This window comes from Pseudomonas cichorii (assembly GCF_018343775.1).
In the GTDB taxonomy this organism is placed as follows: domain Bacteria; phylum Pseudomonadota; class Gammaproteobacteria; order Pseudomonadales; family Pseudomonadaceae; genus Aquipseudomonas; species Aquipseudomonas cichorii.
On the sequence record NZ_CP074349.1, the window covers coordinates 3,448,086 to 3,563,428 of the forward strand.

The following is a 115,343-nucleotide window of genomic DNA, read 5'->3' on the forward strand; positions in this document are numbered from 1 at the left end:
TGTGAAGGCGCTTTAAAGGGCCGGAGATGTCGCTGAATGCTCTGCGTCCTTAGGCTGGCTGACCCAAAGCTCACATCAGGTGGGACAGGAAAAGAGCGTAAGGCGGATTGCAGACCCAATTGCACGCTAGCTTGGCTGTTGCAGCCTCGAACCTGACAAATGACCATTGTTGAGTCGTTATTGAGGGCGCCACCGTTCCTGCACCCTGCTTAACCAGAGATACGCGTAGAGGGAACAGTGGCGCCTCAGTAGACCTCATAAACCCCTCCAGCTTTGGCGCCCTCTTCGCGAGGAGGGATTACGGCTTCGTCCGTGCTGCGCGGCACCAAGCCGAACAGCATCGCGACGAGGTTGCCAAAAAGGAACCCTTTTCTCAGTTCGGAAAACCAAAGAGGGCATATAATTTTAAGACTTCGACGTTCTCAGTATCCCCTTTCGGCTCGCGATTCTCATCGAATAGATCCGGGAATAGCTTGTAGGCCTGGATCGTCATCTCATACTTCGTAGAAGTGGTGTTTTCTCCTATCTCCGACGCCACTTCGTTGACAAAAAAGAAGTCGTAAAAATCCTGCAGATATCTGTCATCGGTTACGAAACCGGTTCGAGCAAAGCCTCGATGGGTTTGCTCTACCATCTTTGTAAGCTTCCCCACCCGCTGGATAACCTGCACATCACCTAACGCGTTACTGGAGCTGAATTCGGCGGGATTCTTCTTGAATTTCAGAACCTTCTTTGCAGCTACGCAGCCATAAACGCAGGCTACGGACGCGAGCACCAGCGGGTGTCCTTTATCGATACCCAGGCTTGTAGCGTGCTCACAGATAGCCTCAGCCGCCTTGAACCTCTTGCCCGGTGCCATGGCATTGAACAGCTCAAGGCCGTTGACGTATTCTAAAAAGTCGTGATACCGGGGGCCCAAGATCTCTGGGTGTATGCCTTTCAAATCTGCAACATACTGAGAGGCCAGGTTGATGTCCTCAACCACTCGGGCGTGCTGAAAAAAGCTGTTCAAGGCCGTCAAATCACGCGCAGCCTCTTCAATTAAGCCGTTTACATCAAATTTGCTCTTCGTGTCACTCGCCTTCTCCATGAGTGCCGGCAGGTACGAAAATCCATTGTGCGACAAGTCATTTTCCCTTAACCAAGCCAGTGTCTGAGGCTCAGGAGAACCTTCACCAGGATCGCGCTCAAGGGAATCCTTGATATGACTAATTGTGCAGAGATCCAAGAAATACAGCGTCGGGATCATCCTGCTCCATTGCTGGTAGAAATCGATCAAACCCTGGTTTTCTGGGGTTACAGCGATTTGCATACTGAATTTCTGTTTTTTCATGTCCATGTCTCTGCTGAGTTGATTCGCAGACGCAGCTCCTTAGAAGGCACTGTCCCTGTTTACCCTACTTTTACCAGAAAGCGGTTAGCTTTACCTCGGGCACTCCTTCGCGAGTGCGCTGATGCGCCGAGCCAATGAATCGCCCCGGATTCTCTAGACACCTTGCAAGCTCATTGCGTAACGCTTTTCAAACTCTACCGGTGACAGCTGATTGTTGAAACCATGCCGGCGTTTTGCGTTGTAGAACATCTCGATGTAGTCGAACACATCGCTACGAGCATCTTGCCGCGTGGTGTAGATTCTCCGCTTGATACGCTCCCGCTTTAGAAGCTGGAAAAAGCTCTCGGCTACGGCGTTGTCATGACAGTTGCCTCGGCGACTCATGCTGGCAACCAAATTATTCGCCTTCAAAAAACTGCGCCAATCGGTGCTGCTGTACTGGCTGCCTTGGTCGGAGTGAACCATCACCTCCTGTTTCGGCTTACGCCTCCAAACCGCCATCAATAACGCATCAATGGCTAGATCACTGGTCATCTGCGACTTCATTGACCAGCCAACGACCTGACGAGAAAACAGATCCAGCACCACAGCCAAATACAGCCAGCCTTCGTACGTGCGAATGTAGGTGATGTCGGTGACCCACACTTTGTTGGGTTCTACGACATCGAACTGGCGCTTCAGTAAATTGGGTGAGGCGACTGCTGGCTTACCTCCGTACTTTCCAGGGCGTCGTCGATACCCTGTCTGAGAGCGCAGCCCCTCAAGACGCATCAGCCTCGCCACACGATGCCGACCACAATCTTCACCGACCTCGCGAAGATCATCATGGATTTTGCGATAGCCATACACTCCGCCACTCTCCAGCCATGAATGCTTAATCAAACCCAGCAATCGCTGATCATCTTTAGCGCGTGCAGATTGCGGCTCAGACAACCAGGCGTAATAACCACTGGGATGGACTTTCAGCGTCAGGCAAAGCCGTCGAATGGAATAGTCGCCCGCGCGCTGCTTGATAAAGGCGTACTTCAGCCGCACTCCTTGGCAAAGTACGCGGCGGCCTTTTTTAAGATGTCTCGCTCTTCAGTGACCCGCTTGAGTTCCGCTCGCAGTCGACGCAGTTCAGCGTGCTGGTCATCGTCTTGCTGCCGTTCTTCTTGAGGTTTGCTGTAGCGCTTTATCCACGCATAGAGGCTATGCGTCGACACACCAAGACGGGCCGCTACGTCAGCGACGGGAAGCTTCTTTTCGGTCACTTGATTGACCGCTTGGGTTTTGAATTCTTCGGGATAACGCGGGTTGCTCATGGCACCTCCTGATTGGCCTCATTTTAAGGCATGGAGGTGTCTACGAAACCCGGGGCGATTCATAATTAGGCACTACAACTATCAAATATCGTTGACTGACATGGCTGAGCAGGAACGAAAGGTAGACGCGCAACTGGCACCAATGTTTGAGGACTACGCTGACCAGTTTGCCCTGAACGGCACCCCTGGCGCTCAAATTTATCTTGATAGAAAAGAGCTCACGCTTCGCTTCGAGTCGCACGGACAGCGAGACTATTTGTGGGAAATCGGCAGTGGCGCTAACTGGATGGGATACCACATCGCGGCGTTTCTAGGCATTCATGAATACCTGTCGAAAGAGGAAAATCGCAAGCTCCCACCGTTCAGTTTCATCGTGATCGACCAGCCTAGCCAAGTCTACTTTCCGAGCAGCACCGGCGGCGTGAACGCACTAGATGCTGGTTTCAAAGCTGTCAATCAAGCTAGGCCAGCGGACGTTATTGCCACCCGCCGAATCTTTGAAGTATTGGCTGAGGGACTGAAACGAGCAGGTCACTTTATCCAGATTATCGTTTTGGAGCACGCAGGCCCCGACATCTGGGGGAATGTGGCTGACACCGTGCCCGTCGCTGCTTGGGAAGGCAAAGACGATGGTCTCATCCCTGCTCACTGGATTCATTCACACAATGATTAACGCAGGCTCTCTTGGCCAGTTTTACTTTCGGGGCACAGCTGGCCGAACACCTGAACCTTGTTCCTCCGCGTATTGGGCGCAGCCGTGGGAAGGTGGGGGCTGTTCAACAGGGAAGCGCTACACAGCATCTTGTTTTACGCCACAAATGAGGCGAGTAACTCCTATGCTGGTGGGAGAGATTCAAAAAAGACAGTCCCGCGCACTCGGGGGCAACAGAAATGGGAAGATATTTCTATATTCCACAGCTTGAGTAAAATGTTCGCCTCGTCTCGATAATGACCGATCAGCCAGGTATCCCATGCATCTCACGGAAGACGCTCTTGAGTTCGCTCGGCGCCACATCAGCGCTTATTACGATACGGACTTCTTCCCAAAGCCGTTCGAATTTTCTGCCCTGTGGCATTGCTGGGAAGAGGTCAAAGCCTACCTGCTAAATACCCCGTTAAAAGATGTTTTGAGCACTCAACCAAAAGTGGTTGCATGGCATAAAGCACGCGGTGGGTATCGGGTGGTGCATCAGCTCGATCCCGTAGACGCAATCATCTACACCGCTTTGGCTTATCTGATCGCTGGCAAAGTGGAGGCAGCCAGAATGGGGCCTCACGTATCGTGCGCCTACCGCATTGAGGTCAGCTCAAATAGCTTCTTCTCGCGCGGCTCAGGATTTGATATCTACCGAAAAAATTGCGAACTTCTCGCAGAAGAATACGACTATGTCCTGGCAACCGACATCAGCGATTTCTACAACCAAATCTACCTCCATCGCGTCCGTAACGCTCTGGAGGACATTGGGGCCGAGCCGGATCTAGCTCAGGAAATCGAAAGCTTCCTGATGAGGCTCAATCATAAGGCATCGCAAGGACTGCCCATCGGGCCAGCCGCCTCCATCATCTTGGCGGAAGCTGCACTCATTGATGTTGACCAATTTATTTACCAGCACGGTTTGGAACATGTGCGGTATGTCGACGACTTCCGTATTTTTGCTAAAAGTGAAGATAAGCTCAAAGCAGTGCTTGAGGAGCTAGTTGTTTACCTGCACCAACAGCATCGCCTGGGCCTCGTTTCGGAAAAAACAAAGATTCACGAATCCCAGGCCTTCGTTCATGAAGAGTTGAAGAACGCCTACCAACTCGAAAAGCTTGATCTCATGCGCAGCATTGAGGCGGGCAATCAATACGGCGAATTCGCCTCCGACGATGATGACAGTCAATTCGAAGATGATGGGTTCGACGACGATGAGGAAGACGACCCGGCTCCACTCGGCGACCGCTTGGCCGAAGCACTCAGTCGAGCACGCGATTCAGGAGTACTTGACCTGGGAGTAATCCGCGCAATTATTCGCCGTGCAAAGCACGCTCGTGATAGTACGATTGTTTCTCTGCTCTGCAAGGATTTGCCTTTTTATCTGCCTGTGATAAATGACATCGCGCTTTACTTCGATTCATTATTTTCTTTCGATCATGATGAAGTGTGCGATGAACTATCGGAAGCCTGCGATAAAGGTGATCTCGCCAGCCAGGGAGCCAAGGTCTGGATAGGTTGGTACCTTGCACGTCATGTTGAAAAGCTCGACATTACCCTTCGAACCTACCTCCAAAGCTGTGACGTACCAACGATTACTATTGCGGAGCTCGGCAAAAAAAATCTGTCTTGGTCGAAAGCAGCGAAGCACAAAGTGTCGAGCTCTGCGTCATGGGATCGAAGAGCCTACATTTACTCTCTGAGCGGATTGTCCACCGACGAGCGAAAGGTAAGTCTCCACACCATCAGACGAACCGTCGCGTTGGCACAGATCGACAGCTGGGTACTCAACTGGGTGAGCAATGGAGCTCCCGATCCGAAGCCTGCTCCTCACTGAATTTCCCACATTTTAAAGAGGAGGGCCTCTGAAAGGCCTCCCCTATCGCCTCAACCGTTTCGCAACGCTTCAAGCCCCCGATCCATCGACATGGCTGCAGCCACGATTGCACTCACTGCGGATCGGTCGAACTCATGGTCTTGCTGCGCGTCATGAGTACCGCTATTGAGGCAGCCCCATTCTATGGAAGCCCCGTTTATCCCGATCAACGCATCGAGCCCAGCAAGGATCTCGTCAACGCCCTGAGGAGGGTTTTGAAGCCTGGCGAGTCCGCTTCGAAGCTTGACGCACTTATTGTTTAGTTCGAACTTGGCCCGAGGGCCTCCAAGTTTCAACTCTAAAACCCCACCGTGCCTCCGGCCAAACCACGTCCACGCCCGATCAGTCAGACTCTCAATTGCGGCCCTGGAATGGCGCAATGCATCGCGTTTTTGCTCTGCCTGCAATGAAGCCTGCGCTAACAAAACGTAGTTTTTTGTGGGAGGGTCAGTGTCGATACGTAAATGGTGCTCTCCGTAGTGTGGAAGAAACGAATACTTGCGAATTTGAGCAGCCCGCTGAGCACCAAGCTCCTGCTGGATCCGATGCAGGAACTCCTCTGCGTGAGAGGTCAGAATCACTTGCTTGGCATCAAGCAGCCCGCTTTCAAAGAAGGTACGCCAGATCCCATCTCGATGCTCGTCATCGATCGCGTTGACGACGTCGTCAAAGATTACAATCGGACAATTTTCGGCAAGATTCTTTGCGAGCAAAATCGCCAGGCCGAGGCACCGGATATGCCCCTCGCTCAAGATCATCAGCGCATCGAAGACTTCACCTGGTTGACCTATGAACTCAATCTCGATTCTCCCGTTTTCAGCCAGGGGCAACCTGAGCGCATGGATCTGAGCAGGCAGGGGATCCTCTCGGTTAAACAGGTTGTAGAGATCTCGGGCACTATCACCTAATCCTTGCAGCAATTGGGCGGGCAACGCAGCGAGGTACGCCTGTAGTTGGGGGAGATAGGCGTCGTAGGCAGCCTTGACCCGCCTATGATGCTCTACCGTATGTGCTTCAATACGCACCTCTTCGATGAGTTGCTGGTTATCAATTTCGAATTGAGCAATTATTGCCTGCGCTTGCGTGAATGCTTCCAACGCCTGTGACCGTAGAAGCTTGCAGCGCTCGATTTCGAGTCTGAACCCATCAACCCTCGTGCGCTGCTCGGCAATCCCATTTCTTTCCTCGATGGTCTGACGACTAGCCACATCTGACTGTTCAATGCGACCCGCTAGCTGCACCAGGCCTTGCCACGCCCTCTCGTCGTCATCCATCCAAGGCTGAAGCCAATGGCCGGCTGAAGCGAGCGGAAGAAGCGGTAGATGAGCCGCCCGCAATTCATTGGGGCAGACCTGCGCAGCGACTACGGTCACACGTTGCATCTCAGCCAGCAGTAAACGCAGCGCCTCGTTGCAGTTATTCGTAGCCTGCTCTGACGCTAGCTGTAACGCTTTGAGTTCAGCGAGCTGCACGAGCCCTGCGCGCGCGCGTTCAAATGGATCGTAGCTGACACGATCCAATTGAGTACCACAAGCCGGACACGATGTTGCCCTTTCCGCCAGCTTCAGTACCGCGTCGTAGAGGTTGGAATAGGAGACGTCAGCCGCCCGAGCATTGAGTGCTTGTAGTGCGGCTTGGCTTGCCGCGTGGAGGTTGTAAACCTGTGCGCGTTTCTCCTCCAAACCTGCAGGAGTACATCCATGAATCACCGGCAGCGGTGATTCCAGGACACCCTGCAAATACGCCAATTGTCCCTGTTTGCTCGGCGTACCCAAAATCCAATCAACACATGCTTGGTAAGTACTGCCAGCATAAATCCTTGCGGCCAGGGCCTCCTCTTCCATGGCAAGCTCAGCAAGCCGTTGGGGGTAGCCGTCCACGTTCTGCTGCGATGCGGCGACTTGGTTACGCCTTCCCTCCAGCTGAAAAGCTCTGAGGCCAGAGACACTCAGGTTCTCGTCAAGCGAGGCATTGAATCCACGAACAAACTCGCTGAATTGATCAACGCCAAACAAGGTCGCGATCAATTGTCGCTGGTCACCTGGAGTTCTAGCGGCTATTCGGCCGAAGTCATCAAGCCGATTTTTTTCGACAAAACAGAACCGGAAGTTTTCTTCATTCGCTAGCACCTCAGCTTCTGGCCCACCGTTTAGAGAACCCAGTAACCGTGGCCGCACGTGTCGGCGTAAGCGCGCGTTATTGCAGTAGGCACGATGATCAAAACGCTTTGCTTCAGCCTCACTGATTGATCCAAGCATAGCCATTTCGAGTGCTTCGAAAAAACTGCTTTTTCCCGTGCCATTCGGCCCGTAGATCAAGGTGATGTCATGGCTAAGATCGAAAACCTCTACCTGCATAAACCCCCGGAACGGCCCGACCTCCAGTCGATTAAGTCTTAGACGACTACGGGCTGCTTGAGCGAACTGGGCAGCCTCAGGCAATTCGATAGGTGCATGGGGTAACTGCTGGAGCGTGATCGGAGCCAGCCTGCTAGAGCGCCCTCGCCTTTGAGTGCCAACCTCTGCCAAACTCTGCAGATTGGCCATGACAATATTGGCTAGGCGGCGGACATCCTCATGAACTGGCTGCGCAGCCAGGTAGACCAAAAAACGCTGATATTCGGCGTGTAAACTCGACATAGACGCTCCATGTGTTGACCAACTGGCAGCACCACCTCTTTGGGTAGCTCGACATTGAGCGTAGTCGCAGTTTTATATAGCAGCATGGCGCCATTAGATGCGCTGGAAGAGCGTCTCTGTTAACCGACCTTCACCAAGCATTCCTAGTCGCCGCTTTAAGCACCGAGCTGCTCTCGCAGGAATGTCGAGGGGGAGGAGCTATGAAACGCTCCGCCGCGTACTGCCGAGGCAAGGGAATGGCAGCTAGGCGCAAAAGCCGTGCGTAAGGCGCTCGACCACTTCCAACGCTTCTTGGATGTCAGCATCAACTGGATATGTATGAGCAGGGGCGCGAGCAGGTGTGTTCAGCCACTTTACTGCATGCGTCTGGTTGCCAAATAAACCTGCTGCAGCAGCCAACAGCACGGCATCAATGCCTTCCCCCGATCCAGTTGGTTCGGTCTGTCGATTTTCTGCACCCAGGTGCTCGCTCTGAGCGATAGCGTCCAGCGGTGCTTGCTCCAAGGTATCGCTGAGATTCACATCGAACTCCGCCGCCTGGAGAGCAGATCAGCATTGATGCTTAGGCTGACGGGCTCCTTGGTGGCTATAGGGTCGTAAACTCCGCGCATACTTACCTGCTGAATCACCTCGATTCAAGACTATACACCGGTCTTCACAAAGGTCGCAGCCATCGTCAGTCGGAGGCCAGGGAGGTGGCGCTCCCTTGGCGCTCAGCGTGCCGCCGCAACCAGCCCTCGCGCTCCATCGTGCACGAGTGAACCTCTCCATTGCGAAGTTGCGTTGCAGCGATAGGTTGTCGACACAGTCAATCACACGAGTCGCAGTCTGACCAACGATCATGACAAGGAAATCACATTCAGATCGCTGATCAAACCGTCCTACAAGGTCAGAGGAGTAGCTCGACAGCGCCCGAGCGATCCAACCATTTTACGAAATGTCGATCTCAAAAATGTGAATTGTCTCGTCAAAAGTAGAAATTAGCGTTGAGGGCTGTCGACTACTTTTTCATCACGCTCGACCTTAATGTCGTCTATCAGATGCAAACCATGAAGACTCGTAAGTGTTGGCGACTGATACGGCCCTATGCCTATAGTATCGAAAAACATACTTAAGTCAGTAACAAATCCAGAGCCTATTTTAAATACAGATTCATTTGAAGGAAAAGCCCGATCAACGTTTTCGTCACGAACTCTGTCCAATATAATCCCGGTTACAGCGGCTAGTGAGCAAAGGGATTCATACATATGGGCACCAGTAACAAATGTCGAATGCCACTGCCATCCTGATTTCTTGGCTTGAAAAGCCAAGCTATAATCAGAATGAAATCCGCCTAAACACAAAAGCTTGCAGATTCTTGTGTAAATTATATCAATTTCGCTAAACTTTTTTATCCACAGCTCTTGAGGAGATTTGAAGTTATGTTGCGGTTTCTGCTCCTTTCTGTACAAACAGAGACTATGGATCTTTAACCACTCATCGTGCAATTCGCGAAGAAAGTCGTGACATACCATGAAGCTGGAATCCGTCTGGGGACGCGAATTTTTATATATCCTTCGATATAGATCCATGGGCTGACTAATGAATATACAAGACTCTATATCAAACTCCTTCGTTGTAGCCTCACTGTTTTCATCGAAGGCATTTCCTGGCTCCACTAACTCATAAATGCGTTCTATTCTCTTACCTTTAACCTTATCAAACTGATCCAAAATAAACTTGACATGGCCATAATAGATGTCATTCCGGTTCTTTAAACCTGTATCATCAATCTGTTTTTCCGTCTGAATCGTGCGATGCACGTTATTCACGATAGCCCCGAGAGGTACGGATGACGCAAGTATAATCAGCGGGAATTTGCTGATTTCAAGGAACACCCCATAGCCTTGATAGGAAAGATCCAGGCTGTAACCTTGCCATGACCAGGCCCCAAAAAAAACGAACAAATAAACCGGATAAGCAGTTGCGATAATAAAAAGCGGCTGATTGAATAGCTGCCTGTCATCCAGCTCAAACCACTGAAAATAGTAAGACATTGCCGCAAGCATACACGTACTGATTAGCACCCCCATCAGAAAAACCTGCGGGGCATTTTGACGGATAGTCAGAATCAAGAACGCAGTCACTAACATCAACACAATCACAAACAACGCAAACTTATTTTTCTTTGTAAATTCACTCATGATTCAGTCACGTCAAAGTATGGCTTAGGTTTATTTAAGATCATGCGCGCCAAGTCCAATCCCGGCAAGGCAACAGTATTTTTTCAGCACCAGCACATGCAGGCACCATGACTAACGATTAGTGTTCCTTTTAATTAAGTTATTAATCACGATAAGCGCTCCGTCGCTGCCTTGCGCTTGACCCCATCCGAACGAGATCCCGCACGGTGACCCACGACCTTCCAGAAAGGCTCCTCGGCAACGATATGACGACTCGCTTTCTCCGACGCCGGCACCTTTTCATCCCAAGTGATGTACCAGTAGCAGAAGGTTACCGCCCGAGTGATCGCAACATAGGCCGTCCGCAGCGCCTCGTGCTGCTGAGCTCTATCGTAACCGCACTGATCACCTGGGCTGCCCATGCCAGCCTGGGCGTAAAAGTCATTCTTCGAGGGTGACGAATTCGTGACCTCGCAATCGCCGAGCAGAAAAACGGCATCCGCTTGAAGGCCTTTCGACGAGTGATAGGTCAACAGCTTGATCCTTTTCTTCTGCTTTTCGTCACGCGCTCGCTGAAGAACCTGCGAGAGGGCCTTTTCTGCTTCCTTTTCTGTGGCGCGCTTGCGGAAAAGCACCAGGATGTTATGGCCAGCCTCGTAATGATGCTCAACCATTTCAACAAGGTGCTTTTCGTCGAACTCACCTACCGCCACTGGGACTTGGTTGCCGATCACAGATTTGTTGACCGCAACACTGTGTTTGTTCTCAAAACCTGGCGTTTTCTTGACGATCGACTCAGCAGCGTCCACCACCATTTGATGCGAACGATGGTTTTCTTGCATGAACACTTCAGTGTGGGCGGGAGATTTGAATTCCTTGTCGAACTCCATCAGGAAACGTGGAGAGCTGCCTCGCCACCCATATATGCTTTGCCAGTCGTCGCCGACGGCCATCAGCGATGCGTGTGCAGGCGCACCGAATGTATTGACGCTCAAACCACGCCGCTCAATCTCGCCGAACGTCGCCCTGACCCAACTGATGGTGTTTGCACCCACGTCTTGAAACTCGTCGATAAGTAGCGTCGACATGGGGCGCAGAACGCTATCCGGCACTGCCCGGAAATTCTTGTAGCCACGCTCGCTGAACATCGCGAACATGCTATTGAACGTCATGATGGGCGGACTCATTTCCAGCAGCCGCTGATTGAATGCAGCCCAATAAATCCCCAAGGCATGGAAGAATGGGACATCAGGATCATCGGGATACAAGCTCATTTTTTTGACCGCGCTGACCGCATCCAGGCCCAGGTTTTCAATAAAGGAAGCTGTGGAGTAGAACGCCTCCATGATGTGGGAAGAGCTAATTTCCCCTCGAACCTTGTAAAAAAATGCCGGACATGCGATTGCTCGACCACAGAGTGCGTCGACCGATTGTGACGCCTGCTCGTAGCTTTTCAGGGAGATAACTCGGCGGCTACAGAAAGCCTGGAAAATCGTCCGTTTGTCCCGAACATGCTTGCGCAAATACGACCCGTATGGGATATCCAATTTGAGCTCGTCCGGCTCTGAATCATCCACCCCTAGGATCACATAGGTTTTGTACTCGGGGATGTACCCGTTGACCTGGAAGTCTTTGCCAAGTAACCGGATTTTCTTGTTCGTCGGCACAACGCCGTCGATGGGCCAATGCCCGGCAGCGCTCCAGAGGCCTTCAAGCGTCGAACACAAAGCTCCATCATTCTTCGCCATGGCCCAAGCCCAATCTTTGCGGTCTTGGACATCTGGATGTTCCTTGTCCAGCTCGTCCAGGAGCAGCGAGCGCTGATACAGCTGCCCGATCAACCCACGGAAGGTTGCATCTCCTTCGTAGAGATCTTGGTAGAGGGCCTTCATCAGGTCGAGCTGGATTTCGCCCAGCTTCATGTTCAGCGCTGACCCGTCCTTCTCCCTTTCGCTGAGATCCTTGTCCAAGAACTCGAACGCTTTTACCTCGCCCAAGCCCTCAATGCTCTTAGCGAATGAGAGGATGCGCGAATGGAACGTGCGGACAATTTCTAGCGACTTCTTCTCGCTAACCTCGTACCCCCACAGGTCAAACACTTCTCGCACCTTCTTCGCGAAATCCAGCTTGGATTCCTTCGTGAATGTGACGACCGTGAGACTCGCCAAGTCAATCTTCAAATAGTGGTAGAGAACGATCAGCCTCAGCACCATCGTTGTCGATTTACCAGACCCTGCCCCCGCAACGACCGCAGTGGTTGGGGTCGTCGACAGAATCATCTTCCATTGGTCATCTGACGGAGGTTGGCCAGGCAGATAATGCGCGACGTCCCGGCGGATCTGGGCTTCCATCTCCGGCGTAATGGCAAATCTCCAATCCTTGAACAGGGCTGGTTCTTTCGTGGCCGGCGCACCGGGCTCTTCACCAATCCCTGGGCGCAACTCGACGATCAGCTTACCTTCTTCGAGGCCTACGCTATGGCCTTCAGCAAAGCCCTCTTTCAAACCCTCTGTCTTGCCCTGCAGATGTCCCTCAGTTCTGCCTTGTGCCTGTCCGAGCTTCAGCCCATGTTCTCGACCCGATTCGAATCCCTCCGCTACACCGATCTGATGTCCAGCTTTCCAGGCGGAGCGTTGTTCAAAACGCACGGCGTCCAAGAGGAAGTTAGTGATACCACTGACCAAACGGCCTTTCGCAGGCATCGCATGGCTATCAGGTGGCGGGGTTTTACGCCCTGCCGAGGCGCGAGGCTTGAGCGACGGAGAATTGGAGTCGTTCTTTGGTGAATCCACTAGCTAAGGGCTCCATGCATACTGGAGAGTGCCAGACATCAAGACACGTCTTATGGCGAAAAACCTGAGGTTATCACTATATTGATGGCGCAAAGCCTCTAGTCCGCAGATATGCCGCGATTTAGCCTTCGTGAACTGCTCGGCACGCGATGTAATCAGCCGCTTCGACGGTCAGTGCCAGATGAGTGGCTGATGGCCCACGGCGGCGAAGAAAAAAGGTGTGTTGCCCGCAGTCGATCATCGTGCCGATCTGACCCCTTAGCAGATCCGTCCCCGAGATGTCCCTACTGCTGATTCCGGGATAAGCTGCAGATCACAGGGGGCACGAATATCAACGCAATCGCGAGGGATGCAGCTTGCAGGAATATGCAGCGAAAAGCGTCGAAGAGTTAAACCGGCTCATTGAGGGTTTTGGTGAGAATGTTTTGTTTCGTGGCCAGACCTCCCATTACGGAGAGATTGGAGCCCCCTCCGTCGTCACGTCCTTCGATAGGAACCGATGCATACCGAGCGAAATGCTCAAATGGTGCCGCTATTCTCAAAGCGTGTTGGATGCATATATCGCCAGACACCGAACAGACTTTGCCTATCAGCAGGCACTCCTTCAGCATTACGGCTGGCGTTCGTCCTACGTGGATTGCACCTCAAATCCAGCCGTAGCCGCGTGGTTCGCGAGTCACAGATACACCGAAGCGCCCAGGCTGGAGCTTTGCGAGGACTGTGACGAGCAGGCAGTGATGGTCAAGAAACGAATGGCGACTTATGTGCCTGTGATCGGCACAGGCCATCTATATGTCCTGTGCAAGCAGGCCGCGAATCGGATAGGCCTAGTTGATCTGGCTACGTTGACCGTTGAAGGTTATAGACCGCGCACCGTGGCTCAGTCAGCCTGGCTTCTGGGCCCTCTGCAAAATCCAATACCGCAACATTGCTTTCTCGCCCAAATCACCGTTCCTAGCGACATTCTCCAAGAATACGCTGCCACGCGCGGCTTGACTGACACAAGTGCCCTCTTCCCATCATCTGCTGAAGATCCGATCTTGAAATCATTGCTGGGCCTGCCTTGGGAGGAGATCAAGTCCGAGGTAGCACTGAAAAGTCTGCCAGCGTTCAAGCGAGCACTGGAGCTTCCAGAATACCATCCGAGCTTTGTGAAAATCGCAGGTGCGCAAACCGCGTTCTACCGTGGTGCAAAAATTCTGGATACCCAGGATTCGATTCATGGTAACCCTCACGGTGGAATCATCGTCGAGATCCCGGACATGGTGCTCTATGGGTCAGCCGACCCGAGCAAGCCCCTACGCTTCCCTGAGATCGAGAAGCTAATCAAAGAGAACGGCACGGTAGCATTCGAAGCCGACACGTTGATCAAGCATCCAACCCTCGATCATCTGACGCTCTACCAGAAAGGTGTCGGCGTCATACCTCGCGGGCGTGACCTATTTGAGGTTTGTGAGTTGACGGTCAAACACCCTGGACTCCGACTGACCGGCGCCGGCTTCACCACGGGCTGGACATATCGAAGGCAAGCCAGCGGAGTTTGGACACGGGAACCACAGATCACCGATTGCTCATGCGACAATCCCATCGTCCACGCACAGCACATTAGCGCTTTGCACATCGCCGAAGAGTTCCTGAAGGATCCCAATGGCTTTGTGTAATTAGGCTCGTAGGCTCTTAAAGGTCTCTGGTTTCTTAGACGCCTCCGAAGCTTCATATTCAGGCTTAAATGGAGGTATCTCGGAGACGGAGACGCCTCACGGCTTCCCTCCTTTACAATCAAGCCCTTTGTGCCTGCCGTTGGCGTTGACGGAATCGCTTAATGAAATCCGCATCGACGAGTTCATCTACGTTCAAGTCCAACCCGCAATTCACGAGTGACGCCAAGGCGCTGTCGGAGAGCGCAAAGCTATCGGGTATAAAACCGCAAGCCCTCACTTTGTTGTCGTCAACGTCGGCCAGAAGCGCTTTTACAAAGTCGGAACGACCGGATTTGCGACTTTCCGTCGCAACCGCAGTGACCTCATCATAAGCGGTAACCTCTGCCCTTCCGGCATCGTCTCCGATGGCCTGAACGACCTCAGCCAATTTCGGCCAGTACTTCAAGTCATACTGGTTCTGTAGCCGCTCCAGCTCGTCTTTTACGTAGCTCTCGTAGTGATAATTGTGCTCTGACGCTTCGTGCACGATATCCATGATGTGGTATTGCGTGCCCGAGCTAAACCCCGAATGGTTATGAAGCTCATCACGCCGGTCAAGCAATGCTGCCATCTGGTCAGCGAGCTCACTGATCCGGATATTGATCCCAACCAGTTGATCACGCGCCTGCCTGGCGGCTCGGTTCTTTTCTGGATTCCACCCATCAGCGGCGTGAACGAAGGCGTCCCAGAATCCATACAAGGCCCTGGGAATGTAGGCCAGTGCGGCATAAACGTCTTCGTATACATCTACAAGCTCGATGCGCCGCTTGAGCATGCCAGCAATGATGCTGCGCACGTTCGGCCAGATACGCTTGGCTTCGAGATCCTCCATCATGGTGCGCAGGAGGCTTTCGCATTGGAGAACGGCTTCGGAAGGTGTGTGCACTCGGGGAGTCCTGTTGGTTAACGTGTCCCAAGGCTACCGCTCAACATCCGAGGTGGCGGTACCTATTTGAAACTCTTTTTGCTCCTAATGGGTACCTGCCAGTTAGACGCCCCAGTCCGACCAAGCTGGTTCCGTCATTGGGGCGACAGCTCAGGCGCACCGTTAAAATCACCATGGGCGGCTTATTACACTCAGGATTATTTCACCGAAAGGGCGTCCCAGTGGCATCATGCCACTCTGCATGACTATCGGTAGGTGTTTAGATGCTGCAAAGGGAGTTTGTGATCAAATCGAGTAACCCTGCCATCCTGACGGTGTATCTGCTTACGCCATTTTTACTGCTAGCCGGCGGCCTGCTCTTGTACGTACCCTGGAGCAGCCCAAACGCCCCTGCTTGGGTTCAGGCGGTGGGATCGATAGCTGCGATCATCGCAGCGTGGTTAATCCCTTATCACCTCGAACGGGCTCGACTAAAAAAACAGAAGGCCGACTTGCTAGCATCCGTCGGATGGTTAGCCCTGCGCGTAAAAAACTCCTTTGATCACATGTCCAGTGTGGTCAGCAAATCCGATCCGGATGCGCTGCGAGGGTGGCTTTTTGTGTCCGCTCACGCAGAATGGTCGATTCATCGAGATGCCGCTCGTGAATTCCCACTTGCAGGCTTCACTCGCGACGAAATTTCTTGGCTCTTAGCCCTCCGCTCTGTCACCGAATTTGGGGTACTGTGCTCTGAAGCCCTTAGGTAATGGGACTTCGAAGCGGAACCACACCTGGCTGAAAACTTTCCCCTAAACGATGGAATTATCTTCCATCGCCCCCAAATCAACTGGGTTTTAGAGCAACTCTCCAAATAACCCTAAACCGCATGCTTTTCACTGTGCAGCCCAAGCCGAATGCTCCACTGGACATTTCCACCATCCATGGGTTTTGCCGGCCTCGATGGAGCCTGTCACGATCATGGCCGGGCATGGCTGCGGATTGCTTTGCCCTGAAAAAGAAGCGTAGTGTCTGCTGCAAATGCCTCAGCAACGGAGATGATCAATGAGCAAAAGTTTTCGCGACCGCATCCAGACAATGAATGAGATGTACAAGCTGCCCATCCACGAGACCCCACACCTGTTCACGGATGCGGAGGATCGCCTCCTGAAATTCAAGCGGACACTGCTCGATGAGGTCGCGGAAATCGATGACATTGCCGAGCAAATTCGTCGCGGAGACGATGCCATCGATGTTCAGGTCGCGATTGCAGACCTTCTCGGCGACGTCATCGTGTACTGCCGCTCCGAGGCCATGAAGTACGGCATCCCGCTTGAAGCCGTCCTTGAGCTGATCATGGACAGCAACGAGAGCAAACTAGGAGCCGATGGCAAGCCTATCTACGATGAGAACGGGAAGTTTCTAAAGGGCCCCAATTACTGGAAGCCCGAGCCGCAAATTAAACAACTACTCGCAAGCCTCCCGGCCCAAAAGTAACCCCACGACTCTGAGGTGATCGCTTGGCAACTGTTAACCACGTGGGGAAGTGCCGGAGCCTGGTTGAGATTGAGGAAATCATTTCCCAGATTGAGTCCTCCGATAGCGAGACGATATTTCGCTTCCCTATAGACACCCTCGGTGCTCGACACAGCCCGATGCATGATGCATCCCGACTGCAGATGGTCGTTACACTCGCGCGCCAGCAGCTTGAAAATGGTTACTTGGATTTTCATCCGAACGCACAAGAAATAGATGCGCAGCAGGCCGTTTGTGATTACTCACCAGGGATTGCGGGTGTCCGGCTGTCCAGGGGAATACGGATTGGTAGCAGGGAAATTGATCGCCGAGATGTCCTGACCTTTGCGACTAAAAGAATGCAAGCGATGGATGCCCAAGACTTGGACGAGCTGGTCAAGGGGCGATGCGTCGATCTCATGTGCGTTGGTGGCTCCAAAATCCAGTACCTGAAGCCGCTGTTCTCTTCGCGAGGCAAGGCCAAAGAGAAAGACGACATGGCCCCGGTTATGCGCAAGCTGGTTGACCGCACTATGCAACAGAGCAGGTATGCGCTGTCTGAACCGTTGATCGATGCACTGGCATTGTTCTCAGCGGAGCTCATCCAAAATACTCAAGACCATGCAGTAAAAGACCACACCGGCAAACCTTATCTCTCCCATGTCGAAGGCCTGATGATGGGATGGACACGGTTTTACGACTCGCTCCACTCCGAAGACTTCTCAGGACACCCCATGCTTGAGAGCTACTGGAGTGGAGAAGCCGGTCGGACTGACACCGGCATGAAGAGCCTCAGGGCATTTGAGGTCAGTTTTTTTGACTCGGGGCCTGGTTTGGTCAGCCGCTATACCGGGCAGCTCGTACAGGACATGTCTCTCGAAGAGGAACGATTGGCACTCATCCAGTGCCTACGGCACAAATCGACTTCAAAGTCCCAATCAGCAGCAGGAGAGGGGCTGCCGTCCGTGTTACGGCAGCTGAGACAAATAGGCGGACTGATGAGAATCCGCACGGGAAGACTTTCGATGTTCAACGCATTTGAGCCTTGCGAAAATCGTGACCTCTTCGACTTCCAACACTGGACTAAAAACAGCCTCTCACCCGTACAAGGTGCGGTTATCTCTATCCTCGTACCGCTGAGGGCTCATTGATGCAACGGTTCTACTCCTGGCGGCACCTAAAACACTGCCCGTTGCATGGCACCATTGAGGCCCTTGTGCTCTGCTACAAGCGCTGCCACCTCACCGAAGGTAATGTGTATGCGGATGTAGAGACCGCTTTGAAAAGTGATGCCAATCTTCCAGACTGTGTATACATCGTGGGCTCAATGGAGCAATACAAGGTTTTCAAAACAGCCTGGGATCCGACCAATACGCATCTGCAAGCCATGCTCAAGCGCGGGATGAAAGCAGGCTTCGATTTCGTAAAGCAGTACACCTTTGTGGAGTGGAATGGAGCTAAGTTCCAACACCACGCCCTTGGCCAGCAAACTGGCCCTTACAACGCGGATCTGAAGCTCCTTCTGAGCTGTGGCGTACACAGCCTCATCGAAAAAAATAATGCCATCCACCAAGCACCCTCCGGGCACGTGTTCAAGCATCCTTCCCAGAGACGGAACAAGGTATTCATCCAGGCAAGAGAAATCGCCTCTGGTGAAGCAGAACTGCACGTCGTCGCTTACCTGATCGCTCTATGCCACGGACAGGCGCTGCAAGGCAGCAGCAAGGTGTACATCGATACAATGGGCATCTATGCCTACGTCAAGTGCGCCCTAGCCCTGTGCCGCTCCGACGCGGAGATCATCAGCTTCCACTCCTATGACGAGTTGGAGAAAATCAACCCGCCACCTGACCCCTATTTCTGCATTATCTCCGCTTCCACCTCCGGAAGCATGGCAGGGAAGATGGCGAGTACCGTGTGGGATCCACATCGAATCACCACCATCGTCGACATAACATCCAATGGACGAGCTGGCGAGGTGATGGTCGCGCTCGACAGCATGGGCGTTGCTTTCCCCGATCTGAAAGTTAGCGACGGTACTCTAATCGAGATCATCGGCGAGAACTTCTCATCCAAAGCCAAACCTCCAAGACCGGTCATTATCGGGCGGCCCCATGCCCCGAACGCCCTGCCTGAGTTCCATGAGTACTTTGGTTTCTCGATATACCCCTTTAACACCCCGATCGCGGCAAAGACAAAGCTGCTGCAGCTTGATGTCGCTAAGGTGCTGGAGCACGAAGAGTTTCGGAAGTGGCTGAACGCAGAAATTGATTGGTCGTTCCCTCTGACCGTCAGCCACGTTATCCATGCCGACGATCAGGCTTCCGAGGCTCTGGCGGGAATCGTCGTGGATCGCCTGCGCACTCGCCTGGCGGACGGTTCATCGATCACCGTGATTCCTTACCATCAGCTAGAAGAAAACAACTGCAAGGACGCGACTGGTGTCGTGATCGTTTCCACCGTCGCAAGGGATGGTGGGGTGCTCCGAGAGATCAGTCGCGACCTGCGCTCGTACATCAAAGCGGACATACCAAGGCACTTCCTCTCGCCAATCGGCATTCCGCAGACGAACGAGTCCTGGAGTCAGTTGCGGATGTTCCTAGTACGTAACTCGACGCCCAGAGAGTACGGTTTTGCCAACTGGATTAAGCTACCTCTCGGGGAAGACTCCAATGACAACTCGTGGCATCGTTTGATCACGACCTATGAGCAAAATTCGGAACTAAGCGTCGATGAATTGGGGCTTGGACACCTGCCAAATACCTCCAACATCCTGCCCGCCCTTGGGTTGGCAGGAAAGGCAGCCTCTACGGCGTTTAACGGCTTTTTGCTTTCACCACGTGGCAATCCGCTGCGCCTATCGGAAGGCTTCCTTTTTTTTGGAGACAAAACCGATATCGCTGGCCGCTATGCCGAAGTCGAACCTAGCATGGTGCACCTCACCATGTCTGCGGTGCTCCAAAATGCTCGCGAGCACAAAGACCACGAACGACGCCTATGCCCCAACGGTTATGAGTCGGTCGTACTGGCTCCGGAGTGCTTCCTGAGGTTCAACGAAGCGATCTTGCAAGCATGCATGCTCAGGGCATGCCACCCCGCAGAGCTGGACTACTCATCCAGTCCCGAGCTCAGCAAGGTGATGAAAGAGCTGCTGGTGAAGGTGTTTTCCCGTTGGGATAAGGACTTCGGTGACGCAGCCCTGGAGTTTGCCGCAGCCATTGCCGTCGGCTCCCTTCGGCTTGCGAAAACGGACATGGTGGGGCTCCTGGACGTAACCGTCCGGCCAAGTCATCTACCGAACTCCAGCTTTAAGGGCGATGGTGTCCGCGTATTTTTAAGCGGACGCGATCGTAAGCGTACGGGGAACACGCCTTGCGCAAGTCAGCCCGGCATCCACTGATGCGGCAAAAGTTGGTCAATCTCACTGGCCTTGTGCGTCGGCAACCGGCTCAGCACATCCTTGAGATACGCATACGGATCATGCCCGTTCATGCGCGCCGACTGGATCAAGCTCATGATCGCCGCAGCCCGCTTACCACTGCGCAGCGATCCTGCGAACAACCAGTTAGATCGCCCCAAGGCCCATGGTCTTATCGTGTTCTCGACAGGATTGTTGTCGATGGGCACAGCCCCATCGTCCAGGTAGCGCGTCAGCGCTACCCAGCGTTTCAAGCTGTAGTCCAAAGCTTTGGCCGTAGCCGATCCTTCGGGCACAAGCTCGCGCTGAGCCAGCATCCATTCGTGCAACTTCTCAGCGATGGGCGTCGCTTTTTCCTGACGTAATCGCTTGCGATCTTCATCGCCCATTTCCTTGGCTTGCCGCTCAACCTCGTACAAACCGCCAATCGAGTGCAGTGCCTGTTCGGCCAACTGACTTTTATTCGCCACGTGCAGATCGAAGAACTTGCGGCGGGCGTGAGCCATACAGCCGATTTCGGTGATGCCCAGCTCGAAGCTGGCCTTGTAGCCTGCGAAGTCGTCGCACACCAGTTTGCCGTTCCAGGAGCCGAGGAAGTTGCGGGCATGTTCACCCGCGCGACTTGGGCTGAAGTCGTAGACCACCGCTTTAAGCGCCGAAAATGGCGTGGTGCAGTAAGCCCATACATAAGCGCGGTGAGTTTTCTTTTCGCCGGGTGCGAGCATCTGCACCGGCGTCTCGTCGGCATGGACAACTCGCTGCGCCAGTACTGCTTCTCGCAGCGCATCAACCAAAGGCTGAAGCTGCACGCCAGTTTGCCCGACCCATTGGGCTAGCGTTGAGCGCGCAATTGCCAAACCGGCGCGGCCGAAGATTTTCTCCTGACGGTATAGCGGTAAGTGGTCGGCGAACTTCGCCACCATCACGTGAGCGAGCAGGCCTGCAGTAGGTATGCCCTTGTCGATTACCTGGGCCGGCACCGGTGCCTGGATCAGCGTTTCGCACTGGCGGCAGGCCCACTTTCCACGCACATGCTGCTCTACCGTGAACACGCCCGGTGTGTAATCCAGCTTTTCGCTGATGTCCTCGCCGATGCGCTGAAGTTGGCAACCGCAAGCGCACTGAGTGTTTTCCGGCTCGTGGCGGATCACTGTGCGTGGAAACTGCGCAGGCAGCTGCGCACGTCTGGGTTTCTCACGAGGCTCGGCCGGTGCAGTTGGCGGATTGGCCGCCTTCAGCTCGGCTTCGATTGCTGCAAGGTCGGTGTCGAGCAGGTCGTCGAGGAGGCTGCCTTGGTCAGGGCTCAGTTGCTCACTGCGCTTGGCGAACTTGTGGCGTTTGAGGATCGCGATCTCATGGGCAAGCTGCTCATTGACCGTTTCGAGGCGTTGGATCTTCTGGCCCATCGAGTCGACCTGGGACAGCAACTGCAAGGCCTGCTCGGCCAAGGCGCGTAGCTGTTCTGGTGTCATCTGGTCGAGGCTGGGCGAGGAAGTCATGCCGCTGATTGTGCCAGAGCAGGCGATCAGCGGCGATAAACCGATGGGCTAATAGAAGGTGTTATAGCACTGTGATGGTGCCTCCCGCGCCGACTCGCTGCCAAGGCAAGCCCAGCACCAGCGCCTGGAGTTGCTCGCTGTCGAGTTGTACTTCCAGGCCACGATGGATGCCAGGCCAGTGAAACTTGCCTTGGTTCAATCGCCGCGCAGCAAGCCAGATGCCGACACCGTCGTGCACCAGGACTTTCATTCGGTTGGCCCGTCGATTGGCAAAGAGATAAGCGCAGTGCGGCTTCGCCGCACCAAATACCGCAATCACTCTGGCTAATGCTGTTTCCGTACCGGCGCGCATGTCCATAGGCTCAGTGGCGAGCCAGATGGCGTCGATGCGGATCACTGGGCAAGCCCACGGATAAAGCGGGCGCAACCATCTGGGTCTGAAGATGGCCATTTCACGGTGAGTATTTGCTGGCCGAAAGGAATCTCGAGGCTGATAGGTATTGGCTGATCTGGCTGGGCTGTGGGCGCGAGTTTCACTGGAACAAAAGCGGGCGGCGTCGGTGGCTGGCAATTGCGATACGCAGGAATCCATTTTCGAACCAGGTTAGCGTTGATGCCGTGACGCAGGGCAACGCTGGCCATTGATACGCCCGGTTGTAGGCATTCCTGGACGACTTGGGCTTTAAAGGGCTTGGGGTAAGAGGTTCTTTGGCGCATGGAAATCCTGACAAGAAGGGTGATGGTGTCCACGTATTTTTTAGGTGGACACCATCGCCCTTATGGCTGGGATCGGGTAGGTGAGTTCGCCGGACGATTACGGCATATCTAGACTAGGCAAGGGGCATTGGCTGGGCGCTTACGATCAGGTCACGAGATCGGCAACAACACAGGACAGTATTAGTGAGAACTTGAATAGGTTGCCTGCTGCGCCGCCGGGGAAGAATGATGCTAAGCAGGTACCGCAAAGGAGAGACTGACAATCTGCGGCTATAGAACTAACCCTTCATGTCGAAGTCCAGGGCAGCGCTGAAGTCGGGGATAACGTTCGAGGGGCTTCAAGGACGAGCACATCAAGCTAGGCTTAGCGCGGCTTAAAAACCCATCATGAGCCTGGCCCTGAGCGAAGCAGCAATAGTCAGGGGAAGCTGCCTATCTTCTACAGCAATTGACTCAAAACGAACGTCGTGACGGTGTTTTCAACACCTGGCATTGCAGCGATCATTTTCCAGACCAGATGGACACGCTCTGCGTGAACAGCCTCAATCCTAACCATCAAGTCGAATTCACCGCTCATGACTTCACACATGGTCACCTCCGGAATCGTACTGATTCCTTTAACCACGTCATCACCTCGCATCCGGTCATGTCGATAGACGAAGATGATGGCTGTAATGGGAGGAGATGAATTCCGACCCTCACCTGTAACGATTGTATAGCCTTTGATGGCCCCATCACGCTCCATGCGCTCAATACGCTGACGAACCGCATTGCGAGAAAGGTGAACCTTCAATCCCAGCTCAGCATGGGAGATCTTTGCGTTCGCAGTGAGCGCGGCCAAAATTCGCTCATCTTGGGGATCGAGAAGGCGTTTCATACATTAATCCTACACGCCATGAAGGAGCAGAGAGAGCCCATTAATATCACCTTTGCTTAATACAGTAGGATTGACGCTTGGATCGGGCGCAATGGGCACATCTGCATGCCATATCTTCAAATCTGAAAGGAGACGGGATGATTTGCTTGGGGCCAGCTGTGCCAATGTGACCATAGGACTTCCTAGACTACGGCGATACAGCCGTGCCGCCAGCGAACCTGTAGCGGTCTGAGGATCAACCGCCGTCCCAGCCTCTCTAAAAATAGAGAGCAGCTCCTCTCTCACGTGTTCATCATCAACAGCGTAAGAATCGAACAGCATCCGCGCCTGCAACCATTGTGTGTTACCAATGCTCAGCTTCCCGGAATCCTCGAAAGCATCCATGAGATGCTCCACAGTCGCGCCATCATGGTTATAGAGCTCCCAGATTAACCGTTCCAGATTCGAGAACAGCGAAAAATCCATCGAGGGTGAAAGGGAAAGACTTAGTTCGCCTTTCGAATAACTGTTCTGGTTTATAAAACGATGTAAAGCATTATTGGTATTGGTAGACACGATAACTTGGTTGATGGGCAACCCCATCCTCTGTGCGATATAGCAAGCGTAGATCTCTGCAAAGCTTGCTCCAGGGATACTGAACCCCAGAGGCCGAACGCTGCCCCCTAACTGCAAAGCGCTGTGGAAGAAGAATACGATTTGAGCTAGGACGCCGATCCAGTTCGTGGAGTTGAAGCTGACAGGTATCACGTCCCTAACAGGCCAATTCCTCAGCACTTTAGAAACAAGGGTTTGGCAGTCATCAAAGCTTCCATCAACTTCAATCAACTGCACTTGGTTAGAGATTGATGCCATCAGGCTGGCCAGGCGATCAGGTGGTACTCCGTCACGCGGATATAATGCCACCACCTTTACATTGGGCTGGTCTTTGAAGGCCTCGATAGCTGCGAGCCCTGTATCTCCATTGGTAGCCCCAATGAGGATAGCCTTTTCAGATGGCGTCAGAAGATGCTCGACAAGCCTCGACTGGAGCTGGGCAGCAAAATCCTTGGACGCTTGGGTTGGCCCATGGTGAAGCTGCAATAGCCATTCATTTTGGCCAATCTGCTGGAGAGGGGCTACGGCTCTATGGTCAAACTGGCCATAACACTCCTGAAGCATTACCTTCAAGGTTGAGCTGTCGATCTCGTCCCCGACAAAAGGGGATATGACTTGGTAAGCGAGTGAGTCGAAGGGAAGCCACGACCAGCTCGCGATCACATCGCTAGCGAAGTGGGGTAGGCTCTGAGGTACATACAGGCCGCCATCCGATGCAATTCCGGACAACACGACGCTCCGAAAACTGGATGTCTCTGCAGAACCACGTGTGCTTACGTACTGCATATGTACTCCAAAAAAAACTCACCAACGCCTATAATTGCGGCCAATCCTGATAAGTATCAAGCCTAGTAACTCGGGCCATTGAGGCAGACAACTTTGGGCTGAGTCATGTCTTCATAGGCGAATCGAACTCCTTCACGCCCCATGCTTCCATATTTGAAGCCACCAAACGGCATTGCATCAAACCTGTAATCTGACGAGTCGTTGATCATCACACCCCCAGCCTCAAGTAGTTTGGCAGCCTTCATCGCCGTGTTCAGGTTGCTTGTGAAAATACCGGCATGCAGGCTGTACTCTGGCGTATTAGCGAGACCCAGAGCGTCTTCCAGAGTGTTGATCTCCTGCAAGATCACGATGGGACTAAAAACCTCCTCTTGCCAAATCTTGCATTTGGAGTTCACGTCCTCAAGCACGGTCGGGTAAAACAGCGTGCCTTCCCGTTTGTTGCCGAGCAGAATCTTAGCCCCTTTGCTGACAGCATCTTGCACAGACGATTCCGCACGTTTTGCAGCCGCTTCAGAGATCATCGGGCCTACGTCAGTACCCTCATCGGCTTGGTTTCCGACTATCAGGCTTCGCGACTTCGCAATAAAGCGCTCTTTGAATACCTGATAGATCTTGGTGTCGATGAGGATTCGCTGAGTACCAATGCAGTTCTGCCCTGCCGCCCAGAACGCACCAGAGACGCAAGAATCAACAGCGGCGGCAAGGTCACAATCTCCCATGACAATCACAGGTGCATTGCCACCGAGATCCATAGCCATCTTCTTGAGGCCGGCAGTCTTTGTTATCTGCTCCCCTGTAGCAAAACCGCCGGTGAACGAAATCATGCGCACAGCACGATGGGCAACCAAGGCTTTGCCCAGTTCAGCGTCACCGGTCACTACCGATACAACACCTGGTGGCAAACCCGCCTTGCTCAAGTAGCTAACCAACTTAATCGCCGAGAGGGGAGTCAGCTCGGAAGGCTTTAGCACTACCGAGTTACCCCCGGCGATGGCCGGGCCAAGCTTATGTGCAACCAGATTCAACGGGTCGTTGTAAGGCGTGATAGCCAGGATTACACCCAAAGGCTCACGAGTGAACCAACCTTGGCGCGTCTCCGATCCAGCATAGGAATCAAATGGGATCACTTCACCAGCATTGCGCTTCGCCTCCTCAGAGGACAGCTTGAGCGTGTTGACACAGCGGAGAACTTCTTTGCGTGCTTGGCGAATGGTTTTGCCCGATTCGTCAGAAATAAGCTTTGCGAAATCGTCCTTGTCTTTTTCTACAAGATTTGCAGCCTGCTCCAAAATACGCGAGCGCTCAGCTCGGGAGAGTTCACGAGCGATGACGGCTCCTTGTAGGGCAGCGTTGATCACCGCATGGGCAGCCTCTGCTGGAATCTTCGAAACCTCGCCAATCACGGTATTGTCGAACGGGTTGAAGACGGTGATTCCCTCAACGGTCTTAGGCAATGTCAGAGTCAAGCTGTTCATGTCAGTTGGCCTGTTTGGTTTTTTTCTTGTGAATGCTGACGATGTCCGAAATCAACGCGTAGGCGGTCTCAATTCGACCAGCTCCTGCGCCTACTACCGTCACAGGGCCAAGAAGGTTGGTCTCAAAAGTGACGGCGTTAGTGGCACCAGTAACACCTGCCAAAGCGTCAGTATTAGTCAGGAGCTGAGGGCTCACCGAAGCGGTCACTGCGCCACACGCACTGCGCTTGGCACTGCCAATCAGCTTCCACCGAGCATCGATCTTCGCGGCGCTCTGAATATCCGCAGCCGTGATCTTGGAAATGCCTTCACAAGAGACATCGTTCGGTGTGAGCTTGGCGCCTAGCAACTCGTTGGCTAGGATCACTACTTTGAGCCGCACATCGTGCCCCTCGACGTCAGCTGTAGGATCGGCTTCGGCATAGCCCAATGCTTGCGCTTTAGCCAATGCGTCGCCGAAGTCCAGACCCGCTTGCATGCTGCTCAGAATAAAGTTTGAGGTACCGTTCAAAATACCTTTGAAACCGGTGATTTCCGAACCCGCCAAAGTTTCTTGCGCCATACGGATTACGGGCGTGCCGCTCATTACTGCCCCTTCGAATTCGAACGACGAGCCAGTGGTCGTAGCAAGCTTCTTTAGGCTCGCCGCATGCAGCGCTACCGGGCCCTTGTTGGTGGTAACCACGCTGATACCTTTTTGCAGGGCGGCGCGGCAGAACGACGTTGCTGGCTCGCCGTCGATAGGGTTGGTGAACGTAGCTTCAGCTACGATGTCCGCTCCTGAGTGACAAATGACGTTTCCGTTGGCAGGTTCCGCATTCCCATTTTCCAAGGAGGCGAATGCACCTTTTTCTGCTGGCACTGCGACCAATGTGTGCGGGTCAAGGCCGTGCTTGTCGATCACGGAACCCAAGAAGATATCGCTCACACCTACGATTTTTAATGTGAACCCGAGCTCATCAGCCCAAGCATCTTTTTTTTCAGCAACCAACTGCGCAAGTGCTCGATTAACGCCGCCGAAACCCAGCAAAGCGATTTTGTATTCAGTCACAGCAATGGCCTCATTTTGTCGTTCTTCAATGAGGAGAATCGTAAGCCGCAACGCTGGTTAACCGAATATGCCATTCAGATCGATCTGACGCGCAAAAAGCTCGAAACGTATGTCAATTTGAATTCTGTGATTTTTCTCCGACGTTAACCAGCCTGGATTCCTCCATCTTCCCTCCTAGTTTAAGCAAGGTGTATTGCGCGGACGTTTACACTATGGTGAAGGTCGTGCGCTAAGGAGGTAGAGAGGGCCTCAACAATCTAGAAACCTACAAAAACCACGTTTACACGAAATTTTTCATGGCTATAATCTCGCCATCCGAAATCCGAGAACCTCTACATGACCAAAACCCGCCAGCCCACCATTCCCGAGTTATTGATCCATCACGTCCCTCGAAACATTGTGATGGGTGCCGAGGATGCCTTTGAAGCAGGTGCGCTCCGTGCCTATTTGGACACAAAGGACATGGACAAAAATCATCGGAAGAATGCGCTTGGGCAGATGCGGGCTTTTCGGATGAACGAGTCTTTCGAGCAGATGCTGCTTGCCGCCGACGCAGTCCACACCCACCTTAAAGGCAATGGCGTCGTCCTGGGCCATGCCGGCATCTTCAAGTTTGGTCGGGTGAATATGTCTTCCACCCTGTGGAACAACGTCAAGCGCGGCGCCACCCGTCGTCAGCTCGCGGAGGCCAACCTGGCCATGACTCAGCTGGTTCAGCCATCGCTGTTTGCTCCGGAACCTATCACCTCCGGCACGTTCTTTTTCGTGTCGTGCTTTAGCGGCTCCCTGACCAATCAGCCCGAAGCACCTTTGGAAATTCACATCGCGGTGCCGGATGCGGAAATGAAAGGTTGGCTTTTCCGAGAGTCGTTGAGTAAGTTCCTCGCTCGCTACGATGCAGAACCAGAGCAGGTGGACAATGCGAAGCCGAAGCTCAAAACAGGTTTGCTCGAAACAGGTCTATTCGAAATAGGACAAAATACAGAATCATGAGTCGCGGAATCACAGGGTTCGAGCCGGGGCGGCTAGTACAAGCGCTCGCGGCTCGTGGCCTTTCTCAAGTCGCACTGGCAAGCATGGTGGGGGTATCCCCTGCCACGATAAGCAAGTGGAAAAGCGGCCAGCAATCCCCTGAGGCCGAAGCATTGGCCAACCTTTCTCAAGTCATCAATGTGGCTCCAGAGTGGTTCACACGGCCCATGCCCGGAAAGTGCTCTCTCCCTCTGTTCCGAAGCAATGCCTCGGCGCATGCCAGCGCCCGTACGATGCTCGAAGCACGTCTCGAATGGGCTCAAGACATCGCGTTAGCCCTGGCTGAGTTCGTAGACTTCCCTGAAGTGAATCTGCCGAAGCGCACGTTCACAGATCCAGAACAGATCACCAATGCTGATATCGAAGAAGCTGCCGATGAGTGTCGTGAGCTTTGGGGCCTAGGTCGACGTGCGATACCTGACTTGGCAATGGCGGTCGAAGGTGCCGGCGTTATCTTAGTGCGCGAAGAAACGGGCGTTGCGACCATCGAGGGACTGTCTGCGTGGAGTGAGGTTTTGAACCGCCCGCTGGTGCTGCTTTCCGCTGACAAGCAAAACGGCTTTCGCAGTCGTTTCGACTTGGCTCACGAGCTCGGCCACTTGATTCTACATAAAGGAATCGAGCGGTCGACTGACCCGGTTCGTCACAAAATGATGGAAGACCAGGCCCACCGTTTCGCTGGAGCCTTCCTGCTCCCCGCAGAGACGTTCGCTGCTGAAGTCCGGAGCCCAGTCACCCTGGACAGTCTCTTGCTACTCAAGCAACGCTGGGGCGTTTCTGTGGCTGCAATGGTCATGCGTCTTTGGGCATTACAGGTCATTGATGACGATGCAAAGGGCCTGCTTTTTAAGCGTCGCTCGGCTCGCTGGGGCGTTAAGGCAGAACCTGGAGATGAAGGTCGCACACCTGAGCAACCTCGTCTTCTTAGACGCACTGTCGAGCTGCTGGCCTCTTCGGGGGTCTTACCTGTGAACGGAGTCGCTGCCTACATCGGCCTGGCAGCAACGGATATCGAGATGTTGACAGGCTTGCCCAACCGTTACCTCAGTGGCAATGCTGAAGTAGTACACTTGGCCAAGCTCAAGACCAATACCAGCCCGGTCACTGTTGAGCATGAAGCCCCAGATGCAGGGGTGGTGCTCGCATTCAATCGCCGCAAATGACTTGTATGGAGGCCAAATAATTTGACCTCCATCGACTAACTATCTCCTCAGGATGCTGATAGAGCGACACGCCTGTGGTGCCTATCCGCTCTAGGAACTTCAAGCCAACCACACACCTGGAGAGTCAGTGCCCTTCCGCCTCGGTTGAATCTTGGGAGCAATTTCCGAAAGACTGAATTGGAAGGAGTTTACGACCCCCATTTTCAAGGATGAATGAATGTCCATCGTACAGCGCATACTCCTACCCGATACCAGCCTAACTCATACTCACATCCTGAGCGCAGTCGGCCTTGCAGATCGTCTTTGTGAGGCGTCCGGAACGCCGGATGTCATTTTCCTTGTACCAGCCAAACCATCACTCACCTCTGGTTCTCTCCATCAAGCTCTAGGCGCGACCATCCACAATGCATTGGTCAAAGACAAGCCGGTGACGCTGCCCAGCGGCGCTCAGATGCGTTGCGAAACCATCAAGACGTTGCAGTGGGTCACTAAACCATCCGTGCTGATTGCCGTATTCGCCAACCAGTCCATGATGGATAAAGTCGATTCGCTGCAGGGTCTGGTGGCCATTCTGGCTGTTCCTTGGACTCCAGATGCAATCGAAAATTGGGTAAAAACGTGGTCACCCAAAGTGTTAGGAAATGGTGCCAAGTCCGGCAAGCCAGTCGCAAAGCTGATTGCTGATCCCATCGTTGAGCAAGCAATGAAGTCCCTGACCTCGGTGATCAATCGGGGCACCGCCGTCCTAAACGGCTCCGATGAGGATCATGCAAAGCGCATCCTCAGAATCTTGCGTGCACATAACCACCAAGAACCTGCAGAGAATATCAAGCTCTGGGCCATCAATAATGGCTGGCTGCCGAAAACAGCAGAGCGGCTGGAGACCTTGGCTGAAAAGACCTTCGCTTTGCGTTCAAAACCGAAGCTTGAGAATCCGGTTCAGGCTGAGCAGAGTTACCAGCGTTGGATTGAGGCAGCCAAGTCGTGACAGCCTCCTTCCAATAACTGGCATTTGCGCCGCTATTGCCAGCACTCTTCATCAGGCCCGGATCTGGAACAGCCCATTACTTATCTTGCTCGGGTTCCGGATCACGCGCGGCCCCTTTTAGCGACTGGATCAGGCGCTTGAAGCCCTTGGTTTGAGCAAAATTTTTGTACAGGGTCGGGGTGATTTCCGAAAGCTTGGCAACGGCCTCCCCCATCGTATTCCTGAGCTCAGTTGAATATCTGAAGGCTGCGATCTGCTCGGCCTTCGCATCAAAGAATTTGGCCAAGGCTGGAAGGCTTTCGGCATTCCGGCTGAGGTAGGCAAGGAACAGTACGATCCGTTGCACCTCTTGCGGATTGGACGGCTGAGCATCCGGAATGAGATGACCATATTTCGACAACGGGATGGCGAAATCATCGGGCTCAACTGATTCGGCAAAGAGCATCGACCTCAAGCGAATCCCAATGACATCACGTTGCTGGGCATCAAGCAGCTTTAACAGCGAATCCATCATGGTGTACTGGGCTGCTCCCCACGGTGAGATGACAGTACCGTTCGCCAGGGAAGTGAGCACGTCAATCAAGGCATCGCCGACAGCCGGAATCGTCGGTATCGAAACCCCTATGTTCACTATCCCATTCAGGATTGCCTGATGCTGTTTCGCTCCGGCCAAGATCATCTGTACCCATTCATCACGAGCAAGCTCATTGCTCGTGAGCTGATTGAGAAGCCCCTGCCGAGTGCTGGGCAACACTTTCTCATCCGACGCCATGATGACATTGATCAGTTGGACATCCGCCTTAAGAGCGTCCCTACAAGCCTTTTCAATATGAACATCCCAGGCAGTGAGCCAAGCCGCGATATCAGCCTCGGCTAAGCCAACCCCCGCAAGCGCCTGAGCAAGCACGCTGAACTTTGTAGTTACCCAATCACAGTTCAGCGTACCAATACGTCGCCCCTGAATGAGGTAAGCCAAATAGCCGGCAATTGACTCTCCCACTTGGGGGTCGGCAACCAATTGGAACAAAGCACCTGTGGTGAGCGATGCGTTCGCCAAAGCCCGGAAGACTGAAGATTCGAACACATTATCCAAATCATCCAGCTGGGCGAGCGAATCGGCGTCAGACTGGCGGATAAACGTAACCGCAGCCACCGCCTTGATTAGCGGACTGGCGTTGTTTGCCAGCAACGTGGTAACCGCAGCACCTACAACCGGATCAACGTTCGTGGCCAATCCCAATCCCAGCACCGCGTTTTCCACTTCGCCGGCAGCACCTGTAAATTTCGCCAAGAGGGCCGCGTCCCCCGCCGAGATTCCTCCTGTGATGCCTGCACCCAATTTACGCTCCCCGTATAACCATTCGAGCGCTGGTACGACACATTCTGTCGGCAAAACAGTTACGCCGATCTGATGGTCAGCACAGCTAACCAACTGCAATTGCGCATCTGGCAGGCGCGCGCTCGCGAGTGTGAAGCCATTGGCTTTTATCACTTTCAAATGGGCGATATCAGGTAGCAGGTGCATCACATACTCAGACCGCGTCACAACGATCTCTTCAAACCCAAAACCTTGAGCTTGGAGATAATTGTCGTACTCCCGCAGGAGATTCCAGGCCGGCGGCAGTTGCTCTTGGTCGAAAGCAGAACCAAGAATTTTCATGAAGTTGGTTTTCAACTGAGCGCCATGGGTAGCCAGCAACTGCCCATTCAATCCATGACCTTTGCAATAGACTACTGCGTCATAGAACTCTTCAGAGCCCGTCTGCGACTCTCCGAATAATTTTAGCTGCGAGGTGTTGAGCAGTCCTAAGACAGTCCCAATCCAATCGCCTTCACGTGTTTGATGTGCCTTGACAATGGTTGGTAGCAGAGACGCAAGCACCGGCCCCTGGGAAAGGAGCCGCTTCACAGCATCGGAGAAACCGAACAATGATGTGAGTCTGCCTAGAGCCTCATGATCCTCGTTGGCAAACGCTTCTACCAATGGCGTGTCCAATAGCTCGGCTATCGCGATATCACCTGAGGTCAGATAATGAATCTGCAGGAACTGAATCTGCCAACCGGTCTCCATGGAATCGCCCAGGGTACTACCCAGCAAGACCTTAGTGTCCTTGACCAGCCCAGCTTGCTCCTCCCCAATTTCTTTCACATACACCGCCGAGAACCCATCAGTACGAAGAATCTCCACCAACGAGAGCTCGGCGTACTTACAGAGCAGAAGATGACTGGCGACAGCGAGCAGGCTGATTTCCTCTCCTACCACCAAGGCCGTTGTTGCGATGTCGTTGATGAATTTTTTTTGCAGCCGTGGAGTGACCAGATTGTTGGCCATGGGACTGTGGCGCTGCAGCAACTGCGCGCTCTGCTCTATTACCTCCCCGCCGATTTCCGGAAAGGTGTGTTTCCACAACTGACGAAAGCCATCTTTCCAGCCTGAGGTAATGACAGGTGGCGACCGGAATACCACTGGGAATTTTTTCGCTATGAAATCCCTGGCATCGTAACGTCGATCTCCGTCGGCCTTCAGATACTCAGCCACTTTGCTTGAGCAGAACGGAACTATGACGGTCAGATTCACAGCCTTGGTAGCAGCCTCGATAAAGATCTCTAGGTCACTCCACACCGATCGAAGGCTCTCTTTTGGCAAGCGATCAAGGTTGTCCAGGATGATCACAAAACGCTTGTCCTCAACCACACTTAGCTGTTCGAGAAGCGTTTTCTTAAGATCAAGAGGCGTTACCTCCTTGCCTACCTCGATCTTCTCCTCAATATGGTCGTCGCTGGAGCCTTTGAACAAGCTTAGAAGGCTCCACTTCTGAGCACCAACCTGCACCTTCCTGTGCCAGAGTTTAGCGGCGATAAGGATTAGCACTGGGCTGAAAAATGAAACGAGATGCACAGCTACAAGCCACCAAAAGGGGTCTTGCAGTGTGTTGGTGAGCACGACGGCTTCCGGCGACGTCCCTGTGATGGCGGCATGAGAACTACGCGAAAGTGCGAAAAGCTCCCGGAATGAGGTGGCAGCAAAAAACAGGCTGGCGACCAGTGCCAACGCCCAAGCACTGACTCGACTCGTTGTTCGTTTGCTGTACTCAAACAACCGTCCAAGGGCTCGGTCGCGAGAGGCCTTCAGGGCCTCTGCAGCCTTGCTGACATGAGGTACTTCCTTGAGCACCTCATCGGTGAAGAGCTCGATAAAATTGCTCTTGGTCGACCCCTGATAATTCTGCTCACAATCAAATACCCATACCCTGAAGTCAGAATCGGCGGCCATCAGCTTTGACTTCAACATATAAAGAATCGAGCTCTTACCAGAGCCAAACTCACCGTCCAAGCCCACGACCTTGGAAGGTGCATCACTCAGCAAGTGACGATGAATCGCGCTAGCCACTTTGTCATGGCTGCCACCGGGAAATACGTCCTGAGTTGCCGGGTGCTCGGTATGGAAATTAATCAACCGCATAAGAAGTCCTTCTATTTCATCCGTACGTGTTGTGTCATCGCCGCGAGCTCAGAATATCGCCGGAGCCTGAAGACTCATGACCACGCGATAATGCGCCAAGATGATGCCAGCTTAGAAAACACCATATGTGGTAGTGATATTGCAAAAAAGCACAAGATAGTGGCACATTGTGTGGATGGCAAGCTGCCATTAAGGCTAAGGTAGTGCGGTTTGGTCGGCGCCATCTGGAATTATCGGTTCGCCACCATGATTAGTCCGACAGGCCAACACAGGCGCGGTTACAGCACGCGAGAAAAATCAGAATTCAAGATGAACTGGCTTGACCACCACAGACGAAAGCGAACGCTGGATTACCGAATGCCGAGATGCTGGAGATGGGATAGGCGATCTCATCATGACTTTGCCGCCTGATTTTATTGCCCAAACGGGCTTGGAAATCGGAGATGAGCTGAACATCGGGGTCGAAAATTGCGCGATAGTCCCCGCTGAAAAATCTGATGCGTCCTTGACCCCATAATGCTGGGGCTTGGGAGGTGACTTCCCCAGCCGCTTTACGCTGGAGCTTCTGAAAGTCTGTACAGAGCGCTGGTACGTCTCCAACAACTTCAGCGATCCAAATGGTGCGGGATGGCATCACCAAAGGAAATGTGTGCGGTGTTGACGCAAAACCTTGAGTACTCATTCGGTATTAAATCAGATGACAGCTGCTCTATCGGTATCCTCTCTCTTGCTTCTTCAGCGGTCGATGCAGAAAGATCGGGCACAAGCGTTGCCATGAAATGTGCCAGGCGGAATACGCTGCCTTCGAAAGCAGCCCTCACGGAAATCGCAATGAAACTTTTGACAGACAGAGACAAGGCAGCTCTTAAAGCAGCAATCCCAAAGCTCGCGCCACTCGTAGGTGCAGACAAATTCGTAGGTGCATATGAGGCCTTCAAAATCCTCGTTGACTCCCGCAAGGAAGCGAGGGTTAAACGATACTGCTTAGCGCTTCTTTCAGAGCTCGGCGAAGTGGATCTGCAGAAGGTGAATCCATGGGATGACAGTCTGGACATCGACTTCGGGGATTTACTGCAGACCTGCATGGATGACAGTGATAGTCGAAAAACCGAAGCCTACGCTCGCCTCACCGCAGCTATAACCTTGCGGAACCTCGACACTGAGTACAGACGACACTTCATCATTGCGCTAAAGCAACTAAGCTCTAAGGAACTCTTGCTGCTCCAGCAAGGTTACGTTGCCAGGCATTCGGAAATTGTCCATGACGATGGATTCGATGTTCTCAATCAGGCCACCGTGTACAACCCTAAAAAGCTCGGAGTCATTGGCGGTCTTTCGGTGGAAGTCTTTCGGCGCCTCGGCTTCTTAAACAACGACGGTATCACCTCTCTGGGCGAGAAATTTGTCGAATCCACGCATTCGAAAGACGATCTGACTGCAGACGCTCTCGGATGGAGAGTTTGGCAGAAGGAAGCGATCGCTGTCGTAGTCGGCGATCTACGTAAGTTAATCCTTTTTAGGGAGGTAATGAAAAATCACCGAGTGAAAGTGAGTGAGCTAGCAGACTCGGTGCTAACGAGCGCTCGTAACAACCGCATAGCTTTTACCGCAGTTGTTTTCCTTGGCCCATTTGGCGGGTTGACGCACAGCCAGAAAATGAAGTGGTCGGGCTATACCGAAAAGCACCCGGGTCAGTGCGTGTTAATCGACGCAGAAGCAGGCACCCTCAACGGACGATACAGTAAAACGTTTAGCGTCCACGCCCCTTTAGAGGAGACGGCAAGATCAATCCTGCACCATTACAAGTATATCGTTGACGATCCGATCATCCCTTAGCTAGCTCAAACAGAGGGGGAACCGTCCGGCCAAAACATCTTCCTTCTTGTTCGTTTGGGGCTATGGAATCTGCCTCTGTCGGTGTCAGTTACACGGATCGAGCTTCGGCTCTAGATAGATCTACTGAAGATCAAAGACCATGCCACCGGCGGAAGCAGGAAACGCAGTACGAACCAATCGAACACCGATCAGTTACAGACTATATGACCATCGGCAATTGCAAGCGCCACAAAGGATTATACGTGACATTTCTCTCCAAATTATTTCGGCAAAAAGCCACCCAAGCAACTGACTACGAGCAGGAATTTAATGCCAGTTTACTTCGCACGAAGAAATGGAAGCTGAACCCACCAGCTTTTACAAGTCTGCCAGGACGACTACTGACCGAAGATGTGATGCCCCTGATCCAAAAGTGTTGGATCTCTGAGCTAGACGGCTGGGGCTATGAGGACTTCTCCCAGAAGTGCTTCCAGGTCACAAGTAGCCTGCAGGAGCCTCTCCAAGAACTGCTTGGCGTTCCTTTGTTCTACACGTTGGGATATGTACAGGAAGACGGAAAAGGGCCCATCTTTCACACGGAGGTAGCGGAACTGAAACGGTTGATTAGGAACAAGCAGCCACTCGGACATATCAATCTACATGCCTGGCTTACGTTGCCCACTTATGAAGTCTTGGATTTCACACTGCTAACAACGCTCGGCACCTTGCTCGACATTCCAGGCCTCAAAGGTCGAGCGGTCGCAGGACACCCTGCCGGCTTTCCGGGGCACCCGAGCTATCATCCTCAACTTGTAGGAGATGAGTTTCTGATCCAGTGTGGGCTCTCGCAAAGGGTCATATTTTTCACTTGAAGACTTTAGAACTGGGAGGGGGCTCCAACCCTCGTGGGCACTTCGTGGTCACCCCGAAGGTGCTTGCCATTTCTCAACGTAGCCAAGAAACTCTTCATGTGACTTACGCACGGTTTTCCAACTGCTTATGTCGGCCAGTTTTTCTCTTGTTTTAGCCGTTGTGACCACAAGACGCCTCTTGGCGCGGGAAATACCCACGAAGAACGTGCATCGAACTTCATGGGTATCATTGCCCCAATAGGCCTCTTTCTCCAGACCTAGCAATATGACCGAATCAAACTCAAGACCCTTGCTCTTGTGAACGGTCAGGATGCGGATTGACTGGTCATCAGACAGCTGGGCAAGGGTTTTGAGCAGGTCAGGCTCTTGGTCTAATGCAGCATCAATATGTTTCTTGAGATCCCGGATGATCTCCTTCAAGCGATCACGCGATTCGTAATCATGGGAAAGGCCCGTCAATAGGCTCACACCCACCATGGACAGAAACTCTTTCAGCAGCGTCCACCTCCGCGCGTAGTTCTTTGCGGCGAGATCCTCAGCCGCAGTCTTGCGTGCTTCCTTGATAAACCTGTTCCAATCGTTTCGTACGGATCCCCCGTGGTCGTCGTCATCGGCTGGAATGATCCGCCTCAACAACCGTGTCCAGGCTTTCGGTTCCCGCGAACCATAGAGGCACAGCAGGAAGTCCACGATGACCAAGGCAATGGGCTCGGTGGTGATGTCCTGCATCTGGTTTTCGTTTCGATAGGCGATACCAAGCCCATCAAGCGCGGAGGTCAACCGGACGGTGTAGGCCTCAGGATAACTCCTGACCAACACCGCAATGTCAGAGGGCGCCACACCCTCGACGTTGATCCAGGTGTTGATCTGATCGGCAAGACTGAAGGCCTCGTCAGTGCAGTCATTGAAAGACTGAAGCAGGATCTCGCCGCCCTCACCGCCCAACAGCTCTGTGGGCATTTCAGAACCGGGATCGAGCACTTTGATGAGGTCGTTCTGCAGCCTGAGAAGCTGAGGTTGCGAGCGAAAATTGCGGTAGATGTTGAGATGGCTGGCTGCAAAATCCGCTTTAAACTTTCCGAATACGCCGTCGAGCGCGCCGGCCCAGCCCATGATTTTCTGTTTCACATCCCCGACCGCAGTGATCCGACGCGCCGTACCACCAAAAATCTTGCTTACCAGCGTGTACTGCTCGTCCGTGCAGTCCTGAAATTCATCGAGAAAAACATCACTGTAGGTTTGGTACCCACCACGTGCAGGATCATCCGAGTGATCTTGAGTGAATCGATTTCTTCGTCCGAAAAAAAGCTCATGCAATCTCCATGTCGTAGCACCCTCCTATAACCGTAGGAGAAGTGGTTCGCCTCGGCAGGTTAATGCGGCAATGTCGCATCCGTTGCAGCCTTGCAAAGGCCGACACCATTCCCGAAAACATGGGATTGGTAGTAATGCAGTGGTCGGAGCATATACGTAAAGGATGGCCACCAGCCAGCAGTCGGGACACGTGTATTGGGTTGGAACTGATATAGGAATCGCATGGTCACTGGTGGGGGATACGGGGCTGGTGGGCGTCCATTCAGCCCGAAAAAAAATGGACTTTGAACCACACGCTTACGACCAATGTTTACGGCGGTTACGACCTTGACTTACCGGGGGTGAGCCTAAGTTTGGCAGCTACCAGCATTCTTAGCGTATGGCAGGCAGTTATTTGTCGAACGACTTGTCACCGCGATGTGGCTTTGCGCGCGGCGACTCGGTTTGGCGAGAGCCGTCCCGGTCATTCGCATCAACCCCACCCGCCTCATCAATACGGTCTACAGCGTCAGCCTGATCCGGCTCCTTGATGAAAGGCAAGCCAAGGAGCTCGCTGCTGCCACCTGGAGCTTTTTTAGCGTCGAGAGAAGGACTAGTAGACGTCCCAGATAAGTATGCAGACGTGTCAGCCAAATATTTCGAAAGGTCAATGTCTGAGGAAGAGCCTAGAGAACCTAAGGATCCCGACGAAGAAAGGTCGGAGCTGCTCAACTCTTCGTCATGCTGCTGGTTACCGTATTCCAGAGCCCATCGAGAGTAATCAGTGTGGTAACCGTCATAGGGAATGGCCGCCAGATCGCGGAGATGCTCTTTGTACTCCTGATGGTAGGAGTGCTCTGAATTCAGGAGCTCATCGGATCTGAGGGCAGTCAATCCCTTAAAAAACGCTCGCCGCTTCATGGCCGCCCCAATGATTGAGGATACCTTCTTGACCCGCTGCGCATGCCCGACCGGTTTCAGGTTGTCAGACTGGCGACTGGCCGAATCAAACTCCTCGACATCGCCATTACCATAATCAATAGCTATAAGCATGAGTTTGTCCCTTGTACGAAATCAGCAATGCCATCACCACGATTGTAGTCATTGACGATATCTCCGACGCAAGCGCTCAAATCCTTCAAATGCTCTCGAAGCGTTGAGTTGTGATCAAAGATCAAAAAGTCGAGCTCAATCATAATCACACAAGGCTTGGCGGCTGCTCCCGACACGATGTTTGCAGGGCGCAATGGAACACAGATAACCCACTGAGCACTTAGCGAGTTGGCCCTGAAGATCCTTTCAGAAGGGTCGACTTTCGAGATACGCACAGCTCCTTCTTTCCAGGCAACGCCACCTGGATGGCTCGCAGTGATAACGCTGCCGAAACCTGCGTCGCGCTGGTAACCAGCGGTTGACACCAAAGAGAGCAGCCTGGGCGTGTGGTCGCGTTTAGCGAGAATTGCGACCCGCACTTTCCCTGTCAGAGAATCTTCGTGATGGAGGATGCCTTTAAAACTCTCCATTAACTTCAGTATGTCCAGGAGAATTGCCTGCGCTGCAGACCTGAGCGCCTTTGGCGCATCCACCAACTCAGTGGATAGCTGAGCCAAAGTGACCTGTTTCGCCTGTAATGCTGCGAGATAGACAGAGTTAAAATCTTTATCGAAATCGAGCATGCCCCAGCTTGTTTTGAGTGGGATCTTGGCAAGGCGGCCCACCGCACGGGTATCTATCTCTGCGGTGCCGTTCACTATTGTGTTGATGATGGATGAAGACCAGTGTTTGGACTCAGCGTTAGAGGTCACAATGCTTAAGGCGATAGTGGGAATCTCAGGGCTAATAAGCCGCTCTTCGTCAAATGGCCAAGCTGGAAGATTAGAGACGAACCCGCCATCCAAAAAATGGTGAGTGACAGTCTTCTTTTTACCAGCTCTTTGAAAAGAGATTTTCCAAGGCTTGAAAATTACGGGCAGGCAGATAGATGCGGCGACTGCGTCAGCCACCGCCACATCCGGGGTAGTCTGTACGCTGAAAACCTCGACGCTCTCAGCTGACGTATTGGTCGCTATGATCTTGAGCGGAATCTTCTTCGCCTTTTTCAAATCCGAAAAAGTTACGTCCCGAGGAGGCTCTCCGTTCGACGGAAGGGCCCAGCCGAGCTTGTGCATCATGGCGGCATTCACGAAATCTCGCACATGATCAAGGGTTGTAAGGCCATCGGAGATTTTTTTGACCAGCAACCCCAACAATATCGCCATTACCAAATTCAGAGGCAGCCCCAGCCAAACGCTGTAGGCAATAGCCAAATAACTGAGGTATGCGTATCCAAAAACCAGACCAGCTCCGCTGAGATAAATCAGCTTAAGACGTTGCGCTGTGGGCAACCACCTGATCAATTGCAGCCAGCCCCACCCAATTCCAGAGAACAGGTCGGTAGGTTTCTTGGCCCTTGTGCCCGGAGGCATCCTGTTGAAAAGATGCTTGGGTTCAGAAAGATCGGCATCGAGGAGATCGTTACCGGTATAACCTGCCGCGATCAACGCCGCTACGATCGAACCAGCAGACGTTCCAGCAACGCCTTTCACATCAAGATTTAACTCATTGATTGCGGTAAGAGCGCCTACGTGAACAACACCGCGAGCGCCACCCCCCTGCAGCGCAAGGAAGATTGGCCGCTTTTTGACGGGCTGAGCTTGGGCACCCTCACCTTGCTGCTTGGCTTTCTTCTTAGGCGTGGCCTTCAGATCCAGTTCGAAGTTAGTGGGTGTCAAATTGGACATTGAGTACTGTCTCTGTTGTCTCGGCCAAAAGAGTGGCACCGTAACATCAAAGCGTTCTAAATCGACGCCTCGCGACGAAAAAAAGCTTCTCCGCTGTACGCTAGAAAAGGCATCTGGTATTTCAAGTTTTCTGAAATGGCTACGTGGAACGGGTCTTAGCAACGCAAGGGAGTTCCGTGCTTCCTGGTGCTCAAAAGACAGCGCTCAACTGCGAGTAAGTTTGTATTGGCAGGTTGGTTTTGCGGCAGAAGGAGACAAAAAAGGTGGGAGATTCGCTCAGGAAACTAGGGCGATTGGTCACAAGTCCTGCCTAGCCAAGGTCGAAGAAGGGACTGAAATACAATGATTCTCTTTGAATGTGGCTGTCACTACACACGATACGCACGCGGCAAAACGCTGCACAAGCATACCGTTCGTCGGGAAACGCTCTTGCCTCGTTTAGCCTCTTAAAATGTCAACATTGACAGAGATTCGCAAAGTAAACAGAAACAAAAAATCTACTATGCCATTGTTTTATATGGTTTTTTAGATCTAAGCCTCAAATGTCAATGCAGGGTCTGATCGGATAAGAATGTCAACGGTGACAGGAGCAACTTCAGTTTTGGCTGGCTGCCCGAGCAGAAAGGCCAATACGGTTCCTGCCTGACGCAAGTGGATTTCAAGGCAAAAAAGGTCATGCCACGCCCTTCGATCCGCGGAATGATCGCGCGCACTTACTTCTACATGAGCAAGCAGTACAATTTGCGGCTGTCACGCCAGGATCAGCAGCTCTATCAGGCTTGGAACAAGACTTATCCGGTTCAGGAGTGGGAGCGTCAGCGCAATCAGCGGGTTGCCTGCGTCATGGGCCGCGGTAACGAGTTCGTGGGGCCAGTGAATCTCAAATCCTGTAGCTGAGTCACCTTTATACATCCGTTTGATCAGTTTTCCATGAGTAATCCATGCATATGGATAAGGCCCTTAGCCACTCATCGGACAACTGTTCACCTGGATCCAAAACCCTGTAATTTCCCTCTTCGTGTCCTGCTTGACCCACGACAGTATCTGCCCGAAAGCACTGTAAATACGGGCAGCCTACCGGGCAGGATGCTAGAGACCGCAGTCCGATCAGAACCGTCTGAATTAATTGCAACCCTGTATCGATCTCGAAATGAAGTAGCAATGCCACGTGCATGACGCACGCCCCAGCTACCTGTACTCCCACGTACTCATTTTCAGATGGCGTAGCCCTTACGCCCAACAGGCAGGCATGAATGACAACTCAAACGGAATTTGAAATTCATTATCAGTTCAAGGGCGAAGCTCGCCACTTTCTGCATCAAGCCCTGCTTCTGAGTCAAAGCGACGCCCTTCATATCGCCACGCTGCATGCCGGAGTCGGAACTGTCAGTGACAATGTATCCGCAGGCCCCATACGCACGGCGATCTTGCAGGCGCAGGGCTTTGGTGTGACGCAGGTGCATTGGAAGAAGTGCACTGCAAATATCTGAGCCTTTCTGAAAATGAAACCGGCCCCTCAAGGGCCGGCTTCATCAATGCGCTCAGATCGGGGCGTATTCGCCCGTGCCATCAGGCCAGGGTGTCAACAGCTCGAACCCCGTCTGGGTCACGGCAACCATATGCTCCCACTGGGCGGACAATGACAGGTCACGTGTCAGCACCGTCCAGCCATCGGCCAGGGCCTTGGTTTCCGGCCTGCCGGCGTTGATCATCGGCTCGATGGTAAACACCATTCCCGGCTTGAGCTTGAGGCCCTTGCCAGCAGTGCCGTAGTGCAGAACCTGCGGCTCTTCGTGGTAAGTGCGACCGATGCCATGCCCGCAATACTCGCGCACGACACTAAAGCCTTCGCGGTGTGCAACCGTCTGGATAGCGTGGCCGATATCACCCAGCGTGGCCCCCGGACGTACGGCATGGATACCGGCACATGTGGCTTCATAAGTGGTCTCGACCAGCCGTTTGGCCAGCGGACTGACGTCACCCACTAGGTACATGCGACTGGTGTCGCCATACCAGCCATCCTTGATGACCGCCACATCGATATTGACGATATCGCCGTCCTTGAGAATGTCCGTCGGCGAAGGAATGCCATGGCAGACCACGGCATTGGGGGAAATGCAGGTGGTCTTGGTGAAGCCGTGATAACCCACGTTCGCCGGGATGACTTTCAGCTCTTTCACGATGTATTCGTTGCAGATGTCATCAAGGGCTTCAGTGCTGACACCGGCCTTCACATGCGGCGCAATCATGGCCAATACTTCTGCTGCCATCCGGCCCGCAATGCGCAACTGGACCAGATCCTGTTCGGTCTTGAGCGTGATACCGCGACTCATGAGGCCACCCGCACAACCGACGAGATATCGGATGCCTGAGCAGTCAGCACGGTACCGCCCGCATCTTCGGCACGAATCAGCATCTGACAGATTTCGCTGTAGTTGAGTGTCGGATGAAGCTCGGCAAGCATGCCGATGCGCATCCAGTGCTCAGCCTGGGCGTTGATGGAACGGCTCAAGGCCACGCTGGCCGAGCGCAGATTGGCGTGCATGTGTTCAGAAATCTTTACCAGCCCCATGGCTCACCTCATATGGAATATACGAATCATATATGTTTCGTATATCAGCAAGCAAGCAGGAGGCTGGAAACGCCGACATCAGGCGACAGCGGCTGCACGACACTCGTCGTCATAGAGGGGTTCAGTAAGTGTCATCGAACCGTGTGGCTCATCAAAATTGAATTGACGCAGGGCAGTTGCCAGAGCAAGAAAATCTTCGCGCTGCATCTCGTTGACCAGGATGGCGCAGTGGTGAGTGATCGAACCTTGCAATGCATTCAGGGACATGACAACCTCGTTACCAGATACTGTTCTTATATACAGTATTCATTGAGCAGGCCCCGCACAAGCCTGCTCGCGACGAATGGTCATTCGATGCGTCTCGCAATCACGACCTGGCCAGTGCCTCCAGGCGCTCCCAGTCGCTCACCTCGATATCGATTCCAGCGGCCAGCGACCGGGCGCGCAGCGCATAGCGGCGATCACCGGGAATACGCTCCTGCCCTGCCCCCTGCATCTGCCTGACAAGCTCTTCGCTGCGCTGGGCAAATTGCTGGCCGCTGCCGCCTCTGTCCGGATCGATGACGATAAGCAGTTGTCCGGTCCAGGGTGTCTGGGCACCGGGGTGTTTCGACCAGTCGAATTCAAACGAAAAATTCCCGCCAGTCAGCCCGGCAGCCAGCAGTTCCACCATCATGGACAGTGCCGAGCCCTTGTAGCCACCAAACGGCAACAGTGCCCCGCCATCGAGAATGGCCTTGGGGTCTTCGGTGGGCTGTCCATTGCGATCCACACCCATGCCTGCTGGCAGCATTCGCCCTTCCCGTGCAGCGATCTGCACATCGCCATGGGCGATGGCGCTGGTCGCCAGATCGAACACCACCGGTTCACCCCCGGCACGGGGCGCTGCAAAGGCAATCGGGTTGGTGCCAAACAGCGGTTGTTGCGCACCATGGGGCACGACGCAGGTCATGCTGTTGACCACACTCAGCGCCACAAAGCCTTGTTGGGCAAAGGGTTCGACATCCGGCCATAGCGCTGCGAAATGATGAGAGTTGCGAATGGCCAGAATCCCGATCCCGGCGTTCGCAACCTTTTCGACAAGCAGTGAACGAGCAGCCTCCAGGGCTGGCTGGGCAAAACCGTTGGCAGCATCGACCCTGACGAAGGCCCCGGCAACATCTTCGACCACAGGCACCGTCTGGCCATCGACCCAGCCACTGGCCAGGGACGACAGGTAGCCTGGAATGCGAAAGATGCCGTGGCTGTGAGAGCCATCGCGTTGTGCGCTGGCGCAGTTTTCGGCCAATACGCGAGCGGTCTGCGGCGAAGTACCATGGGCCAGAAATATCTGCTGAAGCAGATCGGCCAACTGCTGATACGAAACGGTTCTGAACTGCTCATTATCACGAGTTGCGGACATCCAGAGCTCCGGTGTCAAGGTTGAAAAAGCAAGTATCGGCGCATCTGAAAATATCGCTGCGTCCTTCGGAAAAACGTCCAGACCGTTTTTTACATCAATGAGAGCCGATCACATTCACGATGAAATACTCCTCTGCCTGATACTCAATAGCCATACATTGTTCTCTACAGTAGACATCAGGAGGTAGAATGCCCCACGGTAAAGACCGGAGAGCCAATGAGCGCCCCCAACCTCAGCGAAGCAGAATATGACGCAATAACCGATGCCGCCGCGCATTGGTGCATGCGCCTGCATGCCGATGACTGCACGGATGCGGAGCGAAAGGTTTTCAATCAATGGCTCAATGCTCATCCACAGCATGCGATCGAATACCAAGCAATGCTGGAGATATGGGATATTTCCGAGCAGGTCACGCCCGCCAATCCGGCCCCGGTTATCGAACTCAAGCCGCAAGCACCCAAGGCTCCGTCCTACCGCAAACGCTCGCGCCGTCACTACGCCGTCGCTGCCACGATTGCTGCCCTGGCGATTCCTCTGGCAGGCATTATCGGCTGGAATCAAGGCTGGATTCCCAACGCTTACGACACCTACGAAACCCTGGACGCCACCCGGGTCGTCACCATGGCCGACGGCAGCCGCGTTGAGCTGAATCTGGGCACGCAACTGACTTACGCCAATTACAAGGATCGGCGCAGCGTCACCCTGAAAAAGGGCGAGGCGTTCTTTGAAGTCAGCCATGACAGCACTCACCCGTTCGTGGTCAGGGCCGGTCAGGGCAGCGTCAAGGTGACGGGCACCCGCTTCAATGTCTGGATGTATCAGGAGCAGGTGCGGGTCATGCTGGTCGACGGTTCGGTGCAGGTCTGCAGCGACCGTTCGCAGCCAGGAGCCGGTTATCGTCTGGAGCCAGGCATGCAGGCCAGTTACAAGCCTGGGGACTTCCAGCCGAAAATCAGTGAAACCCACAGCGGCGACACCAGCCTTGCCTGGCGCAATGGCAAGCTGATCTTCAATGACCTGCCACTGAGCCAGGCATTACCCTTGATCAACCGCTACCTCCAAACGCCGATCCTGCTGGCGGATAACGCCACGGGCGCCATTCGCCTGGGCGGCAGCTATAACACTCAGGACATGTCGAATCTGCTGACCTCCCTGCCCAAAGTGTTGCCGGTATTCGTCACCCGCAATCAGGAAGGCAACCCCGTCCTCAACAAGCGCTCTTCGGCAACGCCCAAAGGCTGATCCTCTTATTGCCGCACTATTTCCTTTGCGACAAATGCAAATGCGAAGCGTTTTCACAGATTTTTGAATAATACCCCGGTATGATCCGGGTGTTCGCGCTGCTTTTTATCGCCCGGAAAACGGCCGTCCTCCTGGCAAAATCACATTTTTATGTTTTTTTTGCGTTCAACGATGAGTTTTTCAGGCGTTCGTTCGTCATTAGTAATGAGTTTCGTTCACAGAACCCAATGAGCCGTATCTGAAAAAGCCTGAAAAGGAGTTTGCATGTTCAATCGTCAAGGAATTACAACCCGCACGATGCTCCGGCAGACGGCCCTTTCTGCCCAGGCAGAATCGCCCGCCGCAGAAACCGATCGCCCCGGCAACGAACATATAAGGCTGCTGCTGAAAAGTTTTGGTCTGCGCACCAGCCTCGTCAGGCTGAAGGTTCTGGATGCGCTGCTGGCTGCCAATGATGAAGGCCAGACCCTGGGAGTACGGGGTGTACACAGCCAGTTGCTGCGACTCGATGTGCCGTTGTCTTTTCTCAGTGTCCGCGAGGTGCTCAAGCGCCTGTGCGATGAAGGCGTGATCAACCTCAACGCAGACAAGACCTACAGCCTGCACCCTCGCGCCTGGGAATGGCTGAACGAATCGAACAAAGATTGACCCCCTTCGATGCGAAGATGCAGGGCAACGAATCTCAGCGCTTGACCTTGCGTCGCATGATGCCGTTCAGAACGACCACGATCACGGCCACGCTGATGGCAATGTACTGGAAGGTCTTCTCACTCAGCACACCCGTGTTCTGCAGGTGTGACAGCCCCAGCATGATCGCCATGACGGACAGGATGATCAGAATGGAGTAAATCAAGCGTTGCTTGTTGGTCATAACGGTTTCCTGAGTTCTCTGGACAGCATTGGCTCTGCGCAAATGCCCGCATATGGTACGCCGATGCGCCGCTTCTGGCACGGCTCCCCCCGCTTCATCACCGCCTCTTTGACAGTCACAAAGCACAATTGAACATTGCCGTGTGAATCACGCATGGTTTAATGCCGCCCCTCAAAGTCGTTTATCGACTGTTCATGACTTGCCAAGGAGTTTCAACATGCCCCATGAAGGCAGCCTGCTACAGGCCGCAGTCGTGTTCCTGCTCGCCGCCGTATTGACCGTTCCGCTGGCCAAACGCCTGCAACTGGGCGCCGTGCTGGGCTATTTATTCGCGGGGGTCATCATCGGTCCTTCAGTACTCAAACTGATCGATAACCCGGAAAGCGTCAGCCATATCTCGGAACTCGGGGTGGTGTTGCTGCTGTTCATCATCGGCCTGGAGCTGTCCCCAAAACGTTTATGGGTGATGCGCAAGGCAGTCTTTGGTGTCGGCATGGCGCAAGTGCTGCTGACCGGTCTGGTGATTGGCTGTGTTGCCCTGCTGGCCTTCGAGCAACCCCTGAATACAGCTGTGGTGCTGGGTCTTGGGCTCGCATTGTCTTCCACCGCTTTCGGCCTGCAAAGCCTGGCCGAGCGCAAGGAGCTGAACAGCCCCCACGGACGCCTGGCGTTTGCCATTCTGCTGTTTCAGGACATCGCGGCCATCCCGCTGATTGCCATGGTTCCGTTGCTGGCCGGCACCAGCCACGAGCAAGAACTCAGCTCCCATGAAAGCCTGCTCCACAGCCTGCAAGTGCTGGGCAGCATCGCGATTGTGGTGGTCGGAGGCCGCTACCTGCTACGCCCGGTGTTTCGCATCGTGGCCAAGACCAAGATTCAGGAAGTGTCCACAGCCACCGCACTCCTGGTGGTCATGGGGACAGCCTGGTTGATGGAGCTGGTGGGCGTGTCCATGGCGCTGGGCGCATTCCTGGCCGGTCTGCTGCTGGCAGACTCCGAGTACCGGCACGAACTCGAAGCGCAGATCGAGCCTTTCAAAGGGCTGTTGCTGGGGCTGTTTTTCATCAGCGTCGGGATGGGTGCCAATATCAGCCTGCTGTTCAGTTCACCGGTGATTGTGCTGGGACTGACCTTTCTGCTGATTGCCCTGAAGTTTCCGCTGCTGTTTTTCATCGGGCGTCTGGCAGGCGGGCTGAGTAAACAGAATGCCCTGAGTCTGGGGCTGGTGCTGGCCGCAGGGGGTGAGTTCGCTTTCGTTGTCTTCAAGATCGGCAACCAGCAAGGCCTGTTCGAGCCCGAGCTGTACGACATTCTGATCCTGGCCATTACTCTCTCAATGGCCATGACGCCGCTGCTGTTCATGGCCATGGCCCGCTGGATCAAGCCCAAGGTCAAGCCTGTCGAGGTGCCGGACGAGTACAGCGATATCAATACCGACAGCCCTCGCGTGGTGATTGCCGGCATGGGCCGTATGGGCCAGATCGTGGCGCGTATTCTGCGGGCGCAGAATATCCCTTTCGTGGCGCTGGATACCGCGGTGGAATCCATCGAGTTCTCGCGCAGCTTCGGCAATGTTCCGGTGTTCTATGGCGACCCGCTGAAGCCGGAAATCCTGCGGGCGGCCAAGGTTCATGAAGCCGAGTTCTTTATCATCGCCACCGATGACCCCGACACCAACATCAAGACCGCCGAGCTGATCCGTAAGCTGTACCCGGACATGAAGATCATCGCCCGCGCGCGTAACCGCCAGCACGTCCATCGCCTGATCGACGTGGGTGCCCAGGCGGTACGTGAAACGTTCTATTCCAGTCTGGAAATGAGCCGTCAGACCTTGCTGGGCCTTGGCTTGAGCCAGGCCCAGGCCGATGCACGGATCAGCCGCTTCAAGCGTCACGACGAACAGGTACTGGCTGCCCAGCATCTGGTGTATGACGACGAAGCCAAGCTTCTGCAAACCGCACGGGAAGCCAGGAAGGAACTGGCGCAGTTGTTCGAGGCAGATCGTCAGGAAGAGGAATCGGGGAAATCCTGATTCGCGACTGAAATCGCTCCTACAGGCGTAGGAGCAAATTCATTCGCGAAAACCTGCTACTCGGCATACGGGCTATCCCAATAGCGCTTGTGCATGCCGAGTTTTTTCTTCAGGCCTTTGGGCAGACGCTTTTCCTGCTTGCTCAGTTTATAGGCCAGCAGCTTGAGGGCGTTGCGTATGAAAGACAGTGGCCACAGCAGAACGCGACGCTTGCCCAGAAAGGCCAGCTCTGATTTCACGTAGCGCATCCCCTCGCCCGCAATGCCGCCAAAGGTTTCGTAGATCCAGGATTCCCGAGACTGGAACACGCCGATATCGAAGTAACGACAAAACTCTTCGCGCAGGCTGTAGTTGTGGGAATGCCTGCACACCGCCGAACCTTCGTAAGCGATTTTCCAGCCGTCGAGCAGCATCCTGGCCGTGACGTACATGTCTTCGGAGAGGATCACATGCCGCGGGAAGCCTCCCGTCGCCAGCAACGCCTCCCGACGATACGCCGCGAAGGAGTTCGACATGAACGGTGTCTTGATGCCAAGCGTTGCAGCATCTTCAAGGGTCTTAATCCGGGAAGTCGGCGGGTAATTGAACAGGCGCGCATGTTGCGCCAGCAGGTTGGCATCCTTGTGGGGCAACTGCCGCCCGCATACTGCGCCTACCTTGGGATCGGCAAACGGCAGCAGGATATTGGCGATGGCGTCGACGTCCTCCACATAGGCATCCTGGGTCATGTAGACGTAGACGTCGTAGTCGGGGTAGCGCTCGACCATCATCTGCCGGGTGCCGCCGTGGTTGAAGTCCTTGCTGTCGATACGGATCACATTGGCACAGCGTGACTGTGCCAGTTCCAGCGTGCCATCCGACGAGCTGGAATCAACGATCAGGGTGTCGAAGGTCGCGGTCTGGGTCGCCAGAGAATCCAGCAGGCGATCCAGATCCTTGCGCCCGTTGTAGGTCGGAATGACACAAGCCACTCTCAAAGACGGCATAACAATACTCCAGAGCAAATTCCTGATGCCCAATCTGTCAGCGTGTTTGAGGGTAGCTCATGCCTCGCCGGACGACCATTTGAATGCAATCAGCCCAGCACTTCACTCAAGGGAATGAAATTGACCCAGTCACCTTCAGCAACCGTGGTGCCTTCACGCACCTCGATCAAGCCGTCGGCCCAGGCCGCACTGCGCAGAACGCCGGAGCTTTGATTGCTGTAGGCCACGGCGCGCCCCAGTTCCAGACGCCCGCGCAGGTATTCGCGACGATTGCCCGCCTTGCGCCAGACGAACCCGGCCGGGACGGGAAACTGCATGGGCGTGACATCTGCAACGCCCTGACGGCGGAGCAGATAGGCGCGAGCCAGCAACGCAAAGGTCACCAGCGTGGACGCCGGATTACCCGGCAGGCCGATCACCGGCACGCCACGGAAATGGCCGAAGGTCAGCGGCTTGCCCGGCTTGATCGCCAGTTTCCACAACGACAGCTCGCCCTCTTCCCGTAGCGCATGGCCGAGGAAGTCCGCTTCGCCTACGGATACGCCGCCCGTGGACAGGATCAGGTCGACCTCGTTGAGCCCCGCCAATGCAGCACGGGTCTTTTCCAGATCGTCCGGCAGAATGCCTGCATCCACGACCTCGCACTCAAGACGCTTCAACCAACTGCACAGCAGCACGCGATTACTGTTGTAGATCTGCCCAGGTCCCAAGGGCTGACCGGGTTCGATCAACTCATCGCCGGTGGAAAGCACGGCCACACGAACCCGGCGTATGACCTCAAGCCCGGCCAGGCCCAGGGATGCCGCGAGCCCCAGTTCGATAGGCCCCAGACGAGTACCCGCTGCCAGCACCTTGTCGCCGACCGTGGTTTCCTGTCCTTGGGGACGGATGTTCTGGCCAGGCTTCAGTGGCTCGGTAAAACGTACGCGCTGGTCCTGCAGGACTTCGGCGTTTTCCTGCATCTCGACGCAATCGGCACCTTCCGGCATGGGAGCGCCGGTGAAGATCCGTGCGCAAGTGCCGGCTGCCAGCGGCTCGGGAGCCTGCCCGGCGAAGATGCGCTGGCTGACGGGCAGCGGCTCGCCGGTCCAGTCCGCCAGACGCAAGGCGTAACCGTCCATGGCGCTGTTGGGCCAGGGCGGCAGGTCGAGGGTGGAAATCAGATCCACCGCCAATACACGCCCCTGGGCTTCGGCCAGCGGAACCCGTTCACGCTCGGTGACGGGCGAGGCTTCTGCCATTTCCAGCAGACGCGCTATGGCTTGTTCGACAGGCATCAGGGCCTGAGGTGCGTTCATGCCCGCTCAACCACGGGTGGCGCAGGGCTCGGCCTGCTTGAGGTGCGGCACGAAATTGCACGGGCGGAAACGCGAATCCAGCTGTTGAGACAGAATCCCGTCCCAGGCCGTACGCACCGCGTTGGTGGAGCCCGGCAGGCAGCAGACCAGCGTACCGTTGGACAGACCGGCCAGCGCCCGGGACTGAATGGTCGAGGTGCCGATATCCGGTACGGAAATCTGCCGGAACAGCTCGCCGAAACCATCGACCTGCTTGTCCAGCAGGCAACTCACGGCTTCCGGGGTGCTGTCACGTCCGGTAAAGCCTGTGCCGCCAGTTATCAGCACAACCTGAACCTGCTCATCGGCAATCCAGGTCGCAACCTGGGCGCGGATCTTGTACAGGTCATCCTTGAGCAGGACGCGCTCTATCAGGCCGTGACCGGCTTCAGTCAGGCGATCGACGAACATCTGCCCCGAGGTATCGTTTTCAAAGGTGCGGGTATCGCTGACGGTCAGGACGGCGATATTCAGGGGTACAAAAGGTGTGTCAGCCTTGGCTTTCATGGCCTCGATCCGGTTGTTAAGGAAACAGGCCGGTGTTATATCACAGCACTCCTTTTTACTGCCCGGTGAGTCTTTGATGAATGTTGGCGTCACATTGCCGAACTGCTCGATCCTGCTGCTGGCCGGAGGTCAGGGGCAACGCATGGGCGGGCGTGACAAAGGCCTTGTGCAATGGCAAGGCGAGCCGCTGATTCAGCACCTGCATCGCCTGACACGTCCCTTGACCGATGACCTGATCATTTCCTGCAATCGTAACCTGGAGCGTTACGCCGCTTACGCCGATCAACTGGTTCAGGACGATAACACCGACTTCTCGGGGCCGCTGGCCGGCATCCGCGCAGCCCTTCCCCTTGCCCGGCACGAATACCTGCTGGTGCTGCCCTGCGACGCACCGCTGATCGATAACGCCTTGCTGCAGGCGCTGCGCAACACCGCGCTGGAACACCCGAATCATCCGGTCATGGTTCGCGAAGGCGAACACTGGCAGCCCCTGCTCTGCATTATCCCGACCCTTCATGCCGAGGCGCTGGAACATGCATGGCAGAGCGGTGAACGCAGCCCGCGCCGGGCCATGGCGCACCTGCAACCTGTGGCCTTGCAACTGGAGACTGGCGACCCGCGGCTTGCCAATCTGAATACTCCCGAATTGCTGAGTCAGATCAATGAACAGGCTCAATAAACTTTTCATGGAACTTGCAGAAGGTGTATACGTCTGAGAGTCATTAACCAAGAGTCCATCCGGAGACACTGTCATGAAACAACGCACTCTTCCTGCCGCCTTTTTGCTGGCACTGGGTATTGCTTCCCTCGCAGGCTGCGCATCGCCAACTGTAATCACTCTGAATGATGGCCGTGAAATCCAGTCCGTGGACACACCTCACTACGATGAAGATTCGGGCTTCTACGAGTTCAAGCAACTCGATGGCAAGCAGACCCGCATCAACAAGGATCAGGTACGTACCGTCAAGGATCTGTAATCCGGACGTGATGTAGAAAAAACCCGCCAGTCGTATTGATGGCGGGTTTTTTATTGGCTCCCTCAATTTCCGTAGGACCGACTTCAGTCGGGAAGGCGGTAGTGAACTGGCAATGAGGGCTGAATGTACTGGCCTCTTCCCGGCTGAAGCCGGTCCTACCTGTGCTTACCAATCAAGTTTCAGCAGACTCTCGAACTGGCGTGGCTCCCCGCTCACCGGGTCGATGAAGCGCAACCCCTGTGCCAGCAGTTTCAATGGCCGGTCGTAATCGTCGACTGCATCCTTGATGACATCGGGATAGAACGGGTCATTGCAGATCGCCGCGCCCAGCGCCGCCATGTGCACGCGCAACTGATGCTTCTTGCCGGTCACCGGATACAGCCCGTAACGCCACAACTCCCCGTTACGCTCGCAGACTTCAATGCGAGTCTCGGTATTACTGGTACCCGGCCCTTCCTGCATGCGGAAAAACGGTTCGCCATCCACCAGCCTACTCTTGTGCAGACGAGGAAATTCGAGTCCGGGCAGCGCAGGTGCAATGGCTTCGTAACGTTTGTCGATCTTGCGAGTGGGAAACAGCGCCTGATAAGCCGAGCGGCTTTGCTTGTTGGCCGAAAACAGCACCAGCCCCGCGGTATGCCGGTCGATGCGGTGCAGCGGAACCAGGTCCGGGTTGCCCAATCGATGAATCAGACGCCGCAGCAGGGTTTGCTCGACATATTCGCCAGCAGGCGTAACCGGCAGGAACGGGGGCTTGTCGGCCACGACCAGATGCTCATCGGCATACAGAATCGTTTCCACGACCGGGATCGGCGTTTCGTTCGGGACTTCGCGAAAATAGTGAATCTTCAGGCCTTCCCGATAAGCCAGATCGGGGGAGACGGGCATGCCGTTGCCATCCAGCACCCTGCCACGGGCGATGCGGTCCAGCCACTGCTCACGGCTGATGGCCGTGAATCGCGCGCACAGGCAGTCGAGTACCGTCGCCCAGGGGCCAGGCGGCAGATAGAGGGTACTGGCTTGGTTATGGGCGGCAACAAAAACGGACTCGGACATGCGCGGATCTGACACTCGTGAAGATGCAGGAACAACGGACGTGCATTATCCCTCAAGGGCTTGATCCTCGCTATGCGGGCGATAACCGCACCAAATTCCTGCAAGGCCGGAGATAGAACCTGCAGCACTTTGAACCATCTGGTACATTTTGCCGAAAATGTTTGCCCGACACCGGGCAGTGACGCCAGAACAAGAGACAGAAAGTCATGACCCAGATTGAAAGACCGTCCATTCTCGCGGGCCTGATCGGCTCAGGTATCCAGGCCTCACGAACACCGTCGATGCATGAACATGAAGGCGATGCCCAGGGTTTGCGCTATCTGTATCGGCTGATAGATATCGACGCCCTCAAGCTGGATATCAACGCACTGCCGCGCCTGCTGGAAGGCGCCCAGAACACGGGGTTCACAGGCCTCAATATCACCTTCCCCTGCAAACAGGCCGTCATTCCTCTGCTGGACGAACTGTCCGACGAGGCTCGCGGCATTGGCGCAGTCAACACCGTGGTCTTCAAGGATGGCAAGCGTATCGGCCATAACACCGACTGCCTGGGCTTTGCCGAAGGTTTGCAGCGCGGTCTGGCTCAGGCTCCGCGTCAACATGTGGTGCAGATGGGCGCTGGAGGTGCCGGCGCTGCCGTGGCCCATGCGTTGCTCAGTGCAGGCGTGCAACGCTTGAGTGTGTTCGAGGTAGAGCCTGAACGCGCCCGAGGCCTGGTCGATAACCTCAATACGTTTTTCGGCGCAGGCCGGGCTCAGGTGGGCATCGATCTGCCAGGGGCAATGGCCGAAGCCGACGGGCTGGTCAATACCACACCTGTGGGCATGGCCAAATTGCCCGGTACGCCCTTGCCGGTAGAACTGCTGCGCCCCGAACTCTGGGTGGCCGAAATCATTTACTTCCCGCTGGAAACCGAACTGCTCAAACATGCCCGCGCACTGGGCTGCCGCACTCTCGACGGCTCGACCATGGCCGTGTTTCAGGCGGTGAAAGCATTCGAGCTGTTCAGTGGTCGCCCTGCCGATGCAGAGCGCATGATGGACCACTTCCACAGCCTGTAAGACTCAACGTTTGAGGTAACTCAGGACAGCGTCGCAGATCATGGTCTTGTGACGCTTCTTGACATCATCGCTCCACAGTTCGATCTGGAAAATCTCGCTGAACGTGTGGCGGTTGGAAATGCGATAGAAGCAGAACGAGCTGATCATCAGGTGCAGGTCCACCGGATGGACACCTTCGCGGAACAGCCCCATGGACTCGCCGCGTCGCAAAATATCGTCCAGCGCACGAATGATGTTCTGGCTCTTGGCCTGAATCGAATCGGACTGTTTGACGTTCTCGCCATTATGTATGTTTTCGATGCAGACAATCCGCACGAAATCGACATTGCGGTCATGGTGGTCGAAGGTGAATTCCACGACTCGATGGATGGCTTCCACCGGCTCAAGCTCGCCCAGGTTCAACTGGCTTTCGGTGGTGCGGATATCGCCGTAGAGCTTTTCCAGCACTTCAACGTACAGTTGCTCCTTGCTACCGAAGTAGTAATAGATCATCCGTTTCGACGTCTTGGTGCGCTCGGCGATGGCATCGACTCGCGCCCCGGTCAACCCATAGGCAACGAACTCGACGATGGCCGCCTGCAGGATATCCTCGCGGGTTTTCTCCGGATTGTTCTTGCGGCTCTTGCGCAGCGCATCGACGGGCTCGACGGCAGCGGAGTCGGCAGTTTTTTTCATTATTCGCTCACGACCACGGTTGAATTCCGGATTATGAAGCGCGTAATGGATCGAGGGAAGCTGCGCAGCACTCCTGCACTGCGCAGCCCGGCAGCTGGCGTCAGAGACGCGCCTGACGCGCCGCCACGTTACGGGCCTTGGCCATGGCCGCAAGACGCACCGGAACGTTGGCCGCGCCATATCCGACGTAATCGTTCTTGCGTTGCAGGATCTCGAAGAAGAAACGCCCGTCAAAGGCATCGGTGTAGACATGGAACAGCTCGCCGCCCTGGGCATCACGGTCGTACAGCACGTTGTAATACGCCAGTTCGCTGAGGAATTCGTCATCGAAGTCGAAGCGTGCGGCCAGGTCGTCGTAATAGTTGAGCGGGATATCCAGCAACGGGACGCCTGCCTCCTTGGCGCGGCTGACCTCGGCGAAAATGTCTTCGCACGAAAACGCGATGTGATGCACGCCGGAGCCACGATAACTCGACAGAGCATGGGATATCGCCGTGTTGCGGTTTTCCGAAATGTTCAGCGGCAGACGGATCGTACTGCACCGGCTGCGCAACGCACGGCTTTTGACCAGCCCGTAAGGGTCAGGCAGCACCACTTCGTCATCGGCCTCGAAATCCAGCAGGCTCTTGTAGAACAGCACCCAACTGTCGAGGCTGTCTGCCGGCAGAGCCATGGCCATGTGGTCAATGCGCTGCAGGCCGCCCTGATCCCTGGTCTTGGGGTCAACGATAAAGTCGATGTCGTAGATCGACTGGCCAGGCTCTGCGCCCTGAACCAGATAAATCAGGCTGCCATCGGGCGCACGCACCGAAGGGATTTCCCGCTCGTTCGGCCCGACCAACCCACGGTAGGGCTGGCCCTTGAACGCTCGCGCACGCTCCAGCGCCCTGTTGCCATCATCCACTCGCAAGGCAGTGGCGCACAACGAAGGGCCATGGGCCTCGAAAAAGCTGTGGGCAAAGGAATAGGGTTCGGCATTGAGCACAATCTTGATATCACCCTGACCCAGCAGGCTCACCGCCTTGGAGCGATGCTGCCCCAGACGGGCGAAACCGAGACGTTCCAGCCAGCCGGACAATCGTGCGCCCTGAGTCTCGTCAACCGCGAACTCAAGGAACTCGACGCCACTGTACGTGCTGGCAGGCGGCGGGTTGAACAGGATTTCGGAAGCCACCGGCTCAGCCTCACGGGCCAGAAGCTCGCGGGTTTTCTCTTCCAGATAGAGCAATGAGCGGAAACCATCGGCGGCGTTGGCGCGGGTTGGTGCAGCCCGAAAACCATCATTGAAGACTTCCAGCGACAAAGGCCCGGTGTAGCCACTGCGCAGGATCGGCGCCAGAAAGCCTGGCAGGTCGAATTCGCCCTGCCCGGGGAAGCAGCGAAAATGTCGGCTCCACTCCAGCACGTCCATGGCCAGGATTGGCGCATCGGCCATTTGCACGAAAAATATCTTGTCGCCGGGAATCTGGGCGATGGCACCTGGATCGCCCTTGAGCGAAAGCGTATGGAAACTGTCGAGCAATACACCCAAAGCCGGGTGATCGACCTGACGCACAAGATTCCAGACCTGTTGCCAGGTATTCACATGACGCCCCCAGGCCAGGGCTTCGTAGCCCACCCGCAGGTTACGGGCACCGGCACGCTCGGCCAGCAGGCCCAGGTCATCGAGAAGGATATTTTCATCGCCCACCGAGTCGGCGGCGGCATTGCTGCAGACCAGCACCAGGTCGGTGCCCAGTTCCTGCATCAGATCGAATTTGCGTTCGGCACGGTCGACATTACGCTGAAGCCGGTCACGGCGGCAGCCTTCAAAATCACGAAACGGCTGGAACAGAGTGATGGCGATACCCAGGTCGGCGCAGATCTGCCTGACGTTGCGCGGGCTGCCGTCGTAATACAAAAGGTCGTTCTCGAAGATTTCTACCCCGTCGAAACCGGCTGCAGCAACGGCTTCGAGCTTTTCAGGCAGAGTACCGCTCAGGGATACGGTGGCAATAGAACGCTGCATGCTTTGAGCTCCTGGATGAGCACAACCTCTTCGGGTCGTGACTGGATAGCACCGCATTCTCGGCCTGAATCGGCCTCATTAGAGGGGTGCGAGTAAAGTATTTCCCTGTCAAAATGCCAGATCAACATAAAGTGTACGAACTGGTTAGTTTTGCGTTCGATTATCGAACAAAAGCCATTTTCCTCGATTGACGCTGTTTCGATCAGTCCTCACCATCTGCCACACATTGCAGGATCACCGCGTGTCCGTTTTTCGCTTCACGGCAACAAACCCATAACAATTTCAAAAAACAGGAATATTGCTCATGTCTACCCTCCTTGCGCCGTCCGCTCTCACCTCGACACGCCCTTACCGGTCACTGGACCGACGATACCAGCAGGTCGTTCACGCGACCCGACCTGTCGACGCCTGAATCAACCCAGCGCACTCGAAGGGTTGAGCCTGTAAGATGCCGGCCCGTTGAATCGTTCAGAAGATGCCGTGAGCAACCGGCCACGGGCATAACGGTTCGACGATCTCACTTTTACAGGTACAGCGCCTGAGTCGAGTGGACTTCTCAATTCCGACTGTAGCGAACTGCACAGTCTTGGAACGGATGGTTAGAACATCATGATCAACACCCAAACCAACCCAGCCGCCCGGGCTGCCCGGGCGGGCATCGGCGAAAAGATTCGTGGCGCCATGGCCGTGGGCAAGACCCGCTGGGGCATGCTTGCCCTGGTGTTCTTTGCAACCACCCTGAACTACATAGACCGTGCAGCACTCGGTGTCATGCAGCCGATCCTGGCCAAGGAAATGAGCTGGACGGCGATGGACTACGCCAACATCAACTTCTGGTTCCAGGTCGGTTATGCGGTGGGCTTCATACTGCAAGGCCGGTTCATTGACCGGGTCGGCGTCAAGCGTGCTTTCTTCCTGGCCGTGCTGCTCTGGAGCCTGGCCACCGGCGCCCACGGCCTGGCGACATCCGCTGTCGGCTTCATGATCTGCCGCTTCATTCTGGGCCTGACCGAAGCTGCCAACTACCCCGCCTGCGTCAAGACCACACGCCTGTGGTTCCCGGCCGGGGAACGTGCAGTGGCCACCGGCATCTTCAACGCCGGGACCAATGTCGGCGCCATGCTGACCCCTGCCCTGCTGCCATTGATCCTGACCATCTGGGGCTGGCAGGCCGCGTTCATGGCCATGGGCTCGCTCGGTCTGTTCTGGGTCATCATCTGGCGCCTGAAGTATTACAACCCCGAAGAACACCCGACCCTGAGCAAGAGTGAACTGGACTACATCAACCAGGAAGTCGAGCCAGAGCCGGTCAAGGTGCCTTTCTCACATATCCTGAAGATGCGCGGCACCTGGGCGTTCGCCGTGGCCTATTCCCTGACCGCTCCAGTGTTCTGGTTCTACCTGTACTGGCTGCCGCCGTTTCTCAATCAGCAATACAACCTGGGCATCAGCGTCACGCAAATGGGTATCCCGCTGATCCTGATCTGGCTGACCGCCGACGTGGGCAGCATTGGTGGCGGCATCCTGTCCTCATGGCTGATCGGACGTGGTGTACGGGCAACCACCGCACGCCTGATATCGATGCTGATCTTCGCCATCACCATCTGCAGCGTGATCTTTGCCGCCAATGCCAGCGGATTGTGGGTTGCCGTACTGGCCATTTCGGTAGCGGTCGGTGCGCATCAGGCCTGGACGGCGAATATCTGGAGTCTGGTGATGGACTACACGCCCAAGCACATGATGAGCACCGTATTCGGCTTCGGCGGGATGTGTGCGGCCGTCGGCGGGATGTTCATGACCCAGTTGGTCGGCGCGGTCCTCACTGCCACCAATAACAACTACAGCGTGCTGTTCACCATGATCCCGGCGATGTACTTCATTGCCCTGACCTGGATGTTCTTCATGGCACCCCGCAAGGTGCCGAAGATCAGCGAGTAATAGAACGGCCACCTGTCAAACGCAACATCCGTAGGAATTTATTCGCGAGACGCCCGTACATCCGAAAAAAATGTATCGCCGTCAATGACGTCTCGCGGATAGATCCGCTCCTGCTCACCCCTTGCTACGCTGCTGCCACGCCGCAGCAAGCCCGCTCAGGCAGATGATCACGATGCCGACCTGGGCGATGGGTGACGGCATATGGTCGAAGACCATGAACCCCAGAAGGCCCGCAAAGACAATCTGGCAGTAACTGAACGGCGCCAGGATAGCCGGCGCGGTGAAGCGGAATGCCTGGGTCAGCAGCAAATGAGCGGACATCCCGCACGCCCCCAACGCCAATAGAAACGGCCAGTGCTTGAGCTCAGGCGTCTGCCAGAAAAACGGCACCAGCGCGCTCATCAGCAAGGTATTGAACAGACCGGCAAAGAAGTTGCTGGTGGTCGGGCTGTCGTACGGGCTGACCAGACGAGTCAGCAGTTGATAGATCGCAAAGCACAAGGCCGAAGACAGCGGCAGCAGAATCGCCGGAGTAAAGAGTTCACCGCCCGGGTGAATGATCACGATCACCCCCGAAAACCCCACCACCACCGCCAGCCATTGGCCCCGCGTGACACGCTCCTTCAATAATGGCACCGACAAGGCCGTGACCAGCAACGGCGCAAGAAAGTTGACCGCCGTGGCTTCAGCCTGGGGGATGAACATCAGGCTGCTGGTAAACAACAGGCTGGTACCCAGCAGGGCCAGCGCACGCAAGACCTGAAAGCCCGGTCGCTTGGTGCGCAACACCCGCAGCCCCGCCGACGGCATGAAAATGAACGCCATGAGCAGCGTATGAACCAGATAGCGCGCCCAGACCACCAGAATGATCGGATAGAAGCCGGAAAGGTATTTGGAGAGCGTGTCATGGCTGGCGAACAGAAAGGTCGCCAGCAGGATCAGGCCAATTCCCTTGAGGGGTTGATTGATACCGGATAGCGGCGTGCTGGTAGTGCTCATCGGGCTTCCTTGTTCTGGCATGCAACTGAAGAATATTCACGCGCCTCGCCCAGCGGGGCCGCAATCATTTTTGAGTGAGCATCGCAGGCAGTAATCGGGGCGTCTCGTTAAAATGTTCTAACCAGTTAATTTTTGGTCGATAATCGCACGAAATAGCATTTTTCCAATTGCAGACGCTTCTTTGGTCTTTACTATCAGAGCCAGTTGTACTGCCCACAAATAATGATAAGAAGGCTCCTACCTCATGCGCTTGAAATCCAACTGCAAAATCCTTTGCGGCTTTTCTGCGGCTATCACAGCCAGTCTCACTCCCACCTTCAGCCAGGCGGCAGGCTTCGTCGATGATGCCAAGGTGGGCTTGAACCTACGCAACTTCTTTATCAACCGCAACTTCGTCGACCCTGACAACGCCCAGAACGGCGCTCAGGAATGGACCCAGAACTTCATTCTCGACGCCCGCTCCGGCTTCACCCAGGGCACCGTCGGCTTTGGCGTCGATGTACTGGGGCTCTACTCCCTCAAGCTTGACGGCGGTAAAGGTTCCGGCGGTACACAACTGCTGCCGATACATGGTGACGGACGCCCCGCCGATGATTTCGGACGACTGGGCGTTGCGGCCAAGGCGCGCTTTTCCAAGACCGAGCTGAAAGTCGGCGAATGGATGCCGGTGCTGCCCATCCTGCGCTCCGACGATGGCCGTTCGCTGCCACAGACCTTCCGTGGCGGACAGATCACCTCGAAGGAAATCGACGGCCTGACACTCTACGGCGGCCAGTTCCGCGCCAACAGCCCGCGTAACGACGCAAGCATGGAAGACATGTCGATGCAGGGTCGCGGGGCATTTACCTCCGACCGGTTCAACTTCGGCGGCGGCGAATACACCTTCAATGAAAAACGCACACTGGTCGGCCTCTGGTACGCCCAGCTCGAAGATATCTACCAGCAACAGTACCTCAATGTGGTCCACAGCCAGCCGCTGGGCAAATGGGTACTGGGTGCCAACCTTGGTTTCTTCAACGGCAAGGATGACGGCCAGTCACTGGCCGGCGACATGGACAACAAGACCTGGTCGGCCATGCTCTCGGCCCGCTACGGCGGCAACACTTTCTACCTCGGCCTGCAGAAAGTCAGCGGCGACAGCGCCTGGATGCGGGTCAATGGCACCAGTGGCGGCACCCTGGCCAACGACAGCTACAACTCCAGCTTTGAAAACGCCAAGGAACGTTCCTGGCAGTTGCGCCATGACTACGACTTCGCCGCACTCGGCGTGCCCGGCCTGACCCTGATGAACCGCTACATCAGTGGCGAAAACGTGCACACAGGCACCATCACCAATGGCGAAGAATGGGCTCGGGAATCGGAGCTGGCTTATGTCTTCCAGAGCGGCTCGTTCAAGAATCTGTCCGTCAAATGGCGCAACTCCAGCATGCGCCGCGATTACAGCACCAACCAGTTCGACGAGAACCGCCTGATCGTCAGCTATCCGTTGTCGCTGCTCTGACAGACAAAGGCCGCCAGGGAAAACCCTGGCGGCCTTTTCATGCACCCACTTCCTGAGCCCGCCATCACTCCTTGTTCAACGACTCCACGCCCATCTCGTCCCACACCTCTTCAGCCAGATGGAAAGTCGCATTGGCGGCCGGAATCCCGCAATAGATCGCGCTCTGCATCAGCACTTCCTTGATCTCGTCACGGGTCACGCCATTGTTTTTGGCGGCCTTCAGATGCAGACGCAATTCCCCTTCGCGATTCATGCCGATCAGCATGGCGATGGTGATCAGGCTGCGGGTATGACGCGGCAGGCCGGGGCGCGTCCAGATATCGCCCCAGGCATGACGGGTGATCATTTCCTGAAACTCTTCGTTGAAGGGGGTCAGTTTTTTCAGGCTGTTATCGACATGGGTATCGCCCAGCACCGCACGACGAACCTGCATGCCGGCCTGATAGCGTTCTTCTTCATTCATTGCTTGATCCTTGTGTGTTCGGCGACGGCACGTTCAACCCAGAGTCGGGCCTGGCCAAGGTAATGAGCCGGGTCGAGCAAGCGATCCAGCTCTTGAGATGACAATTGGGCAGTGACGTGCGGATCCTCACCCAGCACCTGACGCAGATGCGCGCCCTGCTGGACTGCCCGACGACAGTTCTGCTCGACCAGATGGTGTGCAGCATCTCGTCCGATGCGTCGGGAAAGCTCGATGCTGACAGCTTCGGCCAGCACCAGCCCACGGGTGGAATCCAGATTCACCAGCATCCGCGACTCATCGACTTCCAGCCCCGGCACAACCTGCAAGGCTTGCTGCAACGAGCCGGACACAAGGCAGCAGAGTTCCGGCAGGGTTTCCCATTCTGCATGCCACAGGCCCAGACTGCGCTCATGCTCCTGAGGCATGGCGGTAAACATTGTGGCGACCAGCCCCGGCGCGCGAGTCGCCGCGCCGATCATCACCGCTGCGCCCACCGGATTTCGTTTGTGGGGCATGGTCGAAGAGCCGCCCTTGCCTGCTGCCGCGGGCTCGAACACTTCGCCAACTTCGGTCTGCATCAGCAGGCTGATATCCCGGCCCATCTTGCCCAGGCTGCCCGCAATCATGCCCAACAGACTGGCGAACTCCACCAGCCTGTCACGCTGGGTATGCCAGGGCTGATCAGGCACGCTCAACTGCAACTCGTCTGCCAGGGCCTCGGTTACCGCAAAAGCCTCATCCCCCAAGGCCGCCAGACTGCCGGAAGCCCCACCGAACTGCAGGCACAGCAGGCGCGGCCTGATCTCTTCCAGGCGCTGGCGATGGCGCGTCACCGCCCCCAGCCAGCCAGCGATTTTCATGCCCAGCGTCACTGGCGTCGCCTGTTGCAGCCAGGTGCGCCCGGCCAGTGGCGTCTGCGCATGACGCTGGGCCTGCACGACAAGGGTGTCGGCCAGCTCTTGCAGATCACACTCCAACAGTTCGATAGCACGACGCACTTGCAGGATAAGCCCGGTATCCATCACATCCTGGCTGGTAGCCCCCATGTGCACGTAACGTTCGGCTTCAGGGTTACGCTGGGCAATCTGCTTGCCCAGCGCCTTGACCAGCGGAATCGCCGAGTTGCCCGCATTACCGATTGCAACGGCCAGGTCATCGAAATCGAACAGCCCGGCACGGCAGCTTTCCACAATATCGGTCACTACGTCCCCGGGAATCAGCCCGACACGGGCCTGAGCCCTGGCCAGTGCGGCCTCGAAATCCAGCATGCCCTGCACTCGCCCGGCATCGCAGAACACCTCGCGCATTTGGGGCTGAGTGAAATAGGCATCGAAAAGTTGATTGCTCGGTCTGTTCACATCACCGCTCCAGATAAAAAGTCAGGTGGCATCTGCATGGCTGACCCAGCCTTTGATCAGTACCGCCAACGCGGCCAGCGCAGCGGGAATCACCAGTGCAGTCAGGACCTGCTCGAAGCTCCAGCCCAATCCCAGCAGCGTCGCACCAGCCCAGGCACCGAGAATCGCACCAAAGCGACCAATGCCCAGCATCCACGAAACACCCGTGGCACGACCCTGGGTCGGATAGAAACGGGCCGCCAGCGAAGGCATCGCCGACTGCGCTCCATTGATGCACATGCCCGCCATCAGCACGAGGGTCGCCAACAGCGCAACATTGTGCAGGCTCTGCCCGACCAGCCAGGCGAACACACCGGCCAACGCATAGGCCACGCCAATCACCTTATGCGGGTTGAACCGGTCCATGGCCCAGCCGACGCCCACGGCACTGAGCACACCGCCAAACTGGAACAAGGCACCGATGAACGCCGACTGCTCCATGCTCGCGCCGCTGTCGCGCATCAGGGTCGGCAGCCAGCTGGTCAGCAGATAAACGATCACCAGGCCCATGAAATAGGTCAGCCACAGCAACAAGGTTCCGGTGCTGTAAGTGCCGGAAAAAATCACCTTCAGTACATTGCGGCTGCTGACGGTCTTTTGCTCCGGGACGCTGAAATCCCCGGCGGTCGCTACCTCAGACGGCGCAATGGGCGCCAGTACTTTACGAATCCGCTCTGCACCGCGATTGCGCACCACCAGAAAACGCGCCGACTCCGGCAGCCAGACCATCAGCACCACTGCCAGCAGCAACGGCAGGATGCCGCCGAGCATCAGCAGGCTGTGCCAGCCCAGGCTGGGAATCATTTTCGCCGAGACAAAACCTCCGCACGCCATGCCCAGGTTGAACCCGCAGAACATGCTGGTGACCAGCAAGGACTTGAGGCGCTCGGGCGTGTATTCGGACAGCAGCGTGGTAGCGTTGGGCATTGCCGCACCCAGCCCCAGGCCGGTCAGCAGACGCAGCACCAGCAACTGGTCGATATTGGTGCTGTAGGCCGAAGCCAGGCTGAACAAGCCAAACACAAACACTGCGACCACCAGCACCACTTTGCGACCAAAGCGGTCAGCCAGCGGCCCGGAGCCCAGTGCGCCGAAGACCATGCCGATCAGGGCTGCACTCATCACCGGCCCAAGGCTGGCACGGTCAATGCCCCAGTCCTGACTCAACGCAGGCGCAATGAAGCCCATGGCCGCCGTATCCAGGCCGTCGAGAAAGACGATCAGAAAGCACAACGCAACAATCCGCCACTGATACCTGGACAGCGGCTGACGGTTGATGAAGACCTGCACGTCGAGCGTGCCCGTGGCGGGCTCGCGAGCTGAAAGCGTCATGGATGTTTCCTTTTATTTTTATAAGGTCGCCAGCCAATGCTGGCGCCATGCAACGCACGCAATGACAACTTTTTAAAAGTCGAAAAACACCGTTTCGTTCTCGCCCTGAATCTGGATATCAAAGCGGTAAGCCAGTTGACCATCGACGCTGCAACGCCGTGCAATCAGTGTTTCGCGACGTGGCGGTTGTTCGATCAGGTTCAGCACCGGATCGACCGCATTGGCCTGAGGCTCATCGTCGAAATACAGCCGCGTCTGCAAGTGGATATTGATCCCTCGGGCAAACAGAGAAACGTTGATATGGGCCGCCATCGGCACTCCGGCGGCGTTGTGCACGACACCCGGCTTGATGGTCTTGAGCGTCCACAGGCCATCGTCCCCAGTTGCGGTACGACCAAAACCGTTAAAGGTCTTTTCAGCCCCGTAAATGCTGTCATAGACACCATTATGGTCGGCCTGCCAGAACTCCAGAAACGCATCGCGAATCAAGTGGCTATTGCCATCGTAGACATTCCCCAGTAACAGAATGTGCTCACCCGGCGCACCGGGCTTGGCCATCTCGTTCCAGATTTCCAGCTCGCGAGTCGGGTTACCGGCTATTTCCAGCGCCAGACCGATATGCACATAAGGGCCAGCGGTTTGCGAAGGCGTTTCCTGCAACAGTTGAACGGGCATGTCGAAACCTCCTCAGCAGTTTTCAAAGTGAGTCTTGCGCTGGCCGCGCAGAACGATATCAAAGCGATAGGCCAGACAATCCATCGGATTGCCCATGCCGAGGTCAAGCCTGGCGATCAGGCTCTGGACCGCATCGGGGTTGGTAATCGACTTGACGATCGGGCAGATCGGAATCAACGGATCGCCCTCGAAATACAGCTGGGTGATCAGGCGCGTGGCAATCGACGGGCCACTGACAGAGACATGGATATGCGCAGGCCGCCAGTCGTTGGGGCCGTTGCGCCATGGGTACGGCCCGGGTTTGACAGTGCGGAAACTGTAGTTGCCTTCGCTGTCGGTCAGGGTCCGGCCGACACCGCCGAAATTGGGGTCGATGGGTGCCAGATAGCTGTCGCGCTTGTGACGATAGCGGCCACCGGCATTGGCCTGCCAGATTTCCACCAGCGTGTGCGGAACAGGCTTGCCGTACTGATCGCAGACCCGACCGGCGACGATGATGCGCTCACCGATGGGCAAGCCGCCATTGTTGAAGTTGAGCAACAAGTCGTTGTCATGCTGACCGAACTTCAGGTGTGAAAAGTCCGGGCCGCTGGCTTCGGAAACCGATTGTGGAATGCTGACCAGCGCCTGGCGCGGGGAGCGCAGGATCGAGGTCTTGTAATCCGGTGTCAGTGCTTTGGGATGCCAGTTGCGATCCCGAATGACGAAGCGGCTATTGTCCGCGACAGACATGGCGTTCTCCTTGTTCTTTTTATGGAGAGCGCAAGTGCTCATCACTTGCGCTGCAGGCTGCGGCGAAGTGTCGCGTGATAGCACTTAATCGAAAATTGAAAATATTTGCAGCATCCATAACCAAATGGTTATGTATATCGCCCGTCACGATACGCCTCGCCCACCCCGCGCAATTCATCTACGCACCACTGGGCAGCCCGCGATAACGGCAAGGCGGGATTACTGCACAGGCCCACGGAGCCACCCGGCTCGCGAATCCCCATGTCCAGTTCCACCAGTGTGCCGATCTGCAATTCCTGAAGTACGGCATCCAGCGGCGCAATCCAGATCGCGTTGCTGCACTGCACATAACGCCGGCTCAAGGTCAGCGACAGGGTTTCCAGTCGCTGGCGTGGCGGCTGAATCCCGTATTGCACGAACAGGCTGTCAGCAAACTTGCGGATGGTGGTCCCGGCCAGCGGCAGGACCAGCGGGAAACTTTCCAGGCTTTCGCGTTTGAGAGGCGCCGCCAGCAAGGGGTGATAATTGCGAACCACCAGCGTCATCGACTCGTTGTACAGATGCTCGAAAGTCAGGCCCTGGATCTGCGGGCTGTCGGTCATGCGCCCCACGACCAGATCCAGCTCGCCGACCCGAAGCTGCGACAACAGATAGGCGCTGGGGCCAGTCATCACGCTGACAACCAGAGCCGGATGCCGCTCGTGCAGCCTGCTGATCACCTCAGGCACCAAAAGGCTTTCGGCGGTGGACAACACCCCCAGCCGCGCCGTGACCGTTTCATGCTCCCCCGAACGCAGGCTACTGACGCCTTCACGCAGCGCCTGCACACTCGGCCCGGCAAAGCGCATGAAAGCCACCCCCGCTTCAGTCAGGGCAGCGCCGCTCTTGCTACGCACGAACAGCGTGGTTTCCAGCAGGGTTTCCAGTTCCTTGAGGCTTTTGGACAGCGCCGGCTGGCTGATCGCCAAGGCATCGCAGGCCCGAGCCAGACTGCCCTGGCGCGCCACTTCAAGAAAGCACACCAGATGACGAAACTTGATTCGGGTATCGATATTCAACGTGCGCCGGGCCTTTTGATGAGAGGTAAAACAGTTCAATGACTCAGAAAAAAAGCAACCTGCTCACTGTCAAAGGGCCAATCCAGTTCGGCACCGGTATCGATGCGTCGCAACACGGGAATCCGCAGGCCATAGTCTTCGAAAAAAGCTTCGTTGTCGGCGATATCCACCAGTTCGACCAGCAGACCATGCTCGACCAGAGGCAGCAGAATCCCCTCGGCGACCTCGCAGAGATGACAGCCCAAGGTACCGAACAGTTGGCATTCGGGTGGCATGAAACGCATCCTCCCAGACAGTAGGCTAACTATTCTAGGACGGTTGATGCGTCAGCGCGAGTGCGTCAAACAGGCTGGGCCGGTCAGCGGACATGAGGTTCTAGGAGCCCACCAGGCGCGCGTCATTCCTGAAGCGCCGCTTGCTGAACTCGTTGGCACGATCGAGCACCGGCTTCTCGAAACAGCGGTAGCCTACCCAGCCGTAACACACCACGGCAGCCATCATCAGCGACGCGAAGAACAGGTTGTCCAGATAGCTCTCGGGCCACGCGCCAGCCAGATGCCAGACCCGACCTATTACACCCAGAACTAGCAGATGCGACAGATAGACCGTGTAGGACATGTCGCCCACGGCAACCAGAAACCCTGGCATGGCGATCCTTTTACGCCTCTCCAGCAGCACAAGGCTCAACACCAGCGCGCCGAATGCCGACCCCACGGCCAGCATGCGCAACAAGCCCTGGCTGTCGTGAAGACGATAGATACCGATCAGGGGCATGCTCAGCAGCGCAATAACCAGCAGCCCCCAGACCGTCGACGTCGGTACCCGTTCGCTGCGTGGCCCGTAGAAGAACAGCGCCAGGGCAACGCCAATGATGAACTCCAGTGAATAGGGATGCAGGATGATCTTCAGCGCCGGTGAATAGTCCTGCCAGCTCTCCAGGCTGTTGAACACCACGATGACCAGGGCCCAGACCCCAAGCAGCAACGGCAGGCTACGCTCACGGAACCACAGGAAAGTGGAAAACATCAGGTAGAACCACAGCTCGAACAGCAGCGACCAGGCCACCATCACCAGCAGGACTTTATCGTTGGGCAGCAGCAGGAAGGACATCAGCAGATTGGATGAACCATGGCCGCTGTTGACCATACCGGGCATGGCCAGATACACCCCAAGCGTGATGAAGAAATACAGCCAGTAGGTCGGATAGATTCGCGAAACACGGTTGAACAGAAAGCGCTGCGCCTCGACACCGTTCTGGAAGCGCCCGCGACTGACAATCACCATCACGAAGCCGCTGATCACAAAGAACAGATCGACACCCAACTGAAAGAAATCGAGAAAAGGCGGCAGAAGAATATCGCCGCCGGAAAATTTTTCCTCCAAAGACATCATGTGGAACAGCACGACGCCCAACACCGCCACGCCCCTGAGCCCTTGCAGGGAATACAGCCGCTCCATGCCTTTCTCCATTACTGACCGCCGCTGCTCCATGGCAACGCAGTACCCGATGACCGAGCCCCACAATTGGATACAGAGCATAGCCAAGCGTGGAAATTATGAAACCCCGGGCTCCAGCCTTTCAGCTTCACCTTCATGAAAGCAGTCCGACACGGGCAAGGCACAATCACGCAAAATCTTCGACAATGCATTACCTTTATTCAGGTCAGTTGCATCGACCCTTGCTGGCATCCTTGTGGCAGAACACGCCAAATTAGCGCGCTCGCCCCCGATGACGCACCAATATAAGCCACACGCTGCTGCGCCGGAACTGGCCGCGGCAATTGAAATGAACCTTCGCGAATACGCTGCACTCGAAACATCCATACGCCACCTGACGGAGAAAAACATGGCTCGCCAAACAGCACAAAATGCTCAAGATATATTGATGGCCGATTTTCAGACCCTGGTCGCCGACACCGAAAAACTGCTCGAACATACCGCCACTCTGGCTGGTGACCAAGCAGACGAGTTGCGCAGCCAGATCCACGAAAGCCTGTTGCGCGCCCGTGAAACCCTGAAACTGACCGAAGAATCCCTGCGCGAACGCGGTCAGGCAGCGGTCATCGCCACTGAAGACTATGTCCAGAACAATCCATGGCAATCGGTAGGTATCGCTGCCGGTGTCGGGTTCATTCTGGGCCTGCTGGCAACGAGGCGTTGATCCCATGAGCCTCGGAACTGAATCAGGGTCGCCCAAGGCGGACCAGGGCTCTTCACCGCGGCGCCTGGGCGCTGCATTTCTCGGTTTGCTGCACAGCCATGTCGAACTGTTCGGGATCGAGTTGCAGGAACAGAAAGCCCGCACCTTGAGCCTGTTGCTGTTCGCAGGACTGGCGCTGGTATTCGCCCTGCTGCTGTTGACCGGATTGTCGGCACTGCTCCTGATCATTCTGTGGGACAGCTATCGCCTGGCCGGCATCATTGGCCTGTGCTCGTTCTATTTCCTGGCGGCAGTGTTCTGTGCATTGCGCTTGAAAGAAGCAATCTTCGATGAGTCTTCGCCTTTCAGCGCGACCCTAGAAGAACTGGCCAACGACCGTGAGCGACTGATGCCATGAATGAACCGAAGTCGCACAGCGGCAACACACGGCGCGAACTGCGCAAGGCGCTGATTCGCCTGCGCATGGAAATGCATCGCCAGGAAATACGTCACGAGTCCGCTCACTTACTGCAACCCCTGCAACGAATGCGCGGCCTGAAAAACGACTGGCAAGGCGCCCTGGGCATCAAGCATGCGCCCTTGTGGGGAGTCGGTGCCGTCGCTCTGCTGGGTTTCTTCAGCGGTCGGGGCGCCAAGAACCGCCAGGCCAGCACCATTGGCCGCCTGGTGAAGCTGGGCGTCACCCTGCTGCCCTTGCTCAAGGTTGCACTGCAAAACCGCACAGACAAGCGCTGACCTCTGCTTGGCTGCATTCTTGCAACATGTGTAACAAGTGCCCGCCCCGGAGTCGATCCGGGGCGGGTCTTGGTGCTGTGTAAGTAAGGAGAAATATGTGAAAGGGCAACCCCTTGCCTGCTTTCAGCCATTCATCGATACCGCTACCGGACGCATTGCCGGTGTTGAAGCTCTGGGAAGAATTCGTAAGGAAAACGGCCAGCTGGAATCGGTCGGACCGCTGTTCTCTGATCCGAAAGTACCTGCTGCCGATCTGCGTCGCCTTGACCGGCTGATCCGGGACAACGCCCTGAGCCGTCTGCATGAAGCGCCCGGTGACTGGTTTCTGAGCCTGAATATCTCGCCCCGCTGGATCAGCCGTCTTCGACCCGGACAAGCCCTCCCCAGCCTCGAGCAGTTGCATCGACATAACGTTCCTGCCGAGCGCATCGTGTTTGAAATAACCGAACTGGGCGGTGACAGTCAGTGCCTGACCGATGTCGTCGCACGCTATCGCGAGGCCGGCGCCCGTATCGCCATTGACGACTTCGGTGCCGGGTACTCGCAACTGGACCGTGTCCTGTCGCTGCAGCCGGACATTCTCAAACTCGACATGCGCCTGTTCCAGGCCGCAGCGCGGGGTGGCCCGAGCAGTGATGTGGTCAAGGCGCTGGCCCTGATGGCAGAAAAGACCGGTTGCTGGATCATTGCCGAAGGCGTGGAAACCGAGGCCGAACTGAATTTTGCCCTGGAATGCGGCTCCCGTTATGTACAGGGTTATCTGTTCGCCAGGGGTGAGCTGGACTTTTTTGCCGCCGACACCTTCGTCACACATTTTGCCGAACTGCGAGACCGTTACGTCCTGCAGAAGGTCGCAGAACGTGCCCGGCTGATGGTGCTGCGCCAGCAACTGACGCAACTGATGCATCTGCTGCAACGCTGGGCCGAAAACAGACTGCCGGTCAGCGAGTTGCCGCAGGTACAAGACTACCCGTGGCTGCTGCGTTTCTATCAATGCGACCGGCATGGCACTCAACTCACGCCAAACCTGGAATGGCTCAAGGGTGCCTGGCACGCCGACGCCCGTTATCTGGGCCATAACTGGTCCTGGCGGCCTTACTTCTATCACCTTCTGGCCGAAGGCTGGGACGAGCGCAGACTGACCCTGTCCAACACCTACCGAGATGCCACCAGCAACCAGTATTGCCTGACTGCCGGACAGTTCTTCGACAATGGCAACCGCCTTCTGCTGATCGATATCGATGCCGCCGGGCTGTAACAGGCCTTGCGGTCCTGCGACCGAACCGGGAAGCTAGACGGACTCGAAAACAACGGAGTGAACGCCTTGGATTGGCAAACCCTGCTTAACCGCGAACGACTCGGCAAGCCGCTGCATAGCCCTGAAGAACTGGGCCGCAGCCCTTTCCATAAAGACCATGACCGCATCATCTTCTCGGGCGCCTTCCGGCGTCTGGGGCGCAAGACACAAGTCCACCCGGTTTCGAGCAACGACCATATCCATACGCGCCTGACCCACTCGCTGGAAGTCAGTTGCGTCGGACGCTCTCTGGGCATGCGCGTCGGTGAAACCCTGCGCAGCGCCCTGCCCGACTGGTGCGACCCCAGCGATCTGGGCATGGTGGTGCAATCGGCCTGCCTGGCTCATGACATCGGCAACCCGCCGTTCGGCCACTCCGGTGAAGACGCGATCCGCAACTGGTTCAATCAGGCTGCCCGGCGTGGCTGGCTCGATGCGATGAGTGAAACCGAGCGCAACGATTTCCTCAACTTCGAAGGCAACGCCCAGGGTTTTCGCGTCCTGACCCAGCTGGAATATCACCAGTTCGACGGCGGCACCCGCCTGACCTACGCCACTCTGGGGACTTACCTCAAATACCCGTGGACGGCCCGGCATGCCGACTCACTGGGCTACAAGAAGCACAAGTTCGGCTGTTATCAGAGCGAGCTGCCGATCCTTGAGCAGATCGCCCATAAACTGGGCCTGCCGCAACTGGAAGATCAGCGCTGGGCGCGCCATCCGCTGGTGTACCTGATGGAAGCCGCCGATGACATCTGCTACGCCCTGATCGATCTGGAAGACGGCCTGGAAATGGACTTGCTGGACTACGCCGAAGTGGAGTCGCTGCTGCTGGGCCTGGTGGGCGACGATCTGCCCGAAACCTATCGCCAGCTCGGCCCTGGCGACTCGCGCCGACGCAAACTGGCCATTCTGCGCGGCAAGGCTATCGAGCACCTGACCAATGCTGCCGCCCGCGCCTTCGTCGAACAGCAGGACGCCCTGCTGGCGGGCACGCTTCCCGGCGATCTGGTGGAACACATGCATGGCCCGGCCAAGCGCTGCGTGCTGAATGCCAAGGACATGGCGCGCAAGAAGATTTTCCAGGACAAGCGCAAGACCCTGCATGAAATCGGTGCCTACACCACGCTGGAAATCCTGCTCAATGCGTTCTGCGGCGCGGCTGTCGAACAGTTCGGAGGACGTGCCCCTTCGTTCAAGAACCGGCGCATCCTTGACCTGCTGGGTAACAACGCACCCGACCCCAAGGCGCCCCTGCACAGCTCGTTTCTGCGAATGATCGACTTCATTGCCGGCATGACCGACAGCTACGCCACCGAAATGGCCAGGGAAATGACTGGCCGCTCCGGGCAGATATAGCACCCGTCGGCCGGACACGCTTGCCTCATGTGCCCGGCCAGACCATCTCATGCACAACAACTTCAGAAAAGGCCTACACACAGACCAAAAACGTCCTATCGCCACCCCTTCGCAGCACCCTCAATAATCCAGCCACTTTAACTGCCGAACTGGCAAGCGCCAGCAAGGCACTCTGCCGCCTTGCCGGAAACCTCATGTTTAAAAACGACTTGCGAATCCTGCTGGTAGAGGATCACCCTTTTCAACTGATCGCCACCCAGATCCTGCTGAACAATCAAGGCTACTTCCTGCTGACTCCAGCCCTGAACGCCCTGGAGGCCATGGCCGCCATGGAGCGCAGTGCGCAACCCTACGACCTGATCCTGTGTGACCAGTGTCTGCCCGAGCAAATGGGCTTCGACCTGATCGATCAGGCCTATAAACAGGGCTTCATCCGGCATGCCATCGTCCTCAGCGGCCTTGACCCGTCGCACCTGCATGAACTGGAACAGCAAGCCCTTGCACGCGGAATCCCGCTTCTGGGCTGCCTGAGCAAACCCCTGCATGGCCCTGACCTTTCCCGCCTGCTGGGCAAGCTGCCTACCAGAAGCTGATTTCAAGCACGACCCTCCATACCCGATTCCAGGAGCGATCAGACTGGCGTTACGCCAGCGAATGCACTTTTACACTGTAGGCAGCTTACGATTGTGTTGAAGGGTAATTCCGAAACGCGATAAACAACATAAAACCCAATAACTAATCTGCACACTGGAACATATTGAATTTTTTAAAAACTTAAATCCTTGCGTGGGCTTTTACGTACTCCAATACTCTAATTACTGTAGGAACTTTCCTATATACGCCTGCCGGGCGGGTCCATTCATGTGCCTGCCCGAACATCTGAGCTAAGGTGCGCGCTTTCTTCGCTGCTTGTATGGATTGAATTATGAACTCAGTTTTTATCATCGACGATCACCCCGTTATTCGCCTGGCTGTCAGGATGCTGTTGGAAAACGAAAACTATGAAGTGGTCGGCGAAACAGATAATGGCGTGGATGCCATGCAGATGGTCCGCGAATGCATGCCTGACCTGATCATCCTCGACATCAGCATCCCCAAGCTCGATGGCCTGGAAGTCCTGGCCCGTTTCAACAGCATGGGCCTGTCATCGAAGATTCTGGTGCTGACCTCGCAAACCCCGAACATATTCGCCATCCGCTGCATGCAATCCGGAGCGGCCGGTTATGTCTGCAAACAGGAAGACCTGAGCGAACTGCTGAGTTCTGTAAAAGCGGTATTATCCGGCTACAATTACTTTCCCAGTCAGGCACTGACTCCCGCCGTGCGCGAAGATGGGCAGCCCAGCGAAATAGAACTATTCAAGCTGGTAAATGATCGCGAATTGATGGTATTGCAATTATTTGCCCAGGGCCGCTCCAACAAGGAAATAGCCAAGGGCATGTTCCTCAGCAACAAGACCGTCAGCACTTACAAGACGCGACTCATGCAAAAGCTGAAAACCAGGACCTTGGTAGAACTTATCGAGATGGCAAAACGCAACGCGCTAGTGTGAGAACCCGGATGCCCAAGCGCTTGAAAAACTTTCTGATACTGGCAACGAGCCTATGCCTGGGCTGGGGTACATACACCAACCTTGAGGCAGCAGATCACTACACGCTGCTCGGCCGCTCAAACCCGGCTCACATGGATGTGAAGCTAGACGCCGCCCAGTGGCAATGGGTGCGCAGCAAGCGTGAACTGATCCTCGGCACCTCGGCGCCGGATTACCCACCCTTCGACATCACCATTTCCGGCAATGACTACGAAGGCATCACGGCCGATTACGCCAGCATCATCTCCAGGGCACTGGACCTCCCCATCAAGGTCCAGCGTTTCGAAAACCGCGAGGCCGCGATGAACGCCCTCATAACCGGCCAGATAGACCTGCTGGGCAGCGCCAATGGCTTTGAGGCCATGGACCGCAGCATCAAGCTGACAACGCCCTATGCCGTGGACCAACCCGTCCTGCTGGCGATACCCGCTCACTGACCGATGGCCTCAAGGGCATGCGTCTGAGCATGGTCTATCACTATCTGCCCCTGGCCGATGTCCAGGCGCTCTACCCCGAAGCCATCCTGCAGACCTACCCCTCTTTTCAGAACGCCATCAATGCCGTGGCCTTCAATCAGGCCGATGTCTTCCTCGGCGACACCATTTCCACGCAATACATCATCAACAAGGGCTATCTGAACAATGTGAAAATGGCCAGTTTCGGCAAGCACGAAGCCAACGGTTTCAGCTTTGCCACAAGCCATGAAAACACGCAGTTGCTGGACATCGTCAACCAGACACTCAAGGCCATCCCGATGGATGAGCGCATCGACATCTCCAAACGCTGGGGTGCTGGCAGCGACGTGCTGCTGACCGACCAGAAGCTGCAACTGACACAACGCGAGGAGCGCTGGATTACGCGGCACCCGACAGTACGGGTCATGGTCAACGAAACCTATGCCCCCTTGACCTTCTATGATGCCAACGGCAATTTCCGTGGCATCACTGCCGACCTGCTTGAGCTGATACGCCTGCGAACCGGCCTGCGATTCGAGGTCATACGGGCATCCAGCTCAAGCGACATGATGAATCAGGTTGCTCAGGGCCAGGCCGACATGATCGGAGCCATGGTGTCGAGTGATGAGCGTGGAGACCGGTTCAGCTTCAGTCGCCCCTACATCGACAACTCCTTTGTCCTGATCACCCGCAAGGGTGAAAAAGCCCCGACCTATCTGGAACAGATGGACAACCTGCATATCGCAGTCATCCAGGGCAGCCCGATACTGCAATGGCTACGACGCGAACACCCCGATATCGTCATCGTGGAAATCGACAATCCGTTCCAGGCGCTGGACATGCTGGCCACAGGCAAGGTGGAAGGCGCAGTCACATCCCTGCTCAGCGCCAATTACTTCCTGTCTTCCGGCGTCTTCGAGGGGCAACTGCAGATTACCGCCACCGTTGGCGAGGACCCTGCCCTGATCTCGATGGCCACTTCACGTAACGCACGGGAACTGAGCTCGATTCTCGACAAGGCACTAGCGAGCATTGCGCCACAGGACCTGGCAATCATCAATAATCGCTGGCGCTCGTATACCCCTGTCGGTAGCAATTGGCACAACTACCAGCGCCTCATCTATCAGATCCTGGCCGGTGCAGGCCTGCTTCTGCTCGGTCTGCTGGTCTGGAATGCCTACATGCGCCGCCAGATAAAACAGCGCGAAACGGCAGAACGGGCACTGGGCGATCAGCTTGAATTCATGAGCGCGCTGGTTAACGGCACGCCGCACCCGATCTACGTGCGTGATCGGGAAGGCCTGCTGCGCATGTGCAACGACAGCTACCTCGCTGTTTTCGAGGCCCGTCGTGAAGACATCATCGGCAAAAGCGCTACCGAAGGCGTACTGAGCAACGCATTCGAGGCCAGCGAGTACGCCGCCGACTACAAGCACGTCATGGCCAGCGGCACGCCCCTGATTCTCGACAGGACACTGCATATCGGCGAACGCCATCTGACCATCTACCACTGGATCCTGCCGTTTCGCGACTCCCTGGCACACGTGCAAGGCATCATCGGCGGCTGGATCGATATCAGCGAACGTCGACAATTGATCGAAGAACTGCAGTCGGCCAAGGAACAGGCCGACGATGCCAACCGGGCAAAGAGTACCTTTCTCGCAACCATGAGCCACGAAATACGCACGCCCATGAACGCGGTCATCGGCATGCTGGAGCTGGCCCTCAAACGTGCCGACCAGGGTGTTCTGGAGCGTTCCGCAATCGAAGTCGCCTACAGTTCGGCCAAGGACATGCTGGATCTCATCGGCGACATCCTCGATATCGCCCGCATCGAATCCGGACGCCTGACCCTGAGCCCCGAGCGAGCCAATCTGCGGCAACTGGTGGAGTCTGTCACCCGGGTGTTCGAGAGTCTGGCCCGGCAGAAAAACCTGAGCCTGGTGCTGGAGCTCGACAGCCGGACCAACACCGATGTCCTGATCGACCCGCTGCGCTTCAAGCAGATCCTGTCCAACCTGATCAGCAACGCGATCAAGTTCACCCAGCAGGGCCAGGTCAGCGTCACCCTGCAGGCAGCAAACGGCTCCAGCCATCAGCAAATGCACCTGAGCGTGACCGTGCAGGACAGCGGGATCGGCATCAGCGCCGACGATCAGCGTCGTCTGTTCGAGCCTTTTGCCCAGGCCGATAATCAGGCACGCATGGCGCGTACCGGTGCCGGACTGGGGCTGGTGATCTGCCGCAGCCTCTGCCAGATGATGGGCGGCACCCTGACCCTGAATAGCGAGCCGGGCCGGGGAACCCAAGTTCACATGACTCTGGAGCTGACCACCCTGGAACCGCTGGCCATCGCCACGCCGGTGCAAGAAGCCTCACTGCCGCCCGGCACGCCCTTGAACATCCTGATCGTCGATGATCATCCCGCCAACCGCTTGCTGCTTTGTCAGCAACTGGGTTTTCTCGGCCATCGTTGTGAAATGGCCGAACAGGGAGCCCAGGGGCTCGAGCGCTGGCTGGCCGAACCGTTCGATCTGGTGGTAGCCGACTGCAATATGCCGGTCATGAATGGCTATGACCTCACCCGCGCCATCAGAGCCCACGAACAAAGCGAAAACCTTGCCCCCTGTATCATCTGGGGCTTCACCGCCAATGCCTTGCCCGAGGAAATCCAGCGTTGCCTTGAGGCAGGCATGGACGACTGCCTGTTCAAGCCCATCGGCCTGACGCCCCTCAGCGAGCGACTGGCCAAGATCCCCGTACGCTCTGCACCTGCTGCCCCCTTCAACCTCAACAGTCTCAGCAACCTGACCGCAGGCCGGACAGAAATGATGCAGCGCCTGCTCACGCAACTGCTACACAGCAGCCAGGAGGACCGCAAGGCCTTGGGCGACCTGATGACCCGTGGAAACCACAAAAACATTGGCGAAATGGCTCATCGCATCAAGGGTGCAGCGCGAATCATTGGCGCATCGCGGGTGATCGAAAGCTGCGAGGCCCTTGAGCATGCCTGCTCGCCGGGTGATGACCCCAATGTCCTGGAGGCCTGTCACAGGGAACTGAACGCCGCCATGCTTGATCTCGAAAAGGCGTTGATCAGCCAGCAGCCAGAAGACCGAGAGCAAGAAGAGAAAGGGAAGCAACAGTGAAACAGGCACCGTTACCGCTTAACTGGTAGACTGCGCCCCGAAATTACCTAAGAGGATCGCTTCATGGCCACTAACCGCTCCCGTCGTCTGCGCAAAAAGCTCTGTGTGGACGAGTTCCAGGAATTGGGCTTCGAGCTCAATCTGGAATTCAAAGAAGATCTGGATGACGAGGCTGTTGATGCCTTCCTGGACGCTTTCCTGACAGAAGCCATGGACGCGAACGGTCTGGACTACGTTGGCGGCGATGACTACGGTCTGGTTTGCCTGGCTGATCGCGGTTCGGTCACCGAAGAGCAACGCGCTGCTGTAGAAGCATGGCTCAAAGGCCGCAGCGAAGTGGTCAAGGTTGAAGTCAGCCCGCTGCTGGACGCCTGGTATCCAGAAAAGCCGATCAACCCGGCGGCGTGATCCAGAAGCAGACAGTGTGAAAACCGCTCTGTGACGTTCAAACAAATGCCCCGACTTGTCGGGGCATTTGTTTTTCCGGGATACAAAGAGGCCTTTCACGACCGTCCACTGACTTTCTTACCTACAACAAAAAAATCCTGTTACAACCCCATGCCACAACCCACGCGGGCCCGGCTTCGGGCATAATGCCGTTCTGTTACAGCGCTGGCCTTGTGTTATTACCGTTCGGCCTCAGGCGTCTATCATTGTTACCGAGGGAATTCATCCATGCCCTCTTTTTGTTCCCCTTCTTTGCTGTAGGGTTTTTTTGATGATCAAATCTTTGCGTCCACTGCTTCTCGCCTCTTTTCTCCTGCCTCTGGCACTTCCTGTACATGCAGCCGTCATCAATACCACTCTTCCCCCCAAGGTCCAGCAAGCCCTCAAGGCCAGCAAGCTCAACGACAACGCATTGTCGGTAGTGATGCTGCCGCTTAACGGTCCTGGCACCCCGACAGTCTTCAATGCCGATGTTTCCGTGAACCCGGCATCGACCATGAAGCTGATCACCACCTATGCCGCGCTGGAAATCCTCGGCCCGACTCACCAGTGGCGAACCGAATTCTTCACAGACGGCACCCTGAGCAATGGCGTTCTGCAAGGCAACCTGTACCTCAAGGGCGGCGGCGATCCCAAGCTCAACATGGAAAAGCTCTGGTTGCTGATGCGTGACCTGCGCGCCAATGGCGTACAGCAGGTGACGGGCGATCTGGTGCTGGACCGCAGTCATTTCGTGCAGCCACAGTTGCCCGAGTTCAATGATGACGGCAATGACGATAACAAGCCGTTTCTGGTCAAGCCCGACTCGCTGATGGTCAACCTCAAGGCCTTGCGCTTCGTCACCCGTAACGATGACGGCAAGATCCGCATTTCTGTCGAGCCGCCCATTGCAAGCATCCGTGTCGACAACCAGGTCAAAGCGCTGGCGTCCAGGCAATGCACTGGCGATGTACGCTACAACCCGGTGCCACAACCTGATGGCAGCGTCAATGTGACGGTCAGTGGTCAGTTGGGCAATGGTTGTAACTCCCAGACCTACCTTTCGCTGCTCGACCACCCGACCTACGCTGCTGGTGCGGTACGGGCCATCTGGCAGGAACTGGGCGGCAGCATTCTGGGCAAGGATCGTGTCGATGTCGTGCCGGGCAACGCCAAGCTGTTGGCCAAGGCTTTCTCGCCGGACGTGGTTGAAGTGATCCGCGACATCAACAAATACAGCAACAACACCATGGCTCAACAACTGTTCCTGAGCCTGGGACAAGAGTTTCGTAATGATGCAGACGGCGATGACGCAAAGGCCGCGCAGCGGGTGATCCGTCAGTGGCTGGCGAAAAAAGGCATTACCGCACCGCATCTGGTCATGGAGAACGGCTCGGGCCTGTCCCGTGCCGAGCGCGTCAGCGCCCGTGAAATGGCAATCATCCTGCAGGCCGCATGGCGCAGCCCGTACGCTGCCGAGTTCATGAGTTCAATGCCTCTGGTGGGCATGGACGGCACCATGCGCAAGCGCCTGAAACGCACGCCACTGCTGGGCGAAGCTCACATCAAGACCGGCACGCTGAATACTGTGCGGGCCATTGCCGGTTTCAGCCGTGACAGCAATGGCAATACCTGGGCGGTGGTGGCGATTCTCAACGACCCACGTCCGTTTGGTGCGTCATCGATTCTGGACGAGGTGCTGGTGGATCTGTATCGCCAACCGAAACTTAACAACAGTACGGTTTCCATCCTGCAGCCCTGAGTTGCCACGTTACCGGTAGGAGCAATTCATTCGCGAGACGTCATTGGAGGCGATACATTTTCCTCGGATGTACGGGCCCGTCGCGAATGAATTCGCTCCCACAGATTTCTGACATTCGCGAAACAATTCGCGGATAAATCCCCGCAGTTTTGTGTGGCCCTTAGTCGAGTTCCGGCTCGACCCGGTCCCTGCCCGCCAGCTTGGCAGCATAAACCCCCGAGTCAGCCCTCAACAGCAGCGCATCCACGCTCTCTCCCGGCCGCCAACTGGCGATACCGAAACTGGCAGTGACCTGCCCGACCGTATCCAGCGGCTTGCTGCGCAAGGCCTCGCGCAAACCGAGAGCCAGTTGGTAGGCTTGCGGTGCCTGAGCCCCAGGGCACAACACGACGAACTCTTCCCCGCCGATACGGCAAAACACATCATCACAGCGCAGCCGCTGGCTGATCTTTTTGGAAATGGCCTGAAGCACCGAGTCGCCGACCGCATGCCCGTACTTGTCGTTGAAGCGCTTGAAGTGGTCGATATCCAGCATGATGACCGACAAGTAACCGCCGTGCCGATTGATGCGCGCCAGTTCGGACTGCAACCTGTCCTGAAAGTAACGACGGTTATAGGCACCGGTCAGTACGTCAGTCACCGACAGTGCCCGCAACTCCTGCTCGACCCGTTTGAGATCGGAGATATCCGAGATGAATCCATGCCAGAGCACGCTGCCATCGGGCAGACGCTCCAGCGTGGCGGCACCTCGCACCCAGCGCAGCCCCTTGCGTGGCAGCTCGATGCGATATTCCTCGCTCCAGGGCGAGGACTGCTCGGCACTGATACGGATTGAATCGCGCAGACGCACGATATCGGCAGGATGCGTACGCCTGAGCAGAACCTCGGCATCCTTGAGCAACTCTTCTTCGGTCAGCTCAAAGAGCTCGCACATGCCGACACTGGCGTAGGTGAAACGTGAACTGCCATCGGCATCCTGGCGATACTGATATATACCGCCCGGTACCTGGGAGCTGAGTTTCTTCAGCAACTGGTCACGTGCTTCAAGCGCCTCGTAGACACGCTTGTGCTCGGTGATATCGAGGCAGACAGCCAGGTAACCGATCCATTGCTCCTGATCGTCTCGCACCGCCGTGATCAGCATGTTCACCACCAGCGTGCTGCCATCGCGTCGCAGGAAGGTCCACTCCCGGGAAGGATGGCTACCCTCTTGCGTGGCATCGACGAACATGGCCTGGGCCGCGGTAATCGGGCGTCCATGAAGCTCACTCAACCCCTTGGCATGAGCTTCGAGTTCCGATAACCGATGCAGATCCTTGAGCTTGAATGTGCCAAGCACTTCTTCATCCGTGTAGCCCAGCATTTTCTGCGCACCGACGTTGAAGGTCGTGATGACGCCGTTGAGATCAGTGGCAATGATCGCCACTTCAGTCGCGGAGTTGAGCACATTGCGCAGTTGTCCGTGGGTCACGCGCAATTGCTGTTCGCGCTGACGCAACTCGCGGGTCCGCTGCTCAACCATGTGCAAAGCTCGCTGGCGCTGGCTGACAAGGCTGTAAAGCAAGGCACTGAGCATCAGGCTCAGGAGACCACCCAGCAAAGCCAGGCTGCCGGCCATCGGCGGACTGCTCAGCATGAAGGCGTCAGTGGGACGAACCTCAAGCAAATAATCACGATCGCCCATGCTCAGCAGAGTGCTGAGATGCAAATCACTCTCGGCCGCCACACCTGCGGAACGGTACAACAGATCGGGCTCACCGGCCGAACTCAAGTCGAGCATGCTCATGGCCAGATTGTCCTGACTGGGCAACCCCTCGTTCATCATTTGATCGAGGCTGATGATTGCCATGACAAAGCCGCGCAAGACCGGAGTGGGAGCATCAATGGCGGCAACCGGCGAGTACACGGGCGCCATCAGTAACACACCCCGGGTATCGGTCTTGCTCAGACTGACCAGATCCACCCGTGGTGTCGCCACGATGCTGCCACGCAGGCGGGAACGCTCGATGGACAAGTGCCGGATCTGCTCGGAGTTCACATCAAAGCCCAGAGGCGGAGGTTTTTTACTGAGGGTCTGGATAAACACGACAGGAAAGTACTCGTCGCGCACTTCGGCTGTTTTCAGCACGCCATTCCCGTCAAGCTCTCGTATGGCGAAATCCTTGACTCCAGCCTGACGGACGCTTTCTTCAAAGGTCGCACGCTGAACCTGGGTGACGTGAGGCGTCCATGTGTAAGCCTGGGTGCCTACCAGCATAGGGCCGACAAAACCCTCGTACTCGGTACGCGTGATCTCATTGGAATAGAGAAAGAAGCGACGCAGGGTATCAAGTCTTTTGACCTGACCATCCAGCCGCTCCTGGATACGGCTGAAACGCTCACCTGCCAGAAGGTCGAAACGCTGGCGTAACTGGCGTTGATACAGCTCCAGGTTCGCCAGTGCCAGCATCACGGTGAGTGCGGCGCCGGCGGCAAAAGCCAGCGCCGCAACCAACCATGCAGAGGCCTGTTCACTGATGAATCCCAGAATTCTGGGCCGGAACTGTTTCGCCGCCATACTTAGAACCCGTGACGCTGGCCATTATTCTCTTATAGCTATTCGCTAGTAATTTGCCTAGCCCGAATAAAGAGAATCAGTTCACGCGCGTCGTGATCTTCCAGGCACGGTGGATCTTGCTGTTGCGCGCAAAATCCTGATCAATGGTCTGGGCGGTGATTTCTTCGACCGCATAGCGCTGGGCAAGATTCTCGTCCAGCGCAAACTTGCGGAAGTTGTTCGAAAAATACAGCACGCCACCCGGTGCCAGACGTGCCATGGCCAGATCGATCAACTCGACCTGATCGCGCTGCACATCGAAGATCCCTTCCATACGCTTGGAGTTCGAGAACGTTGGCGGATCGATGAAGATCAGGTCGTACTCTTCACGGCATGCCTGCAGCCAGGCCATCACATCGCCCTGCTCCAGACGGTTCTTGTCGGAGAAACCATTGAGCGACAGATTACGCCGCGCCCAGTCCAGGTAAGTCTTGGAAAGGTCGACACTGGTGGTACTGCGCGCCCCGCCCTTGGCAGCGTGAACGCTGGCCGTGGCCGTGTAGGAAAACAGGTTGAGGAAGCGTTTGCCCGCAGCCTCGCGCTGAATGCGCATGCGCATCGGTCGATGATCGAGAAACAGACCGGTATCCAGATAATCGGTCAGGTTAACCAGCAGCTTGACCCCGCCTTCGCTGACTTCCTGGAACTGACCCTGAGCACTTTGACGCTCATATTGCTTGGTGCCGCTCTGACGCTCGCGACGCTTGATCACTACACGGCTCTTGTCGATGTTCAAGGCCTGAGGAATCGCTGCCAGTGCATCGAACAGACGTGCCGAGGCTTTTTCCGGGTCGACGGATTTAGGCGCGGCATATTCCTGAACGTGAACCCAGTCATGGTACAGATCGATGGCCAGGGAATATTCGGGCATGTCGGCGTCGTACACGCGATAGCAGTCGATGCCTTCGCGACGCACCCATTTGCTCATCTGCTTGAGGTTCTTTTGCAGACGATTGGCGAACATCTGCCCGCCTTCGCTCAAGCGTGCCTGCTCGACCACAACCGGAGCCGGCTTGATCGGATTGCCATTCTTGTTGAGCTTTCTTTCGACCGGCTCTTCAACCTGTGTCTCGCGCTCGATCTGGCGCTGCTCGGGCGTACGACGCTCGCCGGTGACGAACTGATCCGGCAGGACCTTGATGAGCAACAGCTTGCAAGGCAAGGCGCCGTTCCAGAAGGAATACTGCTTGTGGCTGCGAATACCCATGCGCTTGCCCAGATCAGGCGCGCCGGTGAACACTGCCGCTTCCCAGTTGAGACACGCCTGACGCAGGCGCTCACCCAGATTCTGATAGAGATACAGCAGACTCGCCTCGTCGCCCAGGCGCTCACCGTAGGGAGGGTTACAGATCACCAGACCTTTCTGGTTCTGATCCGGACGCGGCTCGAACGTCGCCACTTCGCCCTGATAAACCTTGATCCAGTCGCTCAAGCCTGCCCGCTCGATGTTGTTGCGACCCGGCTGGATGAGACGCGGATCGGCTTCATAGCCACGAATCCACAGCGGCGGCCTGGCCAGGCCTGCCTGAGCACGCGCCAGAGCTTCATCGTGCAGCTTGCGCCACAGCGCCGGGACGTGGCCGAGCCAGGCCGAGAACCCCCAACGCTCGCGCTTGAGGTTGGGCGCGATATCGGCGGCGATCATGCCGGCTTCCACCAGGAAAGTGCCGACACCACACATGGGGTCAGCCAGCGCGCCACCTTCGGCAGCAATGCGTGGCCAGCCGGAGCGGATCAGGATCGCCGCTGCCAGGTTTTCCTTGAGCGGAGCGGCGCCCTGCTGCAGTCGATAACCACGCTGATGCAGGCTGTGGCCGGACAGGTCCAGGGACAGGATGGCCTCGCCACGGTCCAGACGCAGGTGCACCCGCAGGTCAGGATTGATCTTGTCCACTGAAGGACGCAGGCCATCGGAAGTGCGCAGCTTGTCGACGATCGCGTCCTTGACCTTCAACGCACCGAAATGGGTGTTGTCGATGCCCGAACCATGACCACTGAATTCCACAGCCACGGTGCCATCGGCTTCCAGATGATCCTGCCAGTCGACATGCAGTACGCCTTCGTAAAGGTCGTCGGCATTTTTCATCGGAAAACGCTTGAGTACCAGCAGCACCCGGTTCGCCAGGCGGGACCACAGGCACAGCCGATAGGCGGTTTCCATGTCGGCCGTACCGCGGATGGCTGAGGTGTGTTCGCGTGTTTCCTGAAGGCCAAGCGCAGTGGCTTCCTCGGCAAGCAGGCCTTCGAGGCCTTTGGGGCAAGTGAGGAAAAGTTCGTAGCGATCCGACATGAGTATTCCAGGGCCTGAGCCGTCAGCGGCGGGCAACGCATTGCCCGACCAGATTTAAAACAGACGTCTTTCAGGGAGAACGTCTGCGTGGCACCCAATTTGTGCCGATCCACCGTATGAACCTGTCATGTCATTACGGCAGTCTTGTAACGATGAAAAGTGAATATTGGACCCTAGGACGTAGGTAATAAAAAGTCACATACCGACCCTTCGTCGAATTTTCACTAAATGCACTAAGCCATTACTCGCATTTGCGAGCTTGTCTCACTCCTGCCTGAAACCCGCGCCTCAGCAGGGTTGGGACATGAATCAAATTTGAAACACCTTCTTGCTTATCGCTCTACAGACCTAAATGTGACGTGCTTATGACAAAACGATCATTCACACCGTCTCGCGCTTTGGTTAGAACTCACCACAGGTCATCACTGCAACGGTAATGACACTCAGGCCCGCGACGCCGGCAGCGGGCACCAACGGCAGAAAATTCTGCCCGACCTCGACAGAGGTCTTCAGGGATATAACAGTCAACAGACGAGGGCAATACCCTATGAGAAGACTTAAGCGTGATCCGTTGGAAAGAGCATTTTTGCGCGGATATCAATACGGCGTTACTGGTAAATCCCGTGAGCTTTGCCCTTTTACTCTACCGTCAGTACGCCAGGCATGGATCAATGGTTGGCGAGAAGGACGTGGCGACAACTGGGACGGTATGACCGGCACTGCGGGAATCCACAGACTCAACGAACTTCACGCGGTCGGATAAGGTAGCCTCCGGCCAGTCCATCAAACTTTCTACTGACTTTTACACCTATACCATGCACGCCCCATCCGGGCGGCGGGCTGCGGCCCAGGGGCTCCTCAGGGAGCCCCTTTTTTTCGCCCTGCAATCAGCCGCGAGGCATGGCCGCAATCGCATCCACCGATTCACGGATAAGCGCCGGCCCCTTGTAGATGAACCCCGAATACACCTGCACCAGACTCGCACCGGCAGCAATTTTCTCGGCGGCATGCCGGCCTTCGGTGATACCACCTGCCGCAATGATCGGCATACGCCCTGCCAGCTCGCCAGCCAGCACCTTGACGGTATGAGTGCTCTTCTCCCGGACGGGCGCACCGGACAGACCGCCTGCTTCGTCAGCATGAGCCAGACCTTCGACACCTTCGCGGCTGAGCGTGGTGTTGGTGGCGATGACCGCATCCATGCCGGACTCGATCAGGGCCGTAGCAACCAGCACGGTTTCTTCGTCGGTCATGTCAGGCGCGATCTTGATCGCCAGCGGCACACGCTTGCCATGCAATTGCGTCAGTTCCTGCTGACGCAGGCTCAACGCCTCCAGCAATTGCTTGAGGGAGTCGCCAAACTGCAGGCTGCGCAGGCCTGGCGTATTGGGCGAGCTGACATTGACGGTGACATAACTGGCGTGGGCATAGACCTTGTCCAGACAGATCAGGTAGTCATCGACAGCGCGTTCCACAGGCGTATCGAAGTTCTTGCCGATATTGATGCCCAGGATGCCCTTGTATTTCGCGGCCTGAACCCGGGAAACGAGGTTGTCCACGCCAAGGTTGTTGAAACCCATGCGGTTGATGATCGCTTCGGCATCGGGCAGGCGGAAAATACGCGGTTTGGGATTGCCCGGCTGTGGACGCGGCGTCACGGTGCCGATCTCGACAAAGCCAAAACCCAACTGCGCAAAACCGTCGATGGCCGCACCGTTCTTGTCCAGCCCGGCTGCCAGCCCTACCGGATTCGGAAACTCCAGCCCCATGACCGTGACCGGCAACTTCGCAGGCGCCTTGCTCAACAGGCCATTGAGGCCCAGCCGACCACCGGCACCGATCAAGTCCAGCGACAGGTCGTGGGAGGTTTCCGGGGAAAGTTTGAAGAGTAACTGGCGGGCCAGGTTATACATGGGCGGGCAAGGCTCGTGGGAAGCTGAATTCAGGGCGCGATTATAGACATGTGCCGCACCCGGCGCGAGGCAAGCTTGCATTTCGTGCTTTTGCGCCCTCCATCTGTGCGCAACGCTTCACGGCAGTGCACAAACCGCCACGGCATCCACCTCAATGCCCCGCAGACAGGCTTGCCTGCAACTTGGCACAACCGCTGCATGAACGCCTGCATGTAATTCACAAGACTGCACCCCTCAACGACGAGGGCTGCACTTCCCGAGAGAACGGGACCGGACAAAGGCGTCCTCGTCAGGTAACTGGCGAGACGCCTTTTTTGTTTGCGCAGAATTTATCGAGCACGGCCCTGCCGTGACCTCGGAGGCGACATGGCGAAACTCAGACTGGTAATGATCGGCAATGGAATGGCCGGGGTTCGCACCCTTGAAGAACTGTTGAAGTTGAACGAAGACCTCTACGAAATCACCGTATTCGGCGCCGAACCGCACCCCAACTACAACCGGATACTGCTGTCGCCAGTACTGGCCGGCGAGCAGACCTTCGATGATATCGTGCTCAACGACCTGAATTGGTACAAAGAACACAATATCCAGTTGCTGCTCAACCGTCGGGTAGTAAAAATCGACCGCTTCCGGCGCATCGTGACGGCCGAGGATGGCACCCAGGCCCCTTATGACCGCTTGCTGATCGCCACCGGCTCACGCCCGTTCGTGCTGCCAGTCCCCGGCAATACCCTCAAAGGCGTGATCGGCTACCGCGACATCGCCGATACCCGACTGATGATCGATACGGCAACTACTCACCGACGTGCCGTGGTCATCGGTGGCGGCCTGCTGGGACTGGAAGCGGCCAATGGCCTCAAGTTGCGCGGCATGGACGTAACGGTGATCCACAACGGCAAATGGCTGCTGGAGCGGCAACTGGACAAGACCAGCGGCCAGATGCTGCAAGCGGCACTGGAGCGGCGCGGCCTGGCGTTTCGCCTCAACGAGCAGACCGAGGCCTTTCTCGGCGATGAGCAGGGTCAGGTTCAAGCCGTGCAATTCAAGGGCGGCGCGGTGATTGATGCCGATCTGGTGGTCATGGCCGCAGGCATTCGCCCCAACATGGAACTGGCCGCACAATCAGGCCTGCCCTGCGACCGGGGCATTCTGGTCAACGACACCCTGCAGACCTACGACCCACGGGTCTATGCCATCGGCGAATGCGCCAGCCATCGCGGTATCGCCTATGGTTTGGTTGCACCACTGTTCGAGCAAGCCCGGGTCTGTGCCAATCACCTTGCTCAGCTGGGTTTCGCCCGCTATCCGGGCTCGGTGACCTCGACCAAACTCAAGGTCACCGGCATCGACCTGTTCTCTGCCGGCGATTTTCTGGGGGGCGAAGGCACCGAAAGCATCACCCTCTGCGACCCTTTGGGCGGCGTCTACAAAAAACTGGTCATCAAGAATGACGTGCTGGTCGGTGCCTGCCTGTATGGCGATACCGCCGACGGCAGCTGGTACCTGCAACAGATCCGGGAAAACCGCGGGATCGATACCATCCGCAATCACCTGATGTTCGGCGAACAGACTACCGACGAGGCGGCATGCGCATGATAGAAGTCCCGACCCAGACCACACAGATCACTGCCTCCACCTGCTGCTACTGCGGCGTTGGCTGCGGCGTGCTGATCGAACATGACGGACAGAACATTCTCGGAGTCAGTGGCGACCCGCAACATCCGGCCAACTTCGGCAAGCTGTGCAGCAAAGGCTCGACCCTGCACCTGACCGGCGACCTGTCGGCACGGGCGCTTCATCCTCAACTGCGCCTGAGCAAAAGCCTGGCCCGCAGCAACACCGACTGGGATACGGCTCTGGAACATGCCGCGAATGTCTTCGCCGATACCATCAAGGAGCACGGCCCCGACAGTGTGGCGTTCTATATTTCGGGGCAATTGCTGACCGAGGATTACTACGCCTTCAACAAGCTGGCCAGGGCACTGGTGGGCACCAATAACATCGACAGCAATTCCCGGCTGTGCATGTCTTCGGCCGTGGTGGGCTACAAGCGCAGCCTGGGCGCCGATGCGCCGCCGTGCAGTTACGAAGACATCGAGCTGAGCGATTGCGTGATGATTGTCGGCAGCAATATGGCCTACGCCCACCCGGTCCTGTTCCGACGACTGGAAGAAGCCAGGAACCGTCGGCCCGAGATGAAAATCATCGTGATAGACCCCAGGCGCACAGATACCTGTGAACTGGCGGACTTGCACCTGGCCATTCAGCCAGGCACTGACGTTGCGCTGTTTCACGGCATCCTGCATCTGCTGATTAACGAAGGCTTCACCGATCGCAGCTTCATCGACGCCCACACCCAAGGCTATGCAGAACTGGAAAACCTGGTTCGGAACTACCCGCCAGAGACCGTCGCCGAAACCTGCGGTATCTCCATCGAAGACCTGCGCGCCTGCGCCCGCTGGATTGGCCTGGCTCCTGGCTTCCTGTCGCTCTGGTGCATGGGGTTGAACCAGTCCACAGCCGGTAGCGCCAAGAACAGCGCGTTGATCAACCTGCATCTGGCCACCGGCCAGATCGGCCGCCCCGGCGCAGGCCCCTTCTCGCTCACTGGCCAGCCCAACGCCATGGGCGGCCGTGAAACCGGCAGCCTGTCCAACCTGCTGCCAGGCCATCGCGAAGCCGCCAATGCCGAGCATCGCGCCGAGGTCGCCGAATACTGGGGGGTCGATACGCTGCCGGTCACTCCCGGGCTGCCTGCCATAGATCTGTTCGAGCAACTGCGCACAGGCAAGGTCAAAGCGCTATGGATCGCCTGCACCAACCCGGCCCAATCGCTGCCCGATCAGCAAAGGATCAAAGAGGCTCTGAGTACATGTCCGTTCGTGGTATTGCAGGAAGCTTTCCAGACCACTGAAACCGCACGTTTCGCCGACCTGCTGCTGCCCGCCGCCAGTTGGGGAGAAAAGGAAGGCACCGTCACCAACTCGGAACGACGCATCTCCAACGTGCGCAAGGCCATTCCCGCTCCGGGCCTGGCACGCCCCGACTGGGCAATCACCGTGGATTTCGCGCAACGCCTGGAACGCAGGCTGCGACCCGGTACTCCTGCCCTCTTCGACTTCACCAGCCCTGATCAGCTATTCGATGAATACAAGGTTCTGACACAGGGCCGCGATCTGGATATGTCCGGCATCGACCGCGACCTTATCGACCGCCTCGGCCCACAGCAATGGCCTTTCCCCCAAGGCGCTCGCGGGGGTACCGCCCGCCTCTACAGTGACGGTGTATTCCCGACGGCTTCGGGTCGAGCGCAGTTTGTCTGCGATGCTTATGTCGCCGCCAAAGAGCTGCCCGATGCGCAGTATCCACTGACGCTCAATACCGGCCGACTGCGCGATCAATGGCACGGCATGAGCCGTACCGGCACGGCCGCCCGCCTGTTTGGCCATGTCAGTGAAGCCATGCTGGGCCTGCACCCACAAGAAATGCAACGCTATGGACTGGAGTCAGGTGACCTGGTTCATCTGCATAGCCGTCGTGGCGATCTGGTGGTGCCCGTCAGCAGCGATGACGGCGTTCGTCCGGGTCAGGCATTCCTGCCCATGCATTGGGGCGACCGGTTTCTCAAGGGCGGCATCAACGTACTGACTCAACCCGCCTTTGACCCGCTCTCCAAGCAACCGGAACTCAAACATTCCGGGGTACGCCTCGAGAAAGCAGACTTGCCCTGGCAATTCTTCGCGTTGATCGAAGGTGATGTGCAAAGCCACCTGACGGCGCTTCGTCCGCTGTTTGACACATTTGCCTATGTCAGCCTGGGTCTGATCGGTCGCGAGCGCCCTGCACTCGTGATAAGGGCAGCCAATCTCCGGGCACCGGAGCATTCGCTGCTGGAAGACATTGATCGCCTGCTGGGCCTCAATGAAGGTCCGGTCATGGCCTACGACGATCCCAAACGTGCCATCGGCAAGCGGATCCGCCTCGATGACGGCCACATCACCGCCTTGCGCCTGGCAGGAGAAACCCTCGCTCAGCACTGGCTGCAGAATCTGTGGCTACAAGGTCGGGTAGACGAGCAACTGCGCCGCTGGATGCTGGCTCCGATCAGCAGGGAACCGGGCAAAAATGCCTCTCAGGCCCGCGACAGGATCCTCTGCAACTGCAAGAACGTCAGCCAGAGTGCAATCATGAAAGGAATAGACAACGGCCTGGATTTGAACCAGCTTAAAACACAGCTCGGTTGCGCAACCCAGTGCGGCTCATGTGTGCCGGAAATAAAAAGGCTGATAAGCGCTGTGGTACTGACGGATTGAATATCGGTTCATCAAATCGCAGGCAAAGAAAAGCCCGGCATAAGCCGGGCTTTTCATTCAAAGCAGGCTAATTACTTAGCTTGTGCTTCAACTTCAGCTTCTACGCGACGGTTTACTGCGCGGCCAGCTTCAGTTGCGTTGTCAGCAACTGGACGGGTTTCGCCGTAACCAACCGAGTTTACGCGGTTAGCGCCAACACCGTACTGGTTGACCAGAACTTGTTTAACGGCGCTAGCGCGACGCTCGGACAGTTTCTGGTTGTAAGCGTCAGGACCGACGGAGTCAGTGTGACCTTCAACAGTGGTGGTGGTTTGTGGGTACTGTTGCATGAAGTCAGCGAGGTTTTTGATGTCGCCGTAGCTGTTAGGCTTGACCACAGCTTTGTCGAAGTCGAACTTGACGTCCAGCTCAACACGAACCACTTCAGCAACTGCCGGGCAGCCATCAGCGTCAACAGTTACGTTGGCTGGGGTGTTAGGGCACTTGTCGACGTTGTCGCACACGCCGTCGTTGTCGCTGTCGGAGCAGACTTCAGCAACTGGAGCAGCTACTGGAGCAGCTTCGGTTTTCTTGCTGCCGCCACCGAAGTTTACGCCGATACCGACGCTAGGAGCCCACTCGGTCTCGCCTTGGTCGATGTTGTACTGAGCTTCAACGCCAGCACGAGCATAGAAGTTGTCGGTGAAGTACAGCTTGGCACCGCCGCCAACGTTGGCGAAGGTGGAACCGTTACGACCACCACGGTTAGTCTGACCGATGCTCTGATCGGAGAAACCTGCAGACACGTACGGACGCAGCATGTCGCCTGGGTTGTTGAAGTGGTACAGAGCGTCCAGGGCAGTGTTGGAGCCCTTGATGTTCTTGCCATCGTCGCCACGAGCGTTGTGAACTTCGTCGTAGCCCAGACGCAGTTCAACGTCGTCAGTCAGGAAGTAACCGATCGAACCGCCGAACAGGTTGCCGTCGTTTTTGAAGTCGCGAGAGCTGTCAAAATATTGCTTCTTGGCGAAGCCCTCGATCTCGACTGCGCCTTGGCCTTGCGCCAGCACGCCGAACGAAGTCGCGGCAACGATAGTACCAATGGCCAAGCCCAAGGTGTTTTTCAGTTTCATCCGTTAAATCCCCATCTGGTGATTGTAAAGCAGCCCCATGACAACTGAGGCAATTCGTCGGCAAGTCTAGCAGACCCTGCCAGTTCTTTAGAGATATTTGCTCCGAGTTAAGTTTCGGTGATGCCCGCAAATTTCTCACGTAATTTATCTAATGCCCGCTTATAGCGCATTTTCGTTGCGCTTAAGCCCATGTGCATGATGTCTGCAATCTCCTGGAATTCAAGTTCTGCGACAAACCGCAGCACCAGAATCTCCCGATCGATCGGGTTCACATGCACAAGCCAGCGATCAAGTCCGCCCCTTTCTTCAGGTTTGGGCGTCTTCTCTTCAGACGCTTCCTCAAGCGGGTCCAGACTCAAAGCGTCCATCAAGCGACGCTTTCGCCGTTCCTTTCTGTACTGAGTGATGCACTCGTTGTAGGTGATGCTGTAGAGCCAGGTTTTGAACTTCGATTTTCCCTCGAAATTCTTCAATCCATACAAGACCTTAAGCATCACTTCCTGACAGACATCATCAGCATCGCGATCGTTCCCTAAATAACGTGCACAGACGTTAAAAAGTGTTCTCTGGTAACGACGCATTAACTCTTCGTAGGCCCGAGTCACGTTGAAAAGCTCGACGTGAGCGCGCGCGACCAGCTCCTCATCTGAGAGCTCGCGTGGGTCGTAGCGCGTCGAAAGCGGTAAGGGTTTATTCAAAACGAGTCGTGCCGACAGTCAGTTCAATGTCCGCCAATGCCCGGATTCCGGCAATTTGGGGCGGCATAGATTAGCAGATTCGCCGCTTAACGGCTGCTTACTCTCTGCTCAAGGAGAATTTTGTTGGAAAAAGAAACCAACTCCCCTTCGTCTGTCAGCAGTGTAGTCTTGACCGTACCGATTTCCTCGATTTGCCCCTCTATGTCGCCCACCTGCAAATGCTGGCCGACCTGATAAAGTTCTCTGACATAAATCCCCGCCAGAATCTGACCTGCAATTTCACGACTTCCCAGCCCCAGTGCCAAGGCAACGGCCAGGCCGACGGTCAGGAGACCAATCACGATAACGTGATTGAGCAGATCTGTCTTCACTTCAAGCTGGCTGATTGCCACCGAAATACTGATGATGATCACCAGCCCCTGGGCAATTCGCCCCAGACCGGGCGCATAATCGACCCCGACGCCTTCGGCAGCGCCACGCACCAGCCCGTTGACCAGTTGCGCCAGCAATACACCCACAAGCAGCACCAGCGCCGCACCAAACACCTTGGGCAGGTACAACGCCAGCATGTCCAGCGTCGCCGATACACGTTGCAGCCCAAGGGACTCGGCCGCCGATACCAGAAAGATCAGCAGGACGAACCAGTAGACGATCTTGCCGATCAGGGTGGAAATAGGCACTTTCACGCCGGCACGGCTGATCAGCTTGGTCAGCCCGGTGCCGCCCATGAGACGATCCAGGCCCAGCTTGGCCAGCAATTTCGATAACAGTGCATCGAGCAGTTTTGCGACCACGAAACCCAGCAGCACCACCACAAGGGCGCCGAACAGGTTAGGGATGAAGTTTGCGACTTTGGTCCACAATGCAGTCATTGCAGCAACCAGACTCTGGGTCCAGAGATCCAATTCCATGTTCAATCAGCCTTATCGACAGGACGGGCAGTAGGTTGGGTTCGACGGGAAACAGGGGAAACGTGTGCGGAACCGTTATTGAGGGCAATCATCATCGCCTGGGACCAGCGCCCAAGCAGCCCGAACAGCACACCGGCACCTACCTGGCGGTTGGCGGTTTTCAGGACACGGCCCAGGCAAGCGTCGTCATCCCGGCTGGAGGATGACGATTTGAGCATGTCACGCAAAGATTCTTCAAAGGGATCGTGCATCAGGCACCTCACGCAATGTCAGTGAGAGACGTGACCATTTTCAGGCGAGTCACACATCGCACTGAAATTTTATTTGTCACAACCAGCGCAAACGCCTGAACAACCACCACTGCCCCACCGCTACCAGGACAATCAATACGCACGCCAGCAGAAAACCGTAAGGATTGTCGGAGCCGGGAATACCGCCGACGTTGATCCCCAGCAGGCCGGTCAGAAAACTCATGGGCAGAAAAATACCGGTGATGATCCCGAAACGGTACATGGTGTGATCCATGCGCTCACGCAGGCGCCGGTCTTCGGACTCCAGCAGCAGTCCCACGCGCTCGCGGGTCAGTTCGAGTTCTTCCAGATAACGGGTCAGGCTGTTGTTCAGCTCGTTCCAGTAATCGGCGTCGTCATCCACGAACCAGCTCAGCTTGATACGCGACAACTGGCCGAAGATATCCCGCTGAGGCGCCAGAAAACGGCGCAGTCCCGCTGCCCGTCGACGAATCTGCAGCAACTTGCTGTGCTCGGGACTGTAACGCTCGTCGGCATCGGTCTTTTCTTCCTCATCATCCACCGACTCGGTCAAATCGCCGAGCAGGTCCTGCACTTTTTCGGTCAGGTATTGAGCCAGATAAAGCGTCAGTTCGGAAGCTGTCTTCGGTCCTTTGCCTTCACTCAACTGCTCAATGAGTTCTTCGGTCGCCCGCAAAGGCCGCAGCCGCAAGGAGATCACCCGCTGGGCAGCCGCGAAGATCCGCACCGACACCATGTCTTCAGGCTCGGCCCCCGGATTGAGGTTCACACCCCGCAGGAACAGCAACAGCTCCTGATCAGGCAAGGGCAACAGACGCGGCCGGGTATTTTCTTCGAGCAGCAGCGTGCAGGCGAACTCACTCAGGCCACTGGAATTGCGCAACCACGAATGAGTCTGCGGGTGACTACGGTCCCAATGCAGCCACAGACTTTCATGGGGCTGCATCTGAAGACCATCGAGTTCGGTTCGAGCAATGAAACGCGCTCCGCCCTGACCATCCAATACGAGGGCATGAACCAGCCCCCACTGCGCATTTGCTTCGTCGAACATTCTTGCTTCGCTTATTCCGGCATTTTCAGAGGGGACGGAGAAATGATCACACCATTATTGTCGGCATACAGGTAATCGCCCGGCCGAAAAGTGACGCCGGCGAAGGTCACCGGGACATTCAAATCACCGATGCCGCGCTTGTCGGTCTTTTTCGGGTGACTGGCCAGCGCCTGCACGCCCAGATCGGTTTGCGCCACAACGTCGACATCGCGGATGCAGCCATAGATCAACAAGCCTTCCCAGCCGCTTTTCGCAGCTTTGTCAGCCAGTAGATCGCCCAACAGCGCACAACGCAGAGAGCCACCACCATCGACGACCAGAACCTTGCCTTTGCCGTCGAGTGCCACCTGGTCTTTCACCAGTGAGTTGTCCTCAAAGCACTTGATGGTCACGATCTCGCCACCAAAGGAGTCACGACCGCCGAAGCTGCTGAACATGGGTTCTACGACGTGCACCAGCTCCGGATAGGCATCACACAAATCGGGGGTCGAATAATGCATGGCTAACTCCTTCGGTGAGAGATGGGAATGCTCAGGGCAGAATAGTGGCTTTGACCTCAACTTTCGCCCCAACTCTCATACAAACACAAAACCAGCTATTGCCCTACCGCTTCCTGTAATTGGGGAAGCTCGCCGCTGGAGGCAGAACGCTCTTGCAGCCAGTCGAGCACTCGCGGCCAGACCTGTTGCTGTGCGCCCTTGCTGACCAGCATCCGCACATGATCGAAGTCTTCGTTGAAACCATGCTCGCGCCCAAGACACAGGAACTGTCGTTGCTGTGAGCCAAACTGATCGAACAGCATCTTGCAGGCCCAGACCGGATCCTGATGATCGCCCACCGCAGCCACTGCCAGCACCGGCACTTCGACACTGGCCAGCCCGGCCCACCAGTTGCTGTCACGATCACCGAAACGCCCGAACAGGCCGTGCCAGCGCATGCTCTCCAGAACAACCCCAATCGGCTCGTCTTCCGGCCCACGCTTGAGGCGCGGCCCGGAAATATGCTCGAAAGGCTTGAGCAGCAGACGCCCGGTCCACTGCACTGGCGGAATCTTCAATGGCCAATAGGTGCGACTGATCTGGCTGCCAAACAACGCAGCCGACGCCGCCCCCTCAGGCCCGAGATATTGACCACCCAGCGCCGCCGCCAGCGTGGTGCCGCCCAAGGAGTGGCCGATCCAGTGCGGCACCTGCCCGTTCTGCTCGCGAACGAACGCAGCAATGGCCGGCAGATCGTAGCGGGCATAATCCGCCACGCGATTGCGGCGATAGTCCTGATTGCGGACCGAAAGACCATGGCCGCGCATCTCGGCAATCCACACATCGTAACCGGCGCGTGCCAGGAACGGCCCCAGGCCGATTCCCTTGGGGGAATACCAGAAACGGCGATTGGAAAAGCTGCCGTGCAACAAAATGACCGGCACACCGCGCACATCAGGCTGATCCACCAGACCGAGACGGGTAACGGCCAGCTCGACACTGGGGTCAGGGCTGTTGGCAGGCTTCAAGCGATAGACGTCCTCGACCAGATCGCCACGGCGCTCGGCACTGATCAAGGCAACGGGAAAAAGATTGCTGCTGCTTTGCATATTGCTCTTTATCTATGGTTCAAAGGCATCGGGTCGCCTCTGACAGACGGGTGAAACCACTGGTTCGGTTGCCCTTTTGGGGCCTTGCATGAAAAAGGGCGGTTTCCGAAAAAACCGCCCTTCCTCGAAACGCTTGAAACCCTAGACGATTCAAGACGCTATTGCATCACATCGGAAAAAACTCAGGCAGGTGCCTGCCCCTCCGCGAGGAAGAACCAGGTTTCCAGCACAGAGTCCGGGTTCAGCGAAACGCTTTCGATGCCCTGCTCCATCAGCCAGAGTGCAAGATCCGGATGGTCCGAAGGGCCCTGACCGCAAATACCGATGTATTTCCCGGCCTTGTTACAGGCCTGGATGGCATTGGACAGCAGCTTCTTGACCGCGGGGTTACGCTCATCGAACAGGTGCGCAATGACACCCGAATCTCGGTCCAGGCCCAGTGTCAACTGGGTCAGGTCGTTGGAGCCGATGGAGAAACCGTCGAAGTACTCCAGGAACTCTTCGGCCAGAATCGCGTTGGAAGGCAGTTCGCACATCATGATGATGCGCAGACCGTTTTCGCCACGCTTGAGACCATTGGCCGCCAGCAGCTCGATGACCTGACTCGCCTCGCCCAGAGTACGCACGAATGGCACCATGATTTCGACGTTGGTCAGACCCATGTCCTCGCGCACACGCTTGAGGGCACGGCATTCAAGCTCGAAGCAGTCGCGGAAATTCTCGCTGATGTAACGCGAAGCGCCACGGAAACCCAGCATCGGGTTTTCTTCTTCCGGCTCGTACAGCTTGCCGCCGATCAGGTTGGCGTATTCGTTGGACTTGAAGTCCGACAGACGCACGATGACCTTCTTCGGCGTGAACGCTGCGGCCAGGGTGCTGATGCCTTCGACCAGCTTGTCGACATAGAAATCCACCGGATTGCTGTAACCGGCAATACGCTTGTCGACGCTGTCCTTGATCTCTGGCGGCAGGCCGGCGTAGTTGAGCAACGCCTTGGGATGCACGCCGATCATACGGTTGATGATGAACTCCAGGCGCGCCAGACCGACACCGGCATTGGGCAACTGGGCGAAGTCGAACGCGCGATCGGGGTTGCCGACGTTCATCATGATCTTGAACGGCAGCTCAGGCATGGCATCGACCGAGTTGGTCTTGATGTCGAAGCCCAGTTCACCTTCGAAGATGTAACCGGTATCGCCTTCGGCGCAGGAGACGGTGACGCCCTGCCCGTCCTGCAGCAGTTGAGTGGCATTGCCGCAACCCACAACGGCCGGAATACCCAGTTCACGAGCGATGATCGCAGCGTGACAGGTACGGCCACCACGGTTGGTGACAATGGCACTGGCGCGCTTCATGACCGGTTCCCAGTCCGGGTCGGTCATATCGGAAACCAGCACATCGCCGGCCTGGACCTTGTCCATCTCGGACACGTCCTTGATGATCCGTACCTTGCCCGCGCCGATGCGCTGACCGATGGCACGGCCCTCGACCAGCACATTACCGGTTTCCTTGAGCAGGTAACGCTCCATGACATTGGCCGCGGAACGGCTTTTCACGGTTTCAGGACGCGCCTGAACGATATAGAGCTTGCCGTCGTCGCCATCTTTGGCCCACTCGATGTCCATCGGAGCCTTGTAGTGCTTCTCGATGATCATCGCTTGCTTGGCCAGTTCGCTGACCTCGGCATCGGTCAGACAGAAACGCGCACGGTCGGCAGCGTCGACATCAACGGTTTTCACCGAACGCCCGGCCTTGGCCTCGTCGCCGTAGATCATCTTGATGGCCTTGCTGCCCAGATTGCGGCGCAGGATAGCCGGGCGACCGGCAGTCAGGGTGTCCTTGTGGACATAGAATTCATCCGGGTTGACCGCGCCCTGCACCACGGTTTCGCCCAGGCCGTAGGCGCCGGTGATGAACACCACGTCACGGAAGCCCGACTCGGTATCGAGGGTGAACATCACCCCGGCAGTACCGGTTTCGGAGCGGACCATGCGCTGAACACCTGCCGACAGGGCCACCAGCTTGTGGTCGAAGCCCTGATGCACACGGTAGGAAATGGCGCGGTCATTGAAGAGCGAAGCAAAAACTTCCTTGGCCGCACGAATGACGTTATCGACACCGCGGATATTGAGGAAGGTTTCCTGCTGGCCTGCGAAGGAGGCATCGGGCAAGTCTTCTGCCGTTGCCGAAGAACGCACTGCCACTGCCAGATTCGGGTTGCCTGCCGACAAGGCGGCGAAAGCCGTACGAATCTCGGCATTGAGCTTCTCGGGGAACTCGGCCTCCATGATCCACTGACGAATCTGTGCGCCGGTTCTGGCCAGGGCATTGACGTCGTCGACATCCAGAGCGTCCAGAGCTGCATGGATCTGATCGTTCAGACCGCTCTGCTCAAGGAAATCACGGTAGGCCTGGGCTGTCGTAGCGAAACCACCGGGCACCGAAACACCAGCGCCTGCCAGGTTGCTGATCATTTCGCCGAGGGATGCGTTCTTGCCTCCCACGTGCTCCACATCATGGACGCCGAGCTTATCGAGGGAAACTACGTACTCTACCAAGGTGATCTCTCCACTAACTGTGTTTGTTGTTGGGAAAAGCTCATGCACCCGAGCCACGCGCGGTGTGACAGCGGGTATTTCTGGACCGACTTGAAGCAGTAACCTTGAAAAAAGGTGAGAATGCAGGCCATCTGGGCCGGCAAGCGCGCCTATGATATCCAAGAATCGTCACCAGCTTAAGGCCAAGGGCGCAAATGAAACGATCCGCTTTCTTCATCTCGGACGGCACAGGCATCACCGCTGAAACGTTGGGCCAGAGCCTGCTGGCACAATTTGAAAACATTACGTTCAACAAGTTCACGCGCCCCTATATCGACAGCGTCGAGAAGGCGCGGGCGATGGTACAACAAATCAACAATGCCGCCGACAGGGACGAGGTGCGACCGATCATCTTCGATACCATCGTCAACCAGGAAATTCGCGAGATCCTGGCAACCTCCAACGGCTTCATGATCGACATTTTCTCGACCTTCCTTGCGCCGCTGGAGCAAGAGCTTAGTTCACACTCCTCCTACTCGGTGGGCAAATCGCATTCCATCGGTCACAACTCCAATTACATGGAGCGTATCGAGGCCGTGAACTTCGCCCTGGACAACGACGACGGCGCGCGCACTCATTATTACGACAAGGCCGATATCATCCTGGTGGGCGTCTCACGCTGCGGCAAGACGCCGACCTGCCTGTATATGGCCATGCAGTTCGGTATCCGCGCCGCCAACTACCCGCTGACAGAGGACGACATGGAGCGCCTGCAACTGCCCGAAGCCCTCAAGGCTCACCGCAGCAAACTGTTCGGCCTGACCATCGACCCGGACCGCCTGACGGCCATCCGTCATGAGCGCAAGCCCAATAGCCGCTATTCCAGCTATGCCCAGTGCGAGTTCGAAGTGCGCGAAGTGGAAAGTCTGTTCCGCCGGGAAAACATCCCGAACATCAATTCCACACATTTCTCTGTGGAAGAGATTTCAGCCAAGGTGCTTGTAGAAAAAGGGGTTGAGCGGCGCTTCAAGTAAGCTCACATGGCTCGTCGCGGCCAAGGCCCCTCCCAACATTTATGCGGGAAAGGCCTTGGCCGCGACCGGTTAAAGCACTGAGCCCGGCACCCGCACCCAACCTTCCATCAACACCCTGGCGCTACGGCTCATGATGGCCTTGGTGACCTTCCATTCGCCCTCTTCCTGCTGCGCCTGAGCCCCCACGCGCAAGGTGCCGGACGGGTGTCCGAACGTCACGGACTCACGCTCGCCGCCACCTGCTGCAAGATTGACCAGCGTGCCCGGAATCGCCGCAGCAGTGCCGATAGCCACGGCGGCAGTGCCCATCATGGCGTGGTGCAGTTTGCCCATGGAGACGGCCCGCACCAGCAGGTCGATATCCTGTCTGTTGACCGGCTTGCCGCTGGACGACAGATAGTCCGCAGGCCCGGCAACGAAGGCTACCTTGGGGGTGTGCTGACGCAGCGCAGGATCGTCGATGCTCTTGATCAGCCCCATGCGCAATGCGCCGTGAGCCCGAATGCGTTCCAATTTCGCCAGCGCCTGGGCGTCGCCATTGATATCGCCCTGCAACTCGGTGCCGGTATAGCCGATATCAGCGGCATTGACGAAGACTGTGGGGATACCGGCGTTGATCATGGTCGCCTTGAGCGTGCCGATACCCGGCACCTGCAGCTCATCGACCAGGTTGCCGGTAGGAAACATCGAACCGCCCGCGCCCTCTTCATCTGCAGCGGGGTTCAAGAACTCCAGTTGCACTTCGGCGGCCGGAAAAGTCACGCCATCGAGTTCAAAGTCGCCGGTTTCCTGCACCTCACCGCCGGTGATGGGCGCATGGGCAATGATGGTCTTGCCGATATTGGCCTGCCAGATTCGCACCACCGCAACGCCGTCGTGGGGAATGCGAGCGCTGTCCACCAGCCCCTGACTGATGGCAAACGAGCCGACGGCAGCCGAAAGGTTGCCGCAGTTGCCACTCCAGTCGACAAAAGGCTTGTCGATGGACACCTGGCCGAAGAGGTAATCGACATCGTGGTCGGCCTTGCTGCTGCGCGACAGGATGACCGTCTTGCTGGTACTGGACGTCGCACCGCCCATGCCATCGATCTGTTTTTCGTAAGGATCTGGGCTGCCGATGACCCGCAGCAGCAATGCGTCACGGGCCGGGCCAGGAACCTGTGCAACGTCGGGCAGGTCCTTCAGATTGAAAAACACGCCTTTGCTGGTGCCGCCGCGCATGTAAGTGGCCGGGATTCTGATCTGTGGTGTGTAAGGCATGAGAGGCTTCCTTGAAGGTGAACCTCTGCAGGAGCGAATTCATTCATGAAAAACCGTTCGCGAATGAATTCGCTCCTACAGGGTATATCAGGCTTGTGCAGACTCCAGAAAGTCCTGGGCGAATCGTTGCAGCACGCCGCCTGCCTCATAGATAGACACCTCTTCGGCGGTATCCAGGCGGCAGGTCATCGGCACTTCCAGGCGCTCGCCGTTCTTGCGCTGGATCACCAGCGTCAGGGTTGCCCGTGGCGTGCGCTTGCCGATCACGTCGAATGTCTCAGTGCCGTCGATCCCCAGCGTCAGGCGATTGGTGCCAGCCTGAAACTCCAGCGGCAAGACGCCCATACCCACCAGATTGGTGCGATGGATACGCTCGAAACCCTCGGCAGCAATGGCCTCCACACCCGCCAGACGCACGCCTTTGGCCGCCCAGTCCCGGGACGAGCCCTGCCCGTAGTCAGCACCAGCGATGATGATCAGCGGCTGCTTGCGCTCCATGTAGGTTTCGATGGCTTCCCACATGCGGGTGACCTTGCCTTCTGGCTCTATCCGGGTCAGCGAACCCTTTTTGACCTTGCCATCCACCACGGCCATTTCGTTGAGCAATTGCGGGTTGGCGAAGGTGGCACGCTGTGCGGTCAGGTGGTCGCCGCGGTGAGTTGCATAAGAGTTGAAGTCTTCTTCCGGCAGGCCCATCTTCGCCAGATACTCACCCGCCGCGCTGTCGAGCAGGATCGCGTTGGAAGGCGACAAGTGATCGGTGGTGATATTGTCCGGCAGCACCGCCAGCGGGCGCATGCCCTTGAGCGTGCGCTCGCCGGCCAGCGCGCCTTCCCAATACGGCGGACGGCGGATGTAAGTGCTCATCGGGCGCCAGTCATACAGCGGCTCGACTTTCAGGCCGTAATCTTCCTCAAGAGCGAACATCGGAATGTAGACCTGCCGGAACTGCTCCGGCTTGACCGACGTCTTGACCACTGCATCGATTTCCTCATCGCTCGGCCAGATATCCTTGAGGCGGATTTCCTTGCCGTCGGCAATGCCCAGCACATCGTTTTCGATATCGAAACGAATGGTGCCAGCAATGGCATAGGCCACCACCAACGGCGGCGAAGCCAGAAAGGCCTGCCGGGCATACGGATGGATACGCCCGTCGAAGTTGCGATTGCCGGACAACACAGCCGTGGCATACACATCGCGCTCGATGATTTCCTGCTGAATCTTCGGCTCCAGCGCGCCGGACATGCCATTGCAAGTGGTGCAGGCAAACGCCACGACGCCAAAGCCCAGTTGCTCAAGCTCCGAAGTGAGCCCCGCCTCATCCAGATACAACGCAACCGTTCTGGAACCGGGTGCCAGCGACGATTTCACCCAGGGCTTGCGACTCAGGCCAAGGCGATTGGCGTTGCGCGCCAGCAAGCCAGCCGCGATCACGTTCCGCGGGTTGCTGGTGTTGGTGCAACTGGTGATGGCAGCAATAATCACTGCGCCATCCGGCATCTGGCCCGGCACGTCCTGCCACTGTCCGGCAATGCCTTTGGCCGCAAGGTCCGTGGTGGCGACGCGGGCATGAGGGTTGGATGGCCCGGCCATATTGCGTACCACACTGGACAGGTCGAAGCTCAATACCCGCTCGTAGTCCACCTGCTGCAAACTGTCGGACCACAGCCCTGTGTGTCTGGCATACAGCTCCACCAGACGCACCTGCTCGTCCTCGCGCCCGGTCAGGCGCAGGTAATCGATGGTTTGCTGATCGATGGAGAACATCGCGGCAGTGGCGCCGTATTCCGGGGCCATATTGGAAATCGTCGCCCGGTCCCCGAGTGTCAGGCTCGATGCACCTTCACCGTAAAACTCAAGATAGGCACCGACGACTTTCTGCTTGCGCAGGTATTCAGTCAAAGCCAGCACCACGTCAGTGGCGGTAATGCCGGGCTCGCGGCGACCGGTCAGCTCGACGCCGACGATATCCGGCAGGCGCATCCAGGAGGCGCGCCCGAGCATGACGTTTTCCGCTTCCAGGCCACCGACACCAATCGCGATGACGCCCAGAGCATCCACATGGGGCGTATGGCTGTCAGTGCCCACCAGGGTGTCCGGGAAAGCCACGCCTTCGCGGACCTGCACCACCGGGGACATTTTCTCCAGGTTGATCTGGTGCATGATGCCGTTGCCCGGCGGGATCACTTCGACGTTCTTGAAGGCCTTTTTGGTCCAGTCGATAAAGTGAAAGCGGTCCTCGTTGCGACGATCCTCAATGGCCCGATTCTTCTCGAAAGCCTGCGGGTCGTTACCGCCACATTCCACAGCCAGCGAGTGGTCGACGATCAACTGCACCGGCACCACCGGGTTGACCAGCGCAGGGTCGCCGCCCTGGGAAGCAATGGCATCGCGTAAACCGGCCAGATCCACCAGCGCGGTCTGCCCCAGAATGTCATGACACACCACACGCGCCGGAAACCATGGAAAATCCAGGTCGCGCCTGCGCTCCACAAGCTGACTCAGGGAAGCCTTCAGTGTGGCCGGATCACAGCGGCGCACCAGGTTTTCGGCCAGCACCCGTGAGGTGTAGGGCAACAGGTCGTAAGCACCCGGCTTGATGGCTTCGATGGCCCCACGGGCGTCGAAGTAATCCAGCGAGGTTCCGGGAAGCGGCTTGCGGTATTCAGTGTTCATGGCACGGGGACTCGATCACGGAGTTTGGGAGTAGAGAGGGGAACTCATGGGCGGCTCCCCTTCTCTCTTCAGCGCTGTTCGATGGGCACGAACGTGCGCTGTTCGACGCCGACATACTCGGCACTCGGGCGGATGATGCGGTTATTGGCGCGCTGCTCGAAAACGTGAGCAGCCCAGCCGGTCAGGCGCGAACAGACGAAGATCGGCGTGAACAGCTTGGTGGGAATGCCCATGAAGTGATACGCCGAGGCATGGTAGAAGTCCGCATTGGGAAACAGCTTCTTCTGCTCCCACATGGTCTTGTCAATGGCTTCGGAAACCGGGAACAGCACGGTATCGCCCACTTCGTCCGCGAGCTTTTTCGACCAACCCTTGATGACCTCGTTACGCGGGTCGGACTCCTTGTAGATCGCATGGCCGAAGCCCATGATCTTTTCCTTGCGCTCCAGCATCCCAAGAGTGCCCTTGGTGGCCTCGTCGGCCGATGCAAAGCGCTGGATCATTTCCATGGCCGCTTCGTTGGCACCGCCATGCAGCGGGCCGCGCAAGGTGCCGATGGCTGCCGTGATGCAGGAATAAAGGTCCGACAGGGTCGAAGCGCAGACCCGTGCGGTAAAGGTCGAGGCGTTGAACTCATGCTCGGCGTAGAGGATCAGTGAGACATCCATGACCTTGCGATGCAGTTCGCTGGGGGATTTGTCGAGCAGCAGGTGCAGGAAGTGGCCGCCAATGGAGGTTTCATCCGTCACGCAATCAATGCGCTTGCCGTCATGGGAGAAACGATACCAGTAGCACATGATTGCCGGGAAGGCGGCCAGCAGCCGGTCCGTGGCATCGCGCTGCTGTTCAAAGCTCAGCTCCGGCTCAAGGGTACCGAGCATCGAAGCGCCAGTACGCATCACATCCATCGGATGGGTGTCGGCGGGAATGCGCTCCAGCACTTCTTTCAGTGCCTTTGGCAGGTCCCGCAGGCTCTTGAGGCGGTCCATGTAGGCGTTCAGTTGTGCCTGGGTCGGCAATTCGCCGTAGAGCAGCAGGTAGGCGACCTCTTCAAAGCGGGCCTCGGCGGCCAGTTCGCGCACATCATAGCCACGGTAAGTCAGGCCCGCACCCGCGAGGCCGACAGTGGACAGGGCAGTCTGGCCGGCAACCTGACCCCGCAGGCCAGCGCCGCTCAATACTTTTGCTTCAGCCATTGCATTCTCCAGTTCTTGAAATTATCGGGAATTGGCGATTCGTTTTTCTTCGCAGATGAATTCCATGCATGCCGATTGGCACAAGTGTGTACATCAACCCTTCTTCTGAGCGAACAGCGCATCCAGCTTCTGCTCGAAGGTGTGATAGTCGATGGCGTCATACAGCTCCATGCGTGTCTGCATGGTGTCGATCACATTCTGTTGCGTGCCATCACGGCGAATGGCGCCATAGACGTTTTCCGCCGCCTTGTTCATGGCGCGGAATGCCGATAAAGGATAGAGCACCAGCGAAACGTCAGCGGCGCGCAGCTCATCGACGGTAAACAGCGGCGTTGCACCAAACTCGGTGATGTTGGCCAGAATCGGCACACCCACCCGATTGGCAAACTGCTTGTACATGCTCAGCTCGGTGATGGCCTCGGGAAAAACCATGTCGGCACCGGCCTCGATACAGGCCGCTGCCCGTTCCAGCGCCGACTCCAGGCCCTCGACTGCCAGAGCATCGGTACGCGCCATGATCACGAAACTGCTATCGGTTCGCGCATCCACCGCCGCCTTGATGCGGTCGACCATTTCCTGCTGGGACACGATTTCCTTGTTGGGACGATGCCCGCAACGCTTGGCACCCACCTGATCCTCGATATGAATGGCCGCCGCGCCCGCTTTGATCATCGACCGGACGGTGCGCGCCACGTTGAACGCCGAAGAACCGAAACCGGTGTCCACATCCACCAGCAATGGCAGGTCGCAGACATCGGTGATGCGTCGCACATCCGTCAGCACATCATCCAGCCCGGTGATCCCCAGGTCTGGAATCCCCAGGGAGCCAGCGGCCACTCCGCCGCCCGACAGATAAATCGCCTTGAACCCGGCGCGCTTGGCCAGCAGCGCATGATTGGCATTGATCGCCCCCACGACCTGCAAAGGTTGCTCACTGGCAACGGCATCACGGAAACGCTGGCCGGGAGTTTTATTGTCGTGACTCATTTCTCACCTCGGTCGGGAGCCGCCTGGTAATGGCGCTCGATGTTGCGTCTGGAAGCGCCGATATGGCGGCGCATCAATAATTCGGCCAGTTCACCGTCGCGCTCGGCAATGGCGTCAAGAATGCGATGGTGTTCGGCAAAGGCCTGGCGCGGACGATTGGGGGTGGTGGAAAACTGGATGCGGTACATGCGCACCAACTGATAAAGCTCGCCACAGAGCATCTGGCTGAGGGTCTTGTTACCGCTGCCCTGAATGATCCGGTAGTGGAAGTCGAAATCCCCTTCCTGCTGGTAGTAACCCACTCCGGCCTGAAACGCGGCATCGCGCTCATGGGTATCGAGCACAGTGCGCAACTCATCGATCTGTTCGGCGGTCATGCGCTCGGCGGCCAGACGGCAGGCCATGCCCTCAAGGGATTCACGAATTTCATACAGTTCGATCAGCTCGGCATGGCTGAGCGATACGACGCGCGCGCCCACATGCGGAACCCGCACCAGCAGTCGCTGACCTTCCAGTCGGTGAATGGCCTCACGCAGCGGCCCGCGGCTGATGCCGTAGGTGCGGGCCAGCTCCGGCTCGGAAATCTTGCTGCCGGGGGCGATCTCGCCTTTGACGATAGCCGCCTGAATACGTCTGAAGACGTTTTCGGAAAGCGTTTCCGAGTCCTCGACGACGGCCGTGGAAGCCTCGACTGCATCCAGCATATTGTCGACACCTTCAAAATTACATGAGGACAAATCTAGTAAATACGGCAATTTTCGTCAAAACAATTCTTGCGATTGTCGACAATCCACCAATGCAACGGCGTCCTCCCCTACAGGCTAATGTCAATCAGTGAAGACACAAACAAGCTGCCTCCCACAACGTTATTCATAGCCCTGACTGATCGGCATTACTACGACAGGCAGTGATAACTGGCATCACGAAACCTTCATGCTAGAATGGCGACCGCATCTGCCCAGTGCAGCTCTTCAAAGGACACGGCCTGCCAGCACGCCAGGCTGAAAAACCTGCGCTGCGGCCCTGAAGCTTTCCGCCTGTTGCGCAAGGACCTATGAGACTCGAAACCCTCACCACGTTGCTCTGTCTGCTGTTTCTTCCTGCCCTGTGCGCTGCCGCCAACAAGACCGTCTACGGCCTGAACGAATACGCCAGACTCACCAACATTGACCTTGAGGTCGCCGCCAAACTCGACACCGGCGCAAAGACCGCATCGCTGAGTGCGCGTGATATCAAACACTTCAAGCGCAACGGCGAGAACTGGGTCAGGTTCTACCTGGCCATCGACAACAGCCACGCCCACCCCATCGAACAGCCCCTGACGCGCATCAGCCAGATCAAGCGGCGAGCCGACGATGTCGACCCGGACGACGAGAAAAAGTACAGCGCACGCCCGGTGATCAACCTCGATATCTGCATGGGTGAAGTTTTACGCACCATTGAAGTGAACTTGACCGACCGAAGTGCTTTCCAATACCCGCTTTTGATTGGCTCCGATGCACTCAAACACTTCGATGCGCTGGTCGATCCAAGTCTTAAATTTGTGGCGGGCAAGCCCGCCTGTGCCTCCGTCGTTCAAAACGCAGAGTAAATAAATGCGCTCTCTTACACTTCATCTGAAAATCCTGATCACGTTTCTGGTGGCCCTGGGCATCGCGATCACGGCCTATCAGATCGTCATTCTCGGCATCCCGCTGACCGAGGACGAGACCGACAACCTGTGGAATATCGACGCCAAGGTAGAGTTCCAGGCCAACAGTAAAGAGTCGATCAAGATCCAGATGTTCGTCCCGCCCCTGACTACGGACTACATCAGCCTCAACGAAAGCTTCATTTCCAATAATTACGGTGTCAGCGTCAACCGCGTTGACGGCAACCGCAAGGTGACCTGGTCCTCACGGCGCGCCAACGGCAACCAGACGCTGTATTACCGACTGGTGCTGACCAAGCGCTATGGCGCAGACAAGCCCAAGAGCAAAGGCCCGATCTTTCGCGACAGCATTGCGGTAGAAGGCGCCGAGAAAATCGCCGCCGAAGCGCTGCTTGCGCCTATTCGTCGCCACTCCGCCGATGTCGAAACCTTCATCAGCGAGGCCATCAAGCGCGTCAACAACCTCAAGGACGACAACGCCAGGCTGCTGCTGGCGGGCGATACCTCGGCCGTCAAGAAAGCCCAGATCACCGAGCTTCTGCTGTCCATGGCCCACGTGCCGATGGAAAAGGTACACACCCTGCGCCTGATCACCGACCAGCCGCAGACACCCGAGCTGTGGCTGCGCAGTTTCAATGGCAAGGAGTGGCTGTATTTCAACCCGGACACTGGCGAAGCCGGTCTGCCGGATGACCGGCTGCTGTGGTGGACGGGCGATGAAAACCTGATCAGCATCGATGGCGGCAGAAAGGCCACGGTCAGTTTCACCCTCAATAACAGCGAAATGAACGCCATGCGGCTGGCCAAGCTGACCGATGAAAGCACCGATACGGACTTCCTGTCCTATTCGCTGTACGGCCTGCCCCTGCAAACCCAGCAGACCTTCATGATCATGGTGATGATCCCGATTGGCGTACTGGTTATCCTGATCCTGCGCAATCTGGTCGGCTTGCAGACACTCGGAACCTTCACCCCGGTGCTGATCGCCCTCGCCTTCAGGGAAACCCAGCTGGGCTTCGGCATCGCGCTGTTTACCGTGATCACGGCTCTGGGCCTGTCGCTACGCTCCTATCTTGAACACCTGAAACTGCAAATGCTGCCGCGCTTGTCGGTGGTCCTGACCTTCGTCGTGGTGCTGATCGCGGCCATCAGCCTGTTCAGCCACAAACTGGGCCTGGAGCGCGGTTTGTCAGTGGCCCTGTTCCCGATGGTGATTCTGACCATGACCATCGAGCGCCTGTCGATCACCTGGGAAGAGCGCGGTGGCGGCCATGCCATGAAAGTGGCCATCGGCACCCTGTTCGCGGCCTCTCTGGCGCACCTGATCATGAGCGTGCCGGAATTGACCTACTTCGTCTTCACCTTCCCGGCCGTGCTGCTGATTCTGGTTGGCTTCATGCTGGCGATGGGCAGATACCGTGGCTACCGCCTGACCGAACTGCTGCGTTTCAAGGCATTCATCAAAGCAGAAGACGCCAAATGATCGGTTTGTGGAAGACCTGGAAAGCCCTGGAAGCCAAGGGCATCATGGGCATCAACCGGCGTAATGCCGACTACGTGCTCAAGTACAACAAGCGCAGCCTGTACCCGATTGTCGATGACAAGATCATCACCAAGGAACGGGCCATGCAGGCGGGCATCCAGGTCCCGGAAATGTATGGTGTCATTTCCACGGAAAAGGAAATCGACCGCCTCGGCGATATCCTCGGCCAGCATACCGACTTCGTCATCAAGCCCGCACAAGGCGCTGGCGGAGACGGAATTCTGGTGGTGGCCGACCGTTTCGAGGGGCATTACAAAACGGTCTCGGGGCGCATCATCACCCACTCGGACATCGAACATCAGGTGTCCAGCATCCTGACCGGGCTTTACTCGCTAGGCGGGCATCGTGACCGGGCGTTGATCGAATACCGGGTCATTCCGGACCAGATATTCAAGAGCATCAGCTACGAAGGCGTGCCCGATATCCGCATCATCGTGCTGATGGGCTACCCGGTAATGGCCATGCTGCGCCTGCCGACGCGCCAGTCCGGCGGCAAAGCCAACCTGCACCAGGGCGCCATCGGGGTCGGCGTGGGCCTGGCCAGCGGCGTGACCCTCGAAGGCACCTGGCTCAACAGCATCATCAACAAGCACCCCGACACCACCAATGCCGTGGACGGTGTACAACTGCCCTACTGGAACGGTTTCATGAAACTCGCCGCCGAGTGCTACGAACTGTGTGGCCTGGGCTACATCGGCGTAGACATGGTGCTGGACCAGGAAAAAGGCCCGCTGATCCTTGAGCTCAACGCCCGCCCCGGCCTGAATATCCAGATCGCCAACAACTGCGGGCTGACTCACCGGACCCTGGCGGTTGAGGCGCGTCTGGAAGAACTGGCACGCCAGGGGATAAAGGAGACGCCCGAACAGCGGGTGAGTTTCGTGCAGGAGGTGTTTGGTTAGTTCAGCAGCTCCAATAGCATCAACGTTTAGGACACAGATTCGACATAACCCAATCGTCTCAGCACAGTAGTGTTGGAAGGATTTGTCACATCAAGAATAGTGAGCGGCCTATCAGTGTCGCTTAAAACCTTGTCAAGTCTTTTACGTAGGCGCTGAGCGCGAGTGAGGTCTGGCTGCCGGGTAACTCTTGCAGGCAGTGCCCCAGGAGAAGCCTCAGCCAAGAGGTCATCAGCCCCATAAACTCGCCAAAACAAACCTTCATATCCGGCTACATCGGGATGAGGAACATAGGAAGAGGCTCCAGCCCGGTTCATTCGATTCACGTTTTGCAGCCTCAGAAGCTCAGCAGCATTTTTTTTATCCAGAATGCTTTTAGCATTGATCCACGACCCAACCCCAGCCACCGCACTCACAACCCCCAACCCTGCCGAAACATACCCCAAAATCGCACCTGCATCAGAATCAGGAGCAACAACCGACGCCACACCACTGGCAATCCCTGTCACTCCAGATGCAATCCCAACCGCGATCGACACCTGAGCAGACGCACTCAACGCCGCCCAACCGGCAGCAACACCAGCACCTGCCGCAGGAGTCGCCGCGCCCAATGAGGCAACACTGGCAACAATGCCCACAATCGAAAGCCCAATCCCGATGACCGGCATCAACCATTTCGGCAAATGCCCGTCCGGATCCAGATAATTGACCGGATCCCCCAGGCAATACGCATAAGGGTTCACCCCTCCCCGATCAAACGGGCTCAGGTTGTCCGGGCTATGAAACCGCATCAGTAACGGGTTATAGGCGCGATACCCCTGACCGAGCAGGTACCAGCCCGTGGACGGCTCACGCAGTTCGCCGTTGAAGGCGCAGCGGCTGTCCACTGCCGGTGTGTCGCTGCGATGACCATAAGCGCTATATTCGGCAGACGTGACGCTGCCTGCATCGGCCTCAGCCATTACCGTCTTTTTTGCATCGGTCGCCAGCAGAAAAGTCGCAGCCGTTGCTCCGCCCAGACGTTCGGCCAGCAAGGTATCACTGCTCCCGATAAAGGTTCGCTGCTGCGCGCCACGCAACTGGTTTGCCAGTTGCCCCTCCCGATAGAAACGCTGCTCATGAGTACCCGCTTCGCTGGAGCGGGTCAGGCTGTCCTGCGCGTCATAGCCATAATCCACCACGGCAGACCCATCGTTTTCGGACACCGCGAGCAAGCGGCCCAAGGCATCGTACTCAAGCCCGCGCCCGGCTTCGTCGAGAATCAGGTTGCCGTTATCGTCGTACTCCAGCTCGATATTGGCAGGGTAATCGACATGACTGTTACGCACGGCGCTGAGCTGGGTCGGGTCGCGCCCGGTATATTCGTAATCGGCAACATTGCTGCCACCTGCGAAGACCGTCTCAACGCTCAGGATATTATCGAGCGCATCGAACTTGAACGTCTGGCTCTGGATCTGTTTGCCCTGCGGGTCCACAGGCGCATCAGGGCCGGAAGCCGTGTACCGCTCCAGTCGCCCCCGTGAATCGTAAACGAAGGTTTCATCACGCAGCACCGTACTGCCCTCTTTCAAGGTGCGCTGTTTCAGGTGATCGGCCGCGTCATAGGCCTGAACCAGTTGCTGTATCGTTCCTCCCGGCAGAGTAAAACTGCGCAAGACCTCACGACCTGCATCGTCATACTCCAGGCTGACACTCAGGCTCTGGCCGCTGTCCACGGTTGTGATGCTGTCGAGCAGACCCTGGGCGTTATAGCCAAAAGCCGAGACCAGCGCGCCAGCATCGAGCTGTTCGAGCCGACCGCTTTCGTCATAGCGATAAGTCTGGGTCTGGCCGAGTACATCGGTATATCTGAGCAAAAGCCCCTTTAAGCTGTAGCGATACTGCATGGCATAGGCTTCGCCGCCCTGAACCCTGCGCTCCTCCTTGATCTCGCCATTGCTGTAGTAATCGCGCTCCAGCTCCTGATCCTGCTCCTTGCTGCTCAGCAGCCGGGCACTCTGCAGGTCATAGGTGTAATCGGCCGTGCTGCTCAGCATCTTGCGCTGGACCGGTTGATCGCCCAATTGAGGCTGGTAGACATAATCAATGGCCTCGCCGCCTGGCGTATAGACCTTGCCGGGCTGTAGCTGAGCGCCTGAATACTCGAACCGGCTGACCCGGCCACCAATGGTGGAGTCGGTCATGCGCTTCAAACCATCGAATGTCTGTTCGCCTACTACCACGCCATCGACAGCAATCGATACAGGCAAGTCCTCGCGGCTGTGCAAGGCGTAGGTCCGCTCTACCTGTGCCCTGTCAGGCAGTTGACTGATGCGCAGGCGGTCAAAGGCGTCATAACTGGACTCCCGGTAATTGCGCAACGCATCGAATTGCCCGAAGGTTCGCCCAAGGCCATCGTAAGTCGTGGTTTCGAGGCTGATACGCGACTCATCCAGCGCCAGCCGCTCGATAGAATCAGGCTTGTCGAACAGATTGTTCACGGTGACGGTCTTGCCCATCCCCGCCTGCCACTCGCTGGTGGTGCGCTTGATGGGGTCCTGGACCTTGTGCCGCTCGATCCCGTCCGGGCCGGTGACACTGCGCTGTTCACCCCAATCATCGTATTGGTAGGTGTTGGTCAGGGGCAGTTCACGCAATTGCAACTCCGGCTCATCCTCGACTTCCACCAGCAGCCAGTCACTCTCGGTGTCCTCGGTCAACAGCCCGCGAGCGTCGTACAGCGCGCTGTAGGTCTGGAAGTAATCGGCAGGTTTGTTCTCGTCGGCGCCCTGCCGCAACTCCTTCACCACACGGTTCATGCCATCGAGCAAGGTGCGGGTCTTGATCCCCTTGACGTTGGTGGTTTCCTGTTCGGCCTGTTGACCGTCCACGGCGCTGAGCACATAGCGATAATGGCGCGAAGCTTCGTAGAGCGTGCCAGGGGCTGCGGTTTCCTCGATGACCCGGCCCAGCGCATCGTAGCGGTAGGCGACTTCCACGTCGTTGTCGTCGCGGTTGAGCAGTGGCTGGCCGTTGAGCAGCGAGTGTTGCAGGGTATGGGTCTTGCGCACGGTATCGAAGCTGGTGCTCAGGCTGATGATGGTGTGCTGCACGGTTTCCCCGGCGCGGGCATTACGGGTTCTCTGGTAGGTGTAGTCGGTGATCGTCGAGAGGCCATTGAGGGTCTGGGTGTCCTGCAACTTGCGCCCGTGCTGATAACGATCGGTGGGTTGGTGGATGTAGGTGAACGCGGTGTGTTGCAGTTCGGTTTCATCCAGGCCGTTCACTTGCAGCAGACGCTCATCGGTCACGGCCAGCCAGCCGGGCGTTGCGCCGCCACCCACGCCGGTTTGCAGCGCGTAGCGATACGCCGTGCGCAATACCGGGGCCTCGCCGGGCGCGCCGGGGACCGGCGTGACGGTGGTGTCCTGCACGGTCCTTACAAAACCTTGCGGGTCGGGCGGGCAGCCATCGCCACCGGCGGCCGGGTAATAGCGCCGGGTTTCCAGGGTGCCGTCGGGGTTTTCCTGGGTCAGCAGGTTGCCGAAGGTGTCGAAGGTGGTGCGGGTGGTTTCCTCGTGGGTCTGGCTGGAAGCGCTGGGGTGATACCAGATCTTCAGTACTTCACGGGGCAACTGGCACTGGGCCGGTTGCTGGTCGAAGGGCAAGCCCGGCGTGCTGTGATATGTGGTGCGGGTGCTGAGCACATTGTCGCTTTGGGTGACGGTTTCTTCGGTCAGCAGGTGGAAGTTGTTGAAGGCCCGCACCGTGGTGCGCAAGGCCTTGCCATCGAACCAGAGCATTTCCGTGCTGGTGTAGGTGTAGCTCTGATTGGCCTTGTAGAGATTGTCCAGACCATCGTCGTCCCAGATCAGCCCGCTGGCGTTGAAGCCCAGAAAGTTGGTGTTGGAATATTGATAACGCACCTCGACCGACGGCTGGCCGAAGCCGGGGCGCTGCTCATGCCGTGACACGCGGGGCAGCGAGGGGTAGCGGTTCTGCGGAAACTCATGGCCCTGAGCGTCGTAGGTGATGAGTTCATGGCCACCGAGCGGGTTGTGTACCTGCGCCATGCACAGGTATTCATGGATCAGTTCGTACTGGAAGCGCCAGGCGGCCTGATTGTCGGTCGGCAGCACGATGCGGGTGACTTCGCCGTTGTTGAGCATCAGGCTGAAACGGACCAGGGGTTCGCCGCCGCTGCCTTGACCGGGGTGCAAGTCGACATTGATCTGCGCGGAGTTGGGGCGGGTAATCTCGAGCAGCAGGCCATAGTCGTCACTGACGCTGCGCAGCACGGTTTCGTCGGCAAAGGTCTCGTAGGCCAGGCTGACCCGATGGCCTTCGGCGGAGTGGATTTCACTGACCCAGGCCTGGG

At 56.6% G+C, this 115,343-nt stretch carries 93 protein-coding genes and 3 pseudogenes (1 of these 96 only partly in view); 40 read left to right on the plus strand and 56 right to left on the minus strand.

Features of this window, described 5'->3' with window-relative positions:
- Positions 1–373: 373 nt before the first annotated feature.
- A complete protein-coding gene (locus KGD89_RS14430) occupies positions 374–1,333 on the minus strand; it encodes a hypothetical protein (protein WP_143008718.1) in 960 nt (319 codons plus the stop codon).
- 153 nt (positions 1,334–1,486) lie between these two features.
- A protein-coding gene (locus tag KGD89_RS14435) for an IS3 family transposase (protein ID WP_117148206.1) occupies positions 1,487–2,637 on the minus strand; the annotation gives its coding sequence in 2 pieces (ribosomal slippage) (positions 1,487–2,403 and positions 2,403–2,637; 1,152 coding nt in all).
- Positions 2,638–2,737: 100 nt separating this feature from the next.
- Between KGD89_RS14435 and KGD89_RS14440 the strand changes: the two genes are divergently transcribed.
- Positions 2,738–3,310, plus strand: coding sequence for a DUF3732 domain-containing protein (locus KGD89_RS14440; protein ID WP_176767558.1), 573 nt, complete (start codon positions 2,738–2,740; stop codon positions 3,308–3,310).
- A 298-nt stretch (positions 3,311–3,608) separates the two neighbouring features.
- Positions 3,609–5,168: an RNA-directed DNA polymerase gene (locus KGD89_RS14445; protein WP_025260480.1), complete on the plus strand. Its 1,560-nt coding sequence runs from the start codon at positions 3,609–3,611 to the stop codon at positions 5,166–5,168.
- Between the two features lie 50 nt (positions 5,169–5,218).
- On the opposite strand, the gene KGD89_RS14450 is transcribed toward KGD89_RS14445, so the two are convergent.
- The 4 genes from KGD89_RS14450 to KGD89_RS14465 all read right to left on the minus strand — a co-directional run bounded on the left by KGD89_RS14450 (position 5,219) and on the right by KGD89_RS14465 (position 12,800).
- Positions 5,219–7,846, minus strand: coding sequence for an ATP-binding protein (locus KGD89_RS14450; protein ID WP_025260481.1), 2,628 nt, complete (start codon positions 7,844–7,846; stop codon positions 5,219–5,221).
- 243 nt (positions 7,847–8,089) lie between these two features.
- Entirely contained in the window at positions 8,090–8,368 is a 279-nt protein-coding gene (locus tag KGD89_RS14455; RefSeq protein WP_236250113.1) for a hypothetical protein, read from the minus strand.
- 458 nt (positions 8,369–8,826) lie between these two features.
- Positions 8,827–10,029: a hypothetical protein gene (locus tag KGD89_RS14460; RefSeq protein ID WP_025260482.1), complete on the minus strand. Its 1,203-nt coding sequence runs from the start codon at positions 10,027–10,029 to the stop codon at positions 8,827–8,829.
- A gap of 146 nt (positions 10,030–10,175) precedes the next feature.
- Positions 10,176–12,800, minus strand: a complete 2,625-nt coding sequence (locus tag KGD89_RS14465) for a UvrD-helicase domain-containing protein (RefSeq protein ID WP_143008750.1) — start codon at positions 12,798–12,800, stop codon at positions 10,176–10,178.
- 356 nt (positions 12,801–13,156) lie between these two features.
- Between KGD89_RS14465 and KGD89_RS14470 the strand changes: the two genes are divergently transcribed.
- On the plus strand, positions 13,157–14,461 hold the full coding sequence (locus tag KGD89_RS14470) for an FRG domain-containing protein (protein ID WP_025260484.1): 1,305 nt from the start codon (positions 13,157–13,159) through the stop codon (positions 14,459–14,461).
- Positions 14,462–14,579: 118 nt separating this feature from the next.
- Here the strand turns inward: KGD89_RS14470 and KGD89_RS14475 are convergent, their stop codons facing one another.
- On the minus strand, positions 14,580–15,386 hold the full coding sequence (locus KGD89_RS14475) for a hypothetical protein (RefSeq protein WP_038399899.1): 807 nt from the start codon (positions 15,384–15,386) through the stop codon (positions 14,580–14,582).
- Between the two features lie 263 nt (positions 15,387–15,649).
- Here KGD89_RS14475 and KGD89_RS14480 point away from each other — a divergent pair, with 263 nt between their 5' ends.
- From KGD89_RS14480 to KGD89_RS14495, 4 genes are all read left to right on the plus strand, one after another.
- A complete protein-coding gene (locus KGD89_RS14480; RefSeq protein WP_025260486.1) occupies positions 15,650–16,132 on the plus strand; it encodes a hypothetical protein in 483 nt (160 codons plus the stop codon).
- 295 nt (positions 16,133–16,427) lie between these two features.
- Positions 16,428–16,859, plus strand: coding sequence for a pyrophosphatase (locus tag KGD89_RS14485; RefSeq protein ID WP_025260487.1), 432 nt, complete (start codon positions 16,428–16,430; stop codon positions 16,857–16,859).
- A 23-nt stretch (positions 16,860–16,882) separates the two neighbouring features.
- Positions 16,883–18,028, plus strand: coding sequence for a hypothetical protein (locus KGD89_RS14490; RefSeq protein ID WP_025260488.1), 1,146 nt, complete (start codon positions 16,883–16,885; stop codon positions 18,026–18,028).
- Positions 18,028–20,277 (plus strand): hypothetical protein, encoded by a 2,250-nt coding sequence (locus KGD89_RS14495; protein WP_025260489.1) that lies wholly within the window; start codon positions 18,028–18,030, stop codon positions 20,275–20,277. Before KGD89_RS14490 ends, KGD89_RS14495 begins: the two co-directional genes overlap by 1 nt.
- Here KGD89_RS14495 and tnpC read toward each other — a convergent pair.
- The 7 genes from tnpC to KGD89_RS14530 all read right to left on the minus strand — a co-directional run bounded on the left by tnpC (position 20,259) and on the right by KGD89_RS14530 (position 27,297).
- Positions 20,259–21,794, minus strand: coding sequence for an IS66 family transposase (gene tnpC, locus KGD89_RS14500; protein WP_025258071.1), 1,536 nt, complete (start codon positions 21,792–21,794; stop codon positions 20,259–20,261). The two genes, KGD89_RS14495 and tnpC, sit on opposite strands and share 19 nt — an antisense overlap.
- A gap of 61 nt (positions 21,795–21,855) precedes the next feature.
- The gene (tnpB, locus tag KGD89_RS26015; protein WP_244165752.1) at positions 21,856–22,245 is read right to left on the minus strand and encodes an IS66 family insertion sequence element accessory protein TnpB; all 390 of its coding nucleotides are present in this window, start codon (positions 22,243–22,245) and stop codon (positions 21,856–21,858) included.
- Positions 22,188–22,511, minus strand: coding sequence for an IS66-like element accessory protein TnpA (gene tnpA, locus KGD89_RS14510; protein ID WP_081741908.1), 324 nt, complete (start codon positions 22,509–22,511; stop codon positions 22,188–22,190). The genes tnpB and tnpA overlap by 58 nt, the downstream gene beginning before the upstream one ends.
- 439 nt (positions 22,512–22,950) lie before the next feature.
- The gene (locus KGD89_RS14515) at positions 22,951–23,388 is read right to left on the minus strand and encodes an Lrp/AsnC family transcriptional regulator (protein WP_025260490.1); all 438 of its coding nucleotides are present in this window, start codon (positions 23,386–23,388) and stop codon (positions 22,951–22,953) included.
- Between the two features lie 9 nt (positions 23,389–23,397).
- The gene (locus tag KGD89_RS14520) at positions 23,398–24,768 is read right to left on the minus strand and encodes a pyridoxal-phosphate dependent enzyme (RefSeq protein WP_025260491.1); all 1,371 of its coding nucleotides are present in this window, start codon (positions 24,766–24,768) and stop codon (positions 23,398–23,400) included.
- A gap of 62 nt (positions 24,769–24,830) precedes the next feature.
- The gene (locus tag KGD89_RS14525) at positions 24,831–26,246 is read right to left on the minus strand and encodes an aldehyde dehydrogenase family protein (RefSeq protein WP_025260492.1); all 1,416 of its coding nucleotides are present in this window, start codon (positions 26,244–26,246) and stop codon (positions 24,831–24,833) included.
- Position 26,247: 1 nt separating this feature from the next.
- Positions 26,248–27,297 carry a homoserine dehydrogenase gene (locus KGD89_RS14530; RefSeq protein ID WP_025260493.1) on the minus strand — a complete coding sequence of 350 codons (1,050 nt, stop codon included), beginning with the start codon at positions 27,295–27,297 and terminating at the stop codon, positions 26,248–26,250.
- A 336-nt stretch (positions 27,298–27,633) separates the two neighbouring features.
- Between KGD89_RS14530 and KGD89_RS14535 the strand changes: the two genes are divergently transcribed.
- The 3 genes from KGD89_RS14535 (at position 27,634) to KGD89_RS14545 (ending at position 30,480) form a co-directional block, all read left to right on the plus strand.
- Positions 27,634–28,290 (plus strand): hypothetical protein, encoded by a 657-nt coding sequence (locus KGD89_RS14535; protein ID WP_025260494.1) that lies wholly within the window; start codon positions 27,634–27,636, stop codon positions 28,288–28,290.
- Positions 28,287–29,492, plus strand: a complete 1,206-nt coding sequence (locus tag KGD89_RS14540; RefSeq protein ID WP_025260495.1) for an XRE family transcriptional regulator — start codon at positions 28,287–28,289, stop codon at positions 29,490–29,492. Before KGD89_RS14535 ends, KGD89_RS14540 begins: the two co-directional genes overlap by 4 nt.
- Positions 29,493–29,709: 217 nt before the next feature.
- A complete protein-coding gene (locus tag KGD89_RS14545) occupies positions 29,710–30,480 on the plus strand; it encodes a hypothetical protein (RefSeq protein WP_025260496.1) in 771 nt (256 codons plus the stop codon).
- 76 nt (positions 30,481–30,556) lie between these two features.
- On the opposite strand, the gene KGD89_RS14550 is transcribed toward KGD89_RS14545, so the two are convergent.
- The gene (locus KGD89_RS14550) at positions 30,557–33,943 is read right to left on the minus strand and encodes a P-loop NTPase fold protein (protein ID WP_025260497.1); all 3,387 of its coding nucleotides are present in this window, start codon (positions 33,941–33,943) and stop codon (positions 30,557–30,559) included.
- 319 nt (positions 33,944–34,262) lie between these two features.
- Here KGD89_RS14550 and KGD89_RS14555 point away from each other — a divergent pair, with 319 nt between their 5' ends.
- From KGD89_RS14555 to KGD89_RS14565, 3 genes are all read left to right on the plus strand, one after another.
- A complete protein-coding gene (locus tag KGD89_RS14555; RefSeq protein ID WP_025260498.1) occupies positions 34,263–34,460 on the plus strand; it encodes an AbrB/MazE/SpoVT family DNA-binding domain-containing protein in 198 nt (65 codons plus the stop codon).
- A 110-nt stretch (positions 34,461–34,570) separates the two neighbouring features.
- A complete protein-coding gene (locus KGD89_RS14560; RefSeq protein WP_143008703.1) occupies positions 34,571–35,779 on the plus strand; it encodes a hypothetical protein in 1,209 nt (402 codons plus the stop codon).
- Between the two features lie 242 nt (positions 35,780–36,021).
- Complete coding sequence (locus KGD89_RS14565; RefSeq protein WP_025260500.1) at positions 36,022–36,630, plus strand: hypothetical protein; 609 nt, start codon at positions 36,022–36,024, stop codon at positions 36,628–36,630.
- 48 nt (positions 36,631–36,678) lie between these two features.
- Here the strand turns inward: KGD89_RS14565 and KGD89_RS14570 are convergent, their stop codons facing one another.
- From KGD89_RS14570 to KGD89_RS14580, 3 genes are all read right to left on the minus strand, one after another.
- Positions 36,679–37,947, minus strand: coding sequence for a 3'-5' exonuclease (locus KGD89_RS14570; RefSeq protein WP_025260501.1), 1,269 nt, complete (start codon positions 37,945–37,947; stop codon positions 36,679–36,681).
- 387 nt (positions 37,948–38,334) lie between these two features.
- On the minus strand, positions 38,335–38,976 hold the full coding sequence (locus tag KGD89_RS14575; protein WP_025260502.1) for a hypothetical protein: 642 nt from the start codon (positions 38,974–38,976) through the stop codon (positions 38,335–38,337).
- The gene (locus tag KGD89_RS14580) at positions 38,967–40,703 is read right to left on the minus strand and encodes a patatin-like phospholipase family protein (RefSeq protein WP_025260503.1); all 1,737 of its coding nucleotides are present in this window, start codon (positions 40,701–40,703) and stop codon (positions 38,967–38,969) included. Before KGD89_RS14580 ends, KGD89_RS14575 begins: the two co-directional genes overlap by 10 nt.
- A gap of 573 nt (positions 40,704–41,276) precedes the next feature.
- Here KGD89_RS14580 and KGD89_RS14585 point away from each other — a divergent pair.
- Positions 41,277–41,600 (plus strand): annotated as a pseudogene (locus tag KGD89_RS14585) (endonuclease); the annotation flags it as partial.
- Between the two features lie 356 nt (positions 41,601–41,956).
- The gene (locus tag KGD89_RS14590; RefSeq protein WP_025260505.1) at positions 41,957–42,193 is read left to right on the plus strand and encodes a DUF6555 family protein; all 237 of its coding nucleotides are present in this window, start codon (positions 41,957–41,959) and stop codon (positions 42,191–42,193) included.
- A gap of 51 nt (positions 42,194–42,244) precedes the next feature.
- Here the strand turns inward: KGD89_RS14590 and map are convergent, their stop codons facing one another.
- From map to KGD89_RS14610, 4 genes are all read right to left on the minus strand, one after another.
- Positions 42,245–43,036: a type I methionyl aminopeptidase gene (map, locus tag KGD89_RS14595; protein WP_025260506.1), complete on the minus strand. Its 792-nt coding sequence runs from the start codon at positions 43,034–43,036 to the stop codon at positions 42,245–42,247.
- Positions 43,033–43,275, minus strand: a complete 243-nt coding sequence (locus tag KGD89_RS14600; protein ID WP_025260507.1) for a ParD-like family protein — start codon at positions 43,273–43,275, stop codon at positions 43,033–43,035. The genes map and KGD89_RS14600 overlap by 4 nt, the downstream gene beginning before the upstream one ends.
- A 78-nt stretch (positions 43,276–43,353) precedes the next feature.
- A complete protein-coding gene (locus KGD89_RS14605; RefSeq protein ID WP_025260508.1) occupies positions 43,354–43,542 on the minus strand; it encodes a hypothetical protein in 189 nt (62 codons plus the stop codon).
- 100 nt (positions 43,543–43,642) lie between these two features.
- Positions 43,643–44,677 carry an Ldh family oxidoreductase gene (locus tag KGD89_RS14610; protein WP_025260509.1) on the minus strand — a complete coding sequence of 345 codons (1,035 nt, stop codon included), beginning with the start codon at positions 44,675–44,677 and terminating at the stop codon, positions 43,643–43,645.
- Between the two features lie 216 nt (positions 44,678–44,893).
- On the opposite strand from KGD89_RS14610, the gene KGD89_RS14615 reads away from it, so the two are divergent.
- Both KGD89_RS14615 and KGD89_RS14620 read left to right on the plus strand, forming a co-directional pair.
- Positions 44,894–45,919 (plus strand): FecR family protein, encoded by a 1,026-nt coding sequence (locus KGD89_RS14615; RefSeq protein ID WP_025260510.1) that lies wholly within the window; start codon positions 44,894–44,896, stop codon positions 45,917–45,919.
- Positions 45,920–46,183: 264 nt separating this feature from the next.
- A complete protein-coding gene (locus KGD89_RS14620; protein ID WP_025260511.1) occupies positions 46,184–46,567 on the plus strand; it encodes a Fe2+/Zn2+ uptake regulation protein in 384 nt (127 codons plus the stop codon).
- Positions 46,568–46,601: 34 nt separating this feature from the next.
- On the opposite strand, the gene KGD89_RS14625 is transcribed toward KGD89_RS14620, so the two are convergent.
- Complete coding sequence (locus KGD89_RS14625) at positions 46,602–46,790, minus strand: hypothetical protein (RefSeq protein WP_025260512.1); 189 nt, start codon at positions 46,788–46,790, stop codon at positions 46,602–46,604.
- A 217-nt stretch (positions 46,791–47,007) separates the two neighbouring features.
- Here KGD89_RS14625 and KGD89_RS14630 point away from each other — a divergent pair, with 217 nt between their 5' ends.
- Positions 47,008–48,822 carry a monovalent cation:proton antiporter-2 (CPA2) family protein gene (locus KGD89_RS14630; RefSeq protein ID WP_025260513.1) on the plus strand — a complete coding sequence of 605 codons (1,815 nt, stop codon included), beginning with the start codon at positions 47,008–47,010 and terminating at the stop codon, positions 48,820–48,822.
- A gap of 56 nt (positions 48,823–48,878) precedes the next feature.
- Here the strand turns inward: KGD89_RS14630 and KGD89_RS14635 are convergent, their stop codons facing one another.
- The 3 genes from KGD89_RS14635 to moaB all read right to left on the minus strand — a co-directional run bounded on the left by KGD89_RS14635 (position 48,879) and on the right by moaB (position 51,652).
- The gene (locus KGD89_RS14635) at positions 48,879–49,808 is read right to left on the minus strand and encodes a glycosyltransferase (RefSeq protein WP_025260514.1); all 930 of its coding nucleotides are present in this window, start codon (positions 49,806–49,808) and stop codon (positions 48,879–48,881) included.
- A gap of 89 nt (positions 49,809–49,897) precedes the next feature.
- Positions 49,898–51,106, minus strand: coding sequence for a molybdopterin molybdotransferase MoeA (locus KGD89_RS14640; protein WP_025260515.1), 1,209 nt, complete (start codon positions 51,104–51,106; stop codon positions 49,898–49,900).
- 6 nt (positions 51,107–51,112) lie between these two features.
- Positions 51,113–51,652 (minus strand): molybdenum cofactor biosynthesis protein B, encoded by a 540-nt coding sequence (moaB, locus tag KGD89_RS14645; protein WP_025260516.1) that lies wholly within the window; start codon positions 51,650–51,652, stop codon positions 51,113–51,115.
- Between the two features lie 76 nt (positions 51,653–51,728).
- On the opposite strand from moaB, the gene mobA reads away from it, so the two are divergent.
- Positions 51,729–52,331: a molybdenum cofactor guanylyltransferase MobA gene (gene mobA / locus KGD89_RS14650; protein ID WP_025260517.1), complete on the plus strand. Its 603-nt coding sequence runs from the start codon at positions 51,729–51,731 to the stop codon at positions 52,329–52,331.
- Positions 52,332–52,404: 73 nt separating this feature from the next.
- The gene (locus tag KGD89_RS14655; RefSeq protein ID WP_025260518.1) at positions 52,405–52,629 is read left to right on the plus strand and encodes a YgdI/YgdR family lipoprotein; all 225 of its coding nucleotides are present in this window, start codon (positions 52,405–52,407) and stop codon (positions 52,627–52,629) included.
- A gap of 165 nt (positions 52,630–52,794) precedes the next feature.
- Here KGD89_RS14655 and KGD89_RS14660 read toward each other — a convergent pair whose 3' ends face one another.
- Positions 52,795–53,685: a pseudouridine synthase gene (locus KGD89_RS14660; RefSeq protein ID WP_025260519.1), complete on the minus strand. Its 891-nt coding sequence runs from the start codon at positions 53,683–53,685 to the stop codon at positions 52,795–52,797.
- 206 nt (positions 53,686–53,891) lie between these two features.
- Between KGD89_RS14660 and KGD89_RS14665 the strand changes: the two genes are divergently transcribed.
- Positions 53,892–54,746, plus strand: coding sequence for a shikimate dehydrogenase (locus KGD89_RS14665; RefSeq protein ID WP_025260520.1), 855 nt, complete (start codon positions 53,892–53,894; stop codon positions 54,744–54,746).
- A 3-nt stretch (positions 54,747–54,749) separates the two neighbouring features.
- On the opposite strand, the gene KGD89_RS14670 is transcribed toward KGD89_RS14665, so the two are convergent.
- Together KGD89_RS14670 and quiC are read right to left on the minus strand one after the other, a co-directional pair.
- Positions 54,750–55,421 (minus strand): TetR family transcriptional regulator, encoded by a 672-nt coding sequence (locus KGD89_RS14670; RefSeq protein ID WP_025260521.1) that lies wholly within the window; start codon positions 55,419–55,421, stop codon positions 54,750–54,752.
- Between the two features lie 100 nt (positions 55,422–55,521).
- Complete coding sequence (gene quiC / locus KGD89_RS14675) at positions 55,522–57,429, minus strand: 3-dehydroshikimate dehydratase QuiC (RefSeq protein WP_025260522.1); 1,908 nt, start codon at positions 57,427–57,429, stop codon at positions 55,522–55,524.
- 609 nt (positions 57,430–58,038) lie between these two features.
- On the opposite strand from quiC, the gene KGD89_RS14680 reads away from it, so the two are divergent.
- Complete coding sequence (locus KGD89_RS14680) at positions 58,039–59,367, plus strand: MFS transporter (RefSeq protein WP_025260523.1); 1,329 nt, start codon at positions 58,039–58,041, stop codon at positions 59,365–59,367.
- Between the two features lie 114 nt (positions 59,368–59,481).
- Here KGD89_RS14680 and KGD89_RS14685 read toward each other — a convergent pair whose 3' ends face one another.
- On the minus strand, positions 59,482–60,366 hold the full coding sequence (locus KGD89_RS14685) for a DMT family transporter (RefSeq protein ID WP_025260524.1): 885 nt from the start codon (positions 60,364–60,366) through the stop codon (positions 59,482–59,484).
- Between the two features lie 244 nt (positions 60,367–60,610).
- Here KGD89_RS14685 and KGD89_RS14690 point away from each other — a divergent pair, with 244 nt between their 5' ends.
- Positions 60,611–61,867 (plus strand): OprD family porin, encoded by a 1,257-nt coding sequence (locus KGD89_RS14690; protein WP_025260525.1) that lies wholly within the window; start codon positions 60,611–60,613, stop codon positions 61,865–61,867.
- A gap of 64 nt (positions 61,868–61,931) precedes the next feature.
- On the opposite strand, the gene pcaC is transcribed toward KGD89_RS14690, so the two are convergent.
- From pcaC to KGD89_RS14730, 8 genes are all read right to left on the minus strand, one after another.
- Entirely contained in the window at positions 61,932–62,330 is a 399-nt protein-coding gene (gene pcaC, locus KGD89_RS14695; protein ID WP_025260526.1) for a 4-carboxymuconolactone decarboxylase, read from the minus strand.
- A complete protein-coding gene (locus KGD89_RS14700; protein WP_025260527.1) occupies positions 62,327–63,688 on the minus strand; it encodes a 3-carboxy-cis,cis-muconate cycloisomerase in 1,362 nt (453 codons plus the stop codon). Before KGD89_RS14700 ends, pcaC begins: the two co-directional genes overlap by 4 nt.
- Before the next feature lie 21 nt (positions 63,689–63,709).
- Positions 63,710–65,059, minus strand: a complete 1,350-nt coding sequence (locus KGD89_RS14705) for an MFS transporter (protein WP_025260528.1) — start codon at positions 65,057–65,059, stop codon at positions 63,710–63,712.
- A 72-nt stretch (positions 65,060–65,131) separates the two neighbouring features.
- Positions 65,132–65,734 (minus strand): protocatechuate 3,4-dioxygenase subunit alpha, encoded by a 603-nt coding sequence (gene pcaG, locus KGD89_RS14710; RefSeq protein ID WP_025260529.1) that lies wholly within the window; start codon positions 65,732–65,734, stop codon positions 65,132–65,134.
- A 12-nt stretch (positions 65,735–65,746) separates the two neighbouring features.
- Positions 65,747–66,466, minus strand: a complete 720-nt coding sequence (gene pcaH, locus KGD89_RS14715; protein ID WP_025260530.1) for a protocatechuate 3,4-dioxygenase subunit beta — start codon at positions 66,464–66,466, stop codon at positions 65,747–65,749.
- A gap of 128 nt (positions 66,467–66,594) precedes the next feature.
- On the minus strand, positions 66,595–67,524 hold the full coding sequence (pcaQ, locus tag KGD89_RS14720) for a pca operon transcription factor PcaQ (protein WP_025260531.1): 930 nt from the start codon (positions 67,522–67,524) through the stop codon (positions 66,595–66,597).
- A 35-nt stretch (positions 67,525–67,559) separates the two neighbouring features.
- Entirely contained in the window at positions 67,560–67,799 is a 240-nt protein-coding gene (locus KGD89_RS14725) for a glutaredoxin family protein (protein WP_025260532.1), read from the minus strand.
- 100 nt (positions 67,800–67,899) lie between these two features.
- Positions 67,900–68,982, minus strand: coding sequence for an acyltransferase family protein (locus tag KGD89_RS14730; RefSeq protein WP_025260533.1), 1,083 nt, complete (start codon positions 68,980–68,982; stop codon positions 67,900–67,902).
- 388 nt (positions 68,983–69,370) lie between these two features.
- Here KGD89_RS14730 and KGD89_RS14735 point away from each other — a divergent pair, with 388 nt between their 5' ends.
- The 10 genes and pseudogenes from KGD89_RS14735 to dacB all read left to right on the plus strand — a co-directional run bounded on the left by KGD89_RS14735 (position 69,371) and on the right by dacB (position 80,459).
- Positions 69,371–69,685 (plus strand): DUF883 family protein, encoded by a 315-nt coding sequence (locus KGD89_RS14735; RefSeq protein WP_025260534.1) that lies wholly within the window; start codon positions 69,371–69,373, stop codon positions 69,683–69,685.
- Positions 69,686–69,689: 4 nt separating this feature from the next.
- Positions 69,690–70,082, plus strand: coding sequence for a phage holin family protein (locus KGD89_RS14740; RefSeq protein WP_025260535.1), 393 nt, complete (start codon positions 69,690–69,692; stop codon positions 70,080–70,082).
- The gene (locus KGD89_RS14745) at positions 70,079–70,420 is read left to right on the plus strand and encodes a hypothetical protein (protein WP_025260536.1); all 342 of its coding nucleotides are present in this window, start codon (positions 70,079–70,081) and stop codon (positions 70,418–70,420) included. The genes KGD89_RS14740 and KGD89_RS14745 overlap by 4 nt, the downstream gene beginning before the upstream one ends.
- A gap of 97 nt (positions 70,421–70,517) precedes the next feature.
- Complete coding sequence (locus KGD89_RS14750) at positions 70,518–71,678, plus strand: EAL domain-containing protein (protein WP_025260537.1); 1,161 nt, start codon at positions 70,518–70,520, stop codon at positions 71,676–71,678.
- A 66-nt stretch (positions 71,679–71,744) separates the two neighbouring features.
- A complete protein-coding gene (locus KGD89_RS14755; RefSeq protein WP_025260538.1) occupies positions 71,745–73,076 on the plus strand; it encodes a deoxyguanosinetriphosphate triphosphohydrolase in 1,332 nt (443 codons plus the stop codon).
- Between the two features lie 194 nt (positions 73,077–73,270).
- Positions 73,271–73,669: a response regulator gene (locus KGD89_RS14760; RefSeq protein WP_038399907.1), complete on the plus strand. Its 399-nt coding sequence runs from the start codon at positions 73,271–73,273 to the stop codon at positions 73,667–73,669.
- 332 nt (positions 73,670–74,001) lie between these two features.
- Positions 74,002–74,628: a response regulator transcription factor gene (locus KGD89_RS14765; RefSeq protein WP_025260540.1), complete on the plus strand. Its 627-nt coding sequence runs from the start codon at positions 74,002–74,004 to the stop codon at positions 74,626–74,628.
- A gap of 8 nt (positions 74,629–74,636) precedes the next feature.
- Positions 74,637–78,271 (plus strand): annotated as a pseudogene (locus tag KGD89_RS14770) (transporter substrate-binding domain-containing protein).
- Positions 78,272–78,334: 63 nt separating this feature from the next.
- On the plus strand, positions 78,335–78,679 hold the full coding sequence (locus KGD89_RS14775) for a YggL 50S ribosome-binding family protein (protein ID WP_025260541.1): 345 nt from the start codon (positions 78,335–78,337) through the stop codon (positions 78,677–78,679).
- 310 nt (positions 78,680–78,989) lie between these two features.
- The gene (gene dacB / locus KGD89_RS14780) at positions 78,990–80,459 is read left to right on the plus strand and encodes a D-alanyl-D-alanine carboxypeptidase/D-alanyl-D-alanine endopeptidase (protein WP_025260542.1); all 1,470 of its coding nucleotides are present in this window, start codon (positions 78,990–78,992) and stop codon (positions 80,457–80,459) included.
- 160 nt (positions 80,460–80,619) lie between these two features.
- Here dacB and KGD89_RS14785 read toward each other — a convergent pair whose 3' ends face one another.
- The 3 genes from KGD89_RS14785 to KGD89_RS26155 all read right to left on the minus strand — a co-directional run bounded on the left by KGD89_RS14785 (position 80,620) and on the right by KGD89_RS26155 (position 85,873).
- Positions 80,620–83,016 carry a sensor domain-containing diguanylate cyclase gene (locus KGD89_RS14785; protein ID WP_025260543.1) on the minus strand — a complete coding sequence of 799 codons (2,397 nt, stop codon included), beginning with the start codon at positions 83,014–83,016 and terminating at the stop codon, positions 80,620–80,622.
- Between the two features lie 76 nt (positions 83,017–83,092).
- On the minus strand, positions 83,093–85,345 hold the full coding sequence (rlmKL, locus tag KGD89_RS14790; RefSeq protein WP_025260544.1) for a bifunctional 23S rRNA (guanine(2069)-N(7))-methyltransferase RlmK/23S rRNA (guanine(2445)-N(2))-methyltransferase RlmL: 2,253 nt from the start codon (positions 85,343–85,345) through the stop codon (positions 83,093–83,095).
- Between the two features lie 402 nt (positions 85,346–85,747).
- Positions 85,748–85,873: a hypothetical protein gene (locus KGD89_RS26155; RefSeq protein ID WP_256327111.1), complete on the minus strand. Its 126-nt coding sequence runs from the start codon at positions 85,871–85,873 to the stop codon at positions 85,748–85,750.
- 19 nt (positions 85,874–85,892) lie between these two features.
- On the opposite strand from KGD89_RS26155, the gene rmf reads away from it, so the two are divergent.
- On the plus strand, positions 85,893–86,108 hold the full coding sequence (rmf, locus tag KGD89_RS14795; protein WP_074569014.1) for a ribosome modulation factor: 216 nt from the start codon (positions 85,893–85,895) through the stop codon (positions 86,106–86,108).
- A 124-nt stretch (positions 86,109–86,232) separates the two neighbouring features.
- Here the strand turns inward: rmf and KGD89_RS14800 are convergent, their stop codons facing one another.
- Positions 86,233–87,258, minus strand: coding sequence for a quinone-dependent dihydroorotate dehydrogenase (locus KGD89_RS14800; RefSeq protein WP_025260545.1), 1,026 nt, complete (start codon positions 87,256–87,258; stop codon positions 86,233–86,235).
- Between the two features lie 366 nt (positions 87,259–87,624).
- Here KGD89_RS14800 and KGD89_RS14805 point away from each other — a divergent pair.
- Both KGD89_RS14805 and KGD89_RS14810 read left to right on the plus strand, forming a co-directional pair.
- A pseudogene (locus KGD89_RS14805) lies at positions 87,625–88,824 on the plus strand (NAD(P)/FAD-dependent oxidoreductase); the annotation flags it as partial.
- Positions 88,825–88,850: 26 nt separating this feature from the next.
- A complete protein-coding gene (locus KGD89_RS14810) occupies positions 88,851–91,571 on the plus strand; it encodes a nitrate reductase (RefSeq protein WP_025260547.1) in 2,721 nt (906 codons plus the stop codon).
- A 71-nt stretch (positions 91,572–91,642) separates the two neighbouring features.
- Here KGD89_RS14810 and KGD89_RS14815 read toward each other — a convergent pair whose 3' ends face one another.
- The 8 genes from KGD89_RS14815 to ppsA all read right to left on the minus strand — a co-directional run bounded on the left by KGD89_RS14815 (position 91,643) and on the right by ppsA (position 99,761).
- A complete protein-coding gene (locus KGD89_RS14815) occupies positions 91,643–92,683 on the minus strand; it encodes an OmpA family protein (RefSeq protein ID WP_025260548.1) in 1,041 nt (346 codons plus the stop codon).
- A gap of 107 nt (positions 92,684–92,790) precedes the next feature.
- Positions 92,791–93,381, minus strand: a complete 591-nt coding sequence (gene sigX / locus KGD89_RS14820; RefSeq protein ID WP_025260549.1) for an RNA polymerase sigma factor SigX — start codon at positions 93,379–93,381, stop codon at positions 92,791–92,793.
- A gap of 86 nt (positions 93,382–93,467) precedes the next feature.
- On the minus strand, positions 93,468–94,292 hold the full coding sequence (locus tag KGD89_RS14825; RefSeq protein WP_025260550.1) for a mechanosensitive ion channel family protein: 825 nt from the start codon (positions 94,290–94,292) through the stop codon (positions 93,468–93,470).
- 2 nt (positions 94,293–94,294) lie between these two features.
- On the minus strand, positions 94,295–94,543 hold the full coding sequence (locus tag KGD89_RS14830; protein ID WP_025260551.1) for a hypothetical protein: 249 nt from the start codon (positions 94,541–94,543) through the stop codon (positions 94,295–94,297).
- Positions 94,544–94,619: 76 nt separating this feature from the next.
- Positions 94,620–95,615 (minus strand): zinc transporter ZntB, encoded by a 996-nt coding sequence (locus KGD89_RS14835; protein WP_025260552.1) that lies wholly within the window; start codon positions 95,613–95,615, stop codon positions 94,620–94,622.
- An 11-nt stretch (positions 95,616–95,626) separates the two neighbouring features.
- Positions 95,627–96,115, minus strand: coding sequence for a ribonuclease E activity regulator RraA (gene rraA / locus KGD89_RS14840; RefSeq protein WP_025260553.1), 489 nt, complete (start codon positions 96,113–96,115; stop codon positions 95,627–95,629).
- Between the two features lie 95 nt (positions 96,116–96,210).
- Positions 96,211–97,203, minus strand: a complete 993-nt coding sequence (locus KGD89_RS14845) for an alpha/beta fold hydrolase (RefSeq protein ID WP_025260554.1) — start codon at positions 97,201–97,203, stop codon at positions 96,211–96,213.
- 182 nt (positions 97,204–97,385) lie between these two features.
- A complete protein-coding gene (gene ppsA, locus KGD89_RS14850; RefSeq protein WP_025260555.1) occupies positions 97,386–99,761 on the minus strand; it encodes a phosphoenolpyruvate synthase in 2,376 nt (791 codons plus the stop codon).
- Positions 99,762–99,955: 194 nt separating this feature from the next.
- Between ppsA and ppsR the strand changes: the two genes are divergently transcribed.
- A complete protein-coding gene (gene ppsR, locus KGD89_RS14855; RefSeq protein WP_025260556.1) occupies positions 99,956–100,774 on the plus strand; it encodes a posphoenolpyruvate synthetase regulatory kinase/phosphorylase PpsR in 819 nt (272 codons plus the stop codon).
- Between the two features lie 69 nt (positions 100,775–100,843).
- Here the strand turns inward: ppsR and prpF are convergent, their stop codons facing one another.
- The 5 genes from prpF to KGD89_RS14880 form a co-directional block, all read right to left on the minus strand.
- Positions 100,844–102,034, minus strand: a complete 1,191-nt coding sequence (gene prpF, locus KGD89_RS14860) for a 2-methylaconitate cis-trans isomerase PrpF (protein ID WP_025260557.1) — start codon at positions 102,032–102,034, stop codon at positions 100,844–100,846.
- Between the two features lie 87 nt (positions 102,035–102,121).
- Positions 102,122–104,710, minus strand: coding sequence for a Fe/S-dependent 2-methylisocitrate dehydratase AcnD (gene acnD, locus KGD89_RS14865; RefSeq protein WP_025260558.1), 2,589 nt, complete (start codon positions 104,708–104,710; stop codon positions 102,122–102,124).
- Between the two features lie 68 nt (positions 104,711–104,778).
- Entirely contained in the window at positions 104,779–105,906 is a 1,128-nt protein-coding gene (prpC, locus tag KGD89_RS14870) for a bifunctional 2-methylcitrate synthase/citrate synthase (protein ID WP_025260559.1), read from the minus strand.
- Between the two features lie 93 nt (positions 105,907–105,999).
- Complete coding sequence (gene prpB / locus KGD89_RS14875; RefSeq protein ID WP_025260560.1) at positions 106,000–106,893, minus strand: methylisocitrate lyase; 894 nt, start codon at positions 106,891–106,893, stop codon at positions 106,000–106,002.
- A complete protein-coding gene (locus tag KGD89_RS14880) occupies positions 106,890–107,597 on the minus strand; it encodes a GntR family transcriptional regulator (protein ID WP_025260561.1) in 708 nt (235 codons plus the stop codon). The genes prpB and KGD89_RS14880 overlap by 4 nt, the downstream gene beginning before the upstream one ends.
- Positions 107,598–107,947: 350 nt before the next feature.
- Between KGD89_RS14880 and rloA the strand changes: the two genes are divergently transcribed.
- The 3 genes from rloA to KGD89_RS14895 are packed head-to-tail and all read left to right on the plus strand — an operon-like array spanning position 107,948 to position 110,989.
- Entirely contained in the window at positions 107,948–108,484 is a 537-nt protein-coding gene (gene rloA / locus KGD89_RS14885; protein ID WP_025260562.1) for a retropepsin-like aspartic peptidase RloA, read from the plus strand.
- A 4-nt stretch (positions 108,485–108,488) separates the two neighbouring features.
- Positions 108,489–110,027 (plus strand): osmotic stress tolerance membrane protein RloB, encoded by a 1,539-nt coding sequence (gene rloB / locus KGD89_RS14890; RefSeq protein ID WP_025260563.1) that lies wholly within the window; start codon positions 108,489–108,491, stop codon positions 110,025–110,027.
- Entirely contained in the window at positions 110,027–110,989 is a 963-nt protein-coding gene (locus tag KGD89_RS14895; protein ID WP_162883728.1) for an alpha-L-glutamate ligase-like protein, read from the plus strand. Before rloB ends, KGD89_RS14895 begins: the two co-directional genes overlap by 1 nt.
- Positions 110,990–111,015: 26 nt before the next feature.
- Here the strand turns inward: KGD89_RS14895 and KGD89_RS14900 are convergent, their stop codons facing one another.
- Positions 111,016–115,343, minus strand: the 3' portion of a protein-coding gene (locus KGD89_RS14900; protein WP_025260564.1) for an RHS repeat domain-containing protein. 409 nt of this gene lie beyond the right edge of the window; only the last 4,328 of its 4,737 coding nucleotides appear in the window; its start codon lies beyond the right edge, outside the window; it ends in the stop codon at positions 111,016–111,018.

Excerpts from the sequence above, each read along its gene's own strand:
- KGD89_RS14430 (WP_143008718.1), bottom strand. The coding sequence starts at position 1,333 with ATGAAAAAACAGAAATTCAGTATGCAAATCGCTGTAACCCCAGAAAAC.
- KGD89_RS14440 (WP_176767558.1), top strand. The coding sequence starts at position 2,738 with ATGGCTGAGCAGGAACGAAAGGTAGACGCGCAACTGGCACCAATGTTT.
- KGD89_RS14445 (WP_025260480.1), top strand. The coding sequence starts at position 3,609 with ATGCATCTCACGGAAGACGCTCTTGAGTTCGCTCGGCGCCACATCAGC.
- KGD89_RS14450 (WP_025260481.1), bottom strand. The coding sequence starts at position 7,846 with ATGTCGAGTTTACACGCCGAATATCAGCGTTTTTTGGTCTACCTGGCT.
- KGD89_RS14460 (WP_025260482.1), bottom strand. The coding sequence starts at position 10,029 with ATGAGTGAATTTACAAAGAAAAATAAGTTTGCGTTGTTTGTGATTGTG.
- KGD89_RS14480 (WP_025260486.1), top strand. The coding sequence starts at position 15,650 with ATGCTGCAAAGGGAGTTTGTGATCAAATCGAGTAACCCTGCCATCCTG.
- KGD89_RS14485 (WP_025260487.1), top strand. The coding sequence starts at position 16,428 with ATGAGCAAAAGTTTTCGCGACCGCATCCAGACAATGAATGAGATGTAC.
- KGD89_RS14495 (WP_025260489.1), top strand. The coding sequence starts at position 18,028 with ATGCAACGGTTCTACTCCTGGCGGCACCTAAAACACTGCCCGTTGCAT.
- tnpC (WP_025258071.1), bottom strand. The coding sequence starts at position 21,794 with ATGACTTCCTCGCCCAGCCTCGACCAGATGACACCAGAACAGCTACGC.
- tnpB (WP_244165752.1), bottom strand. The coding sequence starts at position 22,245 with ATGGCCATCTTCAGACCCAGATGGTTGCGCCCGCTTTATCCGTGGGCT.
- tnpA (WP_081741908.1), bottom strand. The coding sequence starts at position 22,511 with ATGCGCCAAAGAACCTCTTACCCCAAGCCCTTTAAAGCCCAAGTCGTC.
- KGD89_RS14515 (WP_025260490.1), bottom strand. The coding sequence starts at position 23,388 with ATGAAACGCCTTCTCGATCCCCAAGATGAGCGAATTTTGGCCGCGCTC.
- KGD89_RS14520 (WP_025260491.1), bottom strand. The coding sequence starts at position 24,768 with ATGCAGTACGTAAGCACACGTGGTTCTGCAGAGACATCCAGTTTTCGG.
- KGD89_RS14525 (WP_025260492.1), bottom strand. The coding sequence starts at position 26,246 with ATGAACAGCTTGACTCTGACATTGCCTAAGACCGTTGAGGGAATCACC.
- KGD89_RS14535 (WP_025260494.1), top strand. The coding sequence starts at position 27,634 with ATGACCAAAACCCGCCAGCCCACCATTCCCGAGTTATTGATCCATCAC.
- KGD89_RS14540 (WP_025260495.1), top strand. The coding sequence starts at position 28,287 with ATGAGTCGCGGAATCACAGGGTTCGAGCCGGGGCGGCTAGTACAAGCG.
- KGD89_RS14545 (WP_025260496.1), top strand. The coding sequence starts at position 29,710 with ATGTCCATCGTACAGCGCATACTCCTACCCGATACCAGCCTAACTCAT.
- KGD89_RS14550 (WP_025260497.1), bottom strand. The coding sequence starts at position 33,943 with ATGCGGTTGATTAATTTCCATACCGAGCACCCGGCAACTCAGGACGTA.
- KGD89_RS14560 (WP_143008703.1), top strand. The coding sequence starts at position 34,571 with ATGGCATCACCAAAGGAAATGTGTGCGGTGTTGACGCAAAACCTTGAG.
- KGD89_RS14575 (WP_025260502.1), bottom strand. The coding sequence starts at position 38,976 with ATGCTTATAGCTATTGATTATGGTAATGGCGATGTCGAGGAGTTTGAT.
- KGD89_RS14580 (WP_025260503.1), bottom strand. The coding sequence starts at position 40,703 with ATGTCCAATTTGACACCCACTAACTTCGAACTGGATCTGAAGGCCACG.
- KGD89_RS14590 (WP_025260505.1), top strand. The coding sequence starts at position 41,957 with ATGACAACTCAAACGGAATTTGAAATTCATTATCAGTTCAAGGGCGAA.
- map (WP_025260506.1), bottom strand. The coding sequence starts at position 43,036 with ATGAGTCGCGGTATCACGCTCAAGACCGAACAGGATCTGGTCCAGTTG.
- KGD89_RS14600 (WP_025260507.1), bottom strand. The coding sequence starts at position 43,275 with ATGGGGCTGGTAAAGATTTCTGAACACATGCACGCCAATCTGCGCTCG.
- KGD89_RS14605 (WP_025260508.1), bottom strand. The coding sequence starts at position 43,542 with ATGTCCCTGAATGCATTGCAAGGTTCGATCACTCACCACTGCGCCATC.
- KGD89_RS14610 (WP_025260509.1), bottom strand. The coding sequence starts at position 44,677 with ATGTCCGCAACTCGTGATAATGAGCAGTTCAGAACCGTTTCGTATCAG.
- KGD89_RS14615 (WP_025260510.1), top strand. The coding sequence starts at position 44,894 with ATGAGCGCCCCCAACCTCAGCGAAGCAGAATATGACGCAATAACCGAT.
- KGD89_RS14620 (WP_025260511.1), top strand. The coding sequence starts at position 46,184 with ATGTTCAATCGTCAAGGAATTACAACCCGCACGATGCTCCGGCAGACG.
- KGD89_RS14625 (WP_025260512.1), bottom strand. The coding sequence starts at position 46,790 with ATGACCAACAAGCAACGCTTGATTTACTCCATTCTGATCATCCTGTCC.
- KGD89_RS14630 (WP_025260513.1), top strand. The coding sequence starts at position 47,008 with ATGCCCCATGAAGGCAGCCTGCTACAGGCCGCAGTCGTGTTCCTGCTC.
- KGD89_RS14635 (WP_025260514.1), bottom strand. The coding sequence starts at position 49,808 with ATGCCGTCTTTGAGAGTGGCTTGTGTCATTCCGACCTACAACGGGCGC.
- KGD89_RS14640 (WP_025260515.1), bottom strand. The coding sequence starts at position 51,106 with ATGAACGCACCTCAGGCCCTGATGCCTGTCGAACAAGCCATAGCGCGT.
- moaB (WP_025260516.1), bottom strand. The coding sequence starts at position 51,652 with ATGAAAGCCAAGGCTGACACACCTTTTGTACCCCTGAATATCGCCGTC.
- mobA (WP_025260517.1), top strand. The coding sequence starts at position 51,729 with ATGAATGTTGGCGTCACATTGCCGAACTGCTCGATCCTGCTGCTGGCC.
- KGD89_RS14655 (WP_025260518.1), top strand. The coding sequence starts at position 52,405 with ATGAAACAACGCACTCTTCCTGCCGCCTTTTTGCTGGCACTGGGTATT.
- KGD89_RS14660 (WP_025260519.1), bottom strand. The coding sequence starts at position 53,685 with ATGTCCGAGTCCGTTTTTGTTGCCGCCCATAACCAAGCCAGTACCCTC.
- KGD89_RS14665 (WP_025260520.1), top strand. The coding sequence starts at position 53,892 with ATGACCCAGATTGAAAGACCGTCCATTCTCGCGGGCCTGATCGGCTCA.
- KGD89_RS14670 (WP_025260521.1), bottom strand. The coding sequence starts at position 55,421 with ATGAAAAAAACTGCCGACTCCGCTGCCGTCGAGCCCGTCGATGCGCTG.
- quiC (WP_025260522.1), bottom strand. The coding sequence starts at position 57,429 with ATGCAGCGTTCTATTGCCACCGTATCCCTGAGCGGTACTCTGCCTGAA.
- KGD89_RS14680 (WP_025260523.1), top strand. The coding sequence starts at position 58,039 with ATGATCAACACCCAAACCAACCCAGCCGCCCGGGCTGCCCGGGCGGGC.
- KGD89_RS14685 (WP_025260524.1), bottom strand. The coding sequence starts at position 60,366 with ATGAGCACTACCAGCACGCCGCTATCCGGTATCAATCAACCCCTCAAG.
- KGD89_RS14690 (WP_025260525.1), top strand. The coding sequence starts at position 60,611 with ATGCGCTTGAAATCCAACTGCAAAATCCTTTGCGGCTTTTCTGCGGCT.
- pcaC (WP_025260526.1), bottom strand. The coding sequence starts at position 62,330 with ATGAATGAAGAAGAACGCTATCAGGCCGGCATGCAGGTTCGTCGTGCG.
- KGD89_RS14705 (WP_025260528.1), bottom strand. The coding sequence starts at position 65,059 with ATGACGCTTTCAGCTCGCGAGCCCGCCACGGGCACGCTCGACGTGCAG.
- pcaG (WP_025260529.1), bottom strand. The coding sequence starts at position 65,734 with ATGCCCGTTCAACTGTTGCAGGAAACGCCTTCGCAAACCGCTGGCCCT.
- pcaH (WP_025260530.1), bottom strand. The coding sequence starts at position 66,466 with ATGTCTGTCGCGGACAATAGCCGCTTCGTCATTCGGGATCGCAACTGG.
- KGD89_RS14725 (WP_025260532.1), bottom strand. The coding sequence starts at position 67,799 with ATGCCACCCGAATGCCAACTGTTCGGTACCTTGGGCTGTCATCTCTGC.
- KGD89_RS14730 (WP_025260533.1), bottom strand. The coding sequence starts at position 68,982 with ATGGAGCGGCTGTATTCCCTGCAAGGGCTCAGGGGCGTGGCGGTGTTG.
- KGD89_RS14735 (WP_025260534.1), top strand. The coding sequence starts at position 69,371 with ATGGCTCGCCAAACAGCACAAAATGCTCAAGATATATTGATGGCCGAT.
- KGD89_RS14740 (WP_025260535.1), top strand. The coding sequence starts at position 69,690 with ATGAGCCTCGGAACTGAATCAGGGTCGCCCAAGGCGGACCAGGGCTCT.
- KGD89_RS14745 (WP_025260536.1), top strand. The coding sequence starts at position 70,079 with ATGAATGAACCGAAGTCGCACAGCGGCAACACACGGCGCGAACTGCGC.
- KGD89_RS14760 (WP_038399907.1), top strand. The coding sequence starts at position 73,271 with ATGTTTAAAAACGACTTGCGAATCCTGCTGGTAGAGGATCACCCTTTT.
- KGD89_RS14765 (WP_025260540.1), top strand. The coding sequence starts at position 74,002 with ATGAACTCAGTTTTTATCATCGACGATCACCCCGTTATTCGCCTGGCT.
- KGD89_RS14775 (WP_025260541.1), top strand. The coding sequence starts at position 78,335 with ATGGCCACTAACCGCTCCCGTCGTCTGCGCAAAAAGCTCTGTGTGGAC.
- dacB (WP_025260542.1), top strand. The coding sequence starts at position 78,990 with ATGATCAAATCTTTGCGTCCACTGCTTCTCGCCTCTTTTCTCCTGCCT.
- KGD89_RS14785 (WP_025260543.1), bottom strand. The coding sequence starts at position 83,016 with ATGGCGGCGAAACAGTTCCGGCCCAGAATTCTGGGATTCATCAGTGAA.
- rlmKL (WP_025260544.1), bottom strand. The coding sequence starts at position 85,345 with ATGTCGGATCGCTACGAACTTTTCCTCACTTGCCCCAAAGGCCTCGAA.
- rmf (WP_074569014.1), top strand. The coding sequence starts at position 85,893 with ATGAGAAGACTTAAGCGTGATCCGTTGGAAAGAGCATTTTTGCGCGGA.
- KGD89_RS14800 (WP_025260545.1), bottom strand. The coding sequence starts at position 87,258 with ATGTATAACCTGGCCCGCCAGTTACTCTTCAAACTTTCCCCGGAAACC.
- KGD89_RS14810 (WP_025260547.1), top strand. The coding sequence starts at position 88,851 with ATGATAGAAGTCCCGACCCAGACCACACAGATCACTGCCTCCACCTGC.
- KGD89_RS14815 (WP_025260548.1), bottom strand. The coding sequence starts at position 92,683 with ATGAAACTGAAAAACACCTTGGGCTTGGCCATTGGTACTATCGTTGCC.
- KGD89_RS14825 (WP_025260550.1), bottom strand. The coding sequence starts at position 94,292 with ATGGAATTGGATCTCTGGACCCAGAGTCTGGTTGCTGCAATGACTGCA.
- KGD89_RS14830 (WP_025260551.1), bottom strand. The coding sequence starts at position 94,543 with ATGCACGATCCCTTTGAAGAATCTTTGCGTGACATGCTCAAATCGTCA.
- KGD89_RS14835 (WP_025260552.1), bottom strand. The coding sequence starts at position 95,615 with ATGTTCGACGAAGCAAATGCGCAGTGGGGGCTGGTTCATGCCCTCGTA.
- rraA (WP_025260553.1), bottom strand. The coding sequence starts at position 96,115 with ATGCATTATTCGACCCCCGATTTGTGTGATGCCTATCCGGAGCTGGTG.
- KGD89_RS14845 (WP_025260554.1), bottom strand. The coding sequence starts at position 97,203 with ATGCAAAGCAGCAGCAATCTTTTTCCCGTTGCCTTGATCAGTGCCGAG.
- ppsR (WP_025260556.1), top strand. The coding sequence starts at position 99,956 with ATGAAACGATCCGCTTTCTTCATCTCGGACGGCACAGGCATCACCGCT.
- prpF (WP_025260557.1), bottom strand. The coding sequence starts at position 102,034 with ATGCCTTACACACCACAGATCAGAATCCCGGCCACTTACATGCGCGGC.
- acnD (WP_025260558.1), bottom strand. The coding sequence starts at position 104,710 with ATGAACACTGAATACCGCAAGCCGCTTCCCGGAACCTCGCTGGATTAC.
- prpC (WP_025260559.1), bottom strand. The coding sequence starts at position 105,906 with ATGGCTGAAGCAAAAGTATTGAGCGGCGCTGGCCTGCGGGGTCAGGTT.
- prpB (WP_025260560.1), bottom strand. The coding sequence starts at position 106,893 with ATGAGTCACGACAATAAAACTCCCGGCCAGCGTTTCCGTGATGCCGTT.
- KGD89_RS14880 (WP_025260561.1), bottom strand. The coding sequence starts at position 107,597 with ATGCTGGATGCAGTCGAGGCTTCCACGGCCGTCGTCGAGGACTCGGAA.
- rloA (WP_025260562.1), top strand. The coding sequence starts at position 107,948 with ATGAGACTCGAAACCCTCACCACGTTGCTCTGTCTGCTGTTTCTTCCT.
- rloB (WP_025260563.1), top strand. The coding sequence starts at position 108,489 with ATGCGCTCTCTTACACTTCATCTGAAAATCCTGATCACGTTTCTGGTG.